This is a genomic window from Lactobacillus rizhaonensis, assembly GCF_036246345.1.
GTDB classification, from domain to species: domain Bacteria; phylum Bacillota; class Bacilli; order Lactobacillales; family Lactobacillaceae; genus Lactobacillus; species Lactobacillus rizhaonensis.
Window position 1 is genome coordinate 519041 of the sequence record NZ_BTTV01000001.1, and the last position, 115343, is coordinate 634383.

107 protein-coding genes, 2 tRNA genes, 3 pseudogenes and 1 other annotated feature (2 of these 113 running past the window's edge) are annotated in these 115343 nt (G+C 34.8%); of the genes and pseudogenes, 23 read left to right on the forward strand and 89 right to left on the reverse strand.

What is annotated here, in order from left to right; translation table 11 throughout:
- Window positions 1-608, reverse strand: partial view of a peptide chain release factor 3 gene (locus AAA915_RS02475; RefSeq protein ID WP_294757238.1) — the 5' end (the start) only. The gene continues 964 nt to the left of window position 1, outside the view; only the first 608 of its 1572 coding nucleotides appear in the window; the start codon lies at window positions 606-608; its stop codon lies beyond the left edge, outside the window.
- On the reverse strand, window positions 608-1480 hold the full coding sequence (locus AAA915_RS02480) for a hemolysin family protein (protein ID WP_338199574.1): 873 nt from the start codon (window positions 1478-1480) through the stop codon (window positions 608-610). Before AAA915_RS02480 ends, AAA915_RS02475 begins: the two co-directional genes overlap by 1 nt.
- Window positions 1481-1579: 99 nt before the next feature.
- Here AAA915_RS02480 and AAA915_RS02485 point away from each other — a divergent pair, with 99 nt between their 5' ends.
- Window positions 1580-2041, forward strand: a complete 462-nt coding sequence (locus tag AAA915_RS02485; protein WP_046324567.1) for a hypothetical protein — start codon at window positions 1580-1582, stop codon at window positions 2039-2041.
- A gap of 3 nt (window positions 2042-2044) precedes the next feature.
- Here AAA915_RS02485 and AAA915_RS02490 read toward each other — a convergent pair whose 3' ends face one another.
- Entirely contained in the window at window positions 2045-2524 is a 480-nt protein-coding gene (locus tag AAA915_RS02490) for a hypothetical protein (RefSeq protein ID WP_338199577.1), read from the reverse strand.
- 8 nt (window positions 2525-2532) lie between these two features.
- Window positions 2533-3348 carry a recombination regulator RecX gene (gene recX, locus AAA915_RS02495; RefSeq protein WP_338199579.1) on the reverse strand — a complete coding sequence of 272 codons (816 nt, stop codon included), beginning with the start codon at window positions 3346-3348 and terminating at the stop codon, window positions 2533-2535.
- Window positions 3349-3472: 124 nt separating this feature from the next.
- On the opposite strand from recX, the gene rlmD (AAA915_RS02500) reads away from it, so the two are divergent.
- Entirely contained in the window at window positions 3473-4849 is a 1377-nt protein-coding gene (gene rlmD, locus AAA915_RS02500; protein WP_338199581.1) for a 23S rRNA (uracil(1939)-C(5))-methyltransferase RlmD, read from the forward strand.
- Between the two features lie 238 nt (window positions 4850-5087).
- Here rlmD (AAA915_RS02500) and AAA915_RS02505 read toward each other — a convergent pair whose 3' ends face one another.
- Window positions 5088-6044 carry an alpha/beta hydrolase gene (locus tag AAA915_RS02505; RefSeq protein WP_338199583.1) on the reverse strand — a complete coding sequence of 319 codons (957 nt, stop codon included), beginning with the start codon at window positions 6042-6044 and terminating at the stop codon, window positions 5088-5090.
- Window positions 6045-6118: 74 nt separating this feature from the next.
- Here AAA915_RS02505 and AAA915_RS02510 point away from each other — a divergent pair, with 74 nt between their 5' ends.
- Complete coding sequence (locus tag AAA915_RS02510; protein WP_338199585.1) at window positions 6119-6403, forward strand: hypothetical protein; 285 nt, start codon at window positions 6119-6121, stop codon at window positions 6401-6403.
- A 36-nt stretch (window positions 6404-6439) separates the two neighbouring features.
- Here the strand turns inward: AAA915_RS02510 and AAA915_RS02515 are convergent, their stop codons facing one another.
- The 6 genes from AAA915_RS02515 to map form a co-directional block, all read right to left on the reverse strand.
- A complete protein-coding gene (locus AAA915_RS02515) occupies window positions 6440-7603 on the reverse strand; it encodes a hydroxymethylglutaryl-CoA synthase (protein ID WP_338199587.1) in 1164 nt (387 codons plus the stop codon).
- On the reverse strand, window positions 7587-8813 hold the full coding sequence (locus AAA915_RS02520) for a hydroxymethylglutaryl-CoA reductase, degradative (protein WP_338199589.1): 1227 nt from the start codon (window positions 8811-8813) through the stop codon (window positions 7587-7589). The genes AAA915_RS02515 and AAA915_RS02520 overlap by 17 nt, the downstream gene beginning before the upstream one ends.
- Window positions 8814-9962 carry a thiolase family protein gene (locus AAA915_RS02525; protein WP_338199592.1) on the reverse strand — a complete coding sequence of 383 codons (1149 nt, stop codon included), beginning with the start codon at window positions 9960-9962 and terminating at the stop codon, window positions 8814-8816.
- A 147-nt stretch (window positions 9963-10109) separates the two neighbouring features.
- Window positions 10110-11003, reverse strand: a complete 894-nt coding sequence (gene galU, locus AAA915_RS02530) for a UTP--glucose-1-phosphate uridylyltransferase GalU (RefSeq protein ID WP_338199594.1) — start codon at window positions 11001-11003, stop codon at window positions 10110-10112.
- Window positions 11004-11067: 64 nt separating this feature from the next.
- Window positions 11068-11985 (reverse strand): YihY/virulence factor BrkB family protein, encoded by a 918-nt coding sequence (locus AAA915_RS02535; RefSeq protein ID WP_338199596.1) that lies wholly within the window; start codon window positions 11983-11985, stop codon window positions 11068-11070.
- 5 nt (window positions 11986-11990) lie between these two features.
- On the reverse strand, window positions 11991-12818 hold the full coding sequence (map, locus tag AAA915_RS02540; RefSeq protein WP_294757686.1) for a type I methionyl aminopeptidase: 828 nt from the start codon (window positions 12816-12818) through the stop codon (window positions 11991-11993).
- Between the two features lie 137 nt (window positions 12819-12955).
- On the opposite strand from map, the gene AAA915_RS02545 reads away from it, so the two are divergent.
- Together AAA915_RS02545 and AAA915_RS02550 are read left to right on the forward strand one after the other, a co-directional pair.
- Window positions 12956-13402 carry a flavodoxin gene (locus tag AAA915_RS02545; protein ID WP_338199827.1) on the forward strand — a complete coding sequence of 149 codons (447 nt, stop codon included), beginning with the start codon at window positions 12956-12958 and terminating at the stop codon, window positions 13400-13402.
- Window positions 13395-13928 (forward strand): GtrA family protein, encoded by a 534-nt coding sequence (locus tag AAA915_RS02550; protein ID WP_420915099.1) that lies wholly within the window; start codon window positions 13395-13397, stop codon window positions 13926-13928. Before AAA915_RS02545 ends, AAA915_RS02550 begins: the two co-directional genes overlap by 8 nt.
- Window positions 13929-13964: 36 nt before the next feature.
- On the opposite strand, the gene wecB is transcribed toward AAA915_RS02550, so the two are convergent.
- A complete protein-coding gene (gene wecB, locus AAA915_RS02555) occupies window positions 13965-15107 on the reverse strand; it encodes a non-hydrolyzing UDP-N-acetylglucosamine 2-epimerase (RefSeq protein ID WP_338199599.1) in 1143 nt (380 codons plus the stop codon).
- 550 nt (window positions 15108-15657) lie between these two features.
- Here wecB and AAA915_RS02560 point away from each other — a divergent pair.
- The 9 genes and pseudogenes from AAA915_RS02560 (at window position 15658) to AAA915_RS02600 (ending at window position 28267) form a co-directional block, all read left to right on the forward strand.
- A complete protein-coding gene (locus tag AAA915_RS02560; RefSeq protein ID WP_338199601.1) occupies window positions 15658-16509 on the forward strand; it encodes a PRD domain-containing protein in 852 nt (283 codons plus the stop codon).
- Window positions 16510-16614: 105 nt separating this feature from the next.
- Window positions 16615-18183 carry a PTS transporter subunit EIIC gene (locus tag AAA915_RS02565; protein ID WP_338199603.1) on the forward strand — a complete coding sequence of 523 codons (1569 nt, stop codon included), beginning with the start codon at window positions 16615-16617 and terminating at the stop codon, window positions 18181-18183.
- A gap of 11 nt (window positions 18184-18194) precedes the next feature.
- Window positions 18195-19388 (forward strand): MalY/PatB family protein, encoded by a 1194-nt coding sequence (locus AAA915_RS02570; protein ID WP_338199605.1) that lies wholly within the window; start codon window positions 18195-18197, stop codon window positions 19386-19388.
- Window positions 19363-19887, forward strand: coding sequence for a PTS sugar transporter subunit IIA (locus AAA915_RS02575; protein WP_338199607.1), 525 nt, complete (start codon window positions 19363-19365; stop codon window positions 19885-19887). Before AAA915_RS02570 ends, AAA915_RS02575 begins: the two co-directional genes overlap by 26 nt.
- A 205-nt stretch (window positions 19888-20092) precedes the next feature.
- A complete protein-coding gene (locus AAA915_RS02580; protein WP_294603556.1) occupies window positions 20093-20329 on the forward strand; it encodes a DUF2188 domain-containing protein in 237 nt (78 codons plus the stop codon).
- Between the two features lie 1305 nt (window positions 20330-21634).
- Window positions 21635-21874, forward strand: coding sequence for a DUF1883 domain-containing protein (locus AAA915_RS02585; RefSeq protein ID WP_338199610.1), 240 nt, complete (start codon window positions 21635-21637; stop codon window positions 21872-21874).
- Window positions 21875-22209: 335 nt separating this feature from the next.
- Window positions 22210-23173: pseudogene (locus AAA915_RS02590) on the forward strand (IS30 family transposase).
- A 2279-nt stretch (window positions 23174-25452) separates the two neighbouring features.
- Complete coding sequence (locus AAA915_RS02595; RefSeq protein WP_338199612.1) at window positions 25453-26829, forward strand: hypothetical protein; 1377 nt, start codon at window positions 25453-25455, stop codon at window positions 26827-26829.
- Between the two features lie 1030 nt (window positions 26830-27859).
- Window positions 27860-28267 (forward strand): transposase, encoded by a 408-nt coding sequence (locus AAA915_RS02600; RefSeq protein ID WP_338199615.1) that lies wholly within the window; start codon window positions 27860-27862, stop codon window positions 28265-28267.
- An 819-nt stretch (window positions 28268-29086) separates the two neighbouring features.
- On the opposite strand, the gene AAA915_RS02605 is transcribed toward AAA915_RS02600, so the two are convergent.
- The 14 genes and pseudogenes from AAA915_RS02605 to AAA915_RS02670 all read right to left on the reverse strand — a co-directional run bounded on the left by AAA915_RS02605 (window position 29087) and on the right by AAA915_RS02670 (window position 44237).
- Window positions 29087-29159 (reverse strand) — tRNA-Arg (locus tag AAA915_RS02605).
- Between the two features lie 53 nt (window positions 29160-29212).
- The gene (locus AAA915_RS02610) at window positions 29213-30541 is read right to left on the reverse strand and encodes a PTS sugar transporter subunit IIC (RefSeq protein WP_338199616.1); all 1329 of its coding nucleotides are present in this window, start codon (window positions 30539-30541) and stop codon (window positions 29213-29215) included.
- Window positions 30538-31773, reverse strand: coding sequence for a DEAD/DEAH box helicase (locus tag AAA915_RS02615; RefSeq protein WP_338199830.1), 1236 nt, complete (start codon window positions 31771-31773; stop codon window positions 30538-30540). The genes AAA915_RS02610 and AAA915_RS02615 overlap by 4 nt, the downstream gene beginning before the upstream one ends.
- Window positions 31770-32477 carry a GH25 family lysozyme gene (locus AAA915_RS02620; protein WP_338199619.1) on the reverse strand — a complete coding sequence of 236 codons (708 nt, stop codon included), beginning with the start codon at window positions 32475-32477 and terminating at the stop codon, window positions 31770-31772. The genes AAA915_RS02615 and AAA915_RS02620 overlap by 4 nt, the downstream gene beginning before the upstream one ends.
- 135 nt (window positions 32478-32612) lie before the next feature.
- The gene (locus tag AAA915_RS02625; protein ID WP_338199620.1) at window positions 32613-33614 is read right to left on the reverse strand and encodes an NAD(P)-dependent oxidoreductase; all 1002 of its coding nucleotides are present in this window, start codon (window positions 33612-33614) and stop codon (window positions 32613-32615) included.
- A gap of 153 nt (window positions 33615-33767) precedes the next feature.
- Window positions 33768-34139, reverse strand: a complete 372-nt coding sequence (locus AAA915_RS02630) for a pyridoxamine 5'-phosphate oxidase family protein (protein WP_338199622.1) — start codon at window positions 34137-34139, stop codon at window positions 33768-33770.
- Between the two features lie 93 nt (window positions 34140-34232).
- Window positions 34233-35417, reverse strand: coding sequence for a metal-dependent hydrolase family protein (locus AAA915_RS02635; RefSeq protein WP_338199624.1), 1185 nt, complete (start codon window positions 35415-35417; stop codon window positions 34233-34235).
- A gap of 47 nt (window positions 35418-35464) precedes the next feature.
- Window positions 35465-35704, reverse strand: a binding site (T-box leader).
- A 614-nt stretch (window positions 35705-36318) separates the two neighbouring features.
- Complete coding sequence (locus tag AAA915_RS02640; RefSeq protein ID WP_338199627.1) at window positions 36319-36483, reverse strand: hypothetical protein; 165 nt, start codon at window positions 36481-36483, stop codon at window positions 36319-36321.
- Between the two features lie 193 nt (window positions 36484-36676).
- Window positions 36677-37162, reverse strand: a complete 486-nt coding sequence (locus AAA915_RS02645) for a prolyl-tRNA synthetase associated domain-containing protein (protein WP_338199629.1) — start codon at window positions 37160-37162, stop codon at window positions 36677-36679.
- A gap of 107 nt (window positions 37163-37269) precedes the next feature.
- A pseudogene (locus AAA915_RS02650) lies at window positions 37270-37509 on the reverse strand (restriction endonuclease); the annotation flags it as partial.
- 23 nt (window positions 37510-37532) lie between these two features.
- Entirely contained in the window at window positions 37533-39551 is a 2019-nt protein-coding gene (locus AAA915_RS02655) for an ATP-binding protein (RefSeq protein ID WP_338199631.1), read from the reverse strand.
- Window positions 39552-40568, reverse strand: coding sequence for an SIR2 family protein (locus tag AAA915_RS02660; RefSeq protein ID WP_338199633.1), 1017 nt, complete (start codon window positions 40566-40568; stop codon window positions 39552-39554). It lies immediately after the preceding gene.
- 318 nt (window positions 40569-40886) lie between these two features.
- Window positions 40887-42740 carry a DUF2075 domain-containing protein gene (locus AAA915_RS02665; RefSeq protein ID WP_338199634.1) on the reverse strand — a complete coding sequence of 618 codons (1854 nt, stop codon included), beginning with the start codon at window positions 42738-42740 and terminating at the stop codon, window positions 40887-40889.
- 156 nt (window positions 42741-42896) lie between these two features.
- Entirely contained in the window at window positions 42897-44237 is a 1341-nt protein-coding gene (locus tag AAA915_RS02670; protein WP_338199636.1) for a KAP family P-loop NTPase fold protein, read from the reverse strand.
- Between the two features lie 267 nt (window positions 44238-44504).
- Here AAA915_RS02670 and AAA915_RS02675 point away from each other — a divergent pair, with 267 nt between their 5' ends.
- Both AAA915_RS02675 and AAA915_RS02680 read left to right on the forward strand, forming a co-directional pair.
- Window positions 44505-44939: a LytTR family DNA-binding domain-containing protein gene (locus tag AAA915_RS02675; protein WP_338199638.1), complete on the forward strand. Its 435-nt coding sequence runs from the start codon at window positions 44505-44507 to the stop codon at window positions 44937-44939.
- The gene (locus tag AAA915_RS02680) at window positions 44936-45394 is read left to right on the forward strand and encodes a DUF3021 domain-containing protein (RefSeq protein WP_338199640.1); all 459 of its coding nucleotides are present in this window, start codon (window positions 44936-44938) and stop codon (window positions 45392-45394) included. The genes AAA915_RS02675 and AAA915_RS02680 overlap by 4 nt, the downstream gene beginning before the upstream one ends.
- Before the next feature lie 136 nt (window positions 45395-45530).
- Here the strand turns inward: AAA915_RS02680 and AAA915_RS02685 are convergent, their stop codons facing one another.
- From AAA915_RS02685 to rlmD (AAA915_RS02715), 7 genes are all read right to left on the reverse strand, one after another.
- A complete protein-coding gene (locus AAA915_RS02685; RefSeq protein ID WP_338199642.1) occupies window positions 45531-45893 on the reverse strand; it encodes a TIGR02328 family protein in 363 nt (120 codons plus the stop codon).
- Complete coding sequence (locus AAA915_RS02690) at window positions 45890-46225, reverse strand: YbgA family protein (protein ID WP_338199644.1); 336 nt, start codon at window positions 46223-46225, stop codon at window positions 45890-45892. Before AAA915_RS02690 ends, AAA915_RS02685 begins: the two co-directional genes overlap by 4 nt.
- Before the next feature lie 77 nt (window positions 46226-46302).
- Window positions 46303-47007, reverse strand: a complete 705-nt coding sequence (locus AAA915_RS02695; RefSeq protein ID WP_338199645.1) for a DUF6994 family protein — start codon at window positions 47005-47007, stop codon at window positions 46303-46305.
- A gap of 24 nt (window positions 47008-47031) precedes the next feature.
- The gene (locus AAA915_RS02700; RefSeq protein WP_338199647.1) at window positions 47032-47298 is read right to left on the reverse strand and encodes an AbrB/MazE/SpoVT family DNA-binding domain-containing protein; all 267 of its coding nucleotides are present in this window, start codon (window positions 47296-47298) and stop codon (window positions 47032-47034) included.
- Window positions 47299-47484: 186 nt separating this feature from the next.
- Window positions 47485-48066 carry an NAD(P)H-dependent oxidoreductase gene (locus AAA915_RS02705; RefSeq protein WP_338199649.1) on the reverse strand — a complete coding sequence of 194 codons (582 nt, stop codon included), beginning with the start codon at window positions 48064-48066 and terminating at the stop codon, window positions 47485-47487.
- Window positions 48063-48602 (reverse strand): TetR/AcrR family transcriptional regulator, encoded by a 540-nt coding sequence (locus AAA915_RS02710; RefSeq protein WP_338199651.1) that lies wholly within the window; start codon window positions 48600-48602, stop codon window positions 48063-48065. Before AAA915_RS02710 ends, AAA915_RS02705 begins: the two co-directional genes overlap by 4 nt.
- Window positions 48603-48793: 191 nt before the next feature.
- The gene (gene rlmD, locus AAA915_RS02715; protein ID WP_338199653.1) at window positions 48794-50146 is read right to left on the reverse strand and encodes a 23S rRNA (uracil(1939)-C(5))-methyltransferase RlmD; all 1353 of its coding nucleotides are present in this window, start codon (window positions 50144-50146) and stop codon (window positions 48794-48796) included.
- A gap of 173 nt (window positions 50147-50319) precedes the next feature.
- On the opposite strand from rlmD (AAA915_RS02715), the gene AAA915_RS02720 reads away from it, so the two are divergent.
- Entirely contained in the window at window positions 50320-51030 is a 711-nt protein-coding gene (locus AAA915_RS02720; protein WP_294605866.1) for a Bax inhibitor-1/YccA family protein, read from the forward strand.
- A 67-nt stretch (window positions 51031-51097) separates the two neighbouring features.
- Here AAA915_RS02720 and AAA915_RS02725 read toward each other — a convergent pair whose 3' ends face one another.
- From AAA915_RS02725 to AAA915_RS02800, 16 genes are all read right to left on the reverse strand, one after another.
- Window positions 51098-52018 carry a diacylglycerol kinase family lipid kinase gene (locus AAA915_RS02725; RefSeq protein WP_338199656.1) on the reverse strand — a complete coding sequence of 307 codons (921 nt, stop codon included), beginning with the start codon at window positions 52016-52018 and terminating at the stop codon, window positions 51098-51100.
- Between the two features lie 30 nt (window positions 52019-52048).
- On the reverse strand, window positions 52049-53479 hold the full coding sequence (gene gatB / locus AAA915_RS02730; RefSeq protein WP_034977233.1) for an Asp-tRNA(Asn)/Glu-tRNA(Gln) amidotransferase subunit GatB: 1431 nt from the start codon (window positions 53477-53479) through the stop codon (window positions 52049-52051).
- 3 nt (window positions 53480-53482) lie between these two features.
- A complete protein-coding gene (gene gatA, locus AAA915_RS02735) occupies window positions 53483-54922 on the reverse strand; it encodes an Asp-tRNA(Asn)/Glu-tRNA(Gln) amidotransferase subunit GatA (protein ID WP_338199660.1) in 1440 nt (479 codons plus the stop codon).
- Window positions 54922-55224, reverse strand: a complete 303-nt coding sequence (gene gatC, locus AAA915_RS02740) for an Asp-tRNA(Asn)/Glu-tRNA(Gln) amidotransferase subunit GatC (protein WP_338199662.1) — start codon at window positions 55222-55224, stop codon at window positions 54922-54924. Before gatC ends, gatA begins: the two co-directional genes overlap by 1 nt.
- A gap of 14 nt (window positions 55225-55238) precedes the next feature.
- Complete coding sequence (locus AAA915_RS02745; RefSeq protein WP_338199664.1) at window positions 55239-56378, reverse strand: CamS family sex pheromone protein; 1140 nt, start codon at window positions 56376-56378, stop codon at window positions 55239-55241.
- A gap of 13 nt (window positions 56379-56391) precedes the next feature.
- Window positions 56392-58404 (reverse strand): NAD-dependent DNA ligase LigA, encoded by a 2013-nt coding sequence (gene ligA / locus AAA915_RS02750; RefSeq protein WP_338199666.1) that lies wholly within the window; start codon window positions 58402-58404, stop codon window positions 56392-56394.
- Window positions 58405-58448: 44 nt separating this feature from the next.
- Window positions 58449-60689, reverse strand: a complete 2241-nt coding sequence (gene pcrA, locus AAA915_RS02755) for a DNA helicase PcrA (RefSeq protein ID WP_338199668.1) — start codon at window positions 60687-60689, stop codon at window positions 58449-58451.
- Between the two features lie 79 nt (window positions 60690-60768).
- Window positions 60769-61416 (reverse strand): glycoside hydrolase family 73 protein, encoded by a 648-nt coding sequence (locus AAA915_RS02760; RefSeq protein WP_338199670.1) that lies wholly within the window; start codon window positions 61414-61416, stop codon window positions 60769-60771.
- Window positions 61417-61569: 153 nt separating this feature from the next.
- Window positions 61570-61655 (reverse strand) — tRNA-Leu (locus AAA915_RS02765).
- A 72-nt stretch (window positions 61656-61727) separates the two neighbouring features.
- Window positions 61728-63479, reverse strand: a complete 1752-nt coding sequence (locus tag AAA915_RS02770) for an ABC transporter ATP-binding protein (protein ID WP_338199672.1) — start codon at window positions 63477-63479, stop codon at window positions 61728-61730.
- 77 nt (window positions 63480-63556) lie between these two features.
- Window positions 63557-64237, reverse strand: coding sequence for a MarR family winged helix-turn-helix transcriptional regulator (locus AAA915_RS02775; RefSeq protein ID WP_338199674.1), 681 nt, complete (start codon window positions 64235-64237; stop codon window positions 63557-63559).
- Between the two features lie 114 nt (window positions 64238-64351).
- Complete coding sequence (locus AAA915_RS02780) at window positions 64352-64807, reverse strand: SprT family protein (RefSeq protein ID WP_338199832.1); 456 nt, start codon at window positions 64805-64807, stop codon at window positions 64352-64354.
- A gap of 1 nt (window position 64808) precedes the next feature.
- Window positions 64809-65507 (reverse strand): glycosyltransferase family 32 protein, encoded by a 699-nt coding sequence (locus AAA915_RS02785; protein WP_338199676.1) that lies wholly within the window; start codon window positions 65505-65507, stop codon window positions 64809-64811.
- 3 nt (window positions 65508-65510) lie between these two features.
- Complete coding sequence (locus AAA915_RS02790; RefSeq protein WP_338199678.1) at window positions 65511-66941, reverse strand: oligosaccharide flippase family protein; 1431 nt, start codon at window positions 66939-66941, stop codon at window positions 65511-65513.
- A 3-nt stretch (window positions 66942-66944) separates the two neighbouring features.
- Window positions 66945-68090 (reverse strand): CDP-glycerol glycerophosphotransferase family protein, encoded by a 1146-nt coding sequence (locus AAA915_RS02795; protein ID WP_338199680.1) that lies wholly within the window; start codon window positions 68088-68090, stop codon window positions 66945-66947.
- 125 nt (window positions 68091-68215) lie between these two features.
- A complete protein-coding gene (locus AAA915_RS02800; RefSeq protein WP_338199682.1) occupies window positions 68216-69064 on the reverse strand; it encodes an aldo/keto reductase in 849 nt (282 codons plus the stop codon).
- Window positions 69065-69322: 258 nt separating this feature from the next.
- On the opposite strand from AAA915_RS02800, the gene AAA915_RS02805 reads away from it, so the two are divergent.
- Window positions 69323-70063 carry a CPBP family intramembrane glutamic endopeptidase gene (locus AAA915_RS02805; RefSeq protein ID WP_338199684.1) on the forward strand — a complete coding sequence of 247 codons (741 nt, stop codon included), beginning with the start codon at window positions 69323-69325 and terminating at the stop codon, window positions 70061-70063.
- Between the two features lie 7 nt (window positions 70064-70070).
- Here the strand turns inward: AAA915_RS02805 and AAA915_RS02810 are convergent, their stop codons facing one another.
- Together AAA915_RS02810 and AAA915_RS02815 are read right to left on the reverse strand one after the other, a co-directional pair.
- Window positions 70071-70709 (reverse strand): HAD family hydrolase, encoded by a 639-nt coding sequence (locus AAA915_RS02810; RefSeq protein ID WP_338199686.1) that lies wholly within the window; start codon window positions 70707-70709, stop codon window positions 70071-70073.
- Window positions 70706-71485: a DeoR/GlpR family DNA-binding transcription regulator gene (locus AAA915_RS02815; protein ID WP_338199688.1), complete on the reverse strand. Its 780-nt coding sequence runs from the start codon at window positions 71483-71485 to the stop codon at window positions 70706-70708. The genes AAA915_RS02810 and AAA915_RS02815 overlap by 4 nt, the downstream gene beginning before the upstream one ends.
- 414 nt (window positions 71486-71899) lie before the next feature.
- Between AAA915_RS02815 and AAA915_RS02820 the strand changes: the two are divergent.
- A pseudogene (locus AAA915_RS02820) lies at window positions 71900-72025 on the forward strand (IS3 family transposase); the annotation flags it as partial.
- A 77-nt stretch (window positions 72026-72102) separates the two neighbouring features.
- On the opposite strand, the gene AAA915_RS02825 reads toward AAA915_RS02820, so the two are convergent.
- The 7 genes from AAA915_RS02825 to AAA915_RS02855 form a co-directional block, all read right to left on the reverse strand.
- Entirely contained in the window at window positions 72103-74346 is a 2244-nt protein-coding gene (locus AAA915_RS02825) for an ATP-binding cassette domain-containing protein (RefSeq protein WP_338199690.1), read from the reverse strand.
- Window positions 74336-74770, reverse strand: a complete 435-nt coding sequence (locus AAA915_RS02830) for a MarR family winged helix-turn-helix transcriptional regulator (RefSeq protein ID WP_338207471.1) — start codon at window positions 74768-74770, stop codon at window positions 74336-74338. Before AAA915_RS02830 ends, AAA915_RS02825 begins: the two co-directional genes overlap by 11 nt.
- Window positions 74771-74903: 133 nt before the next feature.
- A complete protein-coding gene (locus AAA915_RS02835) occupies window positions 74904-75437 on the reverse strand; it encodes a ClbS/DfsB family four-helix bundle protein (protein WP_338199694.1) in 534 nt (177 codons plus the stop codon).
- Window positions 75438-75587: 150 nt separating this feature from the next.
- Window positions 75588-76241: an amino acid ABC transporter permease gene (locus AAA915_RS02840; RefSeq protein ID WP_338199696.1), complete on the reverse strand. Its 654-nt coding sequence runs from the start codon at window positions 76239-76241 to the stop codon at window positions 75588-75590.
- Window positions 76242-76257: 16 nt separating this feature from the next.
- Window positions 76258-76896 (reverse strand): amino acid ABC transporter permease, encoded by a 639-nt coding sequence (locus AAA915_RS02845; protein ID WP_294602847.1) that lies wholly within the window; start codon window positions 76894-76896, stop codon window positions 76258-76260.
- Window positions 76893-77708 (reverse strand): glutamate ABC transporter substrate-binding protein, encoded by an 816-nt coding sequence (locus tag AAA915_RS02850; RefSeq protein ID WP_294602845.1) that lies wholly within the window; start codon window positions 77706-77708, stop codon window positions 76893-76895. Before AAA915_RS02850 ends, AAA915_RS02845 begins: the two co-directional genes overlap by 4 nt.
- An 11-nt stretch (window positions 77709-77719) precedes the next feature.
- Window positions 77720-78457, reverse strand: a complete 738-nt coding sequence (locus AAA915_RS02855; RefSeq protein WP_294602842.1) for an amino acid ABC transporter ATP-binding protein — start codon at window positions 78455-78457, stop codon at window positions 77720-77722.
- Window positions 78458-78789: 332 nt separating this feature from the next.
- Here AAA915_RS02855 and AAA915_RS02860 point away from each other — a divergent pair, with 332 nt between their 5' ends.
- The gene (locus AAA915_RS02860) at window positions 78790-79239 is read left to right on the forward strand and encodes a GAF domain-containing protein (RefSeq protein WP_338199701.1); all 450 of its coding nucleotides are present in this window, start codon (window positions 78790-78792) and stop codon (window positions 79237-79239) included.
- 59 nt (window positions 79240-79298) lie between these two features.
- Here the strand turns inward: AAA915_RS02860 and AAA915_RS02865 are convergent, their stop codons facing one another.
- Complete coding sequence (locus AAA915_RS02865; protein WP_338199703.1) at window positions 79299-81968, reverse strand: calcium-translocating P-type ATPase, PMCA-type; 2670 nt, start codon at window positions 81966-81968, stop codon at window positions 79299-79301.
- Window positions 81969-82210: 242 nt separating this feature from the next.
- The gene (locus tag AAA915_RS02870; RefSeq protein ID WP_338199705.1) at window positions 82211-84613 is read right to left on the reverse strand and encodes a phosphoketolase family protein; all 2403 of its coding nucleotides are present in this window, start codon (window positions 84611-84613) and stop codon (window positions 82211-82213) included.
- A 283-nt stretch (window positions 84614-84896) separates the two neighbouring features.
- On the opposite strand from AAA915_RS02870, the gene AAA915_RS02875 reads away from it, so the two are divergent.
- Together AAA915_RS02875 and AAA915_RS02880 are read left to right on the forward strand one after the other, a co-directional pair.
- A complete protein-coding gene (locus tag AAA915_RS02875) occupies window positions 84897-85661 on the forward strand; it encodes a DeoR/GlpR family DNA-binding transcription regulator (RefSeq protein WP_338199707.1) in 765 nt (254 codons plus the stop codon).
- Window positions 85662-85665: 4 nt separating this feature from the next.
- Window positions 85666-86037, forward strand: coding sequence for a bacteriocin immunity protein (locus tag AAA915_RS02880; RefSeq protein WP_338199709.1), 372 nt, complete (start codon window positions 85666-85668; stop codon window positions 86035-86037).
- Between the two features lie 80 nt (window positions 86038-86117).
- Here AAA915_RS02880 and AAA915_RS02885 read toward each other — a convergent pair whose 3' ends face one another.
- From AAA915_RS02885 to AAA915_RS02955, 15 genes are all read right to left on the reverse strand, one after another.
- The gene (locus tag AAA915_RS02885; protein WP_338199711.1) at window positions 86118-88727 is read right to left on the reverse strand and encodes an alpha-mannosidase; all 2610 of its coding nucleotides are present in this window, start codon (window positions 88725-88727) and stop codon (window positions 86118-86120) included.
- 76 nt (window positions 88728-88803) lie between these two features.
- The gene (gene scrK, locus AAA915_RS02890) at window positions 88804-89676 is read right to left on the reverse strand and encodes a fructokinase ScrK (protein WP_338199713.1); all 873 of its coding nucleotides are present in this window, start codon (window positions 89674-89676) and stop codon (window positions 88804-88806) included.
- Window positions 89677-89680: 4 nt separating this feature from the next.
- Complete coding sequence (locus AAA915_RS02895) at window positions 89681-90061, reverse strand: VOC family protein (RefSeq protein ID WP_122034499.1); 381 nt, start codon at window positions 90059-90061, stop codon at window positions 89681-89683.
- Window positions 90062-90074: 13 nt separating this feature from the next.
- Window positions 90075-90848, reverse strand: a complete 774-nt coding sequence (locus AAA915_RS02900; protein ID WP_338199716.1) for a Cof-type HAD-IIB family hydrolase — start codon at window positions 90846-90848, stop codon at window positions 90075-90077.
- 6 nt (window positions 90849-90854) lie between these two features.
- The gene (locus tag AAA915_RS02905; RefSeq protein WP_338199718.1) at window positions 90855-92249 is read right to left on the reverse strand and encodes a glycoside hydrolase family protein; all 1395 of its coding nucleotides are present in this window, start codon (window positions 92247-92249) and stop codon (window positions 90855-90857) included.
- A 15-nt stretch (window positions 92250-92264) separates the two neighbouring features.
- A complete protein-coding gene (locus tag AAA915_RS02910) occupies window positions 92265-93314 on the reverse strand; it encodes a PTS fructose transporter subunit IIC (protein ID WP_338199720.1) in 1050 nt (349 codons plus the stop codon).
- Between the two features lie 27 nt (window positions 93315-93341).
- The gene (locus AAA915_RS02915) at window positions 93342-93656 is read right to left on the reverse strand and encodes a PTS fructose transporter subunit IIB (RefSeq protein WP_338199722.1); all 315 of its coding nucleotides are present in this window, start codon (window positions 93654-93656) and stop codon (window positions 93342-93344) included.
- Between the two features lie 10 nt (window positions 93657-93666).
- Window positions 93667-94134, reverse strand: coding sequence for a PTS sugar transporter subunit IIA (locus AAA915_RS02920; protein ID WP_122034488.1), 468 nt, complete (start codon window positions 94132-94134; stop codon window positions 93667-93669).
- Window positions 94127-96016, reverse strand: a complete 1890-nt coding sequence (locus AAA915_RS02925; protein WP_338199725.1) for a BglG family transcription antiterminator — start codon at window positions 96014-96016, stop codon at window positions 94127-94129. The genes AAA915_RS02920 and AAA915_RS02925 overlap by 8 nt, the downstream gene beginning before the upstream one ends.
- 268 nt (window positions 96017-96284) lie before the next feature.
- The gene (locus tag AAA915_RS02930) at window positions 96285-97010 is read right to left on the reverse strand and encodes a GntR family transcriptional regulator (protein WP_338199727.1); all 726 of its coding nucleotides are present in this window, start codon (window positions 97008-97010) and stop codon (window positions 96285-96287) included.
- Between the two features lie 8 nt (window positions 97011-97018).
- Window positions 97019-97942 (reverse strand): nucleoside hydrolase, encoded by a 924-nt coding sequence (locus AAA915_RS02935; RefSeq protein ID WP_338199729.1) that lies wholly within the window; start codon window positions 97940-97942, stop codon window positions 97019-97021.
- Between the two features lie 106 nt (window positions 97943-98048).
- Window positions 98049-98741 carry a ribose-5-phosphate isomerase RpiA gene (rpiA, locus tag AAA915_RS02940; RefSeq protein WP_338199731.1) on the reverse strand — a complete coding sequence of 231 codons (693 nt, stop codon included), beginning with the start codon at window positions 98739-98741 and terminating at the stop codon, window positions 98049-98051.
- Window positions 98742-98857: 116 nt separating this feature from the next.
- Window positions 98858-99328 (reverse strand): Dps family protein, encoded by a 471-nt coding sequence (locus AAA915_RS02945; RefSeq protein WP_294602817.1) that lies wholly within the window; start codon window positions 99326-99328, stop codon window positions 98858-98860.
- 156 nt (window positions 99329-99484) lie between these two features.
- Window positions 99485-100849 (reverse strand): PTS cellobiose transporter subunit IIC, encoded by a 1365-nt coding sequence (celB, locus tag AAA915_RS02950; protein ID WP_338199734.1) that lies wholly within the window; start codon window positions 100847-100849, stop codon window positions 99485-99487.
- Between the two features lie 89 nt (window positions 100850-100938).
- Window positions 100939-101442 (reverse strand): PTS cellobiose transporter subunit IIA, encoded by a 504-nt coding sequence (locus tag AAA915_RS02955; protein ID WP_338199736.1) that lies wholly within the window; start codon window positions 101440-101442, stop codon window positions 100939-100941.
- A 148-nt stretch (window positions 101443-101590) separates the two neighbouring features.
- Between AAA915_RS02955 and AAA915_RS02960 the strand changes: the two genes are divergently transcribed.
- On the forward strand, window positions 101591-103036 hold the full coding sequence (locus AAA915_RS02960; RefSeq protein ID WP_338199737.1) for a 6-phospho-beta-glucosidase: 1446 nt from the start codon (window positions 101591-101593) through the stop codon (window positions 103034-103036).
- A gap of 237 nt (window positions 103037-103273) precedes the next feature.
- On the opposite strand, the gene AAA915_RS02965 is transcribed toward AAA915_RS02960, so the two are convergent.
- The 14 genes from AAA915_RS02965 to AAA915_RS03030 all read right to left on the reverse strand — a co-directional run.
- Window positions 103274-104215 carry an aldo/keto reductase gene (locus AAA915_RS02965; RefSeq protein ID WP_338199739.1) on the reverse strand — a complete coding sequence of 314 codons (942 nt, stop codon included), beginning with the start codon at window positions 104213-104215 and terminating at the stop codon, window positions 103274-103276.
- A gap of 170 nt (window positions 104216-104385) precedes the next feature.
- Window positions 104386-104757 carry a PTS sugar transporter subunit IIA gene (locus tag AAA915_RS02970; protein ID WP_338199741.1) on the reverse strand — a complete coding sequence of 124 codons (372 nt, stop codon included), beginning with the start codon at window positions 104755-104757 and terminating at the stop codon, window positions 104386-104388.
- Window positions 104758-104767: 10 nt separating this feature from the next.
- Window positions 104768-105103, reverse strand: coding sequence for a PTS sugar transporter subunit IIB (locus AAA915_RS02975; protein WP_046324495.1), 336 nt, complete (start codon window positions 105101-105103; stop codon window positions 104768-104770).
- Window positions 105104-105344: 241 nt separating this feature from the next.
- Complete coding sequence (locus AAA915_RS02980; protein WP_046324494.1) at window positions 105345-105572, reverse strand: hypothetical protein; 228 nt, start codon at window positions 105570-105572, stop codon at window positions 105345-105347.
- A 101-nt stretch (window positions 105573-105673) separates the two neighbouring features.
- Window positions 105674-105892 carry a hypothetical protein gene (locus tag AAA915_RS02985; protein WP_338199746.1) on the reverse strand — a complete coding sequence of 73 codons (219 nt, stop codon included), beginning with the start codon at window positions 105890-105892 and terminating at the stop codon, window positions 105674-105676.
- Between the two features lie 102 nt (window positions 105893-105994).
- Window positions 105995-106408: a PTS sugar transporter subunit IIA gene (locus AAA915_RS02990; protein WP_338199748.1), complete on the reverse strand. Its 414-nt coding sequence runs from the start codon at window positions 106406-106408 to the stop codon at window positions 105995-105997.
- Window positions 106409-106425: 17 nt separating this feature from the next.
- Window positions 106426-107421 (reverse strand): SIS domain-containing protein, encoded by a 996-nt coding sequence (locus tag AAA915_RS02995; RefSeq protein WP_338199750.1) that lies wholly within the window; start codon window positions 107419-107421, stop codon window positions 106426-106428.
- Window positions 107414-108076 carry a deoxyribose-phosphate aldolase gene (deoC, locus tag AAA915_RS03000; protein WP_338199752.1) on the reverse strand — a complete coding sequence of 221 codons (663 nt, stop codon included), beginning with the start codon at window positions 108074-108076 and terminating at the stop codon, window positions 107414-107416. Before deoC ends, AAA915_RS02995 begins: the two co-directional genes overlap by 8 nt.
- A gap of 37 nt (window positions 108077-108113) precedes the next feature.
- Complete coding sequence (locus AAA915_RS03005; RefSeq protein WP_338199754.1) at window positions 108114-108941, reverse strand: PTS system mannose/fructose/sorbose family transporter subunit IID; 828 nt, start codon at window positions 108939-108941, stop codon at window positions 108114-108116.
- On the reverse strand, window positions 108925-109713 hold the full coding sequence (locus AAA915_RS03010) for a PTS mannose/fructose/sorbose/N-acetylgalactosamine transporter subunit IIC (RefSeq protein ID WP_338199756.1): 789 nt from the start codon (window positions 109711-109713) through the stop codon (window positions 108925-108927). The genes AAA915_RS03005 and AAA915_RS03010 overlap by 17 nt, the downstream gene beginning before the upstream one ends.
- 15 nt (window positions 109714-109728) lie before the next feature.
- A complete protein-coding gene (locus tag AAA915_RS03015; RefSeq protein ID WP_338199758.1) occupies window positions 109729-110568 on the reverse strand; it encodes a sugar phosphate isomerase/epimerase family protein in 840 nt (279 codons plus the stop codon).
- 10 nt (window positions 110569-110578) lie between these two features.
- Window positions 110579-111049: a PTS sugar transporter subunit IIB gene (locus AAA915_RS03020; protein WP_338199760.1), complete on the reverse strand. Its 471-nt coding sequence runs from the start codon at window positions 111047-111049 to the stop codon at window positions 110579-110581.
- A 152-nt stretch (window positions 111050-111201) separates the two neighbouring features.
- Complete coding sequence (locus AAA915_RS03025; protein WP_338199762.1) at window positions 111202-113961, reverse strand: sigma 54-interacting transcriptional regulator; 2760 nt, start codon at window positions 113959-113961, stop codon at window positions 111202-111204.
- 200 nt (window positions 113962-114161) lie between these two features.
- On the reverse strand, window positions 114162-115343 hold the 3' portion of the coding sequence (locus AAA915_RS03030) for an MFS transporter (RefSeq protein ID WP_338199764.1). 15 nt of this gene lie beyond the right edge of the window; 1182 of the gene's 1197 nt are visible here — the last part of the coding sequence; its start codon lies beyond the right edge, outside the window — the gene reads right to left on this strand; it ends in the stop codon at window positions 114162-114164.

Here is a 115343-nt window from a genome sequence, read left to right on the forward strand (position 1 = left end):
AAAGGCAAAAAGCGGTCAGGTCCATCCTTGTGATACATTTCAATCTGATTGTTAGCAATATCATATAAACCTTGTAAGGTTTGACCTGAACCAATTGGCCAATTCATAGCCACACCCTCGATGCCAAGCAAATCTTCTAATTCGGCTATTAGATCAAGTGGTGGTCTACCATCACGGTCCAATTTATTCATAAAGGTAAAAATAGGAATGCCTCTTTGTTTTACGACCTTAAATAATTTTTTGGTTTGCGGTTCAATACCTTTAGCTGAGTCTATAACCATGACAGCCGAGTCAACTGCCATTAAAGTACGGTAAGTATCTTCTGAAAAATCTTCGTGTCCTGGGGTATCAAGAATATTTATTCTTTTTCCCTGATATTCAAATTGCATGACAGAACTGGTAACGGAAATACCACGTTGCTTTTCAATTTCCATCCAGTCACTAGTAGCATAATGACCACTTTTACGGGCCTTAACCGTCCCCGCGCTGCGAATTACACCACCAAAAAGAAGCATTTGCTCCGTAATCGTAGTTTTTCCGGCATCAGGGTGCGATATTATAGCAAATGTTCTTCTCTTATTTACTTTATTCAACAGTTCGTTACTCATTAAGTATTTTGTTCTTCCTTCTTCTTAGGTTTTTCTTCTGGCACAGTCAACAAAACCGTCATTAATCTGGAACGCATCATTCTTCTAGTAGTCAACACCATGCCATTATCTAATTTAACAGATAACTTTTCACCTTTTGCTGGTATTATGCCTAACTTTGTAATCATATAGCCGGCAATAGTATCTACATCTTCCATTTCCAGATCAGTGCCGAATTGATCGTTAAATTCATCAAGAGGCATTTTACCATATATCACATATTTGTTAGGGGCAATCTGGTGAACCAAAACTTCCGTCTGATCCACCTCATCATCAATATTACCGACTATTTCTTCAATTATATCCTCAATGGTTGCAAGACCGACAACTCCACCATATTCATCAGTTAAAATAGCCAATTGCTGCTGAGTTTGTTGCATTTCTACTAAAAGCTCTCTGAGCTCCGTTGTTTCTGGTGCAAAAAGAGGCGGATTCATGACATCATCATAAGTAATATTATCAAAGCCTTTTTCCCACGCCTTACGCAAGACAGTTCGAATATGAATAATGCCTACTATTTTGTCTTTATCACGTCGATAAACCGGTATTCTGGAATATGGTTCACGCAGTATTTCTTTAAGATGGTCCTGCAAACTTTCCTGGCAATCTACCATGAAAGCATCAATTCGCGGCACCATTACCTCACGTACCATCCGTCCCTGAAAATCCAAAACTGCATTTAACATTGTAAATTCATTGTCACTAAGCTTTTTTTGCTCGTGTAAATTAGCAATTTCTGTAATTAAGTGCTCTCTTGTTTCTTCATCATTTGTAGGGGAAAATTTATTTTTGAAACGCTCAAATAAATTCCCCTTGTCGGGGTCGCTAGCCATTTGTGTGCTCTCTTTCTTAAAATAACGTATTAAATACCAACATTATATCATGTACGCACACAATATGTTAGAATAGCACGTAAGAAATGAGGTTACCCCATGAAAAAAAGTCATGTCATACTTGTTTTTACATTCTTACTGTTAATTCCTTATCTGTGCAGTCTGACCATTATTGGTATTGGCTACGATGCATTAGTTTTGCATTCAGCTGATCTTTTCCGTACCACCATTGGCGCTATTGTTGGTGCTTTAATTATGTCTGCCATCAAAGCTACAATTCAAAGACCAGTAGATTTATTAGCGGTTGAAATAGACGACGGTTTATTAAAGCAGTTATTGCGTTTTTTCAGTATTAGAAGACGCTATTTTTTACAAATTGCTAATGTCATCTTAGATTTTATTCTTTGTTTTGCTGCCACCTTTGTGGTTCGTGAATTTCTAACACTTGATCAAATTGTGGGTAAATCTGTTGGAATTGTGATGCTGATTATGCTCTTATCCACTTGTCTGGGGGCATATGTTGAATACGACAACCTATCAATTGATCCCAAACAACATTGATTATTAATAACTGTCATCAAGATATAATTCTTGGGTCAGTTTTTTTGTATCAAAATTTAAGGTTTGCACAATATAAGGTGTTAAACTATCGCCGGGATTTTGGTAAATTTTAATTCCTTCGTCAGCAACTGCTGCTAAAAACTGCGATATAACGATATTTAATGGCTGACTAAAAAAGGAAATATTTTGATTTTCTTTTTCTTTAATTGCCACTTGGGCTTCAGGCAAAACAAATTTCATTAGTCCCTTAGGAACTTCAACCTCGTTTAGTGCAATTACGCCATACCAATACATAAAATTTTCAGGTCCAAAAACAACCATATTGCTACGAGTGTTAGTTAAATTATTCTTAGTGACAAAATCCTGAAAAACCTGATTTTGCTCCATTTCCATGTTTGATTCATTAAAGGTTTTCTGTTCATCCATTAATTGATCGGGAAAAGGACGACCAACAAAAGTTACTTTTTTCTGTAGTTTTTTCATAATTTCTCCTAATATTCAGCTAATTCAGCTAAAGGAATAATTTCCCCAGCTAGAAAAGCGTCAATTTCATTACTGGCGAATCCGTGTGTAAATAAGTAATTACGTATTTTTTGCTGTCTCTCATTTTCTGGCAAACGGCGAAACCGCTTATAGGCTTTGATTCCTTGCTTTTTTAATGCTGCGATTTGGTCTTCATCATTTTGCGGTAAATCAATTTGAGCGACTATCGTACTGGCAAGTGTGCTGGAAAAGCCATGACTCAATAATTTACTGGTCATTTTGCGTTCCAGTTCGCGCCGCGCCAATTTGCCCACTTTACTTTTCATTGATTTAAGCACTCTCTTACCCGCATCCAGCCAGTCATCATCAGCTATTGCCATTAATGCATTATCAATTATTTCAGGATCAATTCCTTTTTGTCTCAACTTATTGCTGACACTAAGTGGACCATCAGTACCAATACGCAAGTTTTGTGTAATCACTAACTGTGCATACTTAGTATCATCTAAAAACCCCATTTCTGTCAGTTGACTGACAGCGGCTTGTGCAGAGTCATTATCAATGCCATGTTTATTAAGATATTGTAAAACTTCATAAACAGTTCTTGGTTCATAACTTAAATAATTAGATGCAATATTGGTAGCCTTGGCGTCTTGATCAAATTGCTTAATTTCAGTAATTTGTTCTTCAGTCAGTTCTTGCCCTTTTAAAAGCATGAATTCAGCCACAGTTTGCTCAGCAGCAGAAAAAGAATACTTACCATCTAAAAAGATATTAAATCGTCCGGGTCTTTTTTGACTGCTTACTTTAGTAATAATTGGCATAACAATTTTCACCTTTCTAGTGCTTAACTCCATGCTAGCAAATTTTGTTTAATCTTGCTAAATACTTTTTTCAGGGAGTACAATAAATTGTTAACATTTACTATTTTATTGTAGAAAGAAAACTATGTACAAGAAATTTAATCAAAATAAACCAAAAGACAAGGATATTATTATCACAATTAAAAGACTGGGCATTAATGGCGAAGGAATCGGCTATTATCGCAAAAAAATAATTTTTATTCCAGGTGCCTTGCCCAAAGAAGTGGTCGTTGCCAAAATCATCAAAGAATATCCCCGTTACATTGATGCAGAACTAGTCCGCATTAAAGAAAAAAGTCCAGACAGAGTAGCATTCCCTGCTAAAGTTAATCCGGCAATAGGTGGGCTGGAACTTGCTCATTTAGCTTATCCCAAGCAACTTGAATTCAAACGGGACAACGTCCTTGAAGCTTTGAAAAAATTTCATCCCCGGGGATACAGTAAGTATAAAGTTAAGAAAACCATTGCGGCTCCAGAGGAATGGCATTATCGCAATAAAGCGCAATACCAAATTGAACAGTCTCATGGTCAGATCAGTTTGGGTCTTTTTGCACCTAACTCGCACGAGCTATTTGATTTACCTGTTATGCCAACGCAAAGTCAGGCCACTCAAGATACTGAACGCAAAATCAAAAGCTTAGTAGAAAAATTGCACGTTAAAATTGCTGACCCCTACCGCCATTTTGATGGTCTAAAAACAATTGTGGTGCGTCAAGCATATGCTACTCATGAAATACAAGTAACTTTAATTACAATTGGCCGCAACATCAAAAATTTAGAGCAGCTTGCCGAACAAGTTATGCGCCTGCCAGACGTGGTCAGTGTCTATCAAAATGAAACTGACTGGCGTAACCCCCAGGTTTGGGGGAACAAAACAGTTAGGCTGGCTGGAAAAAATCAGATAACTGATGAAATTTTGGGCAAAAAGTTTGCATTATCACCGCGAGCATTTTTCCAATTAAACCCAGTTCAAACTATTACGTTATATTCAAAAGCACTTAAATTTCTAGATTTAACACCAGATCAAACTCTAATAGATGCATATAGTGGTGTAGGTACACTCGGAATCTTAGCAGCTGATCAAGTTAAACAAGTTATTGGCATTGAAACTATCCCTGAAGCAGTCGAAGATGCCAATCATAACGCAGAACTGAATCATATTAAAAATGCTAATTACATTCAGGGAAGCGTGGAAAAGATTTTACCAGAATTAGTCCAAAATGGTATGCCAATTGATGCTTTGATTGTTGACCCACCACGTACGGGACTGGCAAAAAGCTTGATCAAAACTATACTAAGAGTGAAGCCTAAAACATTTGTGTATATTTCTTGCAACCCCTCTACTCTGGCACAAGACTTAGTGCTTCTGAGCGAAGCATATAATGTCAGACTAATAGAAAATGTAGATATGTTACCTCAAACCCCAAGGTGTGAATGCGTTGTAAAATTAACTTTACGGTAAAAAATAGTTGTCACTTGCTGTGACAACTATTTTTTGTGGGTCAGGTGTAGATTAAAAACTTTTCAGTTTAGATGAAAAATTTCACAGATATAAACATACAAAAATCGAATTTTTTCGCGATAAACTTGTTTTTAAAGATTCAATAACAAACATATTATGGAGATAGAAATTTTGTCAACCTTAACCACAATTCTATAATATCAGACTTATGTAAGCGCTAGCAAATATAATGCACGACCTACCTAACATATTTAGCTAAAAATGCTGCAACCCGTCTTTTATATTCTTTAGGATGTTTTGAAAAAGACTTGGCATGTTTAGCTTTAGGAGCAACCCATATTTCCTTTGGTCCTCTAGTAGCCTTATAATTAGGATAGACCATTTTAGTTGGAACAAAATTGTCTTGACTACCGTGAATAAAGAGCATTGGCCTATGATTCTTATGTAATTGCTGCACGCTGGACGCATTACCCATAAAATAGCCAACTTTGATCTTATTGATACCACTCAGAATTTCAACTAAAGGAAAACGAGGAAAAGCTGGCATATTGTACAGAACACCTGCTTCGTGTTCGATTTCGTCTTTAACACTGGTATAACCGCAATCTTCAACAAATGCTTTAACTTGATGAGGCAATTTCAGCCCACTAGTCATCATGGCAGTTGCTGCACCCATGCTTAAGCCATAAACTACAATCTGTTGCTGAATACCTTTTGTTTGTAACAAGTATGAAATCCATTTTTTCACATCGTCTTTTTCTGGCCAACCATAGCCAATATAATGTCCTTCACTGTGACCCTGTGCTCTTGGATCTGGGGTTAGAGTATTGTAGCCTAATTCATGAAACAAGGCATCATATTCTCCCATGTCCTCTTTAGTATCCATGTATCCAGGTAAAACAACAGCAGTTTTATGCGAATTTTTATAAGGAATGAAGTTTGCTTCTAATCTAAACTTTTCATCAGCTGATTCAATGTGCCATTTCTGTTTAGCAGTATCTTTAAACCACTTTTTTTCATGGTAAAGGGGATCAGATTTTTTGAGAACCTTACTTGAAGAACTTAAAAAACTCTTTTTACCAGGAACACAAGCCACCCTAAAGAAATAGTAACCTGCTCCGGTAAATAATAAACATACTAATAAAATAATGATAATTGATGAAAGCCACAACTTTTTATGCTTTAATTTTTTCAATTAGTTAAGCCACCTTCACTAAAAATAATATCTTATAGTATAACATTTTTAATTTGTATAGGAAAAAATAAAAAATGAGATTAACAGATTTTTTGCAATTAACTAATGACTTAAACAATCAAACCAGCTTCTATTTAACTATTAACCAAAGAAATGTTCCGTTAGCAAAAGTAAAGATTACAAGTACTGCCTGCTTATTTTTTCCCGGCAAAAAGCCATTAACAAAAAGGAAATTCAGTAGCTTATTAAAAAATATTCATGGACGCAATATTCCAATATATATTAGTTATAAAAAAGAAAAAATTGCCGTTTACGGTATTCAAATTTTACCTGACCAAAATGCAGTCAGATTAACCTAAAAAATGTCGCTAAAAGCGGCATTTTTATTTGTTTAGCTATTTTTGACGATATTGACGGATATGATTTTTAGTGCCGGCGAAATACCAAGTGCCACTCTGTTCATCACTTTCAAGTTTTAAACCATCTTGTGGAACCTTCAAAGCTTGATTGAAGATTTGTTCATATTCCGAAATAGTTAATTTTTGTCTTCGCCCAATCATTTTTTGATCTGCTGTTTGGTTTAAAGCTTTTCCATAGTCCTCGCATATTTGACCAGAATAAAATTCTGCCATAGCACCTGAACCATATGAAAACAAACCCACATTTGCATTCGCAGGCAACTGGGCATTTTCCAACAAACTCAAAAGACTTAAGTATAAAGATGCAGTATAAATATTACCAATTTGTTTACTATAACAAGCACTTGCAGCAAAATTATCCGCTAAACGCTTTTTAGTCCCGTCATCTTGCTTTTCAATTGCCAATTGGTTTGCCTTAGAGCCCATTTTGACAAATGGCAAGTGATAAAGAAGAGCGGTGAAATCACTGACTTTTAAGCCCGTTTGTTTCTGATAATCAGTAAACGTGTGTCTGAAAAAGTCGAGATAAACATCTTTAGAATATTTACCATCAACCAGGGCGACTGCAGAATCGTTAGGGCGCCAAAAATCATTTATATCAGCACTATAAGCGCTGTGACCAGCACTTAAAGTCATTATTTGCGGGTCAGCTTTAACTAACACACTGATGCTGCCTGCACCCTGAGTAACTTCCCCACCAGTATTAATACCATAACGAGCAATATCCGCTCCAATAACAATCGCGCTGTGATTGGGGTGCAAACGTACATAATCGCGAGCAATCATAATTCCCGCTGTCATGCCGAAACATGCTTCTTTTACTTCAAAAGTTCGCACATTTGGGGACAAGTTTAATGCTGTTTTGATGAAAAGTGAAGCAGATTTGGATTGATCAACTCCGCTTTCGGTTCCCACTATTAATAAACCGACATTTTCCCGTTCAATATGATTCAAATATCTCAGTGTCGCGTTAATTCCCATTGACACAGCATCCTGCGTTTGATCAGCCACACTCATTTTTTGCTGCCCAATTCCAATCAAAAATTTATTAGGATCTTCATTACGAGCATGGGCTAAATCTACCATATCGACATATTTGTTAGGCGTATAAAAACCAATTTGATCAATTCCGACTTGCATTGTTTTCCTTCCTAATTTCCTCTAAAAAATCTTGTGCTGCTGCTTGACTATAAATTTTGCTATTAATTAGCATCTGCAATACTTTTTTCTTTTCAGGAGAAGTTGCATCCAAATTAGCAACAATATTTCTGGCCTGCAGCTTCATATGCCCCTTTTGAATTCCTTTAGTGGCAATTGCCAACAAGGCGGCAAGATTGTTAGCCAATCCAATCGCAGCAATAATGTTCGCGAGTTCTTGACTAGTGATCTTTTCTCCTAATATCCGATAGTTTTGTTTGACATCTTTTCTGGATTTAATCGATCCACCGACAACACCAATTGGTAAAGGAAGACTGAGCTTTCCTAGCAGTTTTTCATCTTGCACAAACCATTCACTAAGACTGGTGTACGAACCACTTTTTGCTGACCAAACGCTGCAGGCTGCTTCAACTGCGCGAGTATCATTACCGGTAGCAAGCAATACTGCCTCAACACCGTTCATAATCCCCTTGTTATTCGTAACAGCTCTCATAGGATCAGTTTGACCAATCTTACTAAGCAACGCAATTTTTCGTGCAGTTTCTATTCCACCAATTATCTTTACTGGTATTTCTGCTTTTACCTTAGTTATTTGACTGGGATAGTTTGATAAAATAGCAAATAATTTTTGCTTGATGCCCGAAAAAACAGCTAACTGCCCAGCCATATACTCTAAAATAGAATTTACCCTATTGGCGCCCATCGACTCTGCAGGATCAACCAGCACTTTCAAAAAAATTAAATCTTTTTCTTGGTTAGCAGTAATAGTTTTTACTCCACCACCATGCTTGACTAAACTAGCATATTCATTATTTGCTTGTTCGATTAATTCAGGAAAGAAAGCTTGTAATTTAGCTATTTTAAAATCAGCAGCAGTTTGTAAAACGATTTGACCCCATATGCCATTGCGTTGACTAAAAGCGGTAAAACCGCCAGCTTCCGTCACAATTTTTGCGCCATTATTTGCAGCAGCAACCACTGATGGTTCCTCCGTAGATAGTGGCACTTGGTAATCTTGGCCATTAACCAGTACATTCTGCACCAAACCAACTGGAAGTCGCAATTGACCTATTACATTTTCACTCAATAAGTCAAGTTCACGCAAAACCTGGTCATCAATTTCATCCAGTTTAATGCCATGTTCCTGCAGTAATGCCCTTCTTTTTGCAGGCGTTAATTCATAAAACTTCATTTAAATTCTCTCAATCTCACATGCAATTGCCTGACCTCCTCCGATGCAAAGAGTAACCAAAGCGTTTTGGCCATTAATATGATTCATAATGTTAATTGCCGTTCCGACCAGGCGAGTACCTGTAGCTGACAGAGGGTGGCCTAAAGCAATGGCACCACCAAAAATATTTAACTTTGCTGGTGGAATCTGTAATTTCTGCGCTAAAACCACACTGGGTGCAGCAAAAGCTTCATTGACTTCAATTACATCATAATCATTAATTGTCTTGTTGGTTTTTTGCAATAGCTTTTCTACAGCATAGTATGGTGCTATTCCCATATAAGCGGGATCATTTCCTGATTCCGCAAATGCACCTAATCGTGCAAGAGGACGCAAATTCAGCTCTGCTACTTTTTCTTTTGTTGCTAAAATAACCATGCTGGCACCGTCACTTAGAGGAGAAGAATTACCGGCAGTAACATTACCATTCTCTTTAAAGACCGGCTTTAGTTTACTAAGCGCTGCTAAATTAGTATCCGGGCGAATATTTTCATCCTGCTGAATAGTCTTGCCATTTATTTCAACGTTAATCATTTCATCTTTAAAAAAATCCTGTTGGACAATTTCAGTTGCCTTACGGTGTGAAGCTACACTATACTCATCCATTTCTTGGCGGGTTACACCATATTTCTCAGCCACATTTTCAGCTGTAAGTCCCATATGTAAGCCAGAAAAGGCATCAGTCAGCCCATTTTGCAGCATTTCACTTTCAAAATTAGGTTTTTCTTTACTTTCGGTCAGGTAAACAGCATTAGACATACTCTCGGCACCACCAACTGCGACCAGATCAAAATCACCCATTTCCATCTGTCCTTGTGCCAGGCGAAGAGCTTTCAAACTGGAACCACAAACTTCATTAATTGTGACGCTGCTGCTTTGGGGACTCATACCCGTATTAAGGGCAACTTGGCGAGCCATGTTTTGTCCTAAACCTGCGCCTAAAACGTTGCCCATGAACAGGGCATCAAGGCTATCTGCATTTAAATTAATACTTTTCAACGTTTCCCTTAATACAATTTCACCTAGATCGATAGCACTTTTTTCAGCCCATAGGCCATGATAACGACCAAAAGGTGTTCTTTTAGCTGCAACAATATATATCTCTTTCATTTTATCTATCCTCCAGCAAAAAGTTCCAAGCAGCATGATACAAAAATTTTCTACCCGAAGATAGTGATTAGGCTGACATTAAGAAAAATTTTATATAAAAAAAACCATTAGTTAATGGTTTTTATAATTTAAAAAATTATTAAATTGTTATTTTTGTGATTGAGCTTCTAATTTTTTGCCCAAGTTAATAATATATTTGCGCAGAGCATCTTTAGTTTCGGGATGTTTTAGACCGTAAATAATCGAAGTTTCAAGGTAATTTAACTTATTACCAACATCGTAGCGATCGCCATTAAAGACATGGGCAAGAACTCGCTGAGTTTTATTCATTGTGTTAATAGCATCTGTTAACTGTATTTCACCACTCTTATCAGGCTTTTGCTCCGCCAATATAGGAAAAATTTCTGGAGTTAACAGATAGCGGCCAATGATTGCATAATCGCTTGGTGCCTGATCAATTGCCGGCTTTTCCACAAAAGATTTAACGTTAATTAAGCCAGGCTTAATCTCAGTATCAGGCTCTATTATGCCATACTTATAAACATCTTTATGAGGCACTGGCATAACAGCAATTGTGGAAGCACTAGTTTCATTATAGCGATCAATCAGTTGCTTAGTTAAGGGTACTTTATCCATCATCAGGTCATCGCCGAGCATTACCACAAATGGTTCATTACCCACAAAACTGCGGCCACGAGCAATTGCATCACCTAACCCAGCAGGATAAGGTTGACGTGTATAGTAAATGTTAATACCCAAGTGTGTAATTTCTTGCGACATTTTGAGCAGACCCGTTTTACCTTTTTCCTCCAAATTCTGTTCAAGTTCAGGATTTGAGTCAAAATGGTCTTCAATAGGCCGCTTATTTTTACCCGTGACAATTAAGATGTCCTCAATACCGGAGTTTTTGGCTTCTTCCACAATGAATTGAATTGTAGGTTTGTCTACGATAGGCAACATTTCCTTAGGCATTGCTTTAGTTACCGGCATAAACCTAGTACCAAGACCTGCTGCAGGAATAATTGCTTTTCTAACTTTCATACCTTTTACACTTTCTATAAAAACATAAAACTAATATACCAAAATATAATTCATTGTGCCAATTTTACCGGTTGCGTTTTTTTTGAACATATTCTGCCAAACGCCCAACTGAGTAGTGTACTTCTCCGTATTTTAGAGTCGCAATCGCAGCATTCACACAAGTCCCCAGTAAAAAGAGAATTGATGAAATATTCAGCCACAACATGAAAATGATAAAAGTACCAATAATGCCGTAGTTTTCCCAGCTAATACGAAAATGATGCAAATAAAAGCCAAAAAGCCAAGACAATACAATCCAACCAAATAAGGTAGTAAAAACGCCTGGCCAAATAACCTTTTTCTTCAATCTAATATTGGGTAAAAAAGAATTCAGATAATACAAAGAGCCGATCATGGTAATAATTATGACGGGATAACGGTAACTAAAGATTTTTTCAATTTCACCAACAGAAAAAGAGAAAATTGGTCGTAAAAATTCTAAAACTTGCTGGCCAAAAATAAGCGTCAAATTGAGTAGCGCAAAAACTATAATCATTATGTTAGTTAACATAATAGTAATTGAGCGTGTCCAGACGGTAATTTGCCATTTTTGTTTTAATTCAACAGCGCGTACACCATATATCCGGTTCATTCCGATTCTAATTGCGTTTACCAAAGAAGACACCGACCATAACGCCAAGATAATACCAAATGAAATATAACCTGTTGACTTACTTTTCAATAATGAGTTAATTATCGGCATGATAAATTTAGCAATTTTATCTGGGAAAATTAACTTCAAGTAACTGGCTATGGGATCAGTGTCAATATGAAATAAAGGCAAAATATTTCCGATAATGATTATAAAAGGAAATATGGAAAACAAAATGTAGTATGCAATCGCAATCGCACTGGTCAAAACTTCTCCCTGAGAAAATTTTACGGAGACCGTTTTATAAAATAAAAAAGAGCGTTTCCTGATTGCCTCAGCTTTTTTACTCATGCACTTTAATCATCCATTTCGTCAAAATGTGGCAAATATTTTTCGTAACCATCATATGGCTTTTGCAAAGTCAAAATTTTAGGACCATCTTTAGTAATGGCAAATGTATGTTCAAACTGTGCCGATTTTGAACCATCAGGAGTAGCATAAAATACCCAATCATCCTTTGGATCAGGAACGCTTTTTTCAATAATCCGCCAATCTCCACCAGCTTCAACCATCGGTTCACAGGTAATAGTCATCCCTTCGCGCAAACGCAAACCATGACCGGCTTTTCCCCAATGTGGTACTTCGGGATCTTCGTGAATACTTGGTTGAATACCATGGCCTACTAATTCTTTAACATCACCATAATGATGCTCATCCTCTACAAAATGTTGAATAGCGGCTCCGATATCTCCAATCCTGTTTCCTAAGACAGCCTGATCGATCCCTAAATACATAGCCTTTTTGGTAGTTTCCATCAAATCTTGATCTGCTTGAGAAATTTTTCCTACTGGATAAGTCGTGCAAGAATCTGTTTCAAAGCCGTTTAAATTGCAGGTAACATCAACCTTGACCAGGTCACCCTCTTTTAAAACGGTATCTTTGCGTGGAGTAGCATGGGCAATCTGATCGTTAACAGAAATACACGTACCGTATTTATAGCCTTCAAATCCCTGCTCTGACAAGCGACCGCCACGGCTGTTGACAAAGTCCTGGCAAAATTCTTCAATTACCCAGGTAGTAATTCCAGGTTTAATCACGTCACGCAAGCCTTCAAACATAGACGCTAATAAGCGACCTGAGGCTTGCATGCCTTTAAGTTCTCTAACAGATTTAATCGTAATCAAATTTAAATTCCCCTCTGTAAAATGATATTTGATTACATTATAGCGTTTTTTAAAACTTTACTAAAGAATTTCATTAAATGCACAAAATTAGGTATAATGTTTTGGTGAATCAGTTTTGTGTGAAAGGTATGAGCAAAATGAAGGCTAGAATTGTCTATGCAAGTATGACGGGTAATGATGCTGATATGGCAGATATACTGGAAGAAGATCTCCAAGATTACGGTTTTGAGGTTGAAACCAGCGAAGCCGAATTTACCGATGCGAGTGACTATTTGTCGGCTGATTTGTGTATTTTTGTCACCTATACTTATGGTGAAGGCACCATGACCGATGAAATTGCTGATTTTTACGACCAATTGAAAGAATTAGATTTATCTGGAAAATATTTTGCGGTGATGGGAAGTGGCGATAAAGTATATACCGGTCATTTTTGCGAAAATGTTTTTGATTTTGAAAAAATATTCAAGCAGGTGGGTGCTAAAGAACTTACTAAGCCTGTAACAATCGAAAATGCGCCAGACGATGATGCTATCACCGCAATTGATAATGCAGCTAAGGAAATGGCTGATCAACTAAATGGTTAAGAACAAAAAATTGGATTCGCAAAAATTTGACTCAATGTCTGACCCCAAAATTCATCATTTAGCACAAAACCTAGTTAAAAGACACCGCAACCTATTTGTTTATATGGTTTTTGGCTTTATTGCTGCTCTTATCAATACTGTTGTATTCATGGTTTTACATAAGTGGTGGCATAGTGTTGTTTTAGTCTCTAATACAATTGCGTTTATTATTTCTAACCTTGCTTCTTTTGTATTTAACCAAAAAGCGGTATTCATTAATAATGTTGATGAAGAACATTCAACCTGGCAAAAATTAATTGTCTTTTTTACTTACAGAATCATTAGCCTTATCCCTGACAGCTTAATAATGCTTGTTGGACTATCGTGGCTTCATTTAGACGCCCTCTTAGTAAAAATCGTTGACCAAATTTTAGTTGGTGTTTTCAATTACCTCACTACCAGATCAGTTTTTCAAGCACAAGAAACAACTATGATTACGCGGGCTAAAGAAAAAATCAAAGCACGTAAAGAAAAAAATAATAAATAAAGCCAAGAAAATTATTTCTTGGCTTTTTTAATTAGCTTATTTAAAATCTACTGGTCTTGCACCTTTATTTTGCGAAAAGTAATAGGCAATATCGTCCATTATTCTTTCAGAAGCATGACCATCACCATAAGGATTTCTTGCTTTGGCCATTTGCTCATAAACTTCTTTATTTTCAAGTAATTCCAGCATTGCCTTTTTGACCTGGTCGACTTGCGTTCCTACTAATTTAAGTGTTCCTGCCTCGACACCCTCGGGCCGTTCCGTAGTATCCCGCAAAACCAGAACTGGCTTGTTTAATGCAGGTGCTTCTTCTTGGACCCCACCGGAATCTGTCATAATAAAGTAGCTCAATTTAGCTAAATTGTGAAAATCGACAACGTCTAAAGGTGCAATCAAATGAATTCTCGGGTCATTGCCTAAAATTTCGTGGGCCACTTTTTGTACTCTCGGAGAAAGGTGTACCGGATAAATAATTTCGACATTATCGTGACTGTCAACGACTTGTTTCATAACTTTGAAAACTCGTCTCATTGGCTCACCCTGGTTTTCCCGTCTGTGCATGGTTACCAAAATTATTTTATTACCAGGTTTGATTAAATCCAATACTTCATGATGATAATCATCCTGTACAGTTTCAGCTAAAGCATCAATTGCAGTATTGCCAGTAATAAAGATATTTTCTGAATGATGGTTCTCCTTTAATAGATTTTGCTTACTTACTTTAGTTGGGGCAAAATAAAGATCAGTCAAATCGTCGGTCATTTGCCGGTTCATTTCTTCTGGAAACGGTGAATACTTATTCCAAGTTCTTAAACCAGCCTCAACATGGCCCAAAGGACACTGAAGGTAAAAACTGGCCAAACTAGCAGCAAAAGTAGTAGTTGTATCACCGTGAACTAAAACAATATCTGGTTTGACCTCTTTCAATACCTTAGTCATATCAATCAATACTTTGGCTGTTATGCCTTCCAAAGATTGGTTTTTCTTCATAATGTTAAAGTCATATTCTGGCTTAATTTTAAATATGTTGAGTACCTGATCCAACATTTCCCGGTGCTGTGCTGTTACAACCGTGACTTCTTCAAATCTCTCGTCTTGTTTAAGTTTCTGTACCAAAGGCGCCATCTTTATAGCCTCTGGTCTGGTACCAAAAACTACCATTACCTTAATTGTCTTCATAAAAGCCTCCATATTCTATTTTATATTAATATATTAACTACATAAAAACAAGTTAATTATGGTTTAATAATTAACAAGTTACTAAGGCTGGTGAAATGATGGAACACGGATTTAAATTATTATTAATTACTGGACTGCTAATTGTTCTGGCAACTTTTTGCTTTGTTTTCAGTTTTGATAAGAGAAATATGCCTAAAACCAGAAAAATTTTATTAGGAATATCTCTTTTGCTATTTTTAATAATTGGATTACTCGTTATCAAAATTTGGAACTGGCCATTAGACTAATAAATATATTCGGTAATAAATTAATGATTTTTAAGCGGCAATAAGTAGCAACTTAATAGCTTTATTACTTGCGGAGATCAAATAGAACTAAAATAAGCAACTATTATATATTAAATAACTATAAATTCACAAATATAAGTGCATATCTAAAATTTATAATTAAGCTTGACAAACCAATAATTATTTTCTAGAATTCATCTTGTAAACGTTTACGAAAAAATATAGGATTGACGAATCTGCTATTTTAAATTTAGGAGATTACTTTGCTAATTTCACAAGTATTGAATAATAATGTGATACTCGTGGAAGATGGAGGTAAACAGAAGATAATATGGGGTCGCGGTATTGGCTTTAAAGCTCATGCAGGAGAAAATTACAAATTAAAATCTCAAGATAAAGTCTTTTCTGCCATATCTGATGACGATAAGTGGTTAGCTTCTTTCAAAAAGCTTTCTGAAGAAGTACCACGAAAATATTTTGAACTAACTGAAAAAATAATTCAGCTTGCTAGGGAAGAAATTGATGCTAATTTTGATGAACACCTTTTAATTCCTTTAACAGACCACATCTTCTTCGCAGTAAAGCGCTACGATATGGGGTTGGAGCTTTCTAATCCCATGTTGTTCGATATTAAACGCTTTTTTTCACAAGAATACAAGGTTGGTAAACAAGCTGTCAGTCTAATCGAGCAAGTTTCAGGTGTCTCCTTATCTGATGATGAAGCTGGATTTATTGCAATTCATCTTGTTGAATACAAAATTCAACAATCAGATAGCTCCATTAAAAATTTTTCCAATTTTATGGAAATCTCAAATGGAGTAAATAATATAATTGAAGCAAAGTTTGGTCGGAAATTTTCTGAAAATAGTATTGCTGTTAGTCGTTTGATGAACCATCTACACTATTTGATTCTCAGAACTAATAGTAAAAAGAATGAAACTGAAAATGAAAACCAGAATGATTCGGATCTACTAAAAATGCTTTGCCAGCATAATCGTAAAGCAGCAAGTTGTTTAAATGAAGTTGTTTATTATTTACAAGACAAGCTTAATTACAACTTTTCTGATTCGGATCGCTTATATTTACTAATTCATATTATTCATGTTACTTCTTAATTAAATACGGGCTTGTTACTTTAAATAGGCAATACCCAATAACTAGCACATTTTTGTGTGCAGTTGTTGGGTATTTTTTTATTAAATATTGAGAAAGGAAATCATATGGAACAACCTATCAAAAAGGAAAGCATGAAAACTAGAGTTTATGCTTTCTTGCAAGACTTAGGAAAATCGTTTATGTTCCCAATTGCTACATTATCTGCAATGGGAATTCTCGTGGGAATTGGTAGTGCCTTTACGGCTCCGCCAATGATGGCAAGATTTTCCTTTTTACAAAATCATATTGTTAATGTCATTTTTAATTTTATAAATACTGTGGGCAGTTTTGGCTTCACCTATCTTCCTGTAATGTTTGCTATGGCTTTGCCTTTTGGCTTAGCCAAAAGAAATAAAGGTGTCGGTGCCATAGCAGCTCTAGCTGGATATATTTCCATGAACATGGGAATTAATTTTATGCTGGGTCAGCAGCATAAACTTGCTCCAGCTAACAAAATGCAGGCAATGGGCCAAGCAAACGTTTTAGGAATCCAAAGTCTAGAAATGGGAGTCCTAGGTGGAATTTTAGTTGGATTGATCACTTATTACTTACTCGAAAAATATCAGGAAATCAAATTACCTGACGCTTTCTCGTTCTTCGGCGGAATTAGATTTGTACCAATTATTTCCGTAATTGTTGAGTCTTTCGTAGGTTTAATCATTCCTTTTATTTGGCCGACTTTTCAAAGTGGAATTGTCGCTTTGGGACACTTAATTCAAAATGCGGGTGTCTTTGGTCCATTTCTATACGGTATCGCCCTATCCATTTTAAAACTAATGGGTTTACACCACATTTTACTTGCAATGATTAGATTTACGGATGCCGGCGGTACAGCAATTGTTAAAGGCAAAGTTGTAACAGGTGCTTTAAACATCTTTTATGCACAACTAAATGCTGGTGTACCAATTTCTCACAAAGCAACAGCCTTTCTTTCACAAGGATTCATGCCAACATTCATGTTTGGTTTACCAGCTATTTGTCTGGCAATCTATGTCACAGCCAAACCAGAAAATCGCAATAGAATTAAGGGGCTACTTCTTTCTGCTACCCTAATAGCATTTGTTTCCGGAATTTCTGAGCCAACTGAGTACCTGTTTCTATTTATAGCTCCAATGCTTTATGTATTTCACACTATTCTGCAAGGCTTATCACTTTCAGTAATGATGATTGCCGGCGCATGTATGGGTAACACTGATGGTGGTGTATTAGACTGGATCTTATTCGGTTGGCTTCAACCTAACTCTAAATGGTGGGTTTTAATTCCAGTTGGACTAATCTGGTTTGCAATATATTTCTTCTTCTTCCGCTGGTACATTTTAAAATACAATGTCAAGACACCAGGCCGTGAAGGCGAAGGTGACGTAGTAATGACACAGAATAACGGTATTTATGATCCAAAAGTCATCTTAGAAGCTCTTGGTGGTCAAAGCAATATTGTTTCTCTTGACAATTGCGTTACCCGACTCAGACTAGAAGTAAATGATCCGTCTAAAATAGATGAAGACAAGCTTAAACAGTCTGGTGCGCTTGCAGTTATGAAGGCAGAAAAATCTGTCCAAGTAGTTTATGGGGCACAAGTACAAAGTGTTAAAGACGGCGTAGAAAAATTGATGAGTAACGGTATAACGGCTTAATGAGGACAAAAATGGAAAAATATGATTTTGATTCATTAGCAGACAGAACTATTGATAATGCACGAAAATGGGATAATAAAATTGTTCATAGCAAGTTTCCCAAAGTTAGGGATGATTTTATTCCACTTTGGATTGCAGACATGGATTTTAAGGCAGCACCTGAAATTAGAAAATCTTTAGCCAAAGTCGCAAATAATGGGGCCTATGGCTATACCTACTCAACAGAACGCTGGTACCAAAGTGTAATTAATTGGCAACTTAAAAAGCATAATAATCATGTAGAACATGATTGGATAAGCTTAGGCTACGGCACTGTACCAAATATGCATATTATTGTGCAGGCTTTACTCAAACCGACTGACTCCATTTTATTAAACACCCCAGTCTATGGTCCTTTTGCTTATGCTGCAGAACACAATGATAGAAAGGTAATTTGTGTTCCTTTAAAAAACATTAATAACAGATATTACCTTGATTGGGAAAAAATTGAGTATGAAATGAAAGAAAAACACCCAAAACTAACTTTTTTCTGTAATCCTCATAACCCTTCAGGTAGAGTCTGGAGTAAAGATGAAATTACTCATATGGCACAACTTTGCCAGAAATATAATGTTTTATTAGTTTCAGACGAAGTTCACTCTGAACAAATAATGAAAGGCCCATTTACCAGCTCTTTACAATTAGACAAGCAGTATCTTAATAATTTGGTAATGTTTACATCACCTAATAAAGCATTTAATTTGGGCGGTTTAAAACTGTCATATTCCATAATTCCCAATCCTAAAATCCGTGAGCAATTTCGCCAACAATATGTGCGAAATTCAGTAACATCGCCAAATGTACCAGGTCAAGTAGCCATGGTTACTGCTTATGAAGAGTGTGATGAATGGTTAAAGCAATGTACCGCTTATATCAAGGAAAATCTTAGAATTACTCAAGAAGCGATTGCTAGTTCTTTTCCCGGTTGGAAAATGATGGATATGGAATCTTCATACTTACCTTGGGTTGACATTTCCGCAAGTGGAATAGATATGCATACAATTGCGCAAGTAATGGCAGAAAAAGCCGGGGTTGTAGTTGGTATTGGTGATGACTATGTTACTAATGCAGACAACTTTTTGAGATTAAATTTAGGAACTTCACATGCCGTTATCGAAGAAGCCATGACAAGAATGGCTGATGTATGGCAAACAATGTATCAATAAAGGTTTAAAAATGGTAAGTTTATTTAAAAAATTATTTACAAAAAAAATTAATGTTCAAGCTCCTGTGACGGGTGAGTTAATTCCACTCTCTTCTGTTCCGGATGAAGTATTTTCAACAAAAGTAATGGGTGATGGTTTTGCCATTAAACCTACTGAAAATAAACTTTTTTCCCCTATCAGCGGAACCGTACTTTCTGTTTTTCCCACTAAGCATGCAATTACATTTAGCACAGATGACGGAATTCAAGTTCTTTTACATTTAGGAATTGATACGGTTGAGTTGAAAGGCGCACCTTTCAATATTTTAGTGCATGAGGGAGAACACATATCTGCCGGCGATGAAATTGGAACGATGGATATTGATCAAATAATTAAAGCCGGAAAGTCTACTGAAATAATAATAGTTATTACAAATATGGAAAAACTTAAAAGCATAGATAGAGTATCTGACACCAATGTCAGTCATGGTGATAAAATAGGTGCTTTAAATTTAAGTTGATTTAATATTTAGGTATTTTAAAAAAGTTATAAAAAAGCTGATAGCTCAGTCATGTAATTAATGATTTCACTTTATCAGCTTTTTTATGTGTTAATTTTTAGACTAGCAAAATAATATTTAATAAATGATATAAACTAAAATGTGTATTCTTTCACATCTACCCTTAATTCGCTGTATAATTATTTTGAAAAGAGGTGAATAAATTATGGGTAAAGAAGAAGTCACTAAAAATGTTTGGGTTACTACTCACGGTGATAAATGGGCTGTCAAAATTGCTGGCAGCGACGAAATATCTAAAGTCTTTGAGCGTAAAGCTGATGCTTTAGCATACGCTAAAGATTTGGCTAAAAAAGAAAAAACCGAACTGATTAGTCAAAAAAGAAATGGCCGCATTAATCTAAAGAATTCCTATGGTCATGACAATCCAAACACTCCAGGTTAGATTTTATTATCATCATTTATATTAAATCATTTGCATACTTTATCTAGATCTGACATTATAATTTATCTTTATTTCTCAAACAAAAATATAAATTTTCATATTTACTTAAACAACAAATTTTTCAAACTCTAGTCTGATTGTCTTATCGATAGTCAGACTTTTTAAATGTTTACAATTATAGCGCATAATGGTGTTGTTTTAGCGGTAATGTTAACAAAATCTACATTATTTTTCACAACAAAAATTTTTAGTCAAAACATTCATTAGTATCGACCTAATATATCTGCCAAAGGTATCATGTTTTAATGATATATCGGTTTGATAATTAAGCTACAAAAATAATCTCCAAATTTGTCCTAGGTTTTGGGGTATATCAATGTATAGCTCAATGACATTTTCTGTTCTTAGAGCAATTGTTTTTTAATAGCAAACTGATAATGCGATTGGCATATCAGCTATTTTCATATTTTGTTTTTATTAAGTATTTACTTTTCATCCGATTAAACTACTCTTCATTTTCAATGAATAAAATTTATCGATTTGTTTAGCAGTTCATATAAAACTAAGCGAACTTCTTGTACCCGTTTAGGTTTGGCAAATCCTTTTTCTATACGATCTGCCAGCTTAACCATATGTATTTCTTATTGTATCTAACCTAGCCTTTAATATTTTGAATACAGAAACTTAATGTTTCATTGTCTGTTTTGCGAACCTAGTTCGTACTATTTTTTATTCATTGCTGTACCACTTCATGTCATAATCCTTGGTAATCATAGCAATAGTTACAAGTGTTTGTTTGCTAAAATGCAGTCATAATAAGTTCACTTTAGCTTTATTTAATTAACTTTTTGCTCAATAATTTCAGTGTTTATCATATTCTTATTTTATAGCAAATTGAATAATACTATCTATGTCAGCTATGACCTTTTTCTATTTGTTTGACAGACTTATGTATGCCCGCATACAAATAACATACAGTACTTCGCTTATCAAGCGTTTGAACTTTTTTACTGCTGATAATTTATTACTCATAATTAAATTATAAAGTTCTGATTCGTTTATGACTATTGTGGCTCTTATGATAAGTCACAAATCATCATCCTACTAAATCAACTTTGTTTTTAAGTGCTTTCTTGAACTCGAATATCATAAAATATTAGTCACATCTTTATTAACGAATTAAGACTAACTCTTATTCATTAATGTTCTTACTTGCTGATTTCTAAATTAAATACTTTTAATTCTTGGATTTGGTCATCTTTTTCTTGATATAATTAAATTATGTAAATTAAGGAGGTGATTAAAATGCATGTACCCTATTTTGACAATCCCGGAGGTAATTTAACGGCCAAAGTACAATTAGATAATGCTTCAAATGTATTTTTGGTTGATCAAACTAACTACACATTGTATCAAAGCGGTCAACCCTTTAAATACTTTGGTGGTTATTTTCAAAGAAATCCAGTTTTAATAACGATATCTGGTCCTGGTCGCTGGTACTTGATCGTTGAAAGTAGCAATTACAGATACAACTGGATAAAATAGTCACATTATTTTCATAGAACGATTTATTTTTGAAATAACTTACTCAATGTTTCCAAAAGTAAAGTCATTCTTTCTAATTCAGTAATAATTACTGCTATATCAATATTCATTTGCTTAAATAATTGATTTTATAGACTAATTTTTTTCTTGCCTAATGTGTTAAATATATGCTTTTTATAATAGCTTAAAGAAAAACATATATTTTTTTGAAATTTTTTCAAGTGGTAAATTGTAAAATAAAGTTGAACACTTGCGCTGATTAGAAAATGAAAAAAGTCCATTGGACTTCTCTGATAGAATGTAATTACCAACCTAATTCTAGAAAGAAGTCTCCAATGAACTCGCTTAATTCTACCATATCTAGTCACCAAAAGGGCCAACATCTTGCTTTGTAAGACTGCGTAATTATCCAAGCTTTACGCAGCCAAGGCCAGTCCCTGCGTCAAATTGCCCGTGCCCTCAACTGTTCGCCCACCACGGTCAAGTACGAGCTTAAACTGCGGCCGTAAGCAAGCTTTTCTAGCCAAAATCCGTTTCATTAAGTACGTTGGACAGCACTTCTTCAAACAGGGCTGGTCGCTTGATAACTGTGCCGGTCGAGCCTTAGCCAGCGGCGCCTTTACCCGGAATGAAACAGTCTGCACCAAGACGCTTTATCATTATGTAGAACGTGGTTTATTACGGGTTAAAACGACGGATCTACCCGAATGCTTGAGCCGCAAGACGAAAGCCAAACGGGTACGCCAGCATAAACGCCAGCTGGGCCGCAGTATTAGTGAACGGCCTGCTGCTATTAACCAGCGCCGCGAATTTGGCCACTGGGAGTGCGATCTGGTTTTAGGACATAAAACCAAAGATGACCAGGCCCTCTTAACTCTGTATAAACGCATGACCCGCAAATTCATGATTATCCCGATTAAAGATAAGACGGCTGCCAGCGTGATGGCGGCCTTTAAAACCTTACGCAGCCAATATCAGGAGCATTGGAACGAAGTCTTTAAGACCATTACCACGGATAATGGTTCTGAGTTTGCGGATTTAGCCCAGTTAGAAGAAGCTGCGCAGACGCTGGTTTATTATGCGCACCCCTATACTTCTTGTGAGAAGGGCGGGATTGAGCGGCACAACCGGTTAATCCGGCGCTCCATTCCCAAAGGCAAGTACATCAAGGACTATGACCTAGTGCAAATCTACGGCATTGAGGAATGGCGCAATAATCTGCCCCGCAAGATGTTAGCCTACCACATACCCGATGAATTGTATGAAAGAAGATTAGATTGCATCTATCAGATCAAGTAGGGTGTTCAACTTAAAATTGCAATTTTCGAATTTTTTAAGTGTAGACTGAAAAAGCTGATAGATGCCAAAAAAATTAAAAATTTTGGTTTAGTTTAAGAAAAATAACTAAAAATTGTAGATAGGCGAAATTAGCATTTATAAATGGAAAACACTAAAGCCTGCTTCTGATAAACTATGTGCTGTAGTGGAAGTCCTCCACACATCTACCGATTACTTTAGGCGATAACTAGTATCCCTCACATGTCTCTATATATTACCATGCAGTAGAAAACAACGGATTATTATCTTATTGTGGTCGCTCAATTCCAGATGATTATCTTGATCTTATAAAAATTTGATAGCTAGGATAATAAATGATATGATTTATTTCAAACTGAGAAGTATTTCCATTTGAAAGTACACGAAAAATCACCTTCCTGTTTATGATCTGAGAGTTTTTTCGTATAGAAAATAATTTTAAAATCAAGAAATTTAAATTAAAAATGATAATCCTAAAAGTTATCAAGATGAAACTTCAATAGAAGATATATTCCTTATATTTGTCGACTCTCAGATTCAGGAAATTTTTATCTAATGTATTAAAAGTTAAAAACATTTAGCAATTACTATAGGTAATCAAGTGGCTAAACACTTTGGTGTAGATAACAATCCCAACGTTAATAATGGCACAAAATATGATGTTTAAAACTCTGTTTAATATTACAAAATCCAACAAGAGGAAATATAAAGTTCTATAGTAAATGAATTAATTTTTCCATTTTATACTAAATCGAATAGTAATGAAAATATGGATATTAAAAAAGCTATGCTTCTATTCTCTTTAAAAATTTTAAGTCAATTTAGAAATATTTCGGTTCATTCAAAGTCTGTATACACGTTTCAATCACATGTTGATAACCTTCCTTCCACATCTGCTTTAGAAATATATTTAGGAAATGATATTTTTTTCAGGTTGCACAAACGATAAATTAACTTTAGAAAAAAGGACTTTATGGTGCTTTACTTTATCTTTTGTTATTAATACGAGATCCATACCAAAGAATTTATATCTTAAATAAATTGAAATTGATTGAAAAATCTTTACCTGGATGAAAATGAGAGCAATTATAATGCTAAAATTACAAATAATTATAGATTATATTTAAAAGCAGCTAACCTAAAATACGATATTGATAAAATTAAGTAGATAAAGTATAAGAAAATATGATCTTGACAATAGTAAAAGTTTTTATTTTGTAGACAACTGCCATAAGAAATCAGAAATTAGCTTGAAAAGCTATGACAAACTATAAATTTTGTCATTAATCAAAGGATTATTTTTGATCAAAAAGCAATGCAGTACTTGTGGTAACCAAATTGGCATTTGTGATAGCATAAATCATGTACGGTATGATACAAATTATGGAAATTGTTTTTAAAAATTTGATTTTACAAATGCACTGCTCAAATAATATGCGTAATTTCTAGCTATCCAAATCCATGCTGAAATAAAGTTTTAATTGCTAATCCTAAAAAATTTTAGAAATTATTAAAAAGAAATTTCCATCTAAAAGGCACTATTTACCATTAATGACAACGTGTGCATTTCGTGGGACAGATATTTATCATCGTAATTTTCACTTGTAGAAATTGCATGGCTAAATATAAATTTAGTTAACCTAAAGATACTATTTTTAGGTTACTATATATGGCAGTGGAAATTTTAAAAAATACTTGCCAAATGAAAAAATTTACAGATTTCAAAAACCACCCAGTTTACGATTTACATAATTCTTTTAATAAAGCTGGAGACAAGCTTTACATTAGTAAAACATTATTAGAACCAAATCAATTTATGAGGTGACGAAATTTATTCATTAGTGCTGTTGTATGTGCGCTATTGCCGAACCAACTGTTGAATTTATCAATGACATCACTTGAAACATGATAAAAGAATACATTGATCATCTTGGCTTCATCATTAATTTAACTAATGATTGTAGCTTTGAAGTAAAATTTTTAATTGTTAAAAGTAAAATAAATAGTTCCTATGTTAAAGTCGAATATTCAGAATTAATTTACGAAATGATGCAAATTCTTAAAAGCTGAAAGGATGAGAAACTCATCGAATACAATACCAAAGATAACCACTGATGTTCCAAAGGAATTAGGCTGATAAAAGAAACTATTGTGCGACGATCTTATCATTCAAGACGAGGTTGGAACAAATAAAAACAATAAATCTACAAAAATAATCCTTGTACTGAGATGTAGTATAAATTATGAATTTAGGAGGCAAAATGGATAACGAAAATAAATTTGAAATACTTGATATACCCTCAAACACGCAGTATTGGTTTGTAAGAGCTAACAGTAGAGCTGAATATTACGATGATTTTTTACAAAATAACTATATATCAGTTGATGCTAATTCAATTTCATTAAGTACTCTACTAGAAATCCCACAAACATTACGTAGCTCAAAAGATGCTTTAAAAGAACAATATAAACAATTATTTCAAGAAAATGCTTTAAAACAATTTAAAGAACGTAGTCAAAATGAAAAGATGTCAGATAAAACTAAAAAAAAAGAAAAAGCTGCTGAACTAAAAAGAAGCTCATATAGATCTAGAATAGTATATCATTTCGTTGAAGATATAAATATTGGAGATTTTGTGGTTATTCCATATAAGTCTGCAGAAAAGTTTTTAATCGGTACAGTAATAACTAACTGCTTTGAAAACGAAATAGACCATGTGGAAGATTTAGATGAAAATAATGAATCAACTTATGCAATATCTCCTTTTAAATTGAAGCGAAGAATTTTATGGATAAAAGAACTACCAAAAAGTAAGTTTCCAGATAAACTTTCATGGATAGAAAATGCACACCAGAGCATTTTTAATATTACTAATTATGGAAATGAATTAAATCCCTTTATTAATCCTCTATATAGATATAAGGGAAAAATATATGCTCGAATTGGTGTAAACACAAATCAGGAAATAAGTTCTACTTCTTGGCTAGATTATCAACTAACAATGAAAGACATTCTAGACGAAAATTTAGATAACGTTTTTCAAAAACAGTATGTTCAATCACCTGGTCAAATTATTATTTATGTAGAACAAAACTTGTATTGGTTACTCCCTATTGTTCTTGCCATTCTTTTTGGTAAAGTTAACTACAAACAAGGTAATTTTACAATAAGTTTTATAGGTATATTCAGATATTTTTCGAAAACCGAAAGACAAATGAGAAACCTTGATGTAGAAGAAAAAAAGGCAAAAATAGATAACATAAAAGCCGACAGTTCTAACAAAAACGCTGATACAGTTTCAAAGCTCGCCAATTTAACTGATAAAAACTCAGAGGGATTAAAACATGTGATTCTAAAAGACATTGAAAATTCAGCAATTAATAATGAAGATAAAGAAAAGGAAAAGAAAGAGTTAAAAAATAAATTTTCTATCGAATCAAAAGAGAAAAAAATTGGTCATCCAAAAAATCTTCACAAAATCAATAATGAGAAAAAAAATTTAGAAGATAAACTTAAGCTTTCAAACGAAAACCCAGGGTCCTCAATTCAATTTGAAAATCAAAAGGACAACTTGATTCCTTTAACGGATGAATTTGAAAAAGAATTAGAGAAAGAAGAACCAGGATCAGAAAAGTAACAATAGATTGAATTCTAAATACAAATTCAATAATTATTGATATAAATTTATCAATGGATAATAAAGTTATGTAACCCCATACTACCTGAAAATATTTCATGACTCTCTCCTTTCTTAATATTTCTAACAAAATTATTGACTTTTAATCTTTTAAAGTCAATATATTCTAACTAAATTAAAAATCCTTAAAGAATTTCGTCACCAAACTTCATTTCTTAAGGATTAACCTAAACTTGGCCGTGGCAAACCTGAATTACATTTTAGTACAGTGAACGCGCTTTTAAAAATGGCTCTTTGTCAAACATCCTAAAGTAGGAAGCAGATAGAAGTATGACGATACTTTTATCTGCTTTTTTTTATACTTAAAGTTGAAGTTGAGATCGCCAACAGGATTGAATCTTTGAATTCGATTTGCAAACGGGCCCGTAGGAATAATGCCCTTTGCTAGTTAGGTTAGGATGAGGATCTTAAAGATCGTATTAAGAAAATGAATAAAGGTACTATTCTGCTTCAATAATTTTAGAAGATGTTCCAGTGAATGTTATTGGTATTGACGTTAGTCGTGGTAAAAGTCATGCTACTTTAATTACTACTGATTTTGAAAAGTAAGATTTTGATTTTAGTCATAATCGCAGCGGTTTTAAGCAATTAGCTGCTTATCTGACTGAACCAGCTTTAGTTATTTTCGAAACCACAGGGGTTTATTCTGCTCAGTTAGCTTATTATTTAAGCCAAAATAAAATTAAATTTTGTGAGCTTAATCCGCTGGAAGCAAAAATGAGAATATTATCTTTGTGATGGAACAAGACAGATGCTAGTGATTCCTTCAAACTAGCTTTATTAGATATCACACAGGCAGCCATCATTTGTACTAGAAGGCGACATTATATTGATCCCCCTATCAGTCTTTACGTTTTTTAGCTGTGCAATATCACAAATTAAGCCAAAAGCGGGTTAGAATTGAAAAATCAGTTGCGTTCAGTGCTAAAACTATCCTTCCCTGAGTTTTCGCTTTGCTGTAGCCTTGCAGATGATTCGTAAGTATGTATATCCAGATTATTTAGCTGTTCTGACGGTTAAAAGAATGACTGAACAGTTTTATCGATTAATCGGTAAACATATTGCTAAGAAATTAATTTGCACTAAAGTTTGGACAGCCGCGTTCAATACATATCCTGCCATTGTCGCTGATTCAATTGAAATATCAATCATTGGCATGTTATGCTATGAAATTGAATGTTATAACTATCGTGTTGCCCTAATCAAAGATCAGCTAATTAAAAAGTCAGCTAATTTTCCAGAATTTAAGCTTATCAGCAGTATACCAGGAGTGGGGCAGCTGAACACGGCCCTGTTAATTGAATTTGCGGGCAATATTGAACGCTTTAAAACTTATAAGCAGCTCAATACCTACCTAGGAATTGACTTAAACAGATAGCAATCCGGCACTTTGGTTAAGCATGACAAGATAAATCGCCACGGTAATAGTTCTGCAGGAACGGTTGAAGTTGAGATGATTAAAGGCATGCTTAGAAATCAAAACAAGATTAACAATCATCTAGTTGACTATTACTAAAAATTAAAAGAGCCACCCTATTCTAAAAAGGATTTGGTAGCTCAAATAGCCTGCGTTAACCATTTAAATCGTTCAATCATGCATTTGGTTCATACAAAATCAAAGCTATGATTATCAACAAGCTGTACATCAATAAGGATTAACTGTTAAACAAATATTTAAATTGCAAAAAGGCACCTTTTTGAAGTACTTTTAGTATACCTAATTTTTAATCTTTTTGATACTTGACATTCTAAAAGAAATTCTGTTGATAAAGAGCCATAATTTTAACTATATTTTGTATTACTATACACTTAGGTTAAATTATGGTCTTTCAATGCTTTAATATTGATCAAAAAAACTAAAAATAACTATGTATTAATCATGGTATAAAAATTAAGAAAGCAGGTATTAACTACAAAGAAAAATTTCACTTCCATGTCTCAAGTCATTGTCTCGTAACATATTTAGCTTCTCATTATAAAAATTATCATAAATTCAGTAAAAAGCTTGCACAATCAAATATAAATATCGCTATGAATAGTTGCTCTTAGATGATAGATAAAATAAAAACAACTCACCAAAAATATATTGGCTCAATATTAGACCCTAAGGATAAAATTACAAAATTACATTTAGCATACTTGACTAATGTATTTAATATTAAGTGTTGATAGATCAAGCTTTATAGGTTTAAATTAATGACCCCGGTGAGATTCGAACTCACCTCTACGGTTTAGGAGACCATTGTTCTATCCAGATAAACTACAGGGTCACAATAAATTAACTTTACCAAATTTGAGCGATAAAAGCCAATTTTTTTAGTAATTAATATTGACGAGTAAAATATGGTTGTGGCGTGTTAGAATCAGCGATTTTATCAGCCGCAAAAACAAATGGCGTCCATATTGCCAAAGCAATTAACATGTTAATAATAGATAGTACAATTGCACGCCAATCATAATTGCAAGCTAAAAATGGTCCAATAATTGGTGGTACAACTGCCGGTACCGCCACTTGCACAGGATTAACCAAGTTCATCATACTTACACCATAAGCAAAAGCCACGTTAACTAGAGGTGCAGCCACAAACGGAATAAAGTATACAGGATTAAGCACCACGGGTAACCCAAAAATTATTGGCTCGTTGATATTAAAAATTCCAGGAGCCAATGCGACTTTGGCAATCGTGCGATAATCACTGCGTTTTGAAAAAAGCAGAATAGCTACAATCAACATTAATGTGCCACCTGCTCCACCAAACCAAGCAAAAGCATCAAACGACCCACGAACCCAAATAAAAGGCGCTTCTGTTCCCGCACGAGCAGCGGTAACATTGACATTTTGTGCAGTTAGCCAAATTGAATCTAAAATCGGTGCCCAGACGCTTAAGCCATTGAAACCAAAAAAGCTGAAAATTTGCACTAATAAGGTCACAAGCATTACCATACCAAAACCTTGACCCAATTTTACCAGTGGGGTTTGGATTGAATTAAGGAGCCAATTGCCAAAGAAAGTACCCGTAATTGTCTGAAAAACAAAATTAATCATGCCAACACAGAAAATGGCAATGATAGCAGGAATAAGCGAGTCAAAAGCCATTTGTTCCGCATAAGGCAAATTAGCAGACAAATGAAGCTTGATTCGCGCTCTAAAGCAAATTGCAAAAATTGTCACGCCAATTGTCCCAAATAAAATCGCGGTAAAAATTCCCGTAGTTGAAAATTGAGAGATATTAAAAGCTTTATGAATAGGAATAATTTTACCATTAACTTTAAGCTTAGTTAGGTTGGCGATACTCATTGCCAAAGATGATAATGAAACAATTGCTCCAGCAACTGGATCAACTTCCATGCTTTTAGCCAAGTGATAACCTAAAGACATTGACAAAAAGAGTGCAAATAAGGCAAATGTCCCCCGCCAGACAACGTTGCAGACTAAAGAAAGAGGCTGCATAGCCCACGCAAAAGTTTTCCAACCTAATTCGGTTTTGGCCGCAGCAATTAAGCTTTTAATCAGAACAGCAACTGAACCGGCAATGGTGATCGGCATCACGGAAACAAATGCATCCCTTAATGCTACCAGCCAGTGAGTTTGTCCTAATTTATTTGCTAAAGGCAAAACATAGTCTTCAAGCCAAGCAACTAATCGACTCATTTTTGCTCCTTTCTTTTTAAATAATGAGGATGATATCCCTTATTTTTGTTTTTACGCTTTTTATGTTTTTCTTTTGAAGCAGCAATCTGCTTTTTTTCATTTCCGTCCTGTTTTTTATTTTCCTTTTTACGTGGCATTTTGGTTGACAAATGAAAGCCAGCAAAATATACCCGCTCAATTTTAACACTCTGAGCAAGTAATTTCTTCAGATCACGAAAGTCATGATCATCCCCTATGCTTACAACAAATCCCTTTGCGCCCATGCGGCCAGTCCGACCGGCACGATGCATATACGTGTTAAACTCACTCGGAATATCGTAATTTACCACATAAGTAACACCTGGAATATCTAAACCACGAGCCGCTAAATCCGTTGCCAACAATAACTTAATTTTACCAACTTTAAAATCATTCAAAGTAGCTGCTCTGTTTTGCTTACTAAAATCATTAGCCAAGATGCCAAATTTAGTTTTAGTATGTGCTAAAATGCCTGCAAAATGCATCATTGTTTGATTGGAGTCAAAAAACAAAATTCCTTTAAAGCCGTCAAGACGCATCAAGCGTTGAATAAAATCAATTTTATGAGCATTGTCTATTTGCAAAAAATAATTTGCTACGGTTGTTTTCTGTTCCGGTCTGACATCAATTGTAGTAAATTTACGAGCAAAAATATCTTCTGCTTGTTTGGTTATTTCAGACTCTGTAGCCCCGAAAAGTAAGATTTGCGCATCTGCCGCCAAATTTTGTCCTAAAGCACTCAACAGCTCCATTTTATTAAATTCTAAAACATCGTCAGCTTCGTCGATAACTAAAGTCTTTATTTGATTAACTTTAATGCGATTAACAGAAAAGAAATCGAAAAAACGTCCTGGTGTGGCAACTACTACTTCAGGGTGTTTTTTCTTCAAGTTGTCTTCCTGCCGCTTGCGATTGCCAGCGCCTACAAGCGTTATGCCCGTTAAATCAAGGGCACTAATAAATGGATTAATAGCGTGCCGAATTTGTACAGCCAGCTCTGTTGTGGGAGCAATAATTACTAAACTATTCGGCTTCCCTTTTTCCAGCTTTTCTAATGATGGCAATGCATAAGCCAAGGTCTTTCCCGTCCCCGTCTTAGCAAGAGCTATACAACTTGCACCATTTAAAATAGGGGTACGCGTTTCTTGCTGAATCAAAGTTGGTTCAGTCATTTTTAATCTGGTTAAAACTGCTTGAATTTCTTTTTTCATTATTGTGTTAACTGTCCGTATTTTTCTTTGTACTGGGTAACCGTGCCATTGTATGTTAACATAACTACCCCGTCTTCTAAGTTCTTAACTGATTTTACCCGTCCGTTATTGGTATAACGCCAAAACGAATACTGCATCTTATCCGGTGCTTTCCTGCCACCAGTAATAAATTGCACATCATGCGGAAAATACTTTTTGTATCTCACAGCAACATCTACTATGACCCGTTTATTCAGTCTTAAAAGCATACCGGTGAATTGTGCCATTTGCTTGATATATGCTATATCATAATTATCAATTGCTGGCTCAATCCAAATTGGTAAACTTCCGGTATCAGTACCTACCTTTTTTAAAAAATATTGGTAATGTTGCATGGGTGTAGATTCATTACTGTATGCAATAACTGTCCCAAAAGCTAATTTTGTTCCTAAAACTTGATCACGATATGATAAATAATCATCGTCAAAGTATGATCGCCCCTGTGTGCTTCTCAAATAGACAAATGAAATGCCGTTGGCTTGCAGCTCATGTAAATCAACATAGCCATAATCCTGATTTAATTCCACACCGATCGCACTCGCATTACCATTTGGCGGCAGCGTAGTTTGATTACGCATGTTGGCAATACCCGCGAGAAGAAGGATGATTGCGACGATGAGTAAAATTAAAATCGCGGGTAACGTAAACTTATGATGAAACCTTTTCATCTTTTTCTCCGTTTATTTTTCTACACCTGTACATTATAGCAATATTTCTGCTATACTTGCCAACTACAATCTTAACAATAAAAAAGTGACCGACTTTACAGTCGGTCAACTTTTAAACTAAAAATAAACTATGAGCTATTCTTCAACTAAGTAAATTGGTTTTTGACCATTTAATACTCGTTTAACGTCTGTCATACTGTGTTCAATCATGTTTTTGACGGAAGTCTTCGTGTAGTATGCGGAATGAGGCGTAAAGACTACATTAGGCATTTTGGCTAATTCTTGGTAATCTGCAGGTAATTCAGAAATATCATTGAATTTCTTCATAACAATTGCTTCTTCACCAGTCATTACGTCAAGAGAAGCACCAGCAATTTCTTTATTCTTGAGCGCTGCAATCAGATCGTGATTATTAACTAGAGGGCCTCTAGCCGCATTAATCAAATATGCAGTATTCTTCATTTCCTTAAATTGCTTGGCACTAATCATATCTTCCATTGAGGGCTCTAAAGGCGTATGGAGGGTCAAGATATCAGCATTCTTAACTACAGTATCAAAATCTGTATACTCTAAAAATGCCTCATTAGCAGGATTTTCAACCAAATCGTAGCCAATCACTTTAGCGCCCAACGCATGAAACATCTCTGCCACACAAGAACCGATACGACCTACACCAATAATACCCACAGTCTGGTTATAGATCTCATCACTCATTAAGTTTTCTTCACGAACAAAGTTAAGATGTTCCTTTTCATTGTTTAAAATAGGACCCCATTTTCTTAACAAGTACATTGCAGATGTCAGAGTGTTTTCAGCCACTGCTCGCGGAGAATAAGCTGGTGTATTAGTAACGATCATATGATACTTGTGAATAAAGTCAAAATTGACGATATTATAGCCAACAGACCTTAAGGCAATCTGTTTGATACCATAAGAGCTTAATTTACGATAGACCTCTTCCTCATCTATATCAAAGACCTGCAAAACACTGACAACATCATAACCTTGCGCCATCTCCACAGTCTTAGCATCAAGCTTGTCATCAGTTGTGACCAAATCATCTTCTGGATGATTTTCGTTCCACTTATCTACATAGACCTTTTGCTCCGGGGTCATATTGTAAAGTAAAGCTTTCATTAGTAATCCTCCTTTTTTGGATAAAAATTTATATCTATTATTGTATCTAAAATTAATATAAAATTAAAGATATATTTAAAAAAGAATGATTAATAATTTTTGCTTAAAAAATAAAGTGGAAGACTATTTTAGATTTAACCAAGTGTTTTAGTATTATATCTTTTGCTCAATCTGATAAATTTTGACTTGCAAAACTTCACGCATCCAAGGAAAACGACTTTTCATTTCGTCAAATTCTGGCCCTTCAGCAAAAAATTGACCGGTTCCCTTAACATGAAAACCAGCTCCAGGTCCAGCTGTACCCTCAACTTTTTTAGAACCCATAGTTAACAGCACATGATTATCTTTGGCAAAATCGTTCTCAATGCTGTGCATACCAGCAGCTGGTATATACAGACAGTTCTTTTCCTCATCGACTTTCACGTAAGACATCCAAGTGTTCACTACACTGGCAGGATTAGCATTAATAGTAACAATGGTAACAGGTCCTTCATCTTTCATGACGTCTAAAAATTTTTGATTCATTTTTTTCTCCTTCAAAAATAAAAGAAGCCGCTTTTTTAGTAGCTTCCTTTATTATAGAACATTTGTTCTAAATTGAAAATAGTTTGCTTATATTTAGTAAGCTCTTTTACCCTTTTTATAAACTGCCTTATCCTTTTGAACAACAGCACCAATTTTTTCTAGTGGGTTTTCATCAAGTACTAAAAAGTCTGCGTATTTGCCCTCTTCTAGCGAACCATATTCATCCGCAATTTTTAGTAGTTTGGCAGAATTATAACTGGTTTCCAAAGCTTCAAAATTAGTGAAGCCTTGTTCTACCAGTAAAGGCAATTCTTGCGGAGTCATCGTGAAGTCATTAAATGGAGTTCCAGCATCAGTACCCAAAGTGATTTTGACACCAGCATTTTTGGCCTTAGTAATATTGCCGCGTAAATCTTTCCACGCTGCCGCAATTTTATTCATTTCCCAATCTGGAATTTTACCTGGAGCATATTCGATGAATGCCCAAGCTCCAACTATTGTTGGCGTCAAATATGTTCCTTTTTCAATCATCAATTTAATTTCTTCATCATTAACGTAAAAGCCGTGTTCAATACTGTCAACGCCAGCCTTAATCGCGTTCAAAATTCCCGGATTTCCTTCCGCATGTGCGGCTACAGTTAAACCCTTGTGGTGAGCTTCTTCTACTGCAACGTGCATTTCAGCTTCACTTAGTTGAGGATCATCAAGAGAATCGTTTTCAGTCATTACGCCACCAGTCGCCATGACTTTAATTGCTTTGGCACCGGCCTTAATTCCTTGGCGAACAGCTTTACGCATTTCATCCGGTGAATCGACCAGCACACCAAAATTGGGCAAATCACCATGTCCACCAGTCATAGAGAATGGGTGACCTGCTGGCACAATTTCTGGGACCTTAGTTAACTTATTTTTCTTAATTAAATTATTAAGAGCAATATCGATATTATAAGTGCTGCCACATTCACGAATATAAGTAACACCAGATTTCAATAAATCATGTAAATGTTTTACTGCACGAACTGTAGAGGACACTACGTCAGTTTCACTACCACCATCGGGGGTCAAAGGATCCATAATAATATGTGTATGGCAATTGATTAAACCGGGAATCACATATTTATTTTGTAAATCTACCGTCTGATCAGCCTCAGATGCAATACCCTCACCTATTTTGGTAATCTTGCCACTTTCATCATCAACCACCAGCGTGGTATTAGATTGAATTTTATCATCAATCCCATTAAACAAATTAACGTTAGTATAAGCAGTTTTAGTCATCTAAAAACCTCCATATTTTTGTATAAAAAAGCACTCATCCTTTTCTTCTTAAGGACGAGTGCTCGCGTTACCACCTTTTATTCATTTATTACTCACGTAATAAACCTCATTAACTATCAAACAATAGCTTGCAAAAATAACGGATGCAACTCCGCTATTGGCTGATTATCACCAATAGACATCAATTAGAAGCCCATGTTCACTACATATTGCTAGCTGACTTTCACCAACTTATCAGCTCTCTTTATTAGTAATAAAATAGTTACTCTGCTTTGCAAGATGTTTGCTATTTAATTGACTTTTAATCTATCATTTTTTCTTAATTATGTCAACTCCATAAAAGAAAAATAAAGATTAGGCAGTACTCTTTCGGGGGTATAGCATAAATATTTTTACTAAAAAGCAGCAAAAATTATTCGCTAAAACGAATTTTCCGTTTTAGTCATGCTTTACTGATGCTTTTAAAAAATAGTCTCGTTTAACATGATGATATTGCTTTTATTTAGTTTATTGCCAAGTAATTAATAACTGCTTTACTGCCCGCACCTCCAAATACGACTTTAAAATTAGTTATTAATACCACTATTAAATGTTCAGTCAGAATGCTAATAATCAATCTATCCCTACTCATATGCGTTTTTTATAAAATTAGTTCTTAACCAGCTTTTTCCCGAGTGATTAACTAACAATCCTTTTTCCTGAAAGGGGGGGTAAAATATAGCCTCAACTTTTTGCTATAATCAACCGCTATTTTATTTCAACGTTGATGAGATATTAGCAGATTTATCTAGAAATGACCTAAAAACTATATTCAAAATCATTGACTAAATAAATACTTTATATTCCAACTAAACAACAATTTTTTGAGAATTTAAGTTTATACACAAGAAAGAAAGATACTTTAAATAATACAAGATAAAGTTACATATTTTTGAATCATTATCACAGTTAAACTTATAACTACTTTTTTAACATCAGCTTTGTTACCATCATTAGCTGCGTTCAGGTCTTTAATTCTTTGTGCATTTAAAGCAATATCATAGTCCTGATCGTCGATTAACGGCAACGAAAAAGATTTTACAATGAAAGACTAAATAATTTAACCAATTAAATTCACAAATAAAAATATTTACCTTTTGTTAATAATTTAGTGGTATTTATTTAATAAATATATACAAACAAATCGCTCGTATGTCTTTAACATAAAAAAGACACAAATTACAAGTTTGCGTCTTAATATTCAACAGTTACTGTTTGGGCTACATTTTCACTACTTTGACTGGGTTGCCCAAATTCTTTATGATAGCTATCAAGTCTTGTGGATCTAGCCAAATAGTAGCTGTATTGTCGTTGGGATGAACAGCGATTCTAGGCTGGTCACTAAAATATGAATCTAAGTAAAAGGGGATTTCATGGTAAGAATCGTTTAACAAACCTAAAGGTGTGACCGAGCCAGGTTCCAAATCCATTTTTTCTTTCAAATCTTGCGGTGAGGCAAAGCTAAGCCTGCGGGTGCCATTTTCTTCACGAAATTGCCGTAAGTTGACTCTTTTATCGCCCTTAATCGTCAAAAGATAGTAGTTTCGTTTTTTATCATCCCTCACAAACAGATTTTTAGCATCTGCTTCAGGGTGCGGCAGAGCAATTTTTTCCATTTCTGCCATATTGTAGACAGCTTGGTGTTCTACTATCTCATATTTAATTTCGCGTTGATCCAGGTAATGTAATGTTTCGTTTTTGTTCATTCGGCGTTATTTTCTTAATAGATGCTGTTTGGAATTTTACTTCATAAATTTTAAGTAGAAAGTACTTTAAAGAGTATTAACCAGCACCTAGTCTCTGCTAAAACAATTTAATCTTTATCGGTATAAAACGATTTTAACTTATAGGTAGTCACCGGTTCAACATAATAATTGTACTTTGCCACCAAATCACAGATTTCGTCACCATTAATAAGCGTAATAATTCTTGTACCCTGACGTGCTGTCTTAATCGCGCCGCGAGTAAAGTCAGAATTAGTAATAAAAATACCAAATTCCGCGTTGTATTTATCCATTGCTCCGCGAAACTTATCTATTTCAGGAGCGGGAATATTAAATTACTATTATCTTCACCTTAATTTTTCCACAATTTTGTAAGCTTAACATCGTCGCTTTTAGGTCTAATTGATTTCTCTTTATCCACTTTTAAAAGCACGGGTATTTTTATTGCATTACCGGTTACTAGTGCTTCACCTTTTCCAAGAGTGGGCAGCATTTTATATGAATTTTTATCTAATGTTGGAACAGTCCGACTTAGCATATCAAGATCATTATCATTTACTAGTCTGTGTATAAAAAAGTTATGAATTTGAGACATAATAGTAGAAGATATGTCAGCCGGTCTTTGACTTGCTAATGTCAAATAAAAGCCGAACTTTCTTCCTTCTTTTATTATTTCTTCGAATACGGATAGTCTATAATCTTGCCAATTATCACCATTTTTTATATGCTCAGAATTAAGAATGTTATGAGCCTCATCTATAATTAGATGATAAGTAAAATCAATAGAATCTGTATTACTTATTCTTTTCTTTTGAATATCATAAAGCATTTTTGAAACCATCATTGGAATTAGTCTTTTCATTTCTTGATTTGTATTTACTAAAGAAATTATATTTAAACTTTTGAATTCGCTTTCGACTGCTTTATCTGTATTAACTAGTTTTATAATTGGTTCTAATCTTTCTAATGTTTCATTAATTCTTCCGAATAATGGATTTATATAATCAGAATTTGTAGTCTTCCAAGCTGTTTTGAATATTTTTTGGAATTTCAAAAAATATCTAATTTTTTGAATATCAGTCTTTTTTTCATAGAGATTTGCTATCTCATCTCTGATATTTAAAACTTCAATTTTTGACTCTTCACTTAATTCACCGTTTTTAAACATGTGTTTTATATCAGATGATTCATTTATATCAATGTAAACATTCCCATAACTCAAATATTTTTGAGAATCTTCTAAGTAATCTAAAAATTTATTCTTGACCCCCATATCATGTGCTATATCAATCCAGTCCTCAATCGCAATAGTTTCAATATTTCTAAAATCCCTTAACAAAGACTTTAGCAAGCCTACTTCAAGATTTGCAAAATTTAGTGAAATTTGAAATTTATTTGATTTTTGTATAAAACTTTTAAAACGGATAGTCTTTTTAACCCTACGGATAGTCTTTTTAACCCTTGGGTTAATATATAATAAATTTAAATTTAATAAATTTAAATTTTTGCCTGAAAAAAGCAAACAAGACTTTAAATGCACTATTAGATTATTTTCAACTTTATTTATTTTTTTGTATTCTCGAATTGCACTTTTTAGGAAGGGAACTTGAGTAGCTTTTTTCGCACTAAATAATAGTGATAAAAATTCGGGATCTAAAAAATATTCTTTAGTTATTGGAATTTTATCTGTTTTTCCTCGTGTACTAATTCTAAAAATTCTTTTGTGCTTTTTTTCTACCCCAAACTGTTTATCTTGCGTATATTCTCCGTTAAAATCAATTACAACAAACCTGGATTTTTTAAAAATACTTTCTCTATACTTAGATTTAAATAGCTCTAGGTATAGCTTATGTAAAGTATTTGATTTCCCACTTCCAGTATTCCCGAAAATGCCTATATGAGAAGCAAAAAATTCATTAATTGGTAAATTTATTTCTTGTCCCTCTCTAATCGATTTCCCAATACTTATTGTAGATCCTACATCATCAACATCATAAATTGCTTTCAAATCTTCCTTAGTTGTAATCACAACCTTGTTTCCAACCATTGGAACATATTGACTCGTAAGCTGAAATTTGTTTTCGTCAATTACCCCTTGCGTTTTTAACATCAAAATTCTATTTATTGAATTTTTCCTATATCTATTATCAAACTGTTCACTATTAACTGTATTTTGTTGATCTTGGATTTTTTCTGAAATAACAGTGGAAACAATTCTAACATTGTTTTGTTCAATGGTAAGAAAGGCACCTATTTTAGGTCCATTTAACAAACTTCCATCCCAAAGAAAAGTAGAATCATTAGACATATTATACATACCTACTGTAGCTATATCCCCATCAACAGCTACAATTACTCCTAATGCTTCCATTTATAATTTTCCTTTCAAGGCTAATGTTAGATCCTTCAGTTCCAACTTATCCTTATTTTTAAATTGACTCGGCTTAATAAATTTAAAATTTTGTGGAATTTCTCGATATTCATAACCTAAATTTTTCTTTATATTTTGTTCATCTTTATCTTCCCAACAAAAGCATTCAATAAGTAAACTTCTGTTTCTTAATGCTCTTCGAATCATTCTGGCAATATGATCATCTTGAAAAGAAAATCCCAAAATAAATAAAACGGACTCAGGTTTGTCTAGTTCTAGCTGGAAAACTCGCAACATATCGTGAAAGTGATTATCCATAAAAGTATCCCTACCTTCATATCCAGTTGGAGGTACTACCATGGGACTTTTGACAACTTTATTTCTAATTTTTACTTTTGCATCCTCACCTTCTCCAACTTTTTCCCAATTTACAGAGCCATGCGGCTTAATTAAAGTTAATGATGGTAGTTCATCAATATAATTATTATTTAATCCCTCATAAGAAACTGTTCTATTGAAATTTGAACTATCCAAAAATCTATTAAAATAGCCCCTAGCACCATCATTAAAAACCAATGAAACTTCTTCTTTTAATACCTCGTCAACAGCTTCTTCGATAAAAAGATCATAATTTGTAGTAAAAATGTTTGCTTCTCGAGGTGTTTCTCTGGAATTTGAAAAATTTAATATTACAGAAATACTTCTAATAAAAGCTTTAAACTCACCTAGTTTCTTTTTTTGGGTATCATCGAGAGTTTCATTTCGATTTTCATTTAATAAACGTTTACTAACTTTTTTTATTTGCTTAATCAACTTTTCGTTTTTTGCAATTTTTTCTTTTTCCTCATCACTTAGATATCTACCTGATACCTGCAAATTTTTTATTGCTTTTGCGGTCGGTTTTTTTATTTGTGACATCAAACTGATTGCCGGAGAGGAGGCTCCAGAACCAATTAAAAAGTTTAATTTTTTTGTGATAGCAAGGTTTCTTAAATCTTCACTTAAATTATTTTCCATATTTTTTTCCTACTCAAATGCTTGTCATTATTTAATCCAACTATAATAATAGTATCCTATCGAAAATAAATATAGTCAAGGTTAGTTTTTAAATTAACTTTTAAGCATAATCTTAAGAGAAGTAATCAACGGAATAACTTCGGAGTATTCCAGCGGATACATAGAAGTCTATAATCGCAAAATTGAATAAATGAAGCGAATAACTTTTATGTTCAGTACAGACTTGCAATTTTTATTATTTATCTAACTTATCGTAAAAAAATATTAACTTGGGTTAAGACTTAGTTTAGAGGTTTTAATGGCTAATTATTAGTAAAATTAAGATTTATTCTTTGCTGCCTCTTTTAATGCATCTTGTAATTCTTGATCAACAGCATAAATATAGAGACCATGAACTCCTCTAGTCATTAGAACGTTAAACTCATTTTTTAATAATTCTTTTGCATAACTTTTTTTAGAATTTCTTTTATTTATTGCTTTTCTATTTTCACTGCCTTGATAATCATGAATTATCTTACCATCTCGATATTTCACAGATGGACCTAAAACTACTCCAACATAGTTAAGATCAAATCCCTGAACCGTGTATAGAGATCCTATTTCATTAATAGTGTAGTCTTTTTCAGCCCAAGGTAAATCACTGTACTTTACTGTTCTTAAACGAGATTTATTTAAATTCTTTTCCTTATCTTTATATCTGATTCTTTTTTCTATATGATCTCTTCTATTAATTTCATAATTCCATGGCATGCTCCAATTACCAGTCCTAACTTCCCAATACCTTTGTCCTTCTGGTAATTCTTCCTTACCACCAGAATATTTCCAATCAAAAGTAGCCACCATACGACTTATTCCGTGAACTTGGGAATGATTTTTCTGTTCAATTGCATTTTGCATTAACATTGGAGAATCAAATATTTTTATTTCATATTTTCTATCTTTTGGAATTGGCCCTATTGTTCCTTCGTCAATTAGTCGGTGAATCCATTCAATGGTCTGATCATTAGCATCAATTCTTAATTGATCTTTTAAGTATGTAGTTTCACCACCTGTTTTTTCAACTAAAGTTTCTAAATATCGATTATCAATTATTGAATCAATTGATAAAACTTGTTGAGGATCAAAAACAGCTACTACAACTCTTGCTCTTTTCAAAATGTCATCAATCATTTTGTCACCATGCCCATAATAGGCTTGACTTTTTTGAGTTAATAACAAGTGCGCTTCATCAATAATAACAATATCATCTTTATTACTTTCGGTTGTTTTTCTAATAAAAGTTGCTGGCTTTAATACTTTAATATCAGAATCATTTGGAAAAAGTTTAGCTGCAATTTCCTCATAAACTTTTAACTGCTCATTTTGATTTACTAATAACGTTATCTTTAAATGGTGATTATGATTTGTCTTCTTCTTAACAGAAGAATCATCTAATCTATCTTCATGAATCAAATCATAAAAAATATTACTTACCAAGACAGTTTTTCCAGTTCCAGCTTTACCTTCAACCAAAATCAATTTTGCTTCATCAAGACTAGTGGCTGATCTAAGGGCCTGATCAATTTTAAAAATTACTTCCGTTTTAACTTTAAGTTGTTCATTTGTAAGTTTATTAAATGGAGAGGATTTAAAAATAGCCTTTGTTTTTAAGTCTTCAGCATCTGGAAATAGATTCTCGTCTTTTTTATGTAGCTCCGACCATATTCTTTTGAATAGGTCATCAAATTCTTCGTAATCATAATATTTATTCTGTTCATTAAAACGGCGATTATTTAGTCTTGAAACAGCCGAAACACTGCTTAGATACTGCATAAGCCTATTTTCAATATCCAGTGTCATAGATTTATTAAAGTGCTCTTGTCCTATGACATACATTTTTGCATTAGTTGAATGTTTAAAATCCGCAAAGTCGACTCTAACCTTAGGATCTTCACCTAGATGTTCAATCGTTCTTCTTTGGATATCATTAGTCTCACCAACATAAACTGAATATTCCTTGTTTCCCGAAATTTTTGAATTAATAATGTAGACAGTTGGATATTCTATTAGTAATTTTTCTGCTAATTTATTATTTTTATATTCATCATGAATTTTATTTTCAAGTTCATTAGCACTTTCTACATCGTATTTTGTATCAAAAATTACAGGGTCTTTAATTAAATCTTCTGACAAAACTATTCTCCTAAATAATAAATTTCAGTAACATGGCTTAATTATGAATTTTGATATAACTAGTCGTTACAATAAATATTAACTGAATATAACTTTTATATTTTACTTCAATCTAAAAATGACAAAAAATTATTAATTAGGTAAATTTTAATATGCTTATTTTTTTGTAGCTTTAGCATCTTTATCTTCATAAACCGAATCATTTGATACTAAACTTAAAATATCATTGACTTCTTTTTTTAATTTATAAGGTTCTCTAATATAAATATTCTTTGGTTCTTTAGTAATTCCAACAGATTCTACAATTTCATTTCTCACAAAAATACAATCGTAAATGTCCTTTGCAGCTTTCTTAAGAGTATTTGAATCATCAGTCCACAAATAATTTAAAAAGATTTTACTCGATGCCAAAAAATTAATAAAGTCTGTACCGTCATTATAATAAACAAAAGCATTGAATTGATCGCTATCGACCATCTTAAGTGCAATCATATAGGGAATTATAAAGAAATCTACTATTTCATTACCATTTCCGAATACATCTGCATGGTAATTAGAAGACAAGAATCTATTTTTAATACCAGTAATATCTATCATGCTTGTAAAATGATTCTGTTCTCTAAGACTAAAATTGAATTTTTGAGTGATCTCGTCACAATACTTTAAATACATTTTTTCATCTGAAGACATACCCTCTATATTCTCAGAAGTATAATTTGCATCTGGTAAGCTGATAATCGAATAAAAAAATCGATCAAGGTATCTATCACCGTTAAAACTTGAACCATAAAGCTTTTTTATTGTATTTTTTAATTCATAAAGATTAACGGAAAAAATGAAGGTAATTTTATTATTATCAAAAAAATGTTGTACTCTTTCTAATAGCTTAACAGCATATGTTGGACGACACCTATCTAATTCATCGATGAATAGAATTAGACGTCCATTTTTTGGAATTAAAGAAGCTAATTCCTTCTTGAATTTGGCTTCAACATTTTCTTCTGTATGAAAAATATCTAAGATATTATCAATATCAGTTTTGGCAATTTCTTTGGCTGCTATTTTAACTAATTCTTTTCCCGCTTCAAAAGCTACAGTCTTAGCTTTCGTTTTAATATTAAAAGCAGTTGTAGCTATACTTTTGGATAAAGACACAATAGGATCCAAATCACTATCATTTTTCCAAGCATCAAAATAAACGGTTCTAAAATTAATTTTTGTAAGTTTAGAAATCTCATCTTGGCCTATTACATCTAAAACTTGATCCTTATATTCATATTGATTCTCTTCATTTAAACAGTCCAATACTAATTTACATTGTTTTACAAAAAATGTTTTCCCTGAACCCCATCGCCCATCAAAAGCAATTGAGTATGAATCATCTTGATAATTAAGCATTTCTATAAACTTAAATAAGCTATTATTTCTTCCAACACTGTTCTTAACAAAAGTATCTATTATATTTTCTTCAGTTGGTTCTAGATCTCTTTTTTTCAAAATTTTCTTCCTTTCTATTCAAAAATGCAATTTTAAGTTGATCACCTTATTTGATTTGATAGATGCCATCTAATCTTAGTTCATCTCTTTTAAATTATACTTTAGTATATTCATGCACTCAAACCCTCTTTTAATTATAAAAGTTAAATTTGAACCAGAAACACAAATTTTATAACCATTAATAACATTTATTCCACCATTTGCAGTAATCTGGGATAAAAATGAAATTCATCTACTATACTTATTAACAGAAAGGAGAAGCCAGAAATGAAAATTAATTGTCACGTCGACCCCAATATTAGCGAAGAACACGGTGAATTATGGATCAAAAAAATGACACCAGCAATTAATGAACTTTTGCAAAAATTAGCACAGTCAGAAAATTCATTATGGTGCCATTATCAATCTCAAATTTATCCGATTAATTTTGAAGACATTTATTCACTTGAAGTTGCTAATAGAGATATTAATGTTTATACAGAAAAGCAGCAACTTACATATAATGATCGTTTATCAAATTTGAAAGCAGATTTACCGAATTATTTTATTGAAGCTTCACGCAGCGCTATATTTAATTATCAACACATCGATCACCTTGAATTACTTAATAATGGGTTAATCGATGTTGTTCTGACTAATAAGCATCGCGTACAAATATCAAGAAGAAATATTAAGAACCTGAAAGAGAGGTTAGGAATATGAAAAACACAAAGAGATTTATCAATTATTTATTTAATTTTGCCGTTAGGGGAATCTTCATTGGCTTAATGATTTCTATCTTTTGCAGTTATGCATCACACAGCTCAGTTTACGTTCCATCCAGTCCATCTTTTACGACAAAATTTAGCGATTTGCTTAATGCTTTTAGCGCCTCAATTATTCTCTGGGCGGTTACTGGAGTATTTTTCGGTTTTGGCAGTTTTATCTTCACTATTAACCAATGGTCATTATTAAAGAAGACGGTTATAAATTTCTTCACCTACTATTTTGGATTTGTTTTCTTGGCCCTTTTAGCTGGTTGGGTTTCGTTAAACTTGGTTAACTTTACAAAATTTACTGTGATTTTTGTCATCATTTACTTAATTTGCTGGTATTATAATTACCATAAAATTGCAAAGGAGATTGCAAGTATTAATCATAAAATCAAAACAAAGTAATCTAATTACAATGGCAAAATAAAAAGTTGAGCATTCATGTGACAGTGCTCAACTTTTTTACTTGCGTTTCTTAAAATAATCTAGGAAATTATCAACATCCAGTGTCAATCTTGCAATTTTTAGCAAACTAAACTTATTACAAATCTATTCCTTTTTGGTGCAAATTATCCAAACAACTTTGTAAATATGCATCGTCGTGCTCTAGGTAAATTGGATCAGTCCACGGAATAGCCGGTAAACTTTCATACTCAGGACAATATTGTCCTCTATAATAAGGATCAAACCATTTAATATCTGGATGATAATGGCGCCGTTGCATTTCAGCTAATACTAACAAATGGAATTGATACAATTTATATGGTGAATACTGAAAAACATAGTTAACGGTGGCATGCGGTTTGCCCCAGCCACGTCCGCGCAAAGCGGCAATTTCACGATGTTGCCCCAAAAGTTGCTGCCTTGGCAATCGCCAAATTAAGTCTTGATGCCATAATCTCATGATTTTTCTTTGCACTCCTGAATTAAACGTGAGTTTAATAAATAAGAAACTTGATACTTTTCAGCTAAACGACTTAAAAATGGACCCAATTCATCTTCTGTTGGTGACAATTCTTGCAATAAATGTAAGTAAGTTTGTTTTTCCTCTTCCGTACAAATTTTTTTAAAATAACCCCAGACATGTTGATAGGCGTTGGTTAAAGTTTTAACTGTTGGAGTTTGACTGGCTGCTTTTTCTAATAAGTCCCTGAATTCAATATTTTTTTGTTCTGACCATTCGTTGTCCTTAGCCAGCAGCCTAATCTGCTCATAACACTGTTGCGAATGAGCCATTACCCAATTAATAAACTCTTCCTAACTAAATTTTATTACTAAATACTGTTTCGCAACAAATGATTCAAACTAATTTATTAAAACAACTTATCCAAAGTTAATAACCGTTCCATGTATCGTTTTTGAACATTTTTGTTCTTTGCTTTACTCTGAAGTTGCTGTAAATTGCCATTAACAGCTTTTCTTTGTCCAAATTCAATATCCAGCACATCATAATTTTCATTAACAAAATCTTCGAAGTGCATTTCATGAACGAATTTTGGAAAATCATTGTTAAAAGCATCTAGCCAAATTTTAGTATTATTATTTTGATAGGCTTTTTGCATTGGCGTTTCTTTACCCATAAAGTAATGTTTCAAATCATATAACAAGTAATCAATGCGATCGTGATAAATTTGATAGCGATAAGTATTTATTGTTGGAACTTTGTGCTGAGGCCATATGAAATGTAACTTTACACTTGATCTGATTTTGGCGTAATTTGATAAAAATTCTGGCATACTTGACCCCAAAGCTTTTAAACTTTTAACACCACAAATGATATCTGCTGACATTTTTATCTTTTGATTTTTGACGTCAACAAATAAATTACATTTCTTGCATTCTAAATTATATTTAAGAGCTAGATCTTTGTATAATTCAACATCACAATTATCTGGATCTTCATATAAAGCATCTTCAACATTTTTGATCATTTTAGGATCATTAGTTTCCAACCAACTGTAATAATTACTTTGATAGAAATTTTTCAAACGTTCAATGTTTTTTAAATATACTTGCAAAAGTCGTTCGTTCCCCTAACTTTATTAGCCATTAATCATCCAGTCATGGAAATCCGGTGATTTTTCAGGGTCAAAATAACCATTTTCACCGATTTTGACATCCTCAACTGGAATTTGCTTAACCAAATTAGCCCAATCTAATGCCGTTGGTAATTTTTTGATAGTAATTTCACCTTTTTTTAGCTCGAATGACACTTTGCTACCCTTTTTCAAACCTAAAGCTTTTCTGATTTGTATTGGAATAACTACTTGTCCTTTTTGTGAAACTTTACCAATCAAAACGCGGTTCATAACTATGCCTCCTTTTTAGTTTACTTCTATTAATTGTTTTACCAAAAATACCTGTTAATGCCCAAAATTATATCAATTAATTTTGTTAACAAAGTATTTGACATCAATAAAGCATCGCTTAAGAATAAATTATTTAGTACAAAATTCTCTTGTTTGTTAAACAATTGAAAAAAAAGTGGAAACTTTTTAGCTAAAAGTCTTCTTAGTTAATTGGTCTAAGTATTTCTTCCTTCGTTCAAACGAAGAATTAGTAATACCACCAAAATTTTGCCAATAACAGTGCCTAAACCCTAATTGGCGCATAGTTTTGTTAATGAAAATTTTTTTAATAGCATTACCTAAAAAGAAACGAATATACCATGTTGGTGAAGTTGAAGTGGTTAGCACATAGCAATGTTTAACATTAGTCAACTCACCTTTCACTCCTATTTTAGTAACAGTGTGTGATAAACCTTCTCCTTCTTTCATCACCTTGTCAATAAAGCCTTTTAACATCCCAGGAATATCATTCCACCAGTAAGGTGTAATAAAAATCACAGTATCCGCTTGTTGACATAGTTTTAGGTATTTAGTAACTAAAGAGTCGGTAGTTTGACCTTGATGATAGAGCCTCAGTTCTTCCTTTGAGTACACTGGATTAAATTGATCCGCATACAAGTCTATTATTTCGTATTTCCGATGAGCAGCACTTAGATTTTCTTTAATTATTTCTAGTTCCGCATGGTTAAAGCTCTGATCATAGGGATGACAATAAATTATCAAAATCATTTTTTACTACCCCCAATCATTTCATTTAAGGTTTTTTCAACTAAAAGGGGCTCATATTCAGCTACCCCGTTTATGATTAACAACGAATACCCTTGAATAAAGGCCCAAATCTGAGTAAAGAATTGTTGATCAGTAACTCCACCACTGTTTATCTGATGAACTAACCTCATTACCTGATCGTAAAATTGAAAATCATGATTGGCATGTTGGTAAAAATTCTGCAAACTTGAATTAAAAAATAGGAAGTTGATAAGCTTCGCCTGTTCCTGGCTCAACTTACAGAATTCATTAGCTAATGAAAGTAGTTCATCCTTTGGTGAACTCTCAGAAGTAGTAATCAGTTGTTCAGCAAATTGCTGTGATAATTTAATCGATACTTGGTAAAACAACTCATCCTTGTTTTGAAAGTATTTATAAATGGCCCCAGTAGTCATTCCTATTTTTGTTGCCAATTTACGCATTGATAAGTTCTTATAATCATCTGTTTTAATCCATTCTATCGTTGCTTGAATGATTTTATCTTGTGTATTGTCCATTTTACATACTTCCTTAAATAACACCGTTATCTGCAATTAACAATATAACACTGTTATCTGGATACGTCAATAAGACTAATAATTTAAGATATTACCAAGTAGAAAACAAAAAGTGTACTAATTCAAATCATTAAAAATGAATTAGTACGCTTTTATTCTATTAAAAATGCCACTACACAAACATTTAATATTTATTTCCTAGTCCGTTTCAACACCGTTACTACTTCAACATGCGGCGTTTGTGGAAACATGTCAACGGGGTCAATTTGATTAAAGGTGTAGCCTTCATTTATAAATTCCTGCAGATCGCGAATCATAGTTGCAGGATTACATGAAATATAAACAATCTTCTTCGGGTCAGTTTTTACCGCCGCCTCAATAAATTCTGGTGTTAGTCCTTTGCGTGGCGGGTCGACAAAGATGACATCAGCTTTCATCCCCTTAGCAGCCCATCTTGGCATCACTTCTTCAGCTTTACCAGTCACGTATTTCGCATTGTTGATACCATTCAGTTTGGCATTATTATTGGCATCTTTCACCGCGTCAGACACACTTTCAATTCCGCGAACAGATTTGACGTGTTTGGCAACACTTAAACCAATGGTTCCAATACCAGAATAAGCATCAATCACAATATCGTCAGGCTGTAAATCAGCTTTTTTAATAGCTAAGTCATATAAGCGGGGTGTTTGCAGTGAGTTGATTTGAAAAAAACTTTCAGGGGAGATCTTAAACTTAACATCACCAATTTGATCCGTAATTTGTGGTTTACCAAAGATTAAGTAATCAACTTTACCTAAGATAACGTTGGTCTTCTTCGGGTTATAGTTCAAGACTAGGCTAGTTATGCCATCGATTTGTTTAATTGCCTCTGCCACTTTAGGTAACTGTGGAAAATCCTTATGCAAACAGACCAAGATGACCATAATTTCACCAGTGGCTTTACTACGGCGAACATCCAAGTATCTGATTTCACCTTGATTATGAATTTCATCGTATGCTGGAACATGATACTGTCTTAAAATATCACGCACAGCGACTAAAACGCGGTCAATTTCAGGATCAGTAGTAAAGAAATTGGTCAGAGGCACTAAGTCGTGTGAATGTTTTCTAAAAAAGCCAATTTCAAGCTGGCCCTTAACTTCACGCACTGGCACCTGTGCCTTATTACGGTAGCCAGTTTGTTCTGGACTAGGCAAAGCCTCGCCTACTTTTACATCATCTAAATGTGCTTTCTGCAGTAAATTTACTACTTGATTACGTTTAAACTCCAGCTGCTTATCGTATTTGATGTGTGCTAAAGAGGCTAACCCAGTTTGAACCCACTGGTTAAGTTTAATGTTAACCCGGTCAGGGCTTTCCTTGATAATTTGTTCAATTTTAGCAAAAGCAAAGTGTTTTTTTACTTTTAAGATCCTGGCTTCTACCGTTTCTCCCGGTAAAGCATTGTTGACAAATACTGTCATGCCCTCATAATGAGCTACTCCCATTGCTTCATAAGATAAATCGGTAATTTCTAACTTAATAATTTGATTCTTTTCCATATTTTGTCCTTTTTTACAAACACTAATTAATATCTTTATTTTACTAAAAATCCCAGCAAAAGTAATGCAGATACCGGTTTCTTAATATTGGATTAATTTCAGCTTTATCCCTTCACACTCAGTGTTGTCTGTGTTACTTTTAATACTAATAACTTAAAGAAAGGACGTTTTTCATGAATAATTATGATACTAATTCAGACAGGCGCCAAATCCATACCATCTCCGAAACCAATACTTTTCTAACTAAAATGTATGCCTTGATGGCCGGTGCGGTTCTTGTTTCTGCGTTAGCAGCCTACTTAACAATGACTGTATTCAGAAGTGCTGTGATGAACATGCCAGTGGCCATGATGTGGCTCATTTTATTTGTCCCATTTGGCTTATCAATGGGTATTAGTTTTAAAGCTGACCGCAATCCAGTTGCCAGTTTAGTAATGTTAACGATATTATCAGCAATTTACGGTTTTGAATTTGCTTTAATTGCAGGCTTTTATACCGGTACGCAAATCACTTCTGCCTTTGTTTCAGCGGCAGCGGTGTTCATTGCCATGGCTTTGTTTGGCACTTTTACTAAAAGAGATATGACTAACTGGAATTCTTACTTGAGTGCTGCTTTACTTGGCTTTGTGGTTGCTTGGATAGTTAATATGTTTTTACGTAACCCTGCCGTTACTTATGTCTTCTCATTTATTGGTGTAATTCTTTTTACAGGCTTAACTGCTAGTGACGCCAATAAAATGAAAGCCATTTACACTAATTATGGTGACCAAGTTTCAACCAACGGTTTAGCAGTTCTTGGCGCATTACAACTTTACCTTGATTTCATTAACATTTTTATGTTCTTAATAGAAATCTTTGGTGGCAGTGGTAATAGTCGCAACTAATAGATTTTGTTACTAAACTAAAGAAGCAATTACTCGTGAAAGTAATTGCTTCTTTTTTGTGCTTTATTTATTCACCAACGAAAAATTCAATTCGTTGTTGTAAATTTTTAAAAGTAACAGGACAATAATCACCAATTTCACCATCAAGGTTAACCGGCAATTTTTCACCTTTGCTTTTACCCATTAATTCAATCTTTAAACTGCGTGTCTTGGTGTAAATAATGTCAGGATCATCGACGTGCTTGCCGTTTAAAGCTAAAGCCATTAATTTTAACAGCTTTACTGGATCAGACGGCTTAACAATTATTAATTGAAACAAGCCATCACTTAACTCAGCATCAGGCATAATTTGTTCAAAGCCACCGATAGAATTGGTCATCCCCAAGAGAAGCATAGACAGCTTACCTTCGTATACGCCCTCATCATAGGTAAGACGAAGTTCATTTTCAGTAAGATGTGGCAGCATTTCCGCACCTTTAATTAAGTAAGCAGTATAGCCAAGTGCAGACTTTACTTCTGACGGAACACCATATGTCAATTCAGTCAATGAACCACAAGCAGCAATATTAACAAAATACTGAATGTCATTAGCAAAAGTTGCCTCACCAATATCCATTTTACGGGTTTTATTTTTGAGAATAACTTTTGTCGCTTCGGCAATATCATCTCGAGGAATATGCAGAGCACGAGCATAATCGTTAGTGGTACCAGCAGGAATAATTGCCATCTTTGGTCTTTTTTCCAAATTTGCAATACCGTTTACCACCTCATTGATGGTGCCATCACCGCCAGCAGCAACAATCAGATCAAAGCCTTCATTAGCTACACGAGTTGCTTCTTTTTGAGCACTCTGCTTTTCAGGTTTAGTTCTAAATGCACTTGCCTCATACCCAGCTTGTTCCAAAACGTCCAATATATCCGCGACATTTTTAGGCATCTGTTCGTGACCAGATACAGGATTATAGATCAATCTTGCTTTTTCAGTCATAATTTCTACCCTTATTACTTCAAAACTTACTTAACGCTTCTGCAATTCTTCGTTCAGCAACTTATTAATTACCTTTGGATTAGCCTTGCCCCTGGTTTGTTTCATCAACTGACCAACAAGATAACCAATTGCACGATCCTTACCGTTCTTAAAGTCTTCTACCGATTGTGGGTTGTTATCAACAACTTCTTTAACCATAGGTGCCAAAACGCTGGTATCAGATAATTGCACCATACCTTTGTCTTCAACGTATTTCTTAGGATCTGTACCATTAGCAATTGTCTCTGCAAAGACCTTCTTAGCTATCTTAGAAGAAATCGTACCATCTTTAATCAGTTTAATCATGGCAGCTAAATGTTCTGGTGTCAACTTAATATCAGCAAGTTCAACCCGATTATCATTCAAATAACCATTAACCTGGGTGTTCATCCAGTTAGCAGCAAGCTGTGGATCAGCTCCTGCAGCAACCGTTTGATCAAAGAAGTCTGAACTTTCTTTGGTTTGCAAAAGAACATTTGCGTCATATTCTTTCAGACCAAATTCATTCACGTACTGGTTGTAACGTTCCTCAGCTGAACGTGGCAGAGTTGACTTGATTTCATCAATCCACTCTTGGCTGATATGATCAGGAGCAATATCAGGTTCAGGGAAGTAACGGTAATCAGCATCGCCTTCTTTGACACGTTCCAAAACTGTTTTACCAGTTGCTTCGTCAAAGCGCCGAGTAGAAAGTTGCACGCGACCACCAGAAAGTAAGACTTGAGCTTGACGCTTTTCTTCATATGCCAAAGACTTACGCACGTGTTCAAAAGAGTTCAAGTTCTTCATTTCAACTTTAGTACCCAGTTCCTTTTGCCCAGCAGGTCTAATGGAAATGTTGGTATCAACACGCATAGACCCCTCTTCCATCTTAACGTCGGAAGCACCGGTAAATTGCACTATCTTACGTAATTTTTCAAGGTAGGCATAGCCTTCATCAGGATCAGCAATTTCTGGCTCAGAAACAACTTCAAGTAAAGGAACACCCTGACGGTTTAAGTCAACGTATGAATACCCGTTTGTACCATGAGTATTTTTGCCGGCATCTTCCTCGATGTGCATTTCATGAATTCCAATGCGCTTTTTCTTACCGTGAGATTCAATTTCAACGTAGCCATCACGAGCTAGTGGTTGGAAAAATTGGGTAATTTGATAAGCCTTAGGGCTATCTGGATAGTAGTAATTTTTCCGATCAAAATGAGTAGTTGGCAAAATATGAGCATGTGTGGCCAATGCAACCATGATGCCTAAGCGATAAACGTCCTTGTTAACGTAAGGTAAAACACCTGGCATCGCCCAATCAATTACATTTGTTTCAGTGTTGGGTTTAGCACCATAACTTACTGGCGAAGGTGAAAAAATCTTACTTTTAGTTTTTAATTCAAAGTGAACTTCGAACCCAATCGTTGATTTAAAATTCATCAGTTAATCCTCCATTCCAGTTGGTGTTTTTTCATAAAACTTATTGCTTCGCTCGATAAAATCAGCTACTTGGAAAATACTACCTTCATCAAACCGTTTGGCCATAATCTGCAGTCCTACAGGCATTCCATCAACTAAACCAGCAGGAACACTGGCAGCAGGAATTCCTGCTAAGTTGGCTGAAATTGTCAAAATATCATTGTTATACATTTTGATTGGATCAGAAATTTCACTGCCGATGCCAAAAGCAGGAGTAGTGGTGGTTGGACCAACAATAACGTCATTTTCAGCGAAAATCTGATCGAATTCATCACAAATTAACGTTCTCACTTTAGAAGCTTGTCTAAAGAAACGATCATAAGAACCAGCTGAAAGAGCAAAGGAGCCTAACATAATCCGGCGTTTAACTTCTTCGCCAAAACCTTCTGAACGAGACTTAACGTAAACATCTAATAGGTTCTTAGTATCTTGAGCACGATAGCCGTAACGAATACCATCAAATCTTTGCAAGTTTGAAGAAGCCTCACTTGAAGCAATAATATAATAGTCTGGAACTACATACTTGGTTAAAGGTAAAGATACCTCAGTGATAATTGCTCCAGCATTTTCCAAAGCATCAATTTGTTCTTGAATTGCCTCGCGCATATCGCCATCAACCGCAGCCATATATTCTTTAACTACCGCTACATGCATACCCTTTACTTCTTGACCAATATACTTGGTAAAATCAGGAACTGCTCTGGTCGAAAGAGTGGAATCATGGTCGTCACTACCCGCGATCACGTTCAAAACTTCAGCTGAAGTTTTTGCTCGTTTACTCATCACGCCGATTTCATCTAATGAAGAAGCAAAAGCAATTAAGCCCCAACGTGAAACTCGACCGTATGTTGGCTTGATACCAAAAATGCCGTTAAACGCGGAAGGTTGTCTGATCGAACCGCCAGTGTCTGAACCTAAAGCAGCAACGACTTGGCCTGAGGCAACAGCAACAGCTGAACCACCGGAAGAGCCACCCGGTACTTTGTCCAAATTCCACGGATTATGAGTAATACCAAAGTATGAATGTTCAGTAGAAGAACCCATCGCAAACTCATCCATGTTGGTTTTACCCACAAAAGTTACTTGCGCCTTTTTTAGTCTTTCAATAACAGTCGCATCATATACTGGAATATAATTATCTAGAATATGGCTAGCAGCTGTTGTTTTAACACCATCCGTAATAATGTTGTCTTTAATGGCAATCGGAATTCCTGCAAGTTTATTGTGAGCAAAGTCTAAATCACTTTGAGGCTTTGCATCTTCTTGAACAGTAATCCAAGCGTTTAACTTATCATCCGTCTTTTTAATATTATCAATTGTATCTTGCGCTAATTTGTCGGCTGACAAAGTCTTGTGGGCAAGTTTTTCATTTAAAGAGTCAATATCTTCATTTAAATAATTCATTACTCGTCCTCATCCTTATTAATAATTACTGGAACCTTAATGAAGCCATTGGCCTGTTCAGGAACATTTTTCATTAATTCAGCTCGATCTTGCCAGTGTTCAGGCTTGTCTTCTCTAAATACAGTATCACGATCAACAACCTGAACTGTTTCTTTCACACCATCAGTATTAACTTCTGATAATTGATCAGCCATATTAATAATTGAACTCATTTGTTCAGTTACTTTGCTGATATCTTTTTCATCAATCTCAAGCCGCGACAAAGTCGCAACGTGTTTAATTGTATCTTCTGTAATTTCCACGCAAATATACCTCCTTATTCGCCACCATAAATATGGACTTGATAACTACTATCCCCGGTTTCTTTAGCAACTAAAGCCTGGATATCATTAACGGAGCCAATCTTAATTTCGATTGGCACGTCATTAGCCAAGTACTTCTTTGCGGTTGATAAAACCAGTCTGGTAAAACTTTGAATCTGCTCATACCCATAAAACTGGGTAGTAATTGTGATATTTTCTTGAGCTAATTTACCATTTTCATATCGTAAAGTTGCTGTTACACCACTGATATTAGGGAAATAATTTTGAATAGATTCTTTAAAACTATTGAAACTGGAAGCATCACTGCTATTAATTGCTTTTTTACCACCAACCGTTGGTAAAACTTCCGCTTGAGTATTAATAGTTTTCCATTTAGTTATTTTACTACTATTAGCGCCCGCTGTCCCGCTCAAAAAGTAAGTTCCAGCCACTAAAGAATCCTTACTTTCTTTGGCAAAAAGACCAATAGTAATTGGAACATTCTTTAATGCTTTCTTTTTCCGCAAGCGAGCTACTACCTGTTGGGCCACTGCTTGTCCGTATTGCTTTTGCTGAGCACGTGAAATTTGTGCCTGGTATTCAGGACCATCTTTTTTCTTTTGATAATAGTCAATTGAATTAAGAGCAAGCCCAATACTAATACCACCTATGTGATAATTTGAACCAGAACCAGTCAAAAAATCTTGTTCAATTATTTCTTCTAAATAAATTGGCTGGTAATTTTTCTTAGTTCCTATTTTGGGATTAAGACCAGTGGGATTTGACTTTGACTTTCGTCCCAGCCATTGATTGGCTACAGTGGCAGAAATGTACTGGCCTTCCTGAAAGACATATGAATTTGTTGAATAAACACCTTTAGAAATCTGGACCAAGCCTCGTTCTAATTCTCTAGTATCAACAGAATTATCATTATCAGTCGCTGTCAAGCCAGAAATTGGACTTGTTACATAATGCCCGTTTTTAAGCAAAACAGTATACCCATTATTACCAGTATCGGTAGTTTGATATGTTTTAGGGCTTGAATTCGATGATGTTTTAGCGTTATTCGCCAAATCGGAATTTTTTAAGTTGCCGCAAGCTGTCAAACTCAATGATATTCCCAAAAGCGTTAATATTTGCAAGTATTTTTTCACTTTAAAAGTTCCTTTATTTAACTTGAGCAATTGCTTCTTCCTCAGTCAATAATGGTACACCGAGCTTCTGTGCTTTGGTGTATTTGGAACCAGCGTCCTGACCATAAATTACATAATCGGTTTTTCCTGAAACTGAACCAGTTACCTTAGCACCAAGTGATTGTAATTTCTTGGTAAACTCACTTCTAGTATAATGCGCCAGAGTGCCGGTTAAAACGACAGTTTTACCTTTAAAGTAATTGTCCGGGATTGCAGCAGTGTCTTCTGGCTCTTCGCCCAGATAATCCATGTTAACACCACTATCTTTAAGTTCATTAACTAGATCCTTAACTTCATCCTGAGCAAAATAAGTGGTTAAAGATTCCGCAATTGTCATTCCTATTGTATCGATAGCAGCTACATCTTGCACGTCTGCTGTTATAATCTTTGCCATATTTTTAAACTTTTGTGCAATTAATCTGGCAGCCTTTGCACCTACATGATCAATTCCAAGTCCGGTTAACAATAACTCAACGGAATTTCTTTTTGAGTTATTGATAGCGTTTAATAAATTACTAATAGATTTATCTTTAAAATGATCCAGTTTTTCCAAATCAGAAGCGGTTAAATGATACAAATCAGCTACATTATGGACGAGATCGTTCTTAATTAATTGACGCACAATCTTAGGTCCTAGGCCGTCAATATTCATAGCTGGTCTGGAAGCAAAGTGAGTTATGCCCTCCTCAATCTGAGCAGGACAGGACGGATTAACGCAGCGCAGTGCTACTTCATCTTTTAGATGAATCAATTTTTCTCCACACGATGGGCACGTTATCGGAATCGGATAAGGTTGAGCATCCTTAGGTCTTTTAGCCAATACTACTTCTGAAATTTCGGGTATAATGTCACCCGCTTTATGTAACATAACGGTGTCGCCAATACGGACATCTTTTTGTTGCAATAAATCGGCGTTATGCAAAACTGCATGAGAAACTGTAGTACCAGCTAACTGGACAGGATCCATAATCGCAGTAGGCGTTACAACTCCAGTACGACCGACCGTCCACTTAATTTCATGAACCACAGTTTCCTGCTCTTCAGGAGGAAATTTATACGCTATTTCCCACCGTGGCACTTTGACGGTATTTCCTAGTTCTTGTTGCAAGTCCAAGTCGTCAACTTTTAACACAATCCCGTCAATCCCGTAATCCAGCGAATTTCTTTTAGCAGTATACTCGTCAATAAAAGCAAAAATATCGGTCATTTTTACAATTCTGCGACCGGTCTGATTAGTGTGAAAACCCAGCTGCGTCATTTTTTCAATTGCCTGGTGTTGACTGGTAATTTCTGCTGGCGGATTAACCCAAGTATAAATAAATGTACTCAAGTGCCGGTGTTTGGTAATACTTGCATCTAATTGCCGTAAAGAGCCGGCTGCAGCGTTGCGCGGATTAGCAAAAGTTGTTTCACCGTTTTCATCACGTTCCGCATTGAGTTTAGCAAAGGGTTCTTTACCCATGTAACATTCACCACGGACTTCTGTGGTCAATTTTTCGGGCAAGGTTTGCGGTATATCAGAAATATAGCGCGCATTAGGAGTAACATCTTCACCTACTTGGCCATTACCCCTGGTAGAAGCCCTAGTTAATTTACCGTCAGTATATTCCAGTGCAATAGACAGGCCATCAATTTTTAACTCAACGTTATAAGCAACTTCGTGACCTATTTGCTTTTGGACTCTGTCATCAAATTCCTGCAGTTCTTCTTTAGAAAAAACATCTCCCATTGATAGCATTGGAATTTCATGAGTAACCTTAGTAAACCGATTGTCAATCTGTCCCCCTACTTTTTGAGTAATGGAATCTTGTGACACCAGCTGCGGAAATTCCTGCTCAAGTTCAACTAAACGATTATAGTTTTTATCGTACACATTATCTTCAACTTCAGGTGTGTCCTTTGTATAATAGGCATTTGCCCATTCGTCTAGTTTATCTCTTAGAGCTGCGACTTCTTTTCTGGCCTCATCAAGAGTTAAATCTGCCATTTTCTTCCTCCTGATTTAAAACTATTTTTTTATTTCTGCTTTTATTATACCTTTTTAATTGGTGCAAATGCTGCTAAAAGCCGCTTGATTCCTTTACCACTAAAAGCAATATCAAGCTCCATGTCTTCGCCTTTGCCGTTAACTTTAGTTACAACGCCTCTGCCCCAGGACTTATGCTCTACCTGGTCACCGACATTCCAGCCTTTTTTCTCTGCTCCCACTGCGCCAGCAGGTTTAACTTTTGGAGTATAAACCTGTGCACGTGCTCGTTCATCGCTATTGGCAAAAGGTGCAGTCTCAGTTTGAAAGTTATCACTAGTCATGGTAATTGGCACTGAATTTTCAATATTCAGATCGTTTTGATCAATTTCTTCCAAAAATCTGGAAGGAGGATTATTCTGCATTCTGCCATACATCATGCGTGAGTATGCATTGGTTAAAAACAGTTCACGCTTAGCCCTGGTAATACCCACATATGCTAATCTGCGTTCTTCTTCAAGCTGATCATCTTCCATCAAAGCGCGGGACAAAGGAAAGAGCCCATCTTCCATCCCTACTAAAAAGACCACTGGAAATTCCAGCCCCTTTGCGGCGTGTAGTGTCATTAACGCAACTTGATCATCATTATTGGCCAAATCATCTTGGTCACTTAAAAGAGAAACCTCGGCTAAAAAGTCACTCAAAGCATTTTCATCATCGTTTTCTTCGTATTCATCATCAAAACGCTTAGTAACAGACAAAAATTCATCCAGGTTTTCTAATCTAGTTTCTGCTTCAATTGTATGTTCAGCTTTCAAAGCAGCAGTATAGCCAAAGTCTTGCAATATTTTTTCAGTCAAACCAGTAACTGTATGATCTTTAGCAAAATTAATCGCATCACGTAGTTTAGCGCCAAAATCACTCAGTTTGGCCGCTGCCCGGGCAGTAACGCCTGACATACTAATGTGATCAAAAGCTCCTAAAATTGATAAATTGTTATCACGGGCAAAGTCCATAAAGCGGCGCACACTAACTGGTCCAATACCGCGCTTAGGGGTGTTAATAATCCGGTTAAAACTCATAGAATCACTGGGATTAGCTACTAACTTTAAATAAGCCATAATATCCATGATTTCTTTTCTATCATAGAACTTATGACCACCAACAATTTGGTAAGGAACATTTGACTTAACAAAAGACTCCTCAACTGTTCTGGATTGAGCGTTAGTACGGTATAACACTGCAAAATCGTGATAAGAACGCTTTTTTTCTTTTACCTCTTCCTGGATTTTAGCAATAATGAAATGAGCCTCATCATCACCGCTTTGGGCGCGATAATAAGTTACCTTTGCACCATCACCCTGATCAGTCCACAGCTTTTTGGCTTTGCGGTTACGATTATTCTTAATTACGGCATTAGCAGCTGCTAAAATATGACCAGTTGAACGGTAATTTTGCTCCAATTTGACAGTTTGAACTCCATCATCATGATAATCCTGCTCAAAATTCATAATGTTTTCCATATTGGCTCCGCGCCAACCATAGATTGACTGGTCCGCATCACCGACGACACAAATATTTTTATATTGAGCAGCCAAAGCATGACACAGTTCATATTGTGCTTGGTTGGTATCCTGGTATTCATCTACCAGTAAATAACGAAATTTATTTTGATAATAATGTAAAACTGTCGGATCTTTTTTAAACAAAACCAAAGTTTGCATAATCAAATCATCAAAGTCCATAATTTGATCATTCTTTAGGCGTTTTTGATATTCCTGATACACTTGAACAGTTATTTTTTCAAAAGGTGAGGCAGCACTGGCTGAAAATGCATCTGGAGTAAGTAAATCATTTTTGCCATTAGAAATTGCAGCTAGAATCCTCCGTGGTTCATACATTTTGGGATTAATATTCTGCTCTTTTTGAATATGTTTAATCAAAGTTAGCTGTTCAGCTGAATCGGCAATCGAAAAATTACTGCTATAACCAATTTTTTCAGCATCCCGTCTTAGTATGCGGACGCAAAGAGCATGGAAAGTCGACATCCAGATACTGTCAGCCTGCTGACCTAATAGCTTACTTTCACGGTCTTTCATTTCAGTAGCAGCTTTATTGGTAAAAGTAATAGCCAGAATATTCCAAGGTGCGATTCCTTTTTCAGCAACTAGATAAGCAATTCGCCGAGTTAGCACAGAGGTCTTCCCTGAACCCGCTCCAGCAACGACTAACAATGGCCCTTCTGTAATCTGTACTGCTTTTTTTTGCTGTGGATTTAAACCTTTTAAAATTGATTCTACGCTCATTCTGAATCCTCTCACCCCAAAATTTTATAACTCTTCTATTGTACCAAAAATCGTAATCGTAATTGTTACCCTGTGCATTCTATTTATCAAAACGGTCAAGATTGTATTCTTCAATTAATTTAATCAGTTTATCTGCATAATCAGGGTCAGTGGCATAACCGTCTTTAACTAACGCACGAGCCTGAGCCTCATAATTTTTGGCGGCAAGAACATGCCGGTACTGCTTGGCATCCCAAGTCGTCCCCTTTTGGAACAGGCGCGCATGAGCCCTGATTGAAGCTTCATAAGAGTCATAAATTTGAAAGCGAGCTTTGATTTCAATCCACTTACCTTTTTCAAATTCTTTGGTTTTTAAGACAGCAGAGGTATTTGGGTTATTCCCCTTGACGCCAAAGAGGTTATTGTATTTTTGCGAAAGATCACTTTTACCATAATCACTTTCGAGACAGGCTTGAGCAATTGTAATACTGGGTAAAAGATCAAAAGATTTATCCACTTCTTTAGCTATCGGTCCAATTTCGCGGATAAAAGCCTTATGCTGTCTGATAATCTTTTGCCTTGCTTCTTCACGGGCAATTTGTTCCTGCCTGATTTGTTCAGACTGAATTGCCTGCCTACGATAATAACGAAAAGCCACAAAAGCAATTATTAATAAAAATAAAATAATAAAAGTGCGCATAATGATTGCTATATTAGATAACTTCTTGCTTCTTCGTTTTCTCGCCATTTGTTTTCCCTTGCTTTAAAAAATCTCTTCTTAAGTATAACCTCTCTTAAGTATAAAACTATGCAATATAATTAATTTTTAAAATAAAGTTAGTTAGTTTCTAAAATAAATTAAGTATACAAAAAAATGGAGCTAAAGCTCCATTAAATCAAATGCGGGCAAGAAGACTCGAACTTCCACGATCTAAAAGCGATCACAAGATCCTTAGTCTTGCGCGTCTGCCATTCCGCCATGCCCGCAGCACATTCAATACTATAACCCAAAATTGAATTTAGCACAAGAGTTTTCTTAATCATTTTTATTTAAAACGGTTAATTTACCATCTGCTCGGTGACATACTTAGCGTATAAACTATGTTTTTGCATCAATTCGTGGTGGGTGCCATGACCCGTAACTTTACCGTGTTCTATAAAATATATTTGATCGGCATTAACAATCGTAGCCAATCGGTGCGCAATTACCAAAGTTGTTCTATTGACCATTAGTTTATCGAGTGCCTGTTGCACTTTTCCCTCTGATTCTGAATCAAGACTTGCCGTAGCTTCATCCAGCATTAAAATCTTAGGGTCACGTAAAAATGCTCGTGCTATAGCTAAACGCTGCTTTTGACCACCAGAGAGCTTAATTCCGCGTTCACCTATTTCAGTCTCCATCTGGTCAGGAAATTCACGGACAAATTGATCCGCATAAGCCAAAGAAAGACCACGCCAAAGGTCTTCATCGGTCATTTCTTTAGTTAAGCCATAAACCAGATTTTCCCGAATAGTTCCAGAAAAAATGGCGCTGTTTTGAGAAACATAGCCTATTTGAGAACGCCAATTTGCCAGGTCAATATCTTGAATGTCCTGGTTTCCAATAGTAATTTGGCCACTATCTGGTTGGTAAAACCGCTCCAGCAGTGCAAAAATAGTTGACTTGCCTCCACCGCTGGGACCAGCAAAAGCAATTACAGAATTAGGCTGAGAAACAAATGAAACTGATTGTAATACTGGTTCGTTTTTGACATAACTAAATTTTAAATCTTGCGCAGTTAATGTTTTATTAGTTAAATCGCAGGTCTGTTGACCCAAATTCTTTTCAGGCTCTATTCGTAAAATTTCCTGGATGCGTTCAGTTGAACCCAAGGCTTTTTGAATTTGAGAGAAAAAGGTGGCAAAATTCGCTACGGGCCCAATAACATTAAATAAGTACAGTAAAAAAGCCACTAATGAACCACTTGTTAAAGAACCTTGACCGACGCGAATAATACCAAAAGCCAAAATACCGGCAAAAGCAGCCATCATCAAGGTCATAATGATGGGCTGCAAAACAGCTTCAACGCGTGCGTCTAAAACACCAATGGTGAAAATTTTCCTGATTCTGTGGTTACCAGCTTCTTGCTCATGCTTTTCACCGTTACTGGATTTAATTAAACGGACCTCCGATAATTTTTCACTGACTTCACCATTAAATTTAGCTGTTTCCGCTTGTAGTTTGCGTCCTAGTCTGACCATTATGCGACCAACGGGTAATAAAATCACTACGACAATAGGAACTACAACAAACATCAAGGTGGCCATTTCCCAATCCATCACAAATAAAATGATTAATGAGAAAAACAACTGTATTGCTCCAGTAATAAAATTAGGAAACTGCGCAGCGAGTAAATCTTTAATTATTCCCGTATCATTTACTAGACGAGAACTGCTTTCGCCCACTTTATTAGCATCAAAATAAGTAACAGGTAATTTTAAAAGGTGAGCCCATAAGCGTTCACGCAGGGTTTTGACTACGCTTTCACCAAAATAGCGCAGTACGTATCCACCTAAAGTTCCTAAAATTAGCTGCAACACAAAAACCACGATGATAATAATTAAACTGGAATAATTAAAGTTATCCCATTTACTGGTGTCCACCAGCTCCCTGGTTAACAAAGGTAATGCTAAGTTGGCTGCACTTGTAATAAGACTAAGTAGTAACCCAATTATAAACAAAGATTTTTTGACGTTTAAACTTTTTAGCAGGTCTAAAAAGTCACTAATTTTAACATTTTGCTTTCCATCTTTACGTGACTTAAATGCCATAAAAGATACCGGCTTTCCTTATTTAGACTAAATAAAAAAGTTTTTCAATAATTGAAAAACTTTAATCATGTTGCTAATTATAAATCTTCATCTTCATTATGCCAAAATTTACGCCAAAAGTCGCGGTCATAACCGTGCATCTTATCATAATTGCAATAATTTCTGTTAAAATCAGCACGAGGGAAGTCATGATGACAGTGACGCCGTTCATGCATATGATGACACATATCGCGCATATCTGATCTTGAAAAATTATGCTCAGCAGCATATTCACGCCATTTTTTAATTCTCTCCATCCGGTAAGCCGGATCAACAAAAGAGCTGGCTTTATCCTTGAAATCATCATCCCAACCGGCAGCAATTTTTGCTAAATACTGACCGAATTGGTCTTGTTCTTCTGCAGTTAAACCGGCAAAAAATGGCGCAGTATCTTGTTTGTCTTTTTGTTCGGCCAACTTAGCGGCCTTTTCTTTGCCATTTTCTGTAAGGTAAACTCGTTTAACCCGTTTATCCTGCTCATCAACTTCACGTCGAATATCGCCTTTTAACTCCATCTTTTTCAACAATTCTGCTAAAGAGCCCGGCTTCAGAGCTAAAATCTCAGCCAGATAATTTTGGGTTAAGCCGTCTTCCAACTTTAAGACTGCTAAAACTCGTTTTTGACCAGATATTGGTTCTTTGTTCTGAAACATGTAGTAGCGACTGGCACGCATAATAAAATGAAGTTGTTTCATTAATTGATCACTTGTTTGACTCATAATTAACTCCTTTAATAAAAAGTAAAAGTTAGGTACCTAATATATTGTATAAATTAATTATAGTTTGGTACCTAACGTTTTGTCAAACAAAAAATTTTTTAATTGTTTTTTAAGTCATTTGTGGTCAACTAATTTTAATTTACCTTTACAGTGGCCACACGCATATTGTCGTAAATTTAGCCGGCGAACTCGCAAATACTTTTGCCCGCAAACTGTGCAAACGTATAAGTATTTTGCTTTTCTTTTGCGTCTAAGACCAATATCTGGTGCATATCTTGAACCACCAACTTTATTAAGTAAAACTTTAAAGTCATGGTCTTGATGACGATATCCTCGGTGACTTAAATGTAAGTGGTAATGTGTCAATTCATGCTTAATTATACCAATCAACTCTTGGTAATATTGCGGAACTAAAAAATGCGCATTAATTTCAATGTGGTGATCATCTAAGTGATACCGACCACCAGTTGTAGTCATGCGCCTATTAATTTTTACTTGGTGCTTAAATTGTTTGCCAAAATACTTGAGAGAAACTTCTTCCACCAGTTTCTGCAACTCTTCTTCAGTCAGATTATCTGAAAACTTTAGCATATAGTGCTGCCTCTTTTTTCGTTTTGATCCTGACTTTTAGAGCCGTAACTAATTTTCTTTTTAACGGCTTAGCCCCTTCCATCCATGTTCCGGTAAAAACATGGATGGTCTTTGACTGCGCAGAAGGATTGCAAAGTACGCCATCAGGATAAACGTGAATACCCGTCTCCAGCATCTGTTCTTGATTATTGGGCTGTGCGCCATACTTATTTTTTAAAATGTCAGATACAGAAACAGTATTAACTCCTGCCAGTTGGTCTTGTTTGTCAAAAGTAAAATTACGGTCATCGTAATAAGAAAGCATGTCTTTAATCAGTGGATGATTTTTTTCCGCTCCAAAGACTGCTGTAAAAGGATTATCCTTATTTTCAAAACCGACAAAAGCCCTATTATTTAACAAATCATGTAAATTATCCAAAACCAAAACATCCGTATCCATATAGATACCGCCCATTTCATAAACTGCTTTAGCCCTAATATAATCTGAAACAAAGGCCCATTTTTTAGCTTGATATGCTTGTTCTACATATTTATTCTCATGAATATCAAAGTTGTGTTCGTTCCATTCGATGATTTGATAATCCTGCAAGTGTTTTGACCAAGTCTTCATGCAGCACTGAATATTCTGCGGTTTAGGGTTCCCCCCTACCCACACATAATGAATTATTTTGGGAATCATTTATTAACCTCTGGTAAGAAACTTTTTCAATAACAAAATTATGTCTTGGTTAAAATCGAGTTTTAGCAAAAACATTAACGCGATATATAAAACAAACATAATGATTGATTTGCACAGCATATTAAGAAATGCCGAAGCAAACATCTGGGGTAAAAGAAGACCTACTGCCAAAACAATAGCGGCAATTATAAAGTACTTGGGAATTTCACGAAAAGAATATTTAAAATCATAACCATCCCGTACAATCCACAAGCGCAATAACAAAACTATAAACTCAGTTATTAAAGTTGCCACCATAGCTCCTGTTGCACCGTATAGTTGATCCAGAAAGTAGCTTAATATTACTTCCAAGAAAGCACCAACTATAACTGGGATGGCATAATCGCGATCTCGATGATTGGCAAGCGCAAATTGATTGGCAAACACGCCGCCAGTTGGAATCATAATGATGGTTAGGGTAAAGAAAAACATCAATGGTGTCATGGGAATGAATTTATGACCAAAAAAGAAGGGCACAAATTCCTTGGTATTAGCCATAATAATAACTGCAAACAAAGTTCCCAGCATAACCGTCGCTTCCAGGGACTTTTTTAAAACTACCCGTTGCTCTTTTTTATTCTCACCCGCCATTTTAGGCATAATTACTAAGGAAATACTGGTGACGATACCCAAAACCATGTTAGAAATTCTTTGGGAATTATCATAATAGGCAACCTGCGTCGAATTTTGAAAAAGGCCCAAAATAGGTTTATCAAGAGAGGTATAAATTTGGGTAGCAATTTGGGGAATTAAAAGGGTGATGATTGCTTTAACAGTCGCGCGATACTGATAAAAATGCTTGACCGGTCCACCAACATAGCGGTGAATATCAAACCAAAAAACAAATGACCCCAGCATTGTTGAAACTGACATGATCAACATGTACTTCCAGAGATCACCCGGATTTTTTACCCATAATAAAATTAGGATAACAGAAACCAGCTTAACCGCAGTATTTTTTAAAACAACACGACCAAAATCAGCTAATCCCTGAAAAAACCACGAAATATCAACCTGAGCTGAAATAAGATATGGCACCATTAATAGTAAATATTGCCCATACTTAATCTTAAAAAAGCTGGTAACAGCAATTACTATCACTATTGTGACAAATCCCGCTATGGCCTGAAAATACCACAAACCCCAGAATGCCTTGGTTAAATCCTGCTCGCTACCGAAAGCTCTAATCTGAGAAATTGTTCTCATCCCAATATAGGACACTGAAAGAGTACAGAAAATCATTAGAAATTGAACGATATTATTAACGTTACTGTAAATACCATACGTTTTGGGACCTAAAATTCTCGAAAGATAGGGAACTGTTATTAACGGTACTAATACTAGAAAAATTTGGTAAACCGCATTATACAGAATGTTTAAAAAAGTTCTTTTCACAACTTACCCTCTAATACTCTTTAATAACTCAACTACATTTACACAACTTGATTGGTCCTGAACCTGGTTTGTTAATTTTAACCAGTAATTACGTTTCGCACTGTATTGATCTGGCATTCCCAGTGCTCGAATGAGCTCCCGCTGTGTCTTTACACACATTCCAGGTACAATTTCTTCATAAGGACCCATTAAGAGGCCACGCTTTTCTTCGTATTGCCGCAAATAATTTGTCACAAATATTATCGGCTTGTCAATATTTAAATAATCAAAATAAATTGAGGAAAAATCTGTAATCAAAAAAGCAGTATTACCCAAAAGCTCGTAAAGATCAATGTTTTGCTCATATAAATAATCATTATTAAGAAAAGCAATATTAGAATAATTACTCTGCAAATGCTTAAAAAGATTCATTTCATAAGGATGCAGTTTCACTATTAAATACTGGTGATTCATTTTTAACGCATTATTTAACTGCTCACTATTAAAGTCAGACAGAGTTAAAAAATTACCCTGTTGAACCTGGTCCATAATTTGGTTATCTTCCATTTCATAGCGAAATGTTGGCATATAAATACCAATCTGCGCCTCATCATCTTTGATTTCAAATAAATCGCCAAGTAGCTGTTTTTTGTTAACAGCTGGCTTTTTTAAAGCATCAATACGAGGAAAACCAGTTTTATGATACTTATTAGTTTCAATTCCGCAGCAAGCACTCATCAGGCTCTCATATAAATCGCTGCTTGAACAAACTATATCAGCATTCTTTTGCCATAATTTAGCATTGCGCTCGTCAACCTTAGAACTAGTATTATTGGCCATAAAGCCCATACGTTTAAGGGGTATACCATGCCAAAATTGGATATTAACCTGCTTTGCATGAACTTTAAATGGCTGATGTGTGGTCAACACAAATTTTGCTGCACCAATGTCTCGCCAAGTTTTAAGTGGTAAATGTGAAGATGGCCAAGGTTCCACAATAGTAACTTCATATTCTGGATGGCTTTTTTGCAAATATTTACCAAACAAATAGCCATTTGAACCAGAACGACCTGCACCATTAAGAACAACCACTTTATTACTTTGTATTGGTGTAAAACGAGCAATTACTTTCATTGCTGTCAAATATAAACGAAACAAAAAATTTTTCATTATTTAACTTCCCAAATTCTTACCTAGTATAAGGGTACAGAAAAAGCCTGAGATAACTCAAGCTTTTTTACTTTATTTTTTAGTTTTTTAATGATTAATGTTTAAAGGGACTGTCGAAACTAGCTTTAGTAAATTGCCAGGGGCTCTTTGTGTTCAGGCTTAGGATACGCTTGTTCTAAAATCTGCAAATCTTCCGGAGTTAGCTCAATATCTAATGCCTTCAGGTTTGACAATAAATGCTTTGAACTGCTGCTCTTTGGTATTGCCAAAACATCTGATTGGTGCATGACCCAAGCAAGTAAAATTTGATAAGCACTTGCCTCGTGTTCTTCAGCAACTTGTAAAACGGCATCGTTTTTCATCATTGTACTGCCCATTTTTGGTCCACGTCCTAAAGGGCTATAAGCGATTAGTGGAACGTGATGCTCTCTTTGCCAAGGTAAAAGACTATATTCAATTCCTCTGGTTTCTAAATTATATAAGTCCTCATTAACAACACAATTTTGTCCTTCTGGCAGTTGCCATAATTCTTCCATATCATCTATGTCAAAGTTCGAAACTCCCCAAGCACGAATTAGACCCTCATTTTGTAAAACTTGCAACTCTGAAACGGTCTCAGACAACGGTACCATTCCCCGCCAGTGATAAAGATATAGATCTAAATAATCGGTTTGGAGTCTTTGCAAACTGTTTTGTAAACTTTGACGCATTTTTGATCTAGAAGCATTTTGCGGTAAAACTTTGGAAATCAAAAAGATTTTTGACCGCTGATACGGTTTAATGGCCTCCCCTACCAACTTTTCAGAGTTACCGTTACCATACATTTCAGCAGTATCAATCACATTTAGGCCTGCATCAAGACCTGCCCTGATTGCTGCTATTTCTTCATCTCGAATCTTGGGATCATCTCCCATCTCCCAAGTGCCTATTCCTAAAGCTGGCAATATTTGATTCTTAATTCTAACTTTTTTCATAAAAAGAACCTTCTTAATTAGTTAAATAATTATATTTTTATATTCAATTTATCAATATAAAACAAATTACAAATACTGATACCCGTTAAGATAATTGTAACACTTAGCTGGAAGGATTATTAACCTGCAAGTTATTTTTGAATTTGAGTGCAAGACAATTTAGCTAAAATCAAATCGCTATTGTGACAATTTCACAAGCCAGTAAATTGTCTTTTATAAATTAACAATATAAAATCAAAAATAAAAGGAAGAATAAACATGGCCAACAATTTAAATAGTTCATATAAATTATCTGGTAAAAAATGGCTGATAATATTACTCTCAAATTTGATAGCTTACTGCTGTTTGATTATGCCAGGTGTGCAAATTCCAGATTCACTAATTTTTGACGAAAATCATCCTAGTTTAATAGCCGCGGGATTTCAAATTTTAGTAGTAACTGTTTTTCTGGTAATTCAAATAATCGGAGTTCAAATTGCTACTGGGCACAAATGGCAACAATTATTTCATGCTCCCCATGCCAAAGAATGGCTGTGGGTGCTAGTCTTTTTCATTTTAGCTTATTTCGTATCCGTTGTTTCAGGAGCAATTTCTCAGAAGTTGTTTGGTGCTGTTTCTGGCAATGCAGCTGCTGGACTAACCATGAGTACGCCCCACGTTTGGCTCATTTTCATTTATCAGCGCTTCAGCAGTGCTATTCAAATATTAGGCGAAGAATTCTTAGCGATTATGCCTCTGTTAGCTGTGACACAGTTAGCTGATTCTATTCACATGCCACACCCGCTTTTCTGGGGTAATATTGCTTCAGCTTTGATTTTTGCTTTACTCCACTTATCAACATATGACTATAATTTGGGTTATGTTATTTTAGGATTAGCATTTACACGTCTGGTATTAAATTGGGCTTTTATCAAAACGCATAATATTTGGGTAAGCTTTTTAGTCCACTTCTTATTCGATACATTGGCTTTTTTAGTTTTATTATTAGTAACAAAGTAAAAATTATTTAATTTCCTAAATATTTAAATAAATCAGATGGTTTATTCAAAACCAGGTTTGCTTTATTAAATAATCTTTCTTCAGCTTTTGATCCCCATTTTGCCCAAGCAAAAGTTACCTTACTATTTATAGCAGTCTCCAAATCATAAGGTGAATCTCCAACATATATAGTTGAATTATTAGTTTTATTTAATTTTTTCAAAGCAAAATTAATTGGCTCCGCATCTGGCTTGTGCTTTTTTGTATCAGAGGCATTTACAATACAGTCAAAATAGTTGTTTAAATCAAAGCGATTAAATTCACTATCCATTTCATGCTGATTTTTGGAAGTAACAACCCCCGTGGTATAACCCTGATCTTTTAAATTAATCAATAAATTTCTGACACCTGGAAAAATATTTTCTTTATCTTTTAAGGCATCTATATTTTTAGCCCAGTCATTTAATAAAATTACTTTTTCAGTATCGTTAGACGCAAATCTGGTTATTGCCTTATCTCCAGTAATTCCTAGAACAAAATACAAATCAGAGTCATCTTTTATGGTAATATTTTTTAACTTTCTTAAAGTGATTTTTAAAGAGTCAATCATTACGCTAGCTGTATCAATTAAAGTACTGTCTACATCAAAAAGAATCGTATCAATCATTTATATCCCTTTGCTTTTATTATTTTTACGTGGTTTATATTTAAGCTTTCTTCTAATTTTTTGGGTAAAGAAGCTGTTGTTATAAGTACATCGATATCTTTTAAATTAAACACGTGAAAATTATGAGTAGCATTGATTTTTTTATGGTCTAATAACAAAATTAGTTGATCTGTTCTTTTTCTTATTTGCTTTTTAAATTCAATGTCTTCATCATATGCGTAAAAAATACCTTGCTGTGTAATACCAACAGCACTTAAAAATGCCTTATTAAAATGATAATCAGTCAAATCGCTAAGTGCTTTTGTTCCAGTCACACACCTTTTTTCTCTATCCAGGTTACCTCCCAAAAGCCTAACTTTACATGCTGTTTGTTTTAATAATTTATCAGCAATATCGATCGAGTTTGTAATTGTAAATAATGACTTGATTTGTTTCAAATACTGAGGTAAAAAACTAACTGTGGTTGACACGTCTAAATACAAAAAATCTCCCGACTGAACAAGCTTACTTGCGGACTCAGCAATTTTTTGTTTTTCAGTTTTTTCTTCATCCATCCTATCTAAAAAAACACTTAATTTATTATACGAATTGGGCAAACTAAGACCACCATAATTACGGACAGCCATATTATTGTTGACCAATTTAATAATATCCCGCCTTGCAGTGTCTCGAGAGCTACCAGTTAAATCCAGAATTTCCTGTAGGGTTAATGAATTATTTTTTTGTAAATTTAGTAATATGATATCTAATCTCTGCTTTTGATTGATAATAAACACCTAGTTTCTCATAAGTCATTTTAATGATTAATCTAATAATAACTTATTTTGCCTTACATGTAAATGAAATCTAGGAATATTAATTTGTCTAATAAAGTATTTTCAAAGTGGGTAAGCCTTTAATCCCGAATTTATGAGTAGTTCTATAAATCAACATTAAGTGATTTTAAGTTACTAGCAAGTTGACTTTTTATTTTATTAAAAAACTCATACATATCAAAAATAAGATTTTATTTATTTTCCAGCAAATAATCAAGAATGCGATGAAAATATGAACGAAAAATATTTATAGATACGGAACATTCATCACTTTTAAAATTTAATGTTGCATTGAGGAGCCAAAATTCAAGTAGCTTTATAAATAGGTTCATTTTCATTAGTTAGCTTTGGCACATTTTTTGTAATAGCAGATAGTTTAAAAATCTGAATGAGCTGGCAGAGACGATCAGATATTACATTGAGTATTACAATCAGAAAAGAATCAAAATCAAACTAAAAGGATTAGCTCCGATTGAATATCGAAAGCTAGTCCTCAATTAAAAGCTAATAAAGTGTCAAAATTTTAGGATTCATATCATGATTTATCATTCAACTGGCTATTTTTAATAATTTAAAACCTAAATGCCAAAATAATCTCTTAACGCTACAGCTGTCAAAGTTTTTTGTTTAACCAATTCCTCAGGACTACCAGCAAACATAATTTTACCTCCTTTATTACCTGCATTAGGGCCTATGTCAACAACCCAATCTGCTTGTCCAATTAAACGTAAATTATGCTCGATAACAATAATTGTTATGCCGTACTTAAAAATAAGATTTTGCAAAAGATTAATAAAGTCCTGAACATTGTATTCGTGTAAACCACTAGTTGGTTCATCCAAAACTAAAATTTTACTGGACTGACCTAAGAGAAATTTAGCCAATTTAAGCCGCTGCAGTTCACCTCCTGAGAAAGTATCTAACGATTGATTTAATTTAATATAATCTAAGCCTACTTCTTTTAGTATTGCCATTGCGGATTTGAGAATAGGAAACTTAGCGGCAAACTCTGTAGGACTTAAAGCCATAGCTTCTGCAATATTCATACCACAAACTTTCGGTTCTAACGCCTTTTGTGAATAACGTTGCCCGTGACAAGAATCGCAAGTCGTAACAGATTCACCAATATAGGCCAAATCAAGTTTAAGTACTCCCTTACCCTTACATACGGGACAAGCTCCTAAACTATTAAAAGAAAACAAACCTGAAGATTGTTTGGTAGCCTGAGCAAAATACTGTCGTAATTGCTCAAAAACATTTAAATAAGTTAATACGTTTGATCTGTTACTACCATGAATTTCATGTTGGTCTAATATTGCCGCCTCTGGATATCGTTTTTTGATTAATCTTACTAAACTACTTTTACCTGAACCGGCAACACCAGTAATTGCTGTCAAGGATTGCTGTGGTATTTTAGTTTTTACATTATGCAGGTTATTTAAAGATGCGTTATTTATATAATAAAACTCTTTAAATGATTTCTGCTTGCTTTTTAGTTTTCCTTTGTGGCGCAAACTTTTTCCCGTTAGTTTATTACTTTGAATTAAATCTGCGAAATTTCCTGAAAAAGTAACATAACCGCCTTTATTTCCAGCGAGCTCTCCTAAATTGACAATCTTGTCGCTAATTGCGATTACTTGGGGATCATGATCAACAATAATGACTGTATTACCCTTATCTCTTAGTTGTTTAAAAATATTGTTGATGTTTTGAAGATCATATGGATGCAGCCCTACACTGGGCTCATCAAAAATATAAAGCAAGTCTGTTAAATCACTGTTTAAATAATTTGCCAATTTGACTCTTTGAGCTTCGCCTCCTGATAAAGAAGCAGTTGTTCTGTTTAAATTCAAATATCCTAAACCAGCATTAATTAAATTAGTGAGCTTAACTTCTATTTCCTCTAGGATAACTTTAGTCTTTGCATCATTAATATTGTTCAGCCATTGCTTTAAGTCAACTAAACTCATCATACTGCATTCAGCAATATTTTTATTGTTAATTTTGGCAGTTAACGCTTTTTGATTTAACCTTTGACCATGGCAAACTGGACAGGTGACAACTTTAATTATCCTGTCCATCTCTTTTTGATACTGTGAACTATTTTTGTTTAAGAACGTCTCTGTGATCCTGGGAATAATGCCAATATATTTTGCATTTCGGTGCCATTTTGAAGTTGGATTTGGTGGAACTTGCTTTTTACCATTCAATAAAAGTGAAATTTTTTCTTGAGACCATTCTCTGAGAGGCAAATCATTATTGAAGTAGCCCGATTCAGTATAACGAGTTAACCTCCAACCTCCAGGCTGAAATGTCGGAAATTTAATTGCTCCGTCATTAAGTGACCTGGTTATATCTAACAAGTTTTCAGGAATTATTTCTCTTACTTCACCTAGTCCCTGACATCTTGGACACATTCCAGCAGGATTATTAAAGGAATAATTCATGGAATAGCCTATAAAAGGCTTAGCCAGACGCGAATATAACAGTCTCAATGCCGCATAAATATCTGAATAGGTACCGAGAGTTGAACGACAGTTGTTACCAATTCCTTTTTGATCAACTACTACTGTAAATGGTAAATTTTTAATTTTATCAACTTCAGGTTCTTTAAAATGTGGTAAAAGTTGCTGTATATAAGCACTGTAAGTCTTATTAACTTGACGTTGGGCAGCAGCTGCTATTGTGGATAGTGCTAAGGATGATTTACCTGCACCAGAAAGACCAGTGATGACAGTAATTTTATTTTTGGGAAATTCAACAGAAATGTTTTTCAAATTGTTTGTACGTGCGCCTTCGACATTTATTGAATTACTTTTCATTTTTAAGCCGTTCTTTTTTCAAAATAGCTATTAACTTATTAGCTGACAAAATAAATTGTTCCTGCTCTTCTTTTGTCCAAATTGCTTTGGCCAGACTGTATAACTGATTGTGCTTTTCAGCGATACCATTCATAAACTTAATCCCATTATCAGTGATCTCTGTCATTATCTCTCTATGATCGTGTATATCTGGAGTCTGGCTGATATAACCTAAATCTCTTAATTTGGTAAAATTTTTAGACAATTTGGCTTGTGTAATACCAAGTTGTCTACTTAAAACAGTAGGTTTACTAGAATGTTCTTGTAAAGCATTCAAAATATCGTATTGCAACCAGCTTATTTTACCTGGATTCACCAAGTTTCTTTCCGCAACCAGTTCACACTGCAAATTCATCAAGGCCTGATATAGGTCTTTATTTTTCATCATAATTTCTCTTTCTAAATATTTTCTTTTTAGAAATTATATCTTTAAAGAAATTAAATGTCAATGAAGTAAATTATTTAACCAATCAAAAAACAGGTAGCACTTTGATGTGACTATCTGTTTTAATTTACTTCTATTTCAACGATCTTTGATACTTACGCAATTTTTTCAGCGCCCACTCATAATGACTAGAGGTATTTGCAATAAAGTACGTACCCAAAGCGTTTGTCCCAGTCCAAGGAAATACATTCTTTTGGAAAAGTTGATCTTCAGTAAAAGTATCAAGTAAAGCCATCGTTTGCTTATGACTTTTCGCCAATAATTTTTCAGCTTCTTCTAGCGCAGTGGCTTGGTGCTTTTCCCAAAATTGCTGATTCATTTCACCATAATTGCGCCAATTGTACCCTTCAGGTAAAAATTCTTGTTCATGACCGTCCTGATTGTTTTTAACCCATTCCAGTAATAATCTCTGCCATTCATATAAATGAATTAGAACATCACGAATATTGTGATCTCTTTTCCAGTGGGCCTCTTTTAATTTACTAGTATCAAAGCTGAAACTACCTGTGCGAGCATCTTCCGGCAACTTAGAAATCAAAGCAACTATCTTTTGGTAAGATGAATTACTTGCATCTATTAACTCTTGTTTGGTCTTAGGACGTGGCATAAGTTCTCCCTTTTAAATTTAGTTTTTATCTTTAGCTAGTATTTTAACATATATGATTATCTAATAATAATTATTTCTAACAGCTTCTTAAATATTAAAAAAAGCACCTCACAATTAGTGAGATGCTTTAAATAATAAAACGTTCTTCCTTTAAGACAAGTGCTTACCGATTACATTACCTATTATTGACAATGTAAAACAAACTACAAAATATAAAACTGCAAGTGCAGCAAACATTGGTAAGATATAGTTTGCATTTTGTCCATAAATAACTTGGGCATGTTGCATCATTTCAGGAACAACAATAATAGTTGCGAGGGATGTATCCTTAATAAGGGAAACAAACTGACTAATAATTGCAGGAACCATATTCTTATAAGCTTGTGGCAAAACAACATGCCATAGTGCTTGTACAAATGACATTCCTGTAGACCGAGCTCCTTCCATTTGACCAACAGAAACAGACTGAATACCTGAACGTACAATTTCAGCAATCATACTCGATTCAAAGACAGTCATAGCGATTATCGCTGCTGGAATCGTTTCCGGCCTTAAACCAAAGTTAGGTAGTCCAAAGTAAGTGAAGAAGATAATTAGAAGTAACGGAATATTACGAATAATATCAATTACAAAGCCAACGATCTGTGAAACATACTTTATTTTAGAATACCTGATTATGCCTAAAATTGAGCCAAAAATAAAACTTAAGATAACCGAAATTACTGAAATATAAATAGTTACCCAGAGGCCCATTAACAAAAAGCGCACATTAAGCCATGAAAAGGCATTAATCCAATTTTGCATTTTTTAATACCTCCTTCTAACCTAATTTCTTTTCTAAGTGTCGCATGTAATAGCTAATTGGCAAAGTAACAATCAAGTATAAAACACCTACAACTAAATAACTGTTAATGGTGTCAAAAGTAGTAGACGCAATTGAGTTCGCCTGGTACATCAAATCAAATCCTGCAACAAAGGCTAAAACTGAAGAGTTTTTAACCAAGTTAACGAATTGATTACCTAAAGGCGGAATTACTATTTTAAATGCCTGAGGCAAAATAATGTAACGCATTGCCTGCCAATAGGTCATGCCGGTTGATCTGGCTCCCTCCATTTGTCCGTTAGAGACTGATTGAATACCTGAACGGATCGTCTCTGCGATAAAAGCAGAAGTATAGAGTGTTAAGCCAATAGTTCCTGCAGTAAAGCCATTGATTTTGACAACATACATCGGAATTACTAGATAGAAAAACATAGTGATTACAAGCAAAGGAATGTTACGCATAATTTCAACATAAGCATGTCCAATTACACGCATTACTTTACTTGGAAGAACTTCCATAATTGCAAATATTGTTCCAATTATTAAACTGAAAAATAGAGCAATTATACTAGATAATACTGTCCAGCCTAAGCCTACCAATAGTTGGCTGCTGAATTTTGCAAAAATATTAATCATCGGCGATACAGCTCCTTATACTTAAATCCTGGAACGTCGCCAAACCACTTTTTAATTAAGCGATTATATTCACCGTTATGCTGCATTTCAAGAACTGCCTTGTCTACAGCTTCAGTAAATGAGGTTTGTCCCTTATTAACCGCAACACCGTATGGTTCAACAGTAAAGGTACCACCACGAACTTCGTAGCCTGGATTTTGCACTGCCAAACCAAATAAAATCCCGTTATCAGTAGTTAGAGCATCCCCTTGATGCGACTTCAGTGCATTCATCGCTTGAGCATAATCCTGCAATTCAATCACTTTTGCTTTAGGAGCTACTTTTTTAATGTTTGCAACCGAGTTGGCACCCACAACACCGATAACTGTCTTACCATTTAGATCCTTGGTACTCTTAATTGAAGAGTTTTTAGGAACTAACAGAGATTGACCAGCATCAAAGTATGATTTTGAAAAAGAAATAATCTTTTTACGTTCTGGCGTAATTGACATAGTAGCAATCACAGCATCCACATTACCATTCTTTAACAGAGGAATTCTGGATTGAGAGGTTGTAGTGACAAATTCTGCCTTACCCTGAGGACCTAAAATATGCTTCGTAATATGTTTAGCCATATCAACGTCAAAACCTTTTTGCTGGCCATCACGAACATCGATTAAACCGAAAAGCTTAACGTCACCTTTGACACCCCAAACAATCGTATTAGATTGCTTAGCATTTTTTAAAACGGATTGATCATTAACGCTTTTACCACAGCCGGTTAACATTAAAATACATGCCAATAAAGGAAGTAGCCAAAATTTCTTTTTCATAATTGGCCTCCTTAGTGAGAAATAATTTTACTCAAAAATTGTTGTGCCCGCTCCGTCTTTGGCTGTTTAAAGAAGCTCTCACTATCATCATCCTCAACAATCCGACCTTGGTCCATAAAGATAACCCTATTGGCAACCTCTTTGGCAAAGCCCATTTCGTGAGTAACAATTAATGAGGTCATACCACTTTCGTTGGTAACCTTTTTTATAACTTGTAAAACATCATCAATCATTTCCGGATCAAGAGCAGACGTAGGTTCATCATATAAAATAAGCTTTGGCTTCATTGCCAGAGTTCGTGCTATTGCAACACGCTGTTTTTGACCACCAGAAATCTGTGAAGGCATATTATGTGCCCATTTCCTTAGTCCAACCATATCCAGCAAGTCTAACGCCTGTTTTTTATTTTCCTCTTCAGGAATATGACTTACTATTCTGGGTGCTAGCATAATATTTTCCAGTACATCTTTATTCTTGTATAAATTAAAGTGCTGAAAAACCATCCCAACATCACTACGTAAGATATTGAGATTAGTCTTTGGATCAGAGAGATCGTGACCGTTAACTATCAACTTACCCTTCTGGATTGATTCAAGTCCGTTAACGGTCCGTACAAGCGTACTTTTACCGGAACCGGATGGCCCGATCAGAACCACCGTTTCACCTTGATCAATCTCTAAATTAATGTCGTGCAGTGCATGAAAATGGCCATAAAATTTTTGCACGTTATGGAACTCTATCATCGACATTGTCATCGCCCCTTTCATAGTCAATGCATGAAATAATAAGTTGTAGTTTCTATTTTACTATAGCGGTTAAGAATTTTAAAAGTAATACAGTTTTTTTAATAAAAATTTAGACAACGCTCTGTTTGATTCACGTTAAGATGAAAGTCTATTTCTGCCCGCCATATAAGCAAATATTAAATAAAAATGGTTATATTGTATGTTCAATACTAATATTTTTTTGTCAAAAAAAGTCAATTATGATTAAAAATAACTGTGAGAAATTTATTCTTAATTACAGATTAGCACTTTTAAAAAGGGTCAAACTAGCTTAAAATCTCATTAGGAGAAAACTTATGGATAAGATAAAAGATTATAACTTAATTTTGAAACAGGCTAGCAATTTGCTCCAAAATGAGCATGATTTAATTGCCAATATGAGTAATATTAGCTCGCTTCTTTACAATAGTTTACCTGATGTTAGTTATGCAGGCTTCTATCGTTTTAAAGACAACGAATTAATTTTAGGACCATTTCAGGGACCTATTGCCTGCATGCATATTCCAATCGGAAAAGGGGTCTGTGGTGTCGCTGCAAAAACTCAGCAAACTCAAATCGTACCTAATGTTCACGAATTTACTGGTCATATTGCTTGTGATGCAGCTACAAATTCTGAAATTGTCGTTCCGCTTATCAAAAATAAAAGCTTACTTGCAGTTCTTGACCTTGATAGCAACAATTTCAATAGATTTGACCAAATTGATGCTGAATATTTACAAAAAATAGCTGATCTTGTTTCAAAATAAACTAAAAAAGTTCCGCAATCTAAATTAAGATTGCGGAGCTTTTTATTTTAAAGGTACTTTTATTTTTTGCCCGCTAGACGTTGGAATGCTTTTACAATTTCAACTATCACGATCATACAAATTCCGGCACCTAAAACTATTAACCATTGTGTGGAATTCAATTCTGTGACATCAAAGAATTTTGTCATAAACGGCAATTCTACTGCCGCCATTACCACAGCAGAAATTAATATTGCCCAATTAAACCATTTATTGGCAAAGGTTCTTCTTGAAAAAATAGATTGGTGAATATACTTAGAGTTGAAAGCATGAAATAGTTGAATTAAGCCTAAGGTAAGAAAGGCCATAGTTAATGCATCACCATGTTGCAAGTTAGCATCATTCATATGAGGGCCAAAATTTAATCCTAACTGGTAAGTAGTTAAAACAATAGCACCTTCTAGAATTCCCTGGTAAACAATCGAGCTTGCGACTCCACCGCTAAAGAAGTTTGATTTTTTACCCCGTGGTGTCCGTTTCATGATACCTTTTTCAACTGGTTCAAGGCCGAGAGCAATGGCTGGCAGCGTGTCCGTAACTAAGTTAATCCACAATAGTTGAACAGGAGCTAAGATATCCCAGCCTAACATGGTCATCATGAACACTGTTAGAACCTCACCAACATTACAACTCATCAAGTAAAGGATGGCCTTTTGGATATTACTAAAGACTTTACGTCCTTGTTTGACGGCTTCAACGATCGTAGCAAAATTATCATCCGCCAAAACCATATCACTGGCCCCTTTTGAAACTTCGGTACCGGTAATCCCCATACCTATTCCAATATCAGCCTGCTTCAAACTAGGAGCGTCATTAACGCCGTCACCTGTCATTGCCACAATTTTACCTTGCGCCTGCCAAGCTTTGACAATGCGAACTTTATGTTCGGGTGAAACTCTGGCATAAACGTTAAAATCTGCTACGTGTTTTTCTAGATATTCATCGCTAAATTCATCCAGTTGTGCACCGGTAACAACCCGTTCATCTTCACCAGGTTTTAAAATCCCTAATCTTTCCGCAATCGCCTGTGCAGTTACCTGAAAGTCACCTGTAATCATAACAGTCCTAATTCCGGCATTATGGGCTTCAACAATGGCCTTTTTGGCTTCTGGACGTTCCGGGTCGATCATTCCAACCAAACCTGCAAAAATTAAATCTTGTTCAACATTATCAGTTGAAGGATCATCATATAACTTTTCAACAGGTTTATAGGCTAGGCCCAGAACTCGCAGCGCATTTTTAGCCATATTTTGATTAGCAAGCATAATTTCGTCTTTTTGCTTTTCGCTAATTGCACTAACTTTGCCGTCTAGTTCAATCCGGGTTACTCGTTTCAGCAGCTGATCCGGTGCTCCTTTAACTGCTACAAAGTAACTTCCATTGTCCTCATTGACGGTACTCATCAGTTTACGGCCAGAATCAAACGGCACTTCCTGCAGTCTTTTATGACTTGTAATTAAGTTATGCACATCTATCTTTTGATCAAGTGCGTATTGAATTAAGGCAGTTTCGGTAGGATCTCCCAGCAATTGATTATTTTCATCAAGTTTAGAATCATTAGCTAAAACCATCGCCATTAAAGCATGATTATCGTGGCTAATGCTGCTGGAAGATTTATGTACTTGATTATCATAATAAATCTGCTCAACTGTCATTTTATTTTGGGTTAATGTACCAGTTTTATCGGAACAAATGATGTCTGTTGCACCTAAGGTTTCAACAGCGGGTAACTTCCGCACAATCGAATTATGCTTGGCCATCACCTGCGTGCCTAATGCCAAAATAATAGTAACAATAGCCGGCAATCCTTCTGGAATAGCTGCAACTGCAAGTGACACGGCAACCAAGAACATATCGATAGCCAATTTATCTGTTGGTTCCGTTCCTTTTTTGGTAAAAAAGCCTACAACGAATACCACAGCACAAATTAGCAGAATCATGATCGTTAGCGTTTTACCTAACTGGTTAAGATTGCGCTTTAATGGGGTATCAGTTTCATCGGTGTTATTAAGCATTGTGGCAATTTTACCGACTTCAGTGTTCATTCCCGTTTCAGTAACTATACCTTCACCGCGGCCATAGGTCACATTGGTATTGGCAAAAGCCATATTATCCTGATCTGCGAGTGCTACCTTTTCATCATTAATAGGCTCAACATTTTTGTCAACTGGAACTGATTCACCGGTTAAAGCAGATTCTTCAATTTTTAGGCTCTTAGTAACAGTTAAGCGCAAATCCGCTGGAACAACATCACCTGTTTCAAGTAAAACAACATCACCTGGCAGTAATTCTGGACTGGGAATTTCAACAATCTGACCATCTCGACGAACATGAGCATTGGGAGTAGCCATTTTCTTTAATGCGTTAATTGCTTCTTCTGAACGTGTTTCTTGGAAAACACCTAGGACCGCGTTCAAAATAACCACAATCATAATTATTGCAGCATCTGTCCATTCTTGTGCGACAAAGCCTGAAAGTAGCGCTGCAACTATCAAAACAATGATCATGAAGTCTTTGAATTGAGCCAAAAAACGTTGCCAAATACTAATTTTCTTTTTACTTGCCAAACTATTAGTGCCATATTTTGCACGCAAGGCACTAATCTGACTGGTCTTTAAACCCTGACTAGTTGATGTTGACAACTCTTGAGCCACATTTTCAATTTCTTGGTTATAAAATTTCTGGGGCATTGTTACCTCCTACTAACAAAAAAGAGACCCATATGTTTAACACACACAAGTCTCACTATTTAAGATAAGTCCAGAAGTATTCCTTCGGGTGTTGGGCTTATCGCAAGTAATTGCTGTTACTCCCTCATGATGATACTTATTATAAATAAATTTTTTATTTTTAACAAGAATAAGACTATTAAAATTAGCTAAAACAAAAACAGTTTCTATTACTTAGAAACTGCCTTCCGCTCAATGTTCTGTTAATTAAGACCTGTCCATTGCCATTCTGTAACTTCAGGCATATCTTTACCATTATCACGAATGTATTGGTGATGCTTAGCAAGCAATCTGTCCATCTCTGCTACAAAGCCCGCACTCTTTTCAGCATATCGAGGAACACTTAAAATAGCATCTTTAGCTAGATGGAAGCGATCAAGTTCGTTAACTACCCGCATATCAAACGGTGTGGTAATGTCGCCTTCTTCTTCATAGCAGTGAATGTGAACGTTGCTGCGCTTACGGCCAAACCAGATTGATTGCATCATAGCTTTGTAACCGTGCCATGCAAAAATTACTGGCACATCGCTTGGGAACAATTGCTCAAATTCTTCATCTGAAATTGCTTCTGGATTATCCTTGGTGTTCATTAGCTTCATAACATCAATAACATTGATGTAACGAATTTTCAGGTCAGGGAAATTCTTGTGCAAAATATCGATTGCGGCAAGAGATTCCATTGTTGGTTCAGTTTCAGTTGAAGCAAACACAACATCAGGTTTAGCATTATGGTCAGTTGAAGCCCAATCAATGTATGATAAGCCGTGATTTGCAATACGAGTTGCTTCATCAATTGAGAACCATTGTGGTCTTTCCTGCTTAGAAGTTACTAAAATATTAATACATTCACGATCAGTGAAAGCCTTTTGGGAAATTGCCAGCAATGAGTTAGTATCAGCAGGCAAATACTCATGAACTAGATCAGGACGGTTCTTTTCATACATGTGTGTCAACACACCTGGGTCTTGGTGGGTATAACCGTTATGATCTTGTTGAAAAACAGTTGAAGTTGCAATAAAGTTGAGTGAAGGGTAATCTTTACGCCAATATTGTTCTTTAGCTTTTCTTAACCACTTCATATGCTGGGTCAGCATTGAATCTACAACCCGGCCAAATGATTCGTAAGTAGCAAAGAAGCCATGACGACCTGATAAAACATAACCTTCAAGCCAGCCCTCGTCCTGATGTTCTGATAATTGAGAATCAATTAAACGCCCGCTTGGTGCCAAGTTCTCATCATTAGGAGTATGAACTGAGCTTTCCCATTGCCGTTTTTGTTCATCAATGAACTTAAACAAGCGATTTGACTTAGTTTCATCTGGTCCGAAGCCACGGAAAGTATTTGGATTAAGTTCAGCGATTTCATTTAAGTACTTAGCCCATTCGGTCATGTCCTCGGCTTCAATAGAACCTGGTTGATCAAATTTCAAAGCATACTTACGATAATCAGGCAAACTAAGGCGCTTAGCTTTTTCACCACCAGCATTAGTGATTGGGTTCATAGCCATTCGACTATCACCAGCAACATTATCCGCTGTTACCAATGCAGTTGGTGTACCATTTTCATCAAATAGTTCTTCTGGTTTATAGCTCTTAAGCCAGTCAACGAGCATATCTTTATGCTCCATATCATCTTGAGCAACTGGAATTGGAATTTGATGTGCTCTAAATGAATTTTCAATTGGATTACCGTCAAGGTCTTTCTTTGGACCAGTCCAACCCTTAGGCACGCGGAAAATAATCATTGGCCAGTGAGGTAAGGTTAAATCATTGTTTTCACGTGCATTCTTTTGAATAGCCTTAATTTCTTCAATGACAGTATCCATTAATTTGGCCATTTCTTCGTGAACTTGCATATGGTCTTTATAACCGTCAAATTCACCGCCATTATATGCGGAAATGATATAAGGATGCCAGCCCATACCTTCAAAGTATTTAGTCAGTTCTTCGTCTGACATTCTGGAAACGATAGTTGGATTGGAAATCTTAAAACCATTAATTTGCAAGATTGGCAATACAGCACCGTCTTTTATAGGGTTAATAAATTTATCACTGAACCAGCTGGCAGCAAGCGGTCCAGTTTCAGCTTCACCATCACCGATTTCCACAGCGGCAATCACATCAGGATTGTCTAAAATTGCACCAGTACCATGAGAAAGTGAATAACCTAATTCTCCACCTTCATGCATTGATCCTGGAGTTTCAGGTGCAGCGTGCGAAGCGGAGCCACCCGGAAAACTAAAGCGTTTAAATAGCTTGGCCATGCCCTTTTCGTCTTGTTGAATTTCAGGATAAAGTTCACTATATGAACCGTCAAGATATGAGTTTGAAACCATAACCTGACCACCGTGACCTGAGCCTTCAATATAGAACATATTTAAGCCATATTTTTTAATAACTCTATTTAAATGAGCATAAATGAAGTTTTGCGGTGAAATAGTACCCCAGTGACCAATTGGCTTAGGTTTTACCTCACTTGCTTTTAAATCATGTTTTAATAATGGATTGCTCATTAAGAAAAGCTGACCGACTGATAAATAATTTGCAGCCCGCCAATGAGCATCAACGCTTTTAAGGAATTCTTTTGAATCATAATCAACTGTCATTTTAATTCTCCCTTAGTTGTCTAGCTTAATTTCATTTTATAAGCATATTATAGCAAGTTTTAAATAAAGTTCAACCATTTTAAAAATTGGTTCGTTCCAATTTTATAAAAACGTGTTTGCTTAAAATCAGTACAGGAAAAACACTATTATTCCTCTACTTTTTATTTACAGATCAGCATATTTATGCTCAAATACTGATAAGTGCTTATTTTTATAGCTAAACGCTGAAAAAGTAGTTAAACATTATTCTCTGTAGTGTTAATTTATTTAAAGGAGAAGTATGATGACACAGGAAGACCGTCTGTTAAAAATCAAGCAAATGCTTAAAAATGAAAAACATTTACGCACCCGCAGCTTAGCACGCTATTTCAATATTTCTTTTGACACTGCTCGGCGAGACGTGGTTCGATTAACCTCAACTGGACAAGCAGTCAGAGTTCATGGCGGATTAATAGCTATTGATGAAAATGAGGTGCCCAATTTTCTTACCAGAAACCAAATTGATTCACCTATCAAAATTAAAATGGCTCAGATGGCTAGACGTTTTGTACATCCTAACCAGTGCGATTTTATTGGTCCCTCAACTACTCTTAAAAAATTGTGTGAATTAATTTCTGGTACAGATTTGCAAATAGTCACTAATTCAATTGACAATTCACTAGCTTTGATGCAAACAAAATTACCAAGTGTAAGACTGCTGGGAGGAAAAATTGATAAAGAGCATAGGTTTAATTATTCTGTATCTTCACTTGATCTTTTACATAGAATAAGTTTTAACACTGCCTTCATTGGCACCTCCAACGTCAAAGATGACGGTATTTATTCAGCAAAAATGAGCGATTCGGAGTTAATTAAAACTGCATGTTCCAGAGCAAAGCAAGTTGTTGTGGTTGCAGAAAAATATAAGTTTGATAGTGAAAATTCTTCTCCTTACATGTCAATTCCACTTAATGAAATTGACGTTTTAGTCACAGATTTGCCTTTGCCAGAAAAATTTCAGAAAAATTTTTCACCGAAGACCCAAATCATATCGGTTTTAAGGAAGTGAGGTTATGCGTAACTTTTTTGGTAGTTTGTTTTTAAAAAAGCAGCAACAACTAATCGAAGAAGTATATCAGGATTTAGATCAGTTTTATCAGAGTTTTTACTCTAATATATATAATGAATTGAATATCAATAAATATAAGCAAATTCGTGACGCCATTGGCATGGTAATGTGCAAATTTGACATCCAAGACCATCCTTTAGAATATACTGGAAAATTAGTTATGTATATTCAAGCTAGAGTTGTGCTGCAGCATTTGCATTTAACAACTATGCAGCAAAAACTTCTACAAGATTTGAGTGACAAAACGAAAAAAATTAACTTAAATTTTGTTTATACTGGTCGGCTCACGGATATGCAACAATTTAGCAATGTTTGATTTTTTCTTTTATATAAAATGTATCCAAAAAAGCAAGTAATGCTTGAACCTATATGGTCAACTTTTACTTGCTTTTTATCTTATATTAAAAGTTTAATTGAAATTAAATCGTATGGAGAAATTTGCTGCTCGTCACTTGGCTCTTCAAGTGCGTTAACAACTTGACCTTTATCCCTAATAAAGTCTGATAACATGACAGCTTGATTAGTCAAATTTTCCAATCTTAGAATATAACTATTTGAATCTGTCACCGAAGGATACAGCGCTGAAACCATTATTTCTTTCGGTAAGTTCAATAGTTCAATGTGTTCAGGTATCTTAGGAGTCTTTTCTGTTGCCCAAATCTTGTTATCTAAACGATTGATAAAAACATTTAGACCTTGTAACTGGTATGAAATATTTGGCTGCAACCATTTATTTGTCAATTGATTATTTTCTTCTTCACTAAATTTGCCATCATCAAGTTTAAATGCAAATACAAATTTATTTTGTCCCTTTTCTTGAGCTGAAGGAGTTGCCATCATAATATGCCCCTGACTAGTCGTGTCACCAGATGCTCTTCCAGGCCGCCACTTTAAATTAGGTTTTCCTAATTCTCCTGTTGTCGCCATCAGCGTAACTTTAAGTCTTCCGTCTTCATATTGATACTCTTTTTGACCATATCCCCAAAAAGTGAAATGTTTATCTGCATCAATTAAGTTAAGAGATTTATCAAAATTGTATAAATTGACTGGCTTCTCAACAAACTCTTTTTGCCAATCAGAATCAATTGGCTCGTTTTTAGTTGTAACATAGCCTGCCTGAATCTCTGCTCTGACTTCATTGGTATTTATTTGTGGTGAAAAACAAACTCTTAATCGATGGGAATTAATTTGATTATCAACCAGTAATTTAACCGCAACTTGTCCCAACTCATTAAACCAAATATCCATTGAATACGATAATTTACCATAACTAGGATTTTCATCTGTATAATCAACCAAATCCAGTGGTAAACTAGCACTTCCTCTCAGAGTCATTACATCATGCTTGCCTTTGCTAATACCTACACTTTGAAAAGGTAGCTCCTGCTCTTTAAAGTCTTTATAAGGGGAAAAATCATATGTATCACCATCATTGGGCTGATCTAGTAAAGAAATAAAGCTCTTGATTTTAGTGCCGTCATTAATTAAGGTAATCTCACCATCACTAAATTCAATAGCTTGCTTGCCATTAGAAATAATGCCGTAACTAACAAATTTCCCCGCAGTAATTTCTGGTAATTTTTCATTGCTATCTATCATTTTGAAAACTTTATAGCCCAAAGCTGGTAATTGAACCTTACCTCTGACTCTTAATTCATAATAACTAGGTTCGTCAGTATAATCCTCTCCATGGGGCGTTTGCATTAAAATGTGCTCTCTTGCAGGGTGATACTTACTAGAAACAATTTCTGCATCTTCCATCCCCTTAATTTTGATTTTTTTTGTTGAAGCAACAATATCTACTTCTTTATAACCGTCAAATTCATGTGGATCTGTATTAAATACTAGTAATTGTGATGAGGTTAATTTTAAGTATTGGGCAATTTTTTTCTTAACCATGTTCTCAATCCCGTCAACTAGTTCATCAACTTCTTTATATCTCTGCCAAATATCTTTTGCTACATTTTCTGAAACACTGCCACCAAGAGAATCATGTGGTTGACACTTTAATAATTTTTTCCAAGCTTTGGTCAACAAACCATTACCGATATTAACTCCTACCTTGTGACCAATTACGCATAACGGCTCCACTCGTTTCAAAAGTTTCTGCTCTAATCTAAAATTTTCTCTCTTCAATTTGCTTCTGACTGAGCCAATTGACCGATGAACACGCGCATATGTAGGTAGGCGCAATTCTCCTTGATATTCTGGCAGACTCTCAGACCTATGACGAATTAATTCGACAAATTCAGGATAAGTAGAAATTTCGGTATGATATTCACTAATACTATTAATTTGCTCAACCGTCTGATTGATATTTTTAACTATATTCATCTGATCAATTCCAGAGGGAATTAAGACATCTTCATTTTGGTCATGCTCAGATTCAAATTTAATTGCTGGATCATATTTTTGTTCAACAAATTCATTTAACTTTTGTTTTGCTTCTGGCGTAATTTGACCTGTAAAATACCCAAATGGAAAATTAAGTGCAACTATTTCTTTGTTACCTAATCCATGCCAGCGAAAATAAGTCGAACCTGCTTGTCTTTTAAAGTTAATTCCTCGCCAGAAGACCATATTATCAATACCAACTTGTTTTAATAAGGTCGGCATCTGCGCATTAAAACCAAATGAGTCAGGCAAATAGCCAATCATCATTGGCTTGCCATAGTTTCCTTCTGTATCCTTAATGCCAATAATTAAATTGCGAATAATTGATTCCGCAGTTGGCATCAGAGCATCAGTTTGAGTATACCAAGGGCCAATAAATAGCCTACCTTCATTCATTAAACGTTGAATTCTGGCCTTAGCTTCTGGATGAATTGCAACATACTCATCAACAATTGAAACTTGTCCATCCAAGCAAAAATTTGCAGTTGGATGTGCTTCCAGTTCGTCTAAAACTTCTGTAAATAATTGCTCTCCTAAAACTTGCTCATCCATAATCGAAAAATACCATTCTCGATCCCAGTGGGTATGATTTACTAAATAAGCAGTTGTCATTTTTATCTCCTTTACTATTAAAAAAGAGTGCACGTTAATTAACAAGTTGGTTAATACATGTGCACTCTTTTTAGGATTATTGTTTTAATAAATTTTTAGCTAACGCAAAGTCGCCAACTGTAGCTGAGCCATTATTAGCAATAGCCGGCATAACAATGTACTGGTCTAAATTTGGGACTTTGACATAACTATTCAGCATCTTAGCAAAATCAGATCTGACTTTCTTTAAGAATGCTTCACTAACTACGCCCCCACCAAAAATAATTTTATCAGGACGTAAAATCAATGTAACTTGTAAAACTGCTTGGGCCACATAATAACTCAATATGTTCCAAACAGAATCAGTCAATGGTACTTCTGATCCTGGCTTGCCAACTCTTGCCTCAAATGTTGGTCCAGACACAAGTCCTTCCAAGCAATCCTGATGAAATGGACATATTCCTAGAAAATCAACATCATCGGGATACCTTTTTAACAAAACGTGTCCCATTTCTGGGTGTCCTTGACTGCCAACTAATTGACCATCAATTATGGCTCCACCACCCACTCCAGTACCAATCGTGTAGTAGACCAAGGAATCAATGTCTTCATTCGAAAGCAATGACATAACATATTCACCATATGCAGAACCATTTACATCAGTTGTAAAGAACATTGGAACATCAATGTCTTTTTTCAAAAAGCCAAGGAAATCAGTATTTTGCCATCCCTTTTTAGGCGTGTCCGTTATGTAGCCATATTTAGAAGCCGTTTTGCGTATTTCAATTGGGCCAAAAGAGGCTATTCCAATCGCTTCTACAGGATACTTTTTAAAAAAAGCAGTTACTTTCTGAAGAGTTTCTTGCGGAGTTGTAGTAGCTATTCTAATTGAATTTTTTACTTGATAGTTTTCATTGCCAACAGCACAAACAAATTTTGTCCCGCCAGCTTCTACTGAACCTAATAACATAATTTTACTTCTTATTTCTTTGACAAATTTCAATAGTTTCATTATTAGGACCATAAAAGTTAAAGTAACTAATTCCATGCTCCCAAAAAGGTAAGTGCATCACCTGTTGATCAATTAGCTTAAAACCTGCATTTTTAATCTTTTCGAACGCTTCATCAATTTCATCGGTATCAATAGCATAATGGTTAATTGCACCATTTACCGGGTTGGTCTCAGCTTCCCAAACTTCAAGCATTAAATCTCCTAATTGGAAAAAGCCCGTCGCACTACCATTATTATCTTCCTGATTAATTAACTTAAAACCAATCTTTTCATATTCAGTTACACTCTTAGCAAAATCATTAGTTGGAATCCCTACATGGGAAATCCCTTTAAAAATACTCATATTCAAAACCTCATTAAATCAAATTATACTTTTTTAAACCTTTAATTATCCCTAGTTTATCATTTGTATCAGTGACATACGTAGCAGAATTTTTAATTGCATCATTTCCATTACCCATTGCAATACCATAGTCCACTGCTTCAAACATGCTTAGGTCATTGTTACCGTCTCCAAAAGCGTAAGTTGGAACATGAAGATCCTCACTTTTAATTAGGTCAGAAATTCCTTTTCCTTTTGAATTATCTTTTAGAACTGTATCAATTGAATTAGGACCTGTTATCATAAAGTTTAATTCAGGGAAATGATCACTATACTGTTGATCAGCACAATGCGCAATTACCAAAATTTGATTAACGGGGTTTGTCTGGTAAAAATCGGGTGCTACTTGAGGAAATGATGAAGCAATGTTTTGATAAAAATGCCGAGATAGCGGCTGATCTTCAGAGATAGCAATTTGTTCATAATTGTAAAAACCAATGATGTCATCTCTGCTGTTTGCATAAGTCAGTACCTGCTGACACAAGAGTGAGGGAATAGTTCGATTAAACTTCACTTGACCATTAAACTCTACATATTGTCCATTAGTCGCAATCAGAGAATCAATTTCACATTCCGCCATAATTTCACGAACTTCAAAAGCGGCACGACCTGTACAAACTATTGGAATATTTCCGTTAGCTTTTAAGCTTCTTACGGCAGCACTTACTTCAGGTAAAACAGTAGAATTACTCGATAGAAGAGTTCCATCCAAGTCAAAAAATACTAGAGAATTAATTTTATCTGCCATAAACAATTACTTTCTCAAAGTAATATTTGAAAACTCTGCTTTACCGTTAGATACGGCTAATGCCAAATCATCACCAAATTTTTGGTACACACGAGCAATTAAACTAATACCATTTACAACAATAACAGCTATGTCATCATCAACCATCAATTTAATGTGCATTTTTTCGAATTCACTCTTTGCAAGTGGGCGATCAAGTCCCTTATTCATCATTTGGAACCATGGCCACTCCGGACTTTTATCAAAGACAAGTCTCCGATCGTCAGCTGACAGCAAATATTGATATGATTCATCAGTTTCGACATTTTTAAAGAATCGCAAAGCAATATTGCTAATGTCGTCTTGACAAGTTACATCCATATCTAAAACAAAATGTTTACCAACGTTTTGAGCAATTATTTTTTCAGTTCTTCCAGTTTGATTATCAATTGATAAATCAGCAAGATGTGTTTCTTCTGTAAATTGGTTGGTTAATTCATCAGGTAATTTGGTAGCTAGAGTTCCATCATTTCTTTGCACTAATTCTAATGGAACATACGTACCGCCCCATTCCCAGTTAACCTTGTCACCTTTGCCTTCTTCTCTGGTCGGGACCCAGCCAAATAAAACTCTTCGTTTACCATCAAAGGCCGTTCTAGCAGCATAATATGCACGACCGTCAAAGGAATCATCTTGAGGCTTTAACCATGGACCATCAATATTCTTGCTCATCCGGTACCTAGTTTTGCTTTGCTCGCTATATTCTGTATATAGTAAGTACCACCAATCTCCCATTTTAAAGAGATCTGGCATTTCCAGCCCTGTGTACAGATTTGGTGCAAAAAAGTCGCCTTGGAATGTCCAGTCTTTAAGATTTTTGGAAGTGAAGGAAACAATTCTGCCAGTTAATTTGGATTTTGGACCTGCTAATCTTGTCCCCAAAATCAGCAAATATTCTTGCTTATCTTCATTCCAAATTACCCAAGGATCTCTCCAATCTGTTTTGTCATAACCTTCTTGAGCTGGTAATAACAATTTATCAACATTTTTTTGAAAATGATCGAAATCGGTGCTTACACCATGAAGTAAGACTTGGGAAGCTCGTCCTTCCTGCTCAGCTTTTTTATTATAGCCTGTGTAAAAAGCTTGTACTTTTCCATCAGCTTCAAAAACAGATCCTGCATAAATCCATTGTGCTGGATCGTCTGCGCTACCTGCAGGTATTGCATCCCCATGATCCTCATAATTAACAAAATCAGTTGTAGTTGAGAGTGACCAGCCAAATGGTTCATCATTATCAGTTAGAGGACCAGGTTTTCTAGGGTCTCTTTGGTGATACAAATAAAACTTTCCGTCTTTACCAAAGGGCATAATATCGCCCATCCATTTATCTTCTGTAGGTTTATAAAAAACTTTATACATTTTTACTCCTTTTATTTAATTTGCCGCAGCTTCTGCTGCAACTTTTTGGTCACGATGCATTAATTTCTTAAGGAAATTGCACATTACTGCTCCAACTACAACGCCAATTACGATCGATAAGCAATACAGCAAAATATTTGAGTCAAATGGAGCCGCCATAAATGTTGATAGAGCTGTTTTTTGCGTTGTACCAAAGAAAGCGTTTAATGCACTAGCTAGTCCTGAGCCAACCATACAACTAGGAATTACAGCCAGTGGATCTGAAACTGCAAACGGAATTGCACCTTCTGTTGTGGCAATAATACCCATAATTAAAGCCGTAGTAGAATTTTCTTTTTCGTCTTGACTATAATACTTTTTACCCATGAAACTTGCTAAAGCCATAATTAATGGAGGAATACCAATTGCAATAAAGCAAGCTGTACTAATTGCATATCCACCTGAAGTGTATGAAGCCATACTAAATGTATATGCAACTTTGTTGATTGGACCACCCATATCAGTAGCCATCATCGCCCCAATAATTGCAGCAACTAAGATTTTGTTTGAACCACTAATACTTGCCAGCCATGAAGTTAAACCGTTTTGCATTCCTCTAACAGGATTACTAAAGACATAAAAGATTACTAAACCTCCAATTAGCACTGAAGTTAGTGGAATGATGAAAATTGATTTTAATGAAATTAAACTCATAGGCATTGGTAACTTTTTCAGCCAATATACTAAATAACCGACTAAAACACCAACTACCATGCCACCAATAAAGCCCATACCTAATTTGTTAGAAACCAAACCAACAATGAAAGCAGGCGCAAGCCCTGGCCTATCAGCAATCGAGTATGAAATATAGGCAGCGATCATTACAGGAATAAATCCTAATCCCTGTTGACCAATCATTCTTAAAATTCCCCAAATGTTACTGGTCTGATTCCAAACTCCGTTGCCACCACCAATAACGGCAATTGAAACAATCAGTCCGGAAGCAGAAACCAGTGGAATCATGTAAGACACTCCCGTTTGGAAATGGTCTACTAAATCCTTAAAAAATTGTTTTAACTTGTCCATTTATATAACCTTTTCTTTCTGACTTTATCAGTTTTCAATAATTTCGTGCGCTTTTTCAATCGCTTTACTACCGTCTTTCACGACCTCTGATGTTCCCATTTTCACGATTTTTTTACCATCAAAGCGTTCTTTTTCTCTAACATTTGTATCGACCGCAAAAATGACGGCATCTGCTTCAGCAATATCCTTAGCACTAAGTTTATTTTCAAAACCCATTGCACCTTGAGTTTCAACTTTTATTTGATCACCATTTTTTTTGGCATATTTCTTCAAGTTTTGTGCTGCCATATATGTGTGTGCTACTCCTGCAATACAAGCAGTTACTGCTACGAATTTACTCATAATTTTTCTCCTAATCTTCTTCTATTTTTTTAAAGATATTAACTAACTTATCTGGATCATTTTCTGCCTTGATTTCTTTGACAAAATCGTCATCCATTAATTTTCCTGCGACTGTAGCCAACATTTTCAGATGTTCTTTACCAGTATCTTTTTCTCTAGCCGCCATCAAAAAAATTATTGAAACTTTGCTACCATCTAATGAGTTCCACTCTAGTGGCGTGGTTGTTTTTGCAAACATTAGAGACGCTACATTGACAGTAGAACTTTTACCATGTGGAATAGCGATATTATTGCCTATTCCTGTTGTTGTCTGACTTTCACGTTCTAACACATCATCTCTAAATTTTTTTGCATCACTTACAATTTCATTTTTTTCCATTATTTTTGCTAATTGCGTAATTGCATCTTCTTTAGAAGATGCATTTAAACCAATGACAATATTATCTTTCGAGATAAAATCATTACTTTTACTATTCAAATTCTTCACTTCCTAAAAGCCTAATTATTTCCTGTTTTGATGTTAATCTGCACAAACTTTTTAACATTTTTTTATCTTCAAGAATTGCATTGAAGTAGTTATAAATTTGGTCAATTGAGCCTTTGATGCTTTCGTTCATTGCCATAAAGAAAACGATATTTACCTTACCTTTATCCCAATCAATACCATGTGAATTAAGATAAATTGCAATTCGAGGAGCTTTAACATATTTAATTGGCGCATGTGGCATTGCTACAAAATCCATTTCAGTACTTGCAACTTTTTCCCTTTCAATCGCAGCCTCTGCAATTCCAGAAAGTGCATAGTGTTTATCACATAGACGTTTGCAAACTTTTTTTATTGCTTGATCTCGATTGATTTTTTGGTTATCAACTATGATTAAATCGGGCTCAACCAATTTCATAAATTCTGTTGCTTTTTCTTGAAATTTATTCAGCTTGTCAAGAGCAGTTTGTATCTTTCCTTTAGACTGAACGTCTAGAAAAGGTGGTACAACTACTACATTTTTTTGCCTAATATCTAAATCTACTGTACTTATTATTAAATCTTCAGTAATTGGTGCTGCCATTAATTCAGAAACAGATACCACCCGGTTAACTTCTAGTTCATCAGAAAAATATTTCTTAATTCTTTGCTCCAGAAGCCTAGCGGTTCCCAGTCCAGTGCTACACACAATTACTGTCTTTACTCTTTTCTCCTCTCTTCTTTCTAAGAAACTCTCAATATGTAGGGCAATATACGCAATTTCATCATCATTGATATTTACTGAAAATCTTTTTTCGATTTCAATACTTAAATCAACTGCTTGGTTGTATGCATAAGGAAAATTACCTTTAATACTATCTTTGTAAGGATTTTTTATACTCAGTCCTAGTTCAAATCGATGCAAAGCTGGTACCAAATGTAAAATCAAATTATTAATAAGTACCTCATCATAGTGGGTTAAATTGCTTTTTAGAAACTGACTTAATTCCCCATTCTTAGAGTTTTCCTGATCTCTTTTTGAACCTGAACGTGCTTTTTGATCCGATTCAGCTGCAAGAATATGAATATTAATGTACGCCTGTTCAGCTACGGGAATAGCAAAACCAAAGTTTTTTTCAAGCAAATTTGAAAGCAAAATTGTATTTTTGGATAAAGGATGACTGCTTAGTTCAGAATCAGCCTTTATAATTTCCTTGTTCTTTATTCTTTGAATTGCAATCATTAGATGGACAGCTAAAGACTGAAACTGATAATCATTGAATTTAATTGAACTGGCTTTTTGAAACTGATTAAGTGTAGCTACAACATCTTTAAAAATCACCTGATCGAAAATACTTTTCACTTCATCTGGAACATTGATAATCATCTTTAAATCAGTATTATGTTTGACCTTTAAGCTATCACCCCAATAAAAGCCAAGGAGCTGCGACATTAATTTTCTTCGAATATTTTCAGAAGCGTTAATAAAAATTCCTTTTTCATCACTCTGTAACTTAGCCCCTTGCTTTTCTATTAGACTTTTAATTTGCTTTAGGTATTCTTCTAGAGTTGTTCTGCTCACATAATAATAATCAGAAAGATTCTGAATTGTTATATGTTCATTAGTAGTTAATAACAATGAAAGTATTGCCAATTTTATTTCTTGCGGGCTTTCATTATTTGCCTTTAATTCACCATCTTGTAAAGAAGAACGAATTTTTGCGGTATCGCCAGCAAAATAAATGCCTACGCTTTGTTTTCTAATGAGTTCTACATTAAAGGGCCTAATTTCTTCAGCAATTTCATTCAAATACTTATTAACAGTTTTTCTAGACATTCCAATATTATGTTCAATATTTTTATAATGAGTTACACCTTCATCCAAGATTTCTTTCACAATTTTTACTTCATTCTCATTAATAGGATCACCTTCCTTCTGAATACGTTTTCAATTATAGGTCAAGGGTATTCGTTTAGATACATGGCAAAGTAAAACAATGAAAGTATACTTTTATAAACAAAAGGAGTCTGGGAAAAAACTCTAACCTAACTAAAAAGGCCGACAAATCAAGTCAATAATACGTTGATTTGTCGGTCTTTTTAAATTGTGAAATTTTTTAATTTAACTTCAAAGAACACTTTTTCACAGACTCTTTAAAATGGCTCTATTTATTTAAATTTACGAACGTGTTGAACTTCATGTATTGATAATGAATGCGCATGGTTGAGACTTCAAATGGAGTACCATCATCTAAAAAGAAAATACCTTCCATTACTCCAACTGGTTCAGTAGACTTCAAATTAAGCCTAGCCTGATCATCCCTATCAGATGGTTCAACAGTAATATTAAGAAAGGCTTTAGTTACTACCTTATTTTGTGAATCCTCTAAGTAATTAAAAAGTGACTTTTTTAAGTGCTCAGGTTTGAGTTCAGGAACTATTTTAATAGGTACATAGCCTGTTTCTATTAAAAAGGGCTGTTCATCCAAAAAACGAAGTCTTTTAAATTCATAAACAAAGTCATTTTCTTTAAGAAACAAGTCCTGAGCTATTCCAGCGGGTGTTTTAATCACATTAAAAGAAAGCAGCTTAATACCCTGCTTTTTTCCTGGGACTTTAAGGCTATCTGTCAACCCTAAATTTGATCCTTCATATCGAAACAATGACTGATTTTTTAAGTATAAAGGATTAATAAATGTGCCACTACCCCTTTTTTTAAAAACAATGCCTTGTTGAGACAGCAGCTCCATTGCCCTTTTCATTGATGAGCGACTTACCTGGTAATGTTCAGCTAGACTACGCTCGTCTGGAAGACGCATTCCTTCATATTTGTTATCCAAAATATTTTGTTTGATATCGCGCATCACAGTACGATAAACGAAATCTGCCATTATCTACCTCAATTACTTACTTCTTTGATGGCTGCAATTAGCCATTCGGAAAATTGTTTACGGTCAATTTTCACACCAACTTGAACATTTGCTGGCTGACCAAAAAAGTTGTCAAAATCAATCATTGATGCGCCATAAGCACTAGGACTCTTAGTATCTACCACAACATAAGCTGGTTTAAAAGTATACATTTCCGGTTTTACCAGCATTCCAGATGCCAGCGCATCATAAACTTCTCGACCATTAGTTTTAGTGTGATCTTGCAACTTGTCCATAATACGATAAAGCATATTCCCAGTTCTGCCTATTTTCTTAATTTGCATTAAGACCTCCGGAGTAACATAGGCTTGATGACCTAATTCCAGTGGTGCCAATAAAATCTTTATGCCACTTGAAAAAACAATTTGTGCTGCTTCAGGGTCACCCGCAACATTATATTCCGCATATGGACCCCAGTTTCCACGGCCGATTGCACCGCCCATAATTACCAATTGTTCTATTTTAGGTAAATCTTCCGGGAACTGTCTAAAATAAAGGGCAAAATCAGTTGCTGGGCCGATCTGCATTAAAGTTACCTTCTCGCTACTATTAGCTACTACCTCATGTATTGCTTCTGCAGCTGAACCTGCTTTTAATAAGCTATAATCAGGTTCAGGAAAATCAAAACCAGCCAGTCCACTTTTGCCGTGAACATCAGAAGCATCAATTTGGTCTCGTAATAAAGGTCTTTGTGCTCCACTCACGACTGGCACTTTAGTTTGCAAAAAAGTTTCCAGTTTTAAGGTATTAGTCAAAGTGTTTTTAAGCGGAACATTGCCCCAAGTCGCAGCAATCAGCTTTACATCAAGTTCAGGAGCAAACAAGGCTGTTGTCAATGCTACTACATCATCAATTCCGGGATCGGTACTAATTATCAAAGGTTTTTTTATCATAAGAATCCTCTTTTAAAATCGTTATAGCACTATGATACCAAATTTAGCTTCCAGTTGCTTTTAAAAAAAGTTAGCCAAAAACAAAATCTTAGGCTAACTTGTAAATTTATTTTTTGCGGTCTTCAATATTGCCATCAGCATGAGCAATAATAACTTCATTGCACATTCCTAAGAATAGGCCATGTTCAACAACACCTACAGTATGATCCAGATAATCAGCTAAGCCGCTAGGAACCGGAATAGGATCAATGTTTAAGTCAATAATATAATTACCATAATGAGTGACAAAGCGCTTATTTCCAGACATCCGCCATTGAGGATTCAGTCCTTCAGCCTGAAAAAGTTTGAAATTTTGCTCACACGAAATTGGCAAAACTTCAACTGGTAATGGAAAGCCGCTAAGGTGGTCAACCATTTTAGATTCATCCACAATCCAAACTACTTGGCGTGAATTAACTGCAACATTTTTTTCCATAGTTAAGGCTCCGCCACCACCTTTGATGCCATCAAAATTAGCGGCTATTCTGTCTGCACCATCAATAGTTACGTCAAGTTGGTCCACAGTTGCCAATTCAGCAACATGGAAGCCATAGCTTTCCAGCTGCTTTTTACTTCTACTTGAAGTTGTCACCACTGCTGCTAGATTAAGCCCTTCTTCTTTTTTTCTTCTGCCTAATTCAGCAATTAAAAAAGCGACTGTAGAGCCGGTTCCTACTCCCAATTTCATTTTCGGCTTAACTAATTCAGCAGCTTTTACAGCAGCCAGTTTTTTCAACCTATCCTGTTCTTCTTTATCCATGATCCATGCTTTCTAAAATCAAATTATTAACCAGTAGTTCAAATTCATTATAGCAAAAATAGCAGAATAACAGGACATAAAAAAGCAGTCATGGACTGCTTTTTGAATTTTATTTATTATTCAGGATCAATTTCAGGAGCCTTGTTAATTTCACCAGACATCATCCAAATACGTTTTTCAACATCTGAGTGGAAGCCAGTCAGCATATCATTTGTTGAGTAATCTCCCTCTTCATCACTGACTTTGATTCCTTCTTCATATAGTTGATCAAGGTAATGGTAATCAGCAATAATTTTTGCATAACGTTCGTCAATAGTTTCATTCCAATTACCTTTTTCATCGGGAATCTTAGTTTTAGCTGCTATTTCGCTTAGTGTAGAAACTGGAGAACCATCGAGGGTAATTAGACGCTCTGAAACCTGATCCAGTTGATCAGCTAATTCATCCATTACTTTATCAAGGTATGGGTGTAATTTCAAAAAGCGATTACCACGCATATACCAATGGTGTTGATGAACAACCATATGCAGTTGTGTCAGATCAGCAACTAATTGGTTTAAAACTTCTTTGGTTTTTGGATATTTCATAAAAAATTCCTCCACATTCAGATAATACGACTACACTTTTATTATAACGAGTAAGCGCTCTTAATACTAAAATATTGTTTAGTATTTTGTTAATTACTCTTGACCAATTAACAAAGAAAAATCTGCCTTTTGCAAGGCAGATTTTTTAATTTAGTATTAAGCAGCATCAGGAGTTGCGTTATTCCTTTCATTCTTGAGAGTAACATTATCATAATGCTTAATGAACGGGTACCAGATTAGAAACGCTACTATAGCACATATTATCGCCAAAATTCCTCCTTGCCAACTTGTAGTAGCAAGATAACCACCTAAACCAACAGGTGTTGGCCAAGGCTGTTGTACTATGATGACCGGAACAATCTTTGCGGCAATTGCTAAATAAGCTACCAGACCTGAAGCCATGGGTGCACAAATAAATGGTATAAACAAATCAATATTATACACAATTGGCAGACCGAAAAGAATTGGTTCGTTGATATTGAAAACAGCTGGCACAATTTCAACTTTACCTAATTCTTTTAACTGTGTCGAACGTGCCCGTAATACCAGCCAAATAGCGACACCCAAGGTAGCACCAGAACCACCAATTGTAACAAAGGCATTTAAGATTTCACCCGCAAAAACGTGGTGAGCACCTTGATTAACATTAGCTTGCATATTAGCTAAAACAATTGGTGAATAGAAGGAGCTGATAATCGTTGCACCATGAATTCCAAACCACCATAAGAAGTGAATAAGGAAAAGAATGATTAAAAAGCCCCACCAAGTATCAGCAATATCACTAATAAATGAGAATGGAATAAACAGAACGTTGAATAAGTCAGTCCCAGCCATAACTAAAGCCATATTTATCGCTGACATAACTACAGCAACGCAAAAGCCTGGAATCATTGCACTAAAGGAGTTTGCAACACCTGATGGTACTGAATCCGGCATTTTTATTTGCCAGTTATGTTTAATAGTAAAGCGGTATATTTGTACCGTTATCCAAGCTACAACCAGACCGATAAAAATACCGACAGCACCGATACGGTAAATACCAGCTAATGGAGAAGCTTCGTAACCTCCAGCAATCATTTTATCTTTAGTAAATAAAGTTATAAATTCAACTCTACCGTTTTTCCATACTAATTCAGCAACAGTAATGAAGAAACCCATTAAAAACATCATTAAGCCATCAATAGGAATTAAACTTAAGTGTTCTTCATCACGATAAATCTTGGTATAGGAATAAGCAAAAGTACCTGAGAAAACCAGCGCAATAATACCCATCGTGGCGTTGTAAACGGACTGAAACAGGTTAGTAAAACGTCCTATTGTCCCCGCATACCAAGCAGCAAATCCGGGAACAGGTATAGCTTTCGGCAACACTGTCAAAATCAAGAAAATGGATCCAATAATGGAAAATGAAATCACACTATAACCGGCGTCCATAATAGCCCTGACGAACCGCGTTGCAGCAAACTTACCTGCCACCTCAGCAATTCGATCTTTTATTGGTTTTTTATTTGGTTCAGCCATAAAAACTACTCCCTCTATATAATTATTATTAATCAACCATAATTAATTGACTATAATAATTATTGTAAGCGTAATCATAAAAAATGCAACTATTTATTTTTTTCTACTGCCTTAATAGCATTCAAATATTTATCTTTTCCAATATTAATATTATGTATTCTGCGCTCACAAAAATAAGCCAGCAAAATACCGGCTAAAAGAAACGCAACCATAAAGTAGACTGAATTTTGATCAGTAATAAAGGGCAAAATTTGTTTTTTGAAAGGTATAAATAAACTGCAAGCCAGCAAAATATTAACGATAATCTGAATCCACAAATAAATCCTGGTAATCGGTACATCGCTCTTGCGGTTATGCATTTTAGTCAGCTGCTCGATGGCAGCAATTCCGGACAAAATAGTCATTAAACCAGCTAAAATTATTCCCGGTAGTTTCTGGTATTCAACTAAAATTAACAACCAAAACAGATTAGCAAAGAGAAAGATGACTACGCTGTAACGAACCATTAAATAACGGCTAAAATAAAGATATTTGATACTATCTTCATGTTTTTTACGCTCAACATCACTTTGATTAGAAGATTTACTTGTCATATTTTCCAGTCCTTTACGATATTATATTAACAATTATAGCCTTATTTTTTGCAATAAAGCTAGTGTTAATGTTACTTGAAGATTAAGTGGCAATTGTATAAAATATAACTGTTAACGCTATCACAAAAATATTAAAAAGGAGATAAAAATGTATTCAGCAAAAATGCCAGAGGGATTTTTATGGGGCGGTGCTGTTGCTGCTCATCAATTAGAAGGCGCCTGGGACGAAGATGGCAAGGGGATGTCAGTTGCCGATGTCATGACTGTTGGCTCTGCCACTAAGCCACGCGAAATTACTGATGGGGTCATTCCCGGCAAGAACTACCCTAACCACAGTGCTATTGATTTTTATCACCACTATAAAGAAGATATAAAATTAATGGCCGAAATGGGCTTTAAAGCCTTTAGAACTTCAATTGCCTGGACCAGGATTTTTCCTAACGGCGATGACGAAAAACCTAACGAAGCAGGTTTAAAATTTTATGATGATTTGTTTGATACCTGCCACCACTATGGTATTGAACCGGTAATTACTTTATCTCACTTTGAAATTCCATTTAATTTAGTGAAAAAATATCACGGTTTTACCAATCGCAAATTGATAGATTTCTTTGTGCGTTTTGCAACAGTTTGCTTTAAGCGCTACAAGAATAAAGTAAAGTACTGGATGACCTTCAATGAAATTGATAATCAGTCTGCTTATAACGAAGACTTTTTAATGGCAACAAATTCAGGAATAATTTTTAATGGCATGACTGACAAAGAAAAAGAAGCCGCTATGTATCAAGCAGCTCACTATGAGTTAGTAGCTTCTGCTTTAGCTGTTAAAGTTGGGCATAAAATTAATCCTGATTTTCAAATTGGTTGCATGATTAATTACTCCCCTGTTAGACCACTGACTCCTTCTTCAGACGATGTGTTGTTAGCTGATAAGTTTGAACAGCGTCGTGACTGGTTCTCTGATGTTCATGTCTTTGGTGAATATCCTAAAGAAGTTGAAGCATATATTAAACGAAATGGTTATCGTCCTGACATTACTGATGAAGACAGAATTGTTTTGAAGGAAGGAACTGTTGATTATGTAGCTTTCAGTTACTACCAAACAACTACTGTTTCAGCTAAAAACGTTAAACCGGACGAATTAAACGACTTATCTAAGGCAATAACCCAAAACCCAACTTTAGAAAGAAGTGACTGGGGTTGGGAAATTGATCCAGCTGGATTAAGAATTGCTCTAAATCACTTAACCGATCGTTATCACAAACCTTTGTTTATCGTTGAAAATGGCTTAGGAGCTTATGATAAAGTTGAAGCAGATGGCTCCATTCATGATGATTACAGAGTTGATTATTTGAAAAAGCATATTTCTGAAATGGAAAAAGCAGTTGCAATTGATGGTGTGGACTTAATGGGCTATCTGCCATGGGGACCAATCGATCTTGTATCTGCTGGAACTGGTCAAATGGACAAACGATACGGCTTTATCTATGTTGATAAAAACGACGCCGGAGAAGGTACTTTGAAACGTTCACGTAAAGATTCATTCGACTGGTATAAAAAAGTCATTAATTCAAACGGTCTAGATTTGGATTAAACTCATAAAAAAACATAAAAAATACACGATGCCAATTTATTGGAAATCGTGTATTTTTTTATTTTAGACTTTAAAACTTATTTACGAATTACTTTACTGATACGCAAAACAATTCCAAGCGGGTTTAGACAAAGAGCCAAAAAACTCTAAGTAAAGATTCATAAAATTCGTAACTGACAAATTTTATTTAAAAATTACTTAGAGTCACATTTTAAAAAAACTATATTCTTAATTTTATCAAAAGCTACTGAATAAGTGATCAATTTGCTCATATTCACTTGGAGACAATTCAACCTTCAAAGCTGCAGCGTTACTTCTAACTTGGGCAGCATTACGAGCTCCAGGAATCACAACACTTATCGCAGGATTTGCCATGTACCAAGCCAATACAATTTGCGTAACAGTTGCTTGATGATCTTCAGCGATCTTTCTAATCCCATCAATTCCTGTAATTGCTTTATCATATTGTTTCTTGTCAAAATTACCTAGTAATTGACCACCATCACTATTTTTAAACTTGTCCCAGTCAGCTAAAGCATATTTACCTGTTAACAGTCCTGATGCCAGTGGGAAAAATGGCACAAAGGAAATATTATTTTCCTGTAAATACTTTAATTCTTCTTTAACTGGAGATTGGTGAACCAAACTGAATTGATCTTCAACAATATCAACTTTACCGTTTTTATTAGCTTCTTTAATTTGATCCAATGAAAAATTAGAAACACCAATTGCTCTTATTTTTCCTGCTTTTCTTAAATCGGACAGAGTTTCGACTGCTTCATCTTTAGGCGTTTCTTTATCCGGAAAATGCAAATAAAAAATATCAATGTAATCGGTCTTCAACCGTAACAATGCTTCGTCAACTGCTTTTTTAATAAAATCGGCACTGTTATTAATGGCCATATCTTGCGACTTGTCTTGGGCAGCTTTAGTTGCAATTATTACTTTTGATCGATCATAATCTTGCAAAACATCACCAATAATTTCTTCTGATCTACCAAGACCATAGACATAGGCTGTGTCTAAGAAATTAATTCCTAGATTTAGTGCTTCTCGCAGGAGGTCATATCCATCTTTTTCGTTTAAATTATTAAACAGATTATGTCCTCCGACTTTATTCGTCCCTAAACCTAATTTACTGGTATAAACGTCACTTTTACCTATTTTTACTTGTTTCATATTTCACTTCCAAATAATAGATCTAAAATGCTCAATGTAAGAAAGTACAATTATAAAACCCACTACAACTAAGACAATGATGCAAAAATTGATCACGATAACTAATTGCACCCTGTTTTTCAAAAACAGTATCGTTTACAAGTTTATCAATTTGCTTTTGTTCATTAAGTCTATTCTTCTGTTTCTTTCTTTAATACATTCGCATTAAAAAGCTTTTCATAAAGATCAACCATTTCTCCAGCTAAATCTCTAAATGTAATAGCATTCATCAAATGATCTTGTGAATGAACAACAAGCAGAGTAACTTTTGTATGGTCTCCTTGAGCTTCTTTGGTGAGCATTCCAGTTTGAGAATTATGTGCTTCGTTAAGAGATTTATCTGATTCTTCTAGCTTAGCTCTAGCACCTGCAATGTCACCTTTTTTAGCAAGTCTGATAGCTTCAAATGCAAGACTTTTAGCATTACCACCATTGGCAATAAGACCCATAGCTGCTTCTAAAGTTTCTTGTTCTTTCTGTTCAGGTGTTTGTTTTTCTGCCATGGTTATCCCCTTATCCGTTAATCAGGTCTTCAGCTTGTTGCAATACTTTCTTACCGTCCATCATGCCGTATGAACGCATATCAATAACTCCAAGAGGAATATCGTTACCATCTTTTCCTTGACCTTTTACTTTATTCTTAAAGTCATCTTCCATGTACCGAATTTGTGGTCCAAGTAAAATGCAGTCTGGATGATCTTGTTCAATATGTTGAGAAGCCTCTGAAGCAGGGCATGCAAAAATATTTGCATCAATACCTTGATCCTTTGCAGCTTGCTGCATTTTGGTAACCAATAAAGATGTACTCATTCCGGCACTGCAATTAAGCATAATAGTTTGTTCTGCCATAATAATAATTTCCTCCTAAAATGTATCCTAATATTTATTTCTTCTATTATAGCACTTTTAAAATAGCGCTTACTAATAAGTCTATTAATTTTTCCACTATTTTCAGAAAATTTAATGAAGGCTTACTTTTGTCTGAAAATAAAATATACGTGGTCGGTAATATTTTAACGACTACGTATATTACATAATATAGTTCAATTGTATCTATTTAATTTCACAATGATAACTGTTATAGCCTTACTTAAAAACCTTTAAAAGCTAAAACAATTGCTGCAATACCAACAATTAACAATGATAAACCAATAACTAAAGAAGTCCACATTGCCAAAGGCATAAAGCCATTATTAGTACCCTTATGTAAAATTCCGTGGATATAAACGACACTATTAACTACTTGATAAGACCCTAAGGCCATCATAATCGCAGCGATAATCATTAAAAATGCTGCACTTGTTAAAAAGCTTGCCATTTTAACACCCTCTTTTAAACTAATAACTATACTATACAATGATTTTACCACGTTTTTAAATTAAAGTGGATAATAACTTATAATTTTTTTCTATTCAAAATTTAAAAATGATAGAACAAACAAATAATTCCACCACAAAATAAAACAAGTCCAAAAAAGAAAGCAAAAGCAATAGCCAAAATTGAAAAGCCATTACTAGTCCCATTTTGCAGAATGTTTCTAGTATATTTATAACTAGAAACTAGTTCAAAACCAGCTAGCAAAATTAAAACAACACCCATTATTCTTTGGAATAATATGCCATTGAAAAAGTTACTCATTACTATCGCCTTCTTTAATTTTAAAGCCCTTTCACTTTTATTTTGCCTAATTATAAATCCTTTAATAAAAAAAGTATAGCAAAATTGCTATACCTCATTATTTTAGAATTCATCATCTTGGATAGGTGATTCTATACTTTGATAGCGATAAACACCACTTTTACCGGCTTCAATTATTGCGGAAAGTAATTGTTCCTTTTCTAATTGATCACGATTGATAAACAATTCAAGCAGCATTGGAGTATTCACACCAGTAATAATTTCTATTTCTGGGTATTTCTTTAGTAAGCCCACTAAAGTATTAAACGGTGTACCCCCTTTTAAATCTGTTAGGCAAATAATTATCCCTCTCAACTGATCAATTTTCTGACTCAACTCTTTTTTTAGCTGATCTAAAGACTCCCCGTTTTCAAAATTCACAGTCAGGCAGTTTTCCTGTTTACCACAAATCATTTCTGCTGATTTTAATATTTCTGGGGCAGAACTGCCATGCGTACAAATAATTACTCCAACCATTAGTTAGCTCTATCTAATTAATAATCTAAGCAGCGGTAGTAGCGCCGAATATCCATTGGATGACGGTTAATGTGTTCTATATGAACATCAATTCTATTATTAATTGCATGGAAAACAAATGGTGACAAAGTGCCACGATATTTTTCTGAAAATCCGGGTAAATCATAGTCTTTAGAATCTATAATGGTATAATTGCCACAGATTTCTGGCAAAAATTTTGCAACACGTGTACTTAATTGCCTTTGACTGTCTTCGCCAACATAAACTGTAACAGGAGTGTCACGATCAACCACTTCAAACATACCATGGAAAAATTCTGCTGCTTCAACAGCTCTAGTTCTAATCCAGTGCTGTTCTTCCCAGTAACACATAGCATATGAATAAGTGGCGCCCCATTGATTACCTGCTCCGACAAAATAATGAATTTCATCATCATGATGTTTTTCAGCAAATTTTTGAGCAAATTCATCTGCATTTTCCTCAATGTCTGCAATGTCTTGAGCAAAATGAGCATCCATTTCCTGATAAAATTCGTCATAATCAGAGAATTCACCATTTAAATACATTAAACGGTCTCCTACCATGAAAAATTTTAGCTGTTCGTTTTCAGGATAAGAAATACAATATGTTAACATTGAAGCTAACTTAGCCTTAGGATCATCCATAAAGCCTAGAATTGTAGCACCAGTTTTATTCAACTTTTTTACTGCATCAACCATCTCTTTAGTGTTGCCAGTAACGGAAGAAATGATTACCAAAGTTTTTGTGGTAATTCTTTTATTACCTGTAACAACATATTCAGCCGCATTTTGATAAAAGGTTTCTAGAGCACTTTTTTCTTTCATGTGAATATTAGCCTGCATTCCAGAAGCATAAGTGCCTCCAATCCCTAGCCAACATATATTATCAATTCCTTTTTTAAATAATGGATCAATAACATTGTTAATTTGGCTTCTTAAATTAAGAGCTCCAGTCATACTGTCAACTAATTTTTGCTTGTTAAATTTACGCATTCTTTAAATCTCTTTCTTGCTCAACAATTTTAATTCCTGCACTTGCACCCATTATTGATGCACCAGCATTTAAAAACCCCATTGCTTCATCATAAGTATGTATGCCGCCCGCAGCTTTTATTTTTATTGCAGGATCTAGAACTCTTTTCATAAGTTTTACATCTTCAATCTTAGCTCCGCCAAAACTTCTTCCAGTTGAAGTCTTTAAAAAGGCAGGTTTAACCCGATTTGCAATTTCACAAATTTTTTCCTTGGCGGCATCATCACCATCTAATTTACACATCTCAACGATTACTTTGTCGCGAATATTGTGTTGCTTACAAAATTGGGAAATTGTCGACATTTCCTTTTCTATAGCATCAAAATCTTTATTTTCAACGTTTTTTTGGTTTAATGGGTAATCTACTTCTTCATAATTTTTGGCAGCATAATCTTCAAACCGCTTCATTTTCTCATCAAGTTCCATCTTGCCTTCAGGAAAATCTATTGCACCAGCAATAATGATGTCAGTATCTTTTAACGACTCTTTAGCGATATCATATTCATTTTCTGGTTTGGCAAATATTGCTCTAAAATTATATTTCTTTGCTTTCTCCAAGTATTGTACAAAAGTATCATTTGGATCATCAATATAGTCAATCTTCTTATTAATCATTTTTATACCTCAATTTCTCAATATTTTTCAATTTAACTTAAACACCTAATACTCCCCAAACAGTAAGTAAAACTCCAATGATGGTAGCACCCAATAATTGCCACAAGACATTAATTTTCTTTTTGTTCAGGACATAAAATATATACAGGACTAATAAGGAGAGTACGCCTGGTAATATGCTGTCTAAAACACTTTGTAAAGAAGTTGCTGTTTTACCCGTACCAAATTTTGCTACGACTTTAACAACTACCATATTTTGAGTCATTGCTCCTATGACCATAACTCCGAGAATACCAGCAGCCTCCTTAAACTTATCCATCAAGCCCGATTTTTGAATTTTATCAAGATAGCTAGTTCCCATACTGTATCCAGCCTTGACACCAAAATACCTAACAAGGTATGCAGGAATGTTATATATTAGCAAAAATAAAATTGGTCCAAGAATACTGCCTTTCATTGAAAGAGATGCAGCTATTCCTACAGCAAGAACTCTCAAAGTACCTAGAAACAGTGAGTCTCCTATTCCTGACAATGGACCCATCAATGCAGTTTTAATAGCACTAATAGTGGAAACATCAAAATCTTTATCTTCAGAATTCTTTTCTTCCATTGAAGCCACTACGCCGCCAATAAAAGGAACTAATTGTGGAGTACAATTAAAAAATTCCATCTGCCTTTCAAGTGATTCAGTGTATTCTTTTTGATTTTTATGATAAAGCTTCTTCATTAAAGGGGCCATCATATAAGCAAATGCCAAGTGCATTTGTCTCTCATAGTTCCAACCAAATTCCATTGGTAAGGAACGCCACATTATCTGTCTTAAATCTTTATTGGTTATCTTATTTTCTTTAGAAATCGTCGTCATAATCGGTATCCTCTTTTGTTGAAGTAGATGTGGTTAAAACAGTCTGTTTTTTATCTGAATGAAATTTAACAATAACAATAATTAGCCCGAATAAAGCAACACCTAATACAGGTACTTTCAGATATGCCGAGAGCAAAAATCCTAAAAAGAAATATGGCAATATGGTTTTATTAATAATCATTTCTAATAAGATAGCAAAACCGATAGCGGGCAACATATTTGCAGCTACTTGTAAACCGTCAATAATGTTTTGCGGAATGACGTTTAATAGTGCCTTCATTCCTGCACTTCCAGCATAATAGCCTAAAAAGCACAAAATTCCACGACGGGTACATTCAATCAAGCCAATCCCCCACATAGAAGCTGTTATACCACCAGGTTTGCCTTCTTTTGCATATCTATCACCAATATGGGCAATTGCTGGAAAAATTACACTTGTTAAATTCCCTATAGCCAGTGAAAGCATTGCAATAGGCATGGCAATGGCGATTGCTGCACCAACGCCCTTTCCCAAAGTAATTGCAAAAGCTGTACCTAAAACTCCACCTACAATTACATCCGGGGGTAAATATGCGCCAACTGAAATAGCTCCCATAAATACTAGTTCTAGTGATGCTCCAATAATAATACCTTGAGTTAAATTTCCTAATACCAGACCTACCAAAGGGCCTAAAATAATTGGTCTATTTAACATGTTAGAACCGATTGCAAAATCTAAGGGACCAATAAAACCTACTAGTCCAATCAGTAATGCAGTACCTAAATTACTCATTTTTTCTCCTATCTTTTACTTTAAAAAAGGACTCAGAAATGCTAGTGACTTTCTTTCCACTGCCGCAGGGTTTAAAAAGTATTCAGATTGCCCAAATTCAAACGTAAAATCACCCTGATAATTATTTGAATTAAAAGCCTGAAAATCGTCACCAGGATTTCTTTCGCCCTCACCCCAGCAACGATGACCAACTGGGTTGCCATCAACAAAATGGCAATGAATGACTTTTGAGCCAAAAGCAGTAAAATACTGTAAAATAGTTTCTCTATTTCTAGCCATGGCTCCCAAATCGATGTTTACTCCCACATTATTTTCATCAACATCGTCTAAATAGGTTTTAAGATCAACGATTGAATTAACCAAATGAGACTCATCGGGTTGCAAAGCTTCAACAGCGATTTTAATTTGACAACTAGCAGCATATTCGGCTACTATTTTCATCATTTCCACCGACCGTTCCCAAGCTTTTTTGGGGTCTTCATCATAAAAGTCCCAGCCAGAATTTAATGCAATCATATGAACACCTAATTCTGCAGCAGCATCGATTAAGTTCTTAAAATATGCAATAGATCCATCCCTTAAGTGCTTACTTTTAGCAGCCAAATTATATAAATTGGGATTACTCTGTTGTGGTGTTAAGCAAATTATTTTTAAATTATGATCTGCAACATTCTTTTTTATTTGAGATACATTTTGATGTCCTGTGTCCTCAACCCAGAAATGTTGTGGACTTGTCCAAAGTTCTATCTGAGTTAAACCGTTTCGGCTAACCGAATCTAAAAAATATTCAAAAGAATAATTTCTATAATAATAATTCATGGCTGCCAAACGACTCTTTGAAATTTTATTATTCATTATTTAGAACCTACATCATTTCCTTATATAATTCTTTTTTATCATTTGGCACTTGTCTAATCTCTATTTCACAACCTTGATTTACCAGCTCCTTTAATTTGCTCTCATCATCATTTGTGACATTGATAGCTTTACTTATTTGCTTTGTACCATCTGCCGGTTTTGTTCCTCCTAAATTGATATGATTAATTTGAGGATATGCAGTAGCTAAAGAATAAGCATCTGCAACAGACTCAACAACAATAAATAATTTGTATTTATCAGTCACGCCACTTTTTAGGGCTTTAATTGAATCAGAAATATTTTTAATCACTAATTTAACTCCTTGGGGCTTAGCAAGTTTCATGGCTGTCTTACGGATCTCGTTATTCGGGACATCGTTATTAGCAATTAGAATACAATCAACTCCTAGTTCCTGAGTCCAAGAAAAAGCTACTTGCCCATGTAGCAATCTGTGATCGACTCGCAATAATTTAATCAAATTAATTCCTCCTTATCTGAATCTTGTCCTTACACCAAACTATTAGCAATTAATGTGCCAACTAAGTGTCAAAAAAAAGCAACCTCATTTGGTCGCCTTTCCGCTTAATTTTGTAGTATTCTTTGACAGTATTTTTAAATAATTTATTTCTGTCAAAAATCTTCAGTATTTGTAATTTCCAGGTTACTGTTTTGGGTATCAAAAATTAAATCATAAATGTATTTAATTTCAGTAATCGGAATTTTAATATTATATATTCTCTCTAATTGTCGCAGTGATCTTCTAATATTTTTTATAGTTTTCACACTTTGAGCTGTTTCCTTAAAATTATTGGGTGGTGTTTCTAACGTTTGGTTACGAATAATTCTTTCAATCATACAACTAATATGAACGAATAAGGCCATCATCGTTGTATTAGAAAGTGTTACGTTTAGATACTTGTCCATTAACTTAATACATGAATCAATATTTTTGATGACTTCTTTTGTATCTAAAATCGTTAATGAATTAATAACCCGTTCAATAGTGAAATTTCTTAGAATAGACTCATTAAAGTGATCAAGATCCTTATCAGACAAGATTCCCTTCAATATTCGTTTTAAAGTTGATAATTTTGATCCACTTACTAATTCTTCCAAGGAAATATAAGGAATATTGTAGTATTTCGGGTCCGCTGTTCCAATCACGACTAAAACGTTATATTTTCTTTTGAGGGCCATTTCTTGATCCTCTAATTTTAGCCAATTATAGGAGCATGACATTACTTGAACCTTACTTTTCAAAGGTAGACTTTCCTCAACCATTTTTTTAATTTTGTTTGCAGTGCCTACGCCCGTTGTACAGCATACTAAAATCACATTTTGTTTAACCATCTTTGGATAAATAATCCGGTAATCATTATGAATTGTCTCATCCATTTTATTGATGATGGATTCAATAGGCTTTCTCTCTTTTATATAATTAGCTACAAATAAGGCTAACTGTGTGGAGACATTATTTAATATGACTACCGGAAAATTTAAGTCCATTTGCAATAGTTCAGGAATTTTTTCTAAGGAACCCATATCTACCATTAGAATTAAGCCATTTACCACGTGTCTAACATGGATATAGTTCGATACCTTTTTTGCTATCTCCTCCGGTAAAATATCAATTGGCATATCAAAAGAATCAAGTAACGGTTCACCGGCAATTTTATTAACAGTATCGGCAATACTGCTTGCTGTCGAATAACCATGAGCTAGAAGAATACAATGAACTAAGTTTGAACTCTTTTTTCTTTGTGCCCCACTCAGGTAAATAGCTAAAAATAATTTATCGATATCATCGGTATACAAGTTAAGCATATTATTTACAACATTTAAAATTGTATCTACAACTTCACTTGTATAATTTACTTCATTAATTTCGCTAACAATTCTTTTTATTGTTTTACTTTGGTTCTGTGATAATTGCCAATGTTTTTCTTGTCTAAAATAAAAATAATAAGAAATAGCTACAATAATATTGCCGTTAAAATCATTTCGTAAATCGTCTTGAAGATAACCAACTTCTTGATTAAGCATTTTTTTAATTAGATTAAGGGGCAGTTCACCTTTGTCCATAGTTTTTTTCTTAAAAATAAGATAATCACACAAGTTATTTAATTTTGCAAAAGCTTTTGAGATAAAAGAATTAAAAGAAACTTTATCATATAAAGACAAAATTTGATTCATTGTCTTCTCTATGTAGTTTGTGCTTTCGTAATTATCAACAAAATCTTGAATCTTACTATTTGGTTTAATCAATATATTCTTTTTATTCCGTGACCAAATTTCTTTTGAGAAGGAAATACCAGATAATAAAATTCCCTGTGGCAAGTCAGCCAATTTAACATAAATACTATTTTGATCATTTTTTTCTGTTTTACTAAGAGCACTTGCTACAGAAAGCAAGACATCATTTTTTAGTTGACCAATATTACTTTCATATTTAGTATTGGCCAAAGTTAAAAGTACATGATTATTAACATTGATATTTTTCTTTATTTTTTTTGCATGTAATATAAAGAAATATATTATTAAAGATCTAATCTCATTAGTTGTTCGATCAGAAAGTGGTGGCATTGTAATTTGAACTGGAATTCTACGAATAAATGTGGCTAAGAAACTACTCTTAATATCTTCTGTAGTAGCACAAATTAATCTTACATTTAGCGACTTCTTTTTAGCTGCTTCACCTAATGGTGCTATTTCTCCGCTGTCTAAATAAGAAAATAGTTTTTCCTGTCCTTTAGGATCTAACCTATGAACTTCATCAAGAAATAGCATGCCATTATTTGCTTCATCAAAAAGACCATTGTGGGCAGTTTCAGCACCTGTAAAAGAGCCTTTAGCATAGCCAAAAAGCGTACTAGTCAATAACTCTGGGTTATCAGCATATTCTGCGCAATTAAAACTAACAAATTTACCATTTGAAGGTATATATCCTTCAGCTACGCAGTAATCAAAAAATTTTCTTGCTATGTAGGTTTTACCCGTTCCTGTTTGTCCATTAATCAAAACGGGAAGTCTGCCTGGGTAGGATGCAGCTGCTTTTAGTTTCCTAATCTGACCATATAATGATTGGTCATGTCCTATGACACCAGAAAATGCATCAGTTTTTCTTAAGCTTTTAGTTAAGTTCTCTATACTGTCATATTCTTGATTTAATACCTTATTTGTAGTCTTTGTAAGGTTTTCTCGATCTAAAAAAATCACGGGTCTTGTTTTGATCTTAATAATTTTATTTTCACTAACTAACTGGTTAAGGTAATGGCTAACTGTGTTCCTTTTAACTCCTAACCTAGCAGCCAACTTAGAAGTTGAAAATTGTTTGATATCTTCATATTTTGCTTCATGTATTAAGTTAAGCAGCTCTTGTTTTAAATTCATGACAACCCTCCTCCTTTACTATTAAAAGTTATGGTAACGGTTTTATAAAGTCCGTTCAAGAGGAAAAAATAAGTCTTTAAAACTATGATGAAAACTAAAAGGACTAACTCCGATTAAATATCGAAAGTTAGTCCTTAGCTAATAACTTATGAAGTGTCCTAATTTTAGTAGTTCACATCACTATAAACTATTGTCTGCTTTTAGTTATCTTTCGTAGCTAAAACTAAACTCTTTTGAAATTTAACTAGCAAACAAATTAAGGCTAGTAATAGTGCAAGTAACCCACTTAGCGAAAAGACATTAAAGCCTAAATGACTGACTAAATTAGTCAAAGGATTAATTATCAGTGGACTGACGACCCCACCAATCGAATAAATCGCAACATAAATTCCCAAAGCCATAGAAACACTGTTATCATCGACAATAAGGGAAATCAAATAAGGAAATTGCCCCATTGCAATACTCATTGCTGCTCCGACTATAAAGCTGCCAATAAAGACAATTAGTAGTGAATGAAACAGACCAATCAATAAGTATGCAAAACCATACAAACATAATGAAAGAGCAATTGAAGAATAGCGAAACATTTTGCCAATTTTACCCACAAATAAGCCGCAGATCATCCCACCAACAAGAGAAATAGTAGATGTTAATGCTGCTTGTCTAGTGGCACCAAGATTTTCTCTCATTACAAACAAAGAGATATTATTATTTAAAACATTATTAAGTAACATTATCAAAAACGCCCAGAAAGCGCTATAAAACACGAACTTATTTAAATGAATTTTAGTATTAGCTGCTTCAGTGTCATTCTGAGAAGCGATGCTAGTTTCAAATGGCAGAAGAAGAAATACAATTAGAAGTATTAGCAGCGAAAACAGGTATATCCAATAATTATTAATCCAGTTGCTTGAAGCTGCCAGTTGACCTCCGCCCATGATAAAGACCATGCCGCCAATATTAATAAAAGTTGTAGATAAACCCATAGTAGATTCACGTTCACTTTGAGGCAGCAATTGTGCGATTAAAACCTGAGTTAAATTGGTGCAGGCTCCTTGACCTAAACCCACTAAACTTGAGCAAAAAAGTAAGAACGCAAAATTCGTGTGCAGTACTAGTGGCAATAACCCACCAATTGTGACTAGAAGAATTGAAGTAAGAGTCAACATTTTTAAATTAACTTTATTTGCTGTCAATTTACCAATGATTATTCCCGCAAGCATCATAAATAAATTTGGTAAAGATGTCAGCATTTGTACACTAGTATTGTTAAGGCTAAAGAATTTAGCAATGGCAGCGTAAGATGGTGTAATAGCTAAAGCTGCCATGCCAATCATACTAACCGCTAAGATACCTATACGAGTTTTTGAAACAGAAACTCT

Excerpts from the sequence above, each read along its gene's own strand:
- AAA915_RS02510 (WP_338199585.1), top strand. The coding sequence starts at position 6,119 with ATGAGATTAACAGATTTTTTGCAATTAACTAATGACTTAAACAATCAA.
- AAA915_RS02810 (WP_338199686.1), bottom strand. The coding sequence starts at position 70,709 with ATGATTGATACGATTCTTTTTGATGTAGACAGTACTTTAATTGATACA.
- AAA915_RS02945 (WP_294602817.1), bottom strand. The coding sequence starts at position 99,328 with ATGAAATATCCAAAAACCAAAGAAGTTTTAAACCAATTAGTTGCTGAT.
- AAA915_RS02995 (WP_338199750.1), bottom strand. The coding sequence starts at position 107,421 with ATGCGTAAATTTAACAAGCAAAAATTAGTTGACAGTATGACTGGAGCT.
- deoC (WP_338199752.1), bottom strand. The coding sequence starts at position 108,076 with ATGATTAATAAGAAGATTGACTATATTGATGATCCAAATGATACTTTT.
- AAA915_RS02760 (WP_338199670.1), bottom strand. The coding sequence starts at position 61,416 with ATGGCGAGAAAACGAAGAAGCAAGAAGTTATCTAATATAGCAATCATT.
- AAA915_RS02680 (WP_338199640.1), top strand. The coding sequence starts at position 44,936 with ATGAAAAACACAAAGAGATTTATCAATTATTTATTTAATTTTGCCGTT.
- AAA915_RS03025 (WP_338199762.1), bottom strand. The coding sequence starts at position 113,961 with ATGAATTTAAAACAAGAGCTGCTTAACTTAATACATGAAGCAAAATAT.
- AAA915_RS02835 (WP_338199694.1), bottom strand. The coding sequence starts at position 75,437 with ATGCCACGTCCTAAGACCAAACAAGAGTTAATAGATGCAAGTAATTCA.
- AAA915_RS02770 (WP_338199672.1), bottom strand. The coding sequence starts at position 63,479 with ATGGCATTTAAGTCACGTAAAGATGGAAAGCAAAATGTTAAAATTAGT.
- AAA915_RS02550 (WP_420915099.1), top strand. The coding sequence starts at position 13,395 with ATGGTTAAGAACAAAAAATTGGATTCGCAAAAATTTGACTCAATGTCT.
- AAA915_RS02485 (WP_046324567.1), top strand. The coding sequence starts at position 1,580 with ATGAAAAAAAGTCATGTCATACTTGTTTTTACATTCTTACTGTTAATT.
- AAA915_RS02965 (WP_338199739.1), bottom strand. The coding sequence starts at position 104,215 with ATGAAACAAGTAAAAATAGGTAAAAGTGACGTTTATACCAGTAAATTA.
- AAA915_RS02520 (WP_338199589.1), bottom strand. The coding sequence starts at position 8,813 with ATGAAGTTTTATGAATTAACGCCTGCAAAAAGAAGGGCATTACTGCAG.
- AAA915_RS02585 (WP_338199610.1), top strand. The coding sequence starts at position 21,635 with ATGCATGTACCCTATTTTGACAATCCCGGAGGTAATTTAACGGCCAAA.
- AAA915_RS02785 (WP_338199676.1), bottom strand. The coding sequence starts at position 65,507 with ATGATTCCCAAAATAATTCATTATGTGTGGGTAGGGGGGAACCCTAAA.
- AAA915_RS02855 (WP_294602842.1), bottom strand. The coding sequence starts at position 78,457 with ATGTCGATGATAGAGTTCCATAACGTGCAAAAATTTTATGGCCATTTT.
- AAA915_RS02660 (WP_338199633.1), bottom strand. The coding sequence starts at position 40,568 with ATGGAAAATAATTTAAGTGAAGATTTAAGAAACCTTGCTATCACAAAA.
- AAA915_RS03015 (WP_338199758.1), bottom strand. The coding sequence starts at position 110,568 with ATGAATAATAAAATTTCAAAGAGTCGTTTGGCAGCCATGAATTATTAT.
- AAA915_RS02490 (WP_338199577.1), bottom strand. The coding sequence starts at position 2,524 with ATGAAAAAACTACAGAAAAAAGTAACTTTTGTTGGTCGTCCTTTTCCC.
- AAA915_RS02775 (WP_338199674.1), bottom strand. The coding sequence starts at position 64,237 with ATGAGTCAAACAAGTGATCAATTAATGAAACAACTTCATTTTATTATG.
- AAA915_RS02825 (WP_338199690.1), bottom strand. The coding sequence starts at position 74,346 with ATGAAAAGTAATTCAATAAATGTCGAAGGCGCACGTACAAACAATTTG.
- AAA915_RS02795 (WP_338199680.1), bottom strand. The coding sequence starts at position 68,090 with ATGAAAAATTTTTTGTTTCGTTTATATTTGACAGCAATGAAAGTAATT.
- AAA915_RS02625 (WP_338199620.1), bottom strand. The coding sequence starts at position 33,614 with ATGAAAGCTTTACTTTACAATATGACCCCGGAGCAAAAGGTCTATGTA.
- AAA915_RS02720 (WP_294605866.1), top strand. The coding sequence starts at position 50,320 with ATGAATAATTATGATACTAATTCAGACAGGCGCCAAATCCATACCATC.
- AAA915_RS02635 (WP_338199624.1), bottom strand. The coding sequence starts at position 35,417 with ATGACTAAAACTGCTTATACTAACGTTAATTTGTTTAATGGGATTGAT.
- AAA915_RS02545 (WP_338199827.1), top strand. The coding sequence starts at position 12,956 with ATGAAGGCTAGAATTGTCTATGCAAGTATGACGGGTAATGATGCTGAT.
- AAA915_RS02865 (WP_338199703.1), bottom strand. The coding sequence starts at position 81,968 with ATGCCCCAGAAATTTTATAACCAAGAAATTGAAAATGTGGCTCAAGAG.
- AAA915_RS02985 (WP_338199746.1), bottom strand. The coding sequence starts at position 105,892 with ATGAGTAACTTTTTCAATGGCATATTATTCCAAAGAATAATGGGTGTT.
- AAA915_RS02655 (WP_338199631.1), bottom strand. The coding sequence starts at position 39,551 with ATGGAAGCATTAGGAGTAATTGTAGCTGTTGATGGGGATATAGCTACA.
- AAA915_RS02595 (WP_338199612.1), top strand. The coding sequence starts at position 25,453 with ATGGATAACGAAAATAAATTTGAAATACTTGATATACCCTCAAACACG.
- AAA915_RS02990 (WP_338199748.1), bottom strand. The coding sequence starts at position 106,408 with ATGGTTGGAGTAATTATTTGTACGCATGGCAGTTCTGCCCCAGAAATA.
- AAA915_RS02675 (WP_338199638.1), top strand. The coding sequence starts at position 44,505 with ATGAAAATTAATTGTCACGTCGACCCCAATATTAGCGAAGAACACGGT.
- AAA915_RS02935 (WP_338199729.1), bottom strand. The coding sequence starts at position 97,942 with ATGATAAAAAAACCTTTGATAATTAGTACCGATCCCGGAATTGATGAT.
- AAA915_RS02870 (WP_338199705.1), bottom strand. The coding sequence starts at position 84,613 with ATGACAGTTGATTATGATTCAAAAGAATTCCTTAAAAGCGTTGATGCT.
- AAA915_RS02930 (WP_338199727.1), bottom strand. The coding sequence starts at position 97,010 with ATGGCAGATTTCGTTTATCGTACTGTGATGCGCGATATCAAACAAAAT.
- gatB (WP_034977233.1), bottom strand. The coding sequence starts at position 53,479 with ATGAATTTTAAATCAACGATTGGGTTCGAAGTTCACTTTGAATTAAAA.
- AAA915_RS02610 (WP_338199616.1), bottom strand. The coding sequence starts at position 30,541 with ATGAGTCGATTAGTTGCTTGGCTTGAAGACTATGTTTTGCCTTTAGCA.
- AAA915_RS02885 (WP_338199711.1), bottom strand. The coding sequence starts at position 88,727 with ATGACAACTGCTTATTTAGTAAATCATACCCACTGGGATCGAGAATGG.
- AAA915_RS02850 (WP_294602845.1), bottom strand. The coding sequence starts at position 77,708 with ATGAAAAAGAAATTTTGGCTACTTCCTTTATTGGCATGTATTTTAATG.
- AAA915_RS02710 (WP_338199651.1), bottom strand. The coding sequence starts at position 48,602 with ATGGACAATACACAAGATAAAATCATTCAAGCAACGATAGAATGGATT.
- rlmD (WP_338199581.1), top strand. The coding sequence starts at position 3,473 with ATGTACAAGAAATTTAATCAAAATAAACCAAAAGACAAGGATATTATT.
- rpiA (WP_338199731.1), bottom strand. The coding sequence starts at position 98,741 with ATGGATAAAGAAGAACAGGATAGGTTGAAAAAACTGGCTGCTGTAAAA.
- AAA915_RS02980 (WP_046324494.1), bottom strand. The coding sequence starts at position 105,572 with ATGGCAAGCTTTTTAACAAGTGCAGCATTTTTAATGATTATCGCTGCG.
- AAA915_RS02685 (WP_338199642.1), bottom strand. The coding sequence starts at position 45,893 with ATGAGATTATGGCATCAAGACTTAATTTGGCGATTGCCAAGGCAGCAA.
- AAA915_RS02515 (WP_338199587.1), bottom strand. The coding sequence starts at position 7,603 with ATGCAAGTCGGAATTGATCAAATTGGTTTTTATACGCCTAACAAATAT.
- galU (WP_338199594.1), bottom strand. The coding sequence starts at position 11,003 with ATGAAAGTTAGAAAAGCAATTATTCCTGCAGCAGGTCTTGGTACTAGG.
- AAA915_RS02630 (WP_338199622.1), bottom strand. The coding sequence starts at position 34,139 with ATGAATCAAAAATTTTTAGACGTCATGAAAGATGAAGGACCTGTTACC.
- AAA915_RS02830 (WP_338207471.1), bottom strand. The coding sequence starts at position 74,770 with ATGAAAAATAAAGACCTATATCAGGCCTTGATGAATTTGCAGTGTGAA.
- AAA915_RS02480 (WP_338199574.1), bottom strand. The coding sequence starts at position 1,480 with ATGGCTAGCGACCCCGACAAGGGGAATTTATTTGAGCGTTTCAAAAAT.
- AAA915_RS02620 (WP_338199619.1), bottom strand. The coding sequence starts at position 32,477 with ATGAAAAGGTTTCATCATAAGTTTACGTTACCCGCGATTTTAATTTTA.
- AAA915_RS02600 (WP_338199615.1), top strand. The coding sequence starts at position 27,860 with ATGATTCGTAAGTATGTATATCCAGATTATTTAGCTGTTCTGACGGTT.
- AAA915_RS03010 (WP_338199756.1), bottom strand. The coding sequence starts at position 109,713 with ATGAGTAATTTAGGTACTGCATTACTGATTGGACTAGTAGGTTTTATT.
- AAA915_RS02955 (WP_338199736.1), bottom strand. The coding sequence starts at position 101,442 with ATGACAAGTAAATCTTCTAATCAAAGTGATGTTGAGCGTAAAAAACAT.
- celB (WP_338199734.1), bottom strand. The coding sequence starts at position 100,849 with ATGGCTGAACCAAATAAAAAACCAATAAAAGATCGAATTGCTGAGGTG.
- AAA915_RS02915 (WP_338199722.1), bottom strand. The coding sequence starts at position 93,656 with ATGAGTAAATTCGTAGCAGTAACTGCTTGTATTGCAGGAGTAGCACAC.
- scrK (WP_338199713.1), bottom strand. The coding sequence starts at position 89,676 with ATGTTATTAGGTTCAGTAGAAGCTGGCGGGACAAAATTTGTTTGTGCT.
- ligA (WP_338199666.1), bottom strand. The coding sequence starts at position 58,404 with ATGGCAGATTTAACTCTTGATGAGGCCAGAAAAGAAGTCGCAGCTCTA.
- AAA915_RS02525 (WP_338199592.1), bottom strand. The coding sequence starts at position 9,962 with ATGAAAGAGATATATATTGTTGCAGCTAAAAGAACACCTTTTGGTCGT.
- wecB (WP_338199599.1), bottom strand. The coding sequence starts at position 15,107 with ATGAAGACAATTAAGGTAATGGTAGTTTTTGGTACCAGACCAGAGGCT.
- AAA915_RS02690 (WP_338199644.1), bottom strand. The coding sequence starts at position 46,225 with ATGGCTCATTCGCAACAGTGTTATGAGCAGATTAGGCTGCTGGCTAAG.
- AAA915_RS02800 (WP_338199682.1), bottom strand. The coding sequence starts at position 69,064 with ATGAAAAAAGTTAGAATTAAGAATCAAATATTGCCAGCTTTAGGAATA.
- AAA915_RS02725 (WP_338199656.1), bottom strand. The coding sequence starts at position 52,018 with ATGACTGAAAAAGCAAGATTGATCTATAATCCTGTATCTGGTCACGAA.
- recX (WP_338199579.1), bottom strand. The coding sequence starts at position 3,348 with ATGCCAATTATTACTAAAGTAAGCAGTCAAAAAAGACCCGGACGATTT.
- AAA915_RS02840 (WP_338199696.1), bottom strand. The coding sequence starts at position 76,241 with ATGCAAAATTGGATTAATGCCTTTTCATGGCTTAATGTGCGCTTTTTG.
- AAA915_RS02705 (WP_338199649.1), bottom strand. The coding sequence starts at position 48,066 with ATGATTTTGATAATTTATTGTCATCCCTATGATCAGAGCTTTAACCAT.
- AAA915_RS02905 (WP_338199718.1), bottom strand. The coding sequence starts at position 92,249 with ATGTATAAAGTTTTTTATAAACCTACAGAAGATAAATGGATGGGCGAT.
- AAA915_RS02845 (WP_294602847.1), bottom strand. The coding sequence starts at position 76,896 with ATGATTAATATTTTTGCAAAATTCAGCAGCCAACTATTGGTAGGCTTA.
- AAA915_RS02580 (WP_294603556.1), top strand. The coding sequence starts at position 20,093 with ATGGGTAAAGAAGAAGTCACTAAAAATGTTTGGGTTACTACTCACGGT.
- AAA915_RS02960 (WP_338199737.1), top strand. The coding sequence starts at position 101,591 with ATGTATTCAGCAAAAATGCCAGAGGGATTTTTATGGGGCGGTGCTGTT.
- AAA915_RS02535 (WP_338199596.1), bottom strand. The coding sequence starts at position 11,985 with ATGAGTAAAAAAGCTGAGGCAATCAGGAAACGCTCTTTTTTATTTTAT.
- AAA915_RS02880 (WP_338199709.1), top strand. The coding sequence starts at position 85,666 with ATGCGTAACTTTTTTGGTAGTTTGTTTTTAAAAAAGCAGCAACAACTA.
- AAA915_RS02805 (WP_338199684.1), top strand. The coding sequence starts at position 69,323 with ATGGCCAACAATTTAAATAGTTCATATAAATTATCTGGTAAAAAATGG.
- AAA915_RS02645 (WP_338199629.1), bottom strand. The coding sequence starts at position 37,162 with ATGAACAAAAACGAAACATTACATTACCTGGATCAACGCGAAATTAAA.
- AAA915_RS02970 (WP_338199741.1), bottom strand. The coding sequence starts at position 104,757 with ATGGCAGAAAAACAAACACCTGAACAGAAAGAACAAGAAACTTTAGAA.
- AAA915_RS02975 (WP_046324495.1), bottom strand. The coding sequence starts at position 105,103 with ATGGCAGAACAAACTATTATGCTTAATTGCAGTGCCGGAATGAGTACA.
- AAA915_RS02875 (WP_338199707.1), top strand. The coding sequence starts at position 84,897 with ATGACACAGGAAGACCGTCTGTTAAAAATCAAGCAAATGCTTAAAAAT.
- AAA915_RS02910 (WP_338199720.1), bottom strand. The coding sequence starts at position 93,314 with ATGGACAAGTTAAAACAATTTTTTAAGGATTTAGTAGACCATTTCCAA.
- AAA915_RS02895 (WP_122034499.1), bottom strand. The coding sequence starts at position 90,061 with ATGAGTATTTTTAAAGGGATTTCCCATGTAGGGATTCCAACTAATGAT.
- gatA (WP_338199660.1), bottom strand. The coding sequence starts at position 54,922 with ATGAATTATTTAAATGAAGATATTGACTCTTTAAATGAAAAACTTGCC.
- AAA915_RS02575 (WP_338199607.1), top strand. The coding sequence starts at position 19,363 with ATGTATGGCAAACAATGTATCAATAAAGGTTTAAAAATGGTAAGTTTA.
- rlmD (WP_338199653.1), bottom strand. The coding sequence starts at position 50,146 with ATGGAAAAGAATCAAATTATTAAGTTAGAAATTACCGATTTATCTTAT.
- AAA915_RS02565 (WP_338199603.1), top strand. The coding sequence starts at position 16,615 with ATGGAACAACCTATCAAAAAGGAAAGCATGAAAACTAGAGTTTATGCT.
- AAA915_RS02570 (WP_338199605.1), top strand. The coding sequence starts at position 18,195 with ATGGAAAAATATGATTTTGATTCATTAGCAGACAGAACTATTGATAAT.
- pcrA (WP_338199668.1), bottom strand. The coding sequence starts at position 60,689 with ATGAGCGTAGAATCAATTTTAAAAGGTTTAAATCCACAGCAAAAAAAA.
- AAA915_RS02860 (WP_338199701.1), top strand. The coding sequence starts at position 78,790 with ATGGATAAGATAAAAGATTATAACTTAATTTTGAAACAGGCTAGCAAT.
- AAA915_RS02900 (WP_338199716.1), bottom strand. The coding sequence starts at position 90,848 with ATGGCAGATAAAATTAATTCTCTAGTATTTTTTGACTTGGATGGAACT.
- AAA915_RS03005 (WP_338199754.1), bottom strand. The coding sequence starts at position 108,941 with ATGACGACGATTTCTAAAGAAAATAAGATAACCAATAAAGATTTAAGA.
- AAA915_RS02700 (WP_338199647.1), bottom strand. The coding sequence starts at position 47,298 with ATGAACCGCGTTTTGATTGGTAAAGTTTCACAAAAAGGACAAGTAGTT.